This is a genomic window from Erysipelatoclostridium sp. MSK.7.34, assembly GCF_019041935.1.
Taxonomy (GTDB): domain Bacteria; phylum Bacillota_I; class Bacilli_A; order Erysipelotrichales; family Coprobacillaceae; genus Thomasclavelia; species Thomasclavelia ramosa.
In genome coordinates, this window is the sequence record NZ_JAHPYJ010000004.1 from 115,343 (window position 1) to 200,067 (window position 84,725).

The 84,725-nt window shown below is 32.7% G+C and carries 95 protein-coding genes and 2 rRNA genes (1 of these 97 cut by a window edge); 12 read left to right on the forward strand and 85 right to left on the reverse strand.

Going from position 1 to position 84,725, the window contains the following annotated elements; translation table 11 throughout:
- From KTF99_RS04400 to KTF99_RS04450, 11 genes are all read right to left on the reverse strand, one after another.
- Positions 1 to 178, reverse strand: the 5' portion of a protein-coding gene (locus tag KTF99_RS04400; protein ID WP_003536960.1) for an RNA-binding S4 domain-containing protein. It extends 92 nt beyond the left edge of the window; the window shows 178 of its 270 coding nt (coding positions 1–178); its start codon is at positions 176 to 178; its stop codon lies off the left edge, out of view.
- 1 nt (position 179) lies between these two features.
- A complete protein-coding gene (locus KTF99_RS04405; RefSeq protein ID WP_003536959.1) occupies positions 180 to 1,820 on the reverse strand; it encodes a putative manganese-dependent inorganic diphosphatase in 1,641 nt (546 codons plus the stop codon).
- A 9-nt stretch (positions 1,821 to 1,829) separates the two neighbouring features.
- Positions 1,830 to 2,495 carry a helix-turn-helix transcriptional regulator gene (locus KTF99_RS04410; protein WP_003536958.1) on the reverse strand — a complete coding sequence of 222 codons (666 nt, stop codon included), beginning with the start codon at positions 2,493 to 2,495 and terminating at the stop codon, positions 1,830 to 1,832.
- 165 nt (positions 2,496 to 2,660) lie between these two features.
- Entirely contained in the window at positions 2,661 to 3,815 is a 1,155-nt protein-coding gene (locus tag KTF99_RS04415; RefSeq protein WP_003536957.1) for a helix-turn-helix domain-containing protein, read from the reverse strand.
- A 110-nt stretch (positions 3,816 to 3,925) separates the two neighbouring features.
- The gene (locus tag KTF99_RS04420) at positions 3,926 to 4,801 is read right to left on the reverse strand and encodes a helix-turn-helix transcriptional regulator (RefSeq protein WP_003536956.1); all 876 of its coding nucleotides are present in this window, start codon (positions 4,799 to 4,801) and stop codon (positions 3,926 to 3,928) included.
- A gap of 105 nt (positions 4,802 to 4,906) precedes the next feature.
- Complete coding sequence (locus KTF99_RS04425) at positions 4,907 to 5,449, reverse strand: GNAT family N-acetyltransferase (protein ID WP_003536955.1); 543 nt, start codon at positions 5,447 to 5,449, stop codon at positions 4,907 to 4,909.
- Positions 5,450 to 5,453: 4 nt separating this feature from the next.
- Complete coding sequence (locus KTF99_RS04430) at positions 5,454 to 6,038, reverse strand: NAD(P)H-dependent oxidoreductase (protein ID WP_009300681.1); 585 nt, start codon at positions 6,036 to 6,038, stop codon at positions 5,454 to 5,456.
- 18 nt (positions 6,039 to 6,056) lie between these two features.
- Positions 6,057 to 7,388, reverse strand: a complete 1,332-nt coding sequence (locus tag KTF99_RS04435; RefSeq protein WP_003536953.1) for an exonuclease domain-containing protein — start codon at positions 7,386 to 7,388, stop codon at positions 6,057 to 6,059.
- Between the two features lie 81 nt (positions 7,389 to 7,469).
- The gene (gene gltA / locus KTF99_RS04440; RefSeq protein ID WP_003536952.1) at positions 7,470 to 8,858 is read right to left on the reverse strand and encodes an NADPH-dependent glutamate synthase; all 1,389 of its coding nucleotides are present in this window, start codon (positions 8,856 to 8,858) and stop codon (positions 7,470 to 7,472) included.
- Positions 8,858 to 9,706 (reverse strand): sulfide/dihydroorotate dehydrogenase-like FAD/NAD-binding protein, encoded by an 849-nt coding sequence (locus KTF99_RS04445; protein WP_003536950.1) that lies wholly within the window; start codon positions 9,704 to 9,706, stop codon positions 8,858 to 8,860. Before KTF99_RS04445 ends, gltA begins: the two co-directional genes overlap by 1 nt.
- A gap of 227 nt (positions 9,707 to 9,933) precedes the next feature.
- Entirely contained in the window at positions 9,934 to 10,509 is a 576-nt protein-coding gene (locus tag KTF99_RS04450; RefSeq protein WP_003536947.1) for an accessory gene regulator B family protein, read from the reverse strand.
- A gap of 173 nt (positions 10,510 to 10,682) precedes the next feature.
- Here KTF99_RS04450 and KTF99_RS04455 point away from each other — a divergent pair, with 173 nt between their 5' ends.
- The 8 genes from KTF99_RS04455 (at position 10,683) to KTF99_RS04490 (ending at position 16,621) form a co-directional block, all read left to right on the forward strand.
- A complete protein-coding gene (locus KTF99_RS04455) occupies positions 10,683 to 11,387 on the forward strand; it encodes a LytR/AlgR family response regulator transcription factor (protein ID WP_217215466.1) in 705 nt (234 codons plus the stop codon).
- Between the two features lie 92 nt (positions 11,388 to 11,479).
- The gene (locus KTF99_RS04460) at positions 11,480 to 12,271 is read left to right on the forward strand and encodes an HAD family hydrolase (RefSeq protein WP_029481241.1); all 792 of its coding nucleotides are present in this window, start codon (positions 11,480 to 11,482) and stop codon (positions 12,269 to 12,271) included.
- Between the two features lie 93 nt (positions 12,272 to 12,364).
- The gene (tgt, locus tag KTF99_RS04465; RefSeq protein ID WP_008793092.1) at positions 12,365 to 13,501 is read left to right on the forward strand and encodes a tRNA guanosine(34) transglycosylase Tgt; all 1,137 of its coding nucleotides are present in this window, start codon (positions 12,365 to 12,367) and stop codon (positions 13,499 to 13,501) included.
- Between the two features lies 1 nt (position 13,502).
- Positions 13,503 to 14,528 (forward strand): tRNA preQ1(34) S-adenosylmethionine ribosyltransferase-isomerase QueA, encoded by a 1,026-nt coding sequence (gene queA, locus KTF99_RS04470; protein WP_008793093.1) that lies wholly within the window; start codon positions 13,503 to 13,505, stop codon positions 14,526 to 14,528.
- 65 nt (positions 14,529 to 14,593) lie between these two features.
- On the forward strand, positions 14,594 to 14,962 hold the full coding sequence (locus KTF99_RS04475; RefSeq protein WP_029481243.1) for a DUF6483 family protein: 369 nt from the start codon (positions 14,594 to 14,596) through the stop codon (positions 14,960 to 14,962).
- Positions 14,963 to 14,977: 15 nt separating this feature from the next.
- Entirely contained in the window at positions 14,978 to 15,322 is a 345-nt protein-coding gene (locus tag KTF99_RS04480) for a DsrE family protein (protein ID WP_029481245.1), read from the forward strand.
- 44 nt (positions 15,323 to 15,366) lie between these two features.
- Positions 15,367 to 16,017, forward strand: a complete 651-nt coding sequence (locus KTF99_RS04485) for an epoxyqueuosine reductase QueH (RefSeq protein WP_008793095.1) — start codon at positions 15,367 to 15,369, stop codon at positions 16,015 to 16,017.
- The gene (locus tag KTF99_RS04490) at positions 15,998 to 16,621 is read left to right on the forward strand and encodes a hypothetical protein (protein WP_003536931.1); all 624 of its coding nucleotides are present in this window, start codon (positions 15,998 to 16,000) and stop codon (positions 16,619 to 16,621) included. Before KTF99_RS04485 ends, KTF99_RS04490 begins: the two co-directional genes overlap by 20 nt.
- Before the next feature lie 13 nt (positions 16,622 to 16,634).
- Here the strand turns inward: KTF99_RS04490 and KTF99_RS04495 are convergent, their stop codons facing one another.
- The 22 genes from KTF99_RS04495 to cdaA all read right to left on the reverse strand — a co-directional run bounded on the left by KTF99_RS04495 (position 16,635) and on the right by cdaA (position 40,757).
- Positions 16,635 to 18,002, reverse strand: coding sequence for an FAD-dependent oxidoreductase (locus tag KTF99_RS04495; RefSeq protein ID WP_009009695.1), 1,368 nt, complete (start codon positions 18,000 to 18,002; stop codon positions 16,635 to 16,637).
- Positions 18,003 to 18,139: 137 nt separating this feature from the next.
- Complete coding sequence (gene nadC, locus KTF99_RS04500; protein ID WP_003536928.1) at positions 18,140 to 18,994, reverse strand: carboxylating nicotinate-nucleotide diphosphorylase; 855 nt, start codon at positions 18,992 to 18,994, stop codon at positions 18,140 to 18,142.
- Entirely contained in the window at positions 18,972 to 20,273 is a 1,302-nt protein-coding gene (locus KTF99_RS04505; RefSeq protein ID WP_003536927.1) for an L-aspartate oxidase, read from the reverse strand. Before KTF99_RS04505 ends, nadC begins: the two co-directional genes overlap by 23 nt.
- Before the next feature lie 13 nt (positions 20,274 to 20,286).
- Positions 20,287 to 21,198 carry a quinolinate synthase NadA gene (gene nadA, locus KTF99_RS04510; RefSeq protein WP_217215468.1) on the reverse strand — a complete coding sequence of 304 codons (912 nt, stop codon included), beginning with the start codon at positions 21,196 to 21,198 and terminating at the stop codon, positions 20,287 to 20,289.
- Between the two features lie 211 nt (positions 21,199 to 21,409).
- On the reverse strand, positions 21,410 to 21,958 hold the full coding sequence (locus KTF99_RS04515; RefSeq protein WP_003536925.1) for a beta-class carbonic anhydrase: 549 nt from the start codon (positions 21,956 to 21,958) through the stop codon (positions 21,410 to 21,412).
- A 37-nt stretch (positions 21,959 to 21,995) separates the two neighbouring features.
- A complete protein-coding gene (dnaK, locus tag KTF99_RS04520) occupies positions 21,996 to 23,756 on the reverse strand; it encodes a molecular chaperone DnaK (RefSeq protein WP_003536924.1) in 1,761 nt (586 codons plus the stop codon).
- A gap of 15 nt (positions 23,757 to 23,771) precedes the next feature.
- On the reverse strand, positions 23,772 to 24,404 hold the full coding sequence (locus KTF99_RS04525) for a J domain-containing protein (protein ID WP_003536923.1): 633 nt from the start codon (positions 24,402 to 24,404) through the stop codon (positions 23,772 to 23,774).
- Positions 24,404 to 25,237, reverse strand: a complete 834-nt coding sequence (locus tag KTF99_RS04530) for a DUF5685 family protein (protein WP_008793097.1) — start codon at positions 25,235 to 25,237, stop codon at positions 24,404 to 24,406. Before KTF99_RS04530 ends, KTF99_RS04525 begins: the two co-directional genes overlap by 1 nt.
- Positions 25,238 to 25,239: 2 nt before the next feature.
- Positions 25,240 to 25,632: a hypothetical protein gene (locus KTF99_RS04535; RefSeq protein WP_003536921.1), complete on the reverse strand. Its 393-nt coding sequence runs from the start codon at positions 25,630 to 25,632 to the stop codon at positions 25,240 to 25,242.
- A 1,394-nt stretch (positions 25,633 to 27,026) separates the two neighbouring features.
- On the reverse strand, positions 27,027 to 28,262 hold the full coding sequence (locus KTF99_RS04540) for a sensor histidine kinase (protein ID WP_009300677.1): 1,236 nt from the start codon (positions 28,260 to 28,262) through the stop codon (positions 27,027 to 27,029).
- Positions 28,259 to 28,924, reverse strand: a complete 666-nt coding sequence (locus KTF99_RS04545) for a LytR/AlgR family response regulator transcription factor (protein ID WP_029481261.1) — start codon at positions 28,922 to 28,924, stop codon at positions 28,259 to 28,261. Before KTF99_RS04545 ends, KTF99_RS04540 begins: the two co-directional genes overlap by 4 nt.
- Entirely contained in the window at positions 28,921 to 29,424 is a 504-nt protein-coding gene (locus tag KTF99_RS04550) for an accessory gene regulator B family protein (protein WP_003536916.1), read from the reverse strand. Before KTF99_RS04550 ends, KTF99_RS04545 begins: the two co-directional genes overlap by 4 nt.
- Before the next feature lie 63 nt (positions 29,425 to 29,487).
- The gene (locus tag KTF99_RS04555) at positions 29,488 to 30,897 is read right to left on the reverse strand and encodes a 6-phospho-beta-glucosidase (RefSeq protein ID WP_029481263.1); all 1,410 of its coding nucleotides are present in this window, start codon (positions 30,895 to 30,897) and stop codon (positions 29,488 to 29,490) included.
- 127 nt (positions 30,898 to 31,024) lie between these two features.
- Entirely contained in the window at positions 31,025 to 32,386 is a 1,362-nt protein-coding gene (locus tag KTF99_RS04560) for an MATE family efflux transporter (RefSeq protein WP_003536912.1), read from the reverse strand.
- 88 nt (positions 32,387 to 32,474) lie between these two features.
- Positions 32,475 to 32,948 (reverse strand): LURP-one-related/scramblase family protein, encoded by a 474-nt coding sequence (locus KTF99_RS04565; RefSeq protein WP_003536909.1) that lies wholly within the window; start codon positions 32,946 to 32,948, stop codon positions 32,475 to 32,477.
- A 162-nt stretch (positions 32,949 to 33,110) separates the two neighbouring features.
- Entirely contained in the window at positions 33,111 to 34,046 is a 936-nt protein-coding gene (locus KTF99_RS04570) for an NmrA family NAD(P)-binding protein (RefSeq protein ID WP_022007944.1), read from the reverse strand.
- 90 nt (positions 34,047 to 34,136) lie between these two features.
- The gene (locus KTF99_RS04575; protein ID WP_003536905.1) at positions 34,137 to 35,018 is read right to left on the reverse strand and encodes a LysR family transcriptional regulator; all 882 of its coding nucleotides are present in this window, start codon (positions 35,016 to 35,018) and stop codon (positions 34,137 to 34,139) included.
- Positions 35,019 to 35,082: 64 nt separating this feature from the next.
- Positions 35,083 to 36,420 carry a sensor histidine kinase gene (locus KTF99_RS04580; RefSeq protein ID WP_003536903.1) on the reverse strand — a complete coding sequence of 446 codons (1,338 nt, stop codon included), beginning with the start codon at positions 36,418 to 36,420 and terminating at the stop codon, positions 35,083 to 35,085.
- Positions 36,420 to 37,073, reverse strand: coding sequence for a response regulator transcription factor (locus tag KTF99_RS04585; protein WP_003536901.1), 654 nt, complete (start codon positions 37,071 to 37,073; stop codon positions 36,420 to 36,422). The genes KTF99_RS04580 and KTF99_RS04585 overlap by 1 nt, the downstream gene beginning before the upstream one ends.
- A gap of 74 nt (positions 37,074 to 37,147) precedes the next feature.
- Entirely contained in the window at positions 37,148 to 38,497 is a 1,350-nt protein-coding gene (gene glmM, locus KTF99_RS04590; RefSeq protein WP_003536900.1) for a phosphoglucosamine mutase, read from the reverse strand.
- Positions 38,498 to 38,512: 15 nt separating this feature from the next.
- The gene (locus KTF99_RS04595) at positions 38,513 to 39,928 is read right to left on the reverse strand and encodes a CdaR family protein (RefSeq protein WP_008793102.1); all 1,416 of its coding nucleotides are present in this window, start codon (positions 39,926 to 39,928) and stop codon (positions 38,513 to 38,515) included.
- Between the two features lies 1 nt (position 39,929).
- On the reverse strand, positions 39,930 to 40,757 hold the full coding sequence (gene cdaA / locus KTF99_RS04600) for a diadenylate cyclase CdaA (RefSeq protein ID WP_003536898.1): 828 nt from the start codon (positions 40,755 to 40,757) through the stop codon (positions 39,930 to 39,932).
- A 172-nt stretch (positions 40,758 to 40,929) separates the two neighbouring features.
- Here cdaA and KTF99_RS04605 point away from each other — a divergent pair, with 172 nt between their 5' ends.
- The gene (locus KTF99_RS04605; protein WP_003536897.1) at positions 40,930 to 41,460 is read left to right on the forward strand and encodes a hypothetical protein; all 531 of its coding nucleotides are present in this window, start codon (positions 40,930 to 40,932) and stop codon (positions 41,458 to 41,460) included.
- A 71-nt stretch (positions 41,461 to 41,531) separates the two neighbouring features.
- Positions 41,532 to 42,044, forward strand: coding sequence for a ferritin (locus KTF99_RS04610; protein ID WP_003536896.1), 513 nt, complete (start codon positions 41,532 to 41,534; stop codon positions 42,042 to 42,044).
- A 56-nt stretch (positions 42,045 to 42,100) separates the two neighbouring features.
- On the opposite strand, the gene KTF99_RS04615 is transcribed toward KTF99_RS04610, so the two are convergent.
- The gene (locus tag KTF99_RS04615; RefSeq protein WP_003536895.1) at positions 42,101 to 43,582 is read right to left on the reverse strand and encodes a glutamate synthase subunit beta; all 1,482 of its coding nucleotides are present in this window, start codon (positions 43,580 to 43,582) and stop codon (positions 42,101 to 42,103) included.
- Positions 43,583 to 43,584: 2 nt separating this feature from the next.
- Positions 43,585 to 48,096 (reverse strand): glutamate synthase large subunit, encoded by a 4,512-nt coding sequence (gltB, locus tag KTF99_RS04620; RefSeq protein ID WP_029481267.1) that lies wholly within the window; start codon positions 48,094 to 48,096, stop codon positions 43,585 to 43,587.
- Positions 48,097 to 48,398: 302 nt separating this feature from the next.
- On the opposite strand from gltB, the gene KTF99_RS04625 reads away from it, so the two are divergent.
- Both KTF99_RS04625 and KTF99_RS04630 read left to right on the forward strand, forming a co-directional pair.
- Positions 48,399 to 48,971: a PduL/EutD family phosphate acyltransferase gene (locus tag KTF99_RS04625; protein WP_009300673.1), complete on the forward strand. Its 573-nt coding sequence runs from the start codon at positions 48,399 to 48,401 to the stop codon at positions 48,969 to 48,971.
- Between the two features lie 70 nt (positions 48,972 to 49,041).
- The gene (locus KTF99_RS04630; protein WP_003536892.1) at positions 49,042 to 49,674 is read left to right on the forward strand and encodes a DUF4230 domain-containing protein; all 633 of its coding nucleotides are present in this window, start codon (positions 49,042 to 49,044) and stop codon (positions 49,672 to 49,674) included.
- Between the two features lie 24 nt (positions 49,675 to 49,698).
- On the opposite strand, the gene KTF99_RS04635 is transcribed toward KTF99_RS04630, so the two are convergent.
- The 50 genes from KTF99_RS04635 to KTF99_RS04880 all read right to left on the reverse strand — a co-directional run.
- The gene (locus tag KTF99_RS04635; protein ID WP_029481276.1) at positions 49,699 to 52,362 is read right to left on the reverse strand and encodes a prolyl oligopeptidase family serine peptidase; all 2,664 of its coding nucleotides are present in this window, start codon (positions 52,360 to 52,362) and stop codon (positions 49,699 to 49,701) included.
- A 79-nt stretch (positions 52,363 to 52,441) separates the two neighbouring features.
- A complete protein-coding gene (locus KTF99_RS04640; RefSeq protein WP_008793106.1) occupies positions 52,442 to 53,275 on the reverse strand; it encodes an AraC family transcriptional regulator in 834 nt (277 codons plus the stop codon).
- A gap of 101 nt (positions 53,276 to 53,376) precedes the next feature.
- Positions 53,377 to 53,538 (reverse strand): hypothetical protein, encoded by a 162-nt coding sequence (locus tag KTF99_RS04645; RefSeq protein ID WP_003536879.1) that lies wholly within the window; start codon positions 53,536 to 53,538, stop codon positions 53,377 to 53,379.
- A 43-nt stretch (positions 53,539 to 53,581) separates the two neighbouring features.
- Positions 53,582 to 53,995: an MgtC/SapB family protein gene (locus tag KTF99_RS04650; protein WP_003536878.1), complete on the reverse strand. Its 414-nt coding sequence runs from the start codon at positions 53,993 to 53,995 to the stop codon at positions 53,582 to 53,584.
- 12 nt (positions 53,996 to 54,007) lie between these two features.
- A complete protein-coding gene (locus KTF99_RS04655; protein WP_003536877.1) occupies positions 54,008 to 54,283 on the reverse strand; it encodes an HU family DNA-binding protein in 276 nt (91 codons plus the stop codon).
- A 67-nt stretch (positions 54,284 to 54,350) separates the two neighbouring features.
- A complete protein-coding gene (locus KTF99_RS04660; protein ID WP_003536876.1) occupies positions 54,351 to 55,379 on the reverse strand; it encodes a threonine aldolase family protein in 1,029 nt (342 codons plus the stop codon).
- An 11-nt stretch (positions 55,380 to 55,390) separates the two neighbouring features.
- A complete protein-coding gene (locus KTF99_RS04665) occupies positions 55,391 to 56,221 on the reverse strand; it encodes a MurR/RpiR family transcriptional regulator (RefSeq protein ID WP_003536875.1) in 831 nt (276 codons plus the stop codon).
- A gap of 72 nt (positions 56,222 to 56,293) precedes the next feature.
- A complete protein-coding gene (locus tag KTF99_RS04670) occupies positions 56,294 to 57,742 on the reverse strand; it encodes a glycoside hydrolase family 1 protein (RefSeq protein WP_029481278.1) in 1,449 nt (482 codons plus the stop codon).
- Positions 57,732 to 59,951, reverse strand: a complete 2,220-nt coding sequence (locus tag KTF99_RS04675; protein ID WP_029481280.1) for a diguanylate cyclase domain-containing protein — start codon at positions 59,949 to 59,951, stop codon at positions 57,732 to 57,734. The genes KTF99_RS04670 and KTF99_RS04675 overlap by 11 nt, the downstream gene beginning before the upstream one ends.
- Before the next feature lie 13 nt (positions 59,952 to 59,964).
- Entirely contained in the window at positions 59,965 to 60,870 is a 906-nt protein-coding gene (locus KTF99_RS04680) for an alpha/beta hydrolase (RefSeq protein WP_008793109.1), read from the reverse strand.
- Positions 60,863 to 62,062, reverse strand: a complete 1,200-nt coding sequence (locus KTF99_RS04685; protein ID WP_003536870.1) for a hypothetical protein — start codon at positions 62,060 to 62,062, stop codon at positions 60,863 to 60,865. The genes KTF99_RS04680 and KTF99_RS04685 overlap by 8 nt, the downstream gene beginning before the upstream one ends.
- Positions 62,063 to 62,531: 469 nt before the next feature.
- A complete protein-coding gene (locus KTF99_RS04690; protein ID WP_009009683.1) occupies positions 62,532 to 63,407 on the reverse strand; it encodes a histidinol-phosphatase in 876 nt (291 codons plus the stop codon).
- Positions 63,397 to 64,134 (reverse strand): tRNA pseudouridine(38-40) synthase TruA, encoded by a 738-nt coding sequence (gene truA, locus KTF99_RS04695; protein WP_008793111.1) that lies wholly within the window; start codon positions 64,132 to 64,134, stop codon positions 63,397 to 63,399. The genes KTF99_RS04690 and truA overlap by 11 nt, the downstream gene beginning before the upstream one ends.
- Complete coding sequence (locus KTF99_RS04700; protein ID WP_003536861.1) at positions 64,134 to 64,934, reverse strand: energy-coupling factor transporter transmembrane component T family protein; 801 nt, start codon at positions 64,932 to 64,934, stop codon at positions 64,134 to 64,136. Before KTF99_RS04700 ends, truA begins: the two co-directional genes overlap by 1 nt.
- Positions 64,927 to 65,778, reverse strand: a complete 852-nt coding sequence (locus KTF99_RS04705) for an energy-coupling factor transporter ATPase (protein WP_003536860.1) — start codon at positions 65,776 to 65,778, stop codon at positions 64,927 to 64,929. Before KTF99_RS04705 ends, KTF99_RS04700 begins: the two co-directional genes overlap by 8 nt.
- Positions 65,754 to 66,584 (reverse strand): energy-coupling factor transporter ATPase, encoded by an 831-nt coding sequence (locus KTF99_RS04710; RefSeq protein ID WP_003536859.1) that lies wholly within the window; start codon positions 66,582 to 66,584, stop codon positions 65,754 to 65,756. Before KTF99_RS04710 ends, KTF99_RS04705 begins: the two co-directional genes overlap by 25 nt.
- 99 nt (positions 66,585 to 66,683) lie before the next feature.
- Positions 66,684 to 67,046 (reverse strand): 50S ribosomal protein L17, encoded by a 363-nt coding sequence (gene rplQ, locus KTF99_RS04715; RefSeq protein WP_003536858.1) that lies wholly within the window; start codon positions 67,044 to 67,046, stop codon positions 66,684 to 66,686.
- 32 nt (positions 67,047 to 67,078) lie between these two features.
- A complete protein-coding gene (locus tag KTF99_RS04720) occupies positions 67,079 to 68,023 on the reverse strand; it encodes a DNA-directed RNA polymerase subunit alpha (RefSeq protein ID WP_003536857.1) in 945 nt (314 codons plus the stop codon).
- A gap of 49 nt (positions 68,024 to 68,072) precedes the next feature.
- Positions 68,073 to 68,465 carry a 30S ribosomal protein S11 gene (rpsK, locus tag KTF99_RS04725; RefSeq protein WP_003536855.1) on the reverse strand — a complete coding sequence of 131 codons (393 nt, stop codon included), beginning with the start codon at positions 68,463 to 68,465 and terminating at the stop codon, positions 68,073 to 68,075.
- 19 nt (positions 68,466 to 68,484) lie between these two features.
- A complete protein-coding gene (gene rpsM, locus KTF99_RS04730; RefSeq protein WP_003536853.1) occupies positions 68,485 to 68,850 on the reverse strand; it encodes a 30S ribosomal protein S13 in 366 nt (121 codons plus the stop codon).
- 26 nt (positions 68,851 to 68,876) lie between these two features.
- Entirely contained in the window at positions 68,877 to 68,990 is a 114-nt protein-coding gene (gene rpmJ, locus KTF99_RS04735; protein WP_008793112.1) for a 50S ribosomal protein L36, read from the reverse strand.
- A 31-nt stretch (positions 68,991 to 69,021) separates the two neighbouring features.
- Complete coding sequence (gene infA, locus KTF99_RS04740; RefSeq protein ID WP_003536851.1) at positions 69,022 to 69,243, reverse strand: translation initiation factor IF-1; 222 nt, start codon at positions 69,241 to 69,243, stop codon at positions 69,022 to 69,024.
- Between the two features lie 20 nt (positions 69,244 to 69,263).
- Positions 69,264 to 70,010, reverse strand: a complete 747-nt coding sequence (gene map / locus KTF99_RS04745) for a type I methionyl aminopeptidase (RefSeq protein ID WP_003536849.1) — start codon at positions 70,008 to 70,010, stop codon at positions 69,264 to 69,266.
- Positions 70,010 to 70,657 carry an adenylate kinase gene (locus KTF99_RS04750; protein WP_003536847.1) on the reverse strand — a complete coding sequence of 216 codons (648 nt, stop codon included), beginning with the start codon at positions 70,655 to 70,657 and terminating at the stop codon, positions 70,010 to 70,012. The genes map and KTF99_RS04750 overlap by 1 nt, the downstream gene beginning before the upstream one ends.
- Before the next feature lie 23 nt (positions 70,658 to 70,680).
- Positions 70,681 to 71,982 carry a preprotein translocase subunit SecY gene (secY, locus tag KTF99_RS04755; RefSeq protein ID WP_003536845.1) on the reverse strand — a complete coding sequence of 434 codons (1,302 nt, stop codon included), beginning with the start codon at positions 71,980 to 71,982 and terminating at the stop codon, positions 70,681 to 70,683.
- 1 nt (position 71,983) lies between these two features.
- Positions 71,984 to 72,424, reverse strand: a complete 441-nt coding sequence (gene rplO, locus KTF99_RS04760; protein WP_003536843.1) for a 50S ribosomal protein L15 — start codon at positions 72,422 to 72,424, stop codon at positions 71,984 to 71,986.
- Positions 72,425 to 72,438: 14 nt separating this feature from the next.
- Complete coding sequence (rpmD, locus tag KTF99_RS04765) at positions 72,439 to 72,621, reverse strand: 50S ribosomal protein L30 (protein WP_003536841.1); 183 nt, start codon at positions 72,619 to 72,621, stop codon at positions 72,439 to 72,441.
- Positions 72,622 to 72,634: 13 nt separating this feature from the next.
- Positions 72,635 to 73,198: a 30S ribosomal protein S5 gene (rpsE, locus tag KTF99_RS04770; protein WP_003536838.1), complete on the reverse strand. Its 564-nt coding sequence runs from the start codon at positions 73,196 to 73,198 to the stop codon at positions 72,635 to 72,637.
- Positions 73,199 to 73,210: 12 nt separating this feature from the next.
- Positions 73,211 to 73,567: a 50S ribosomal protein L18 gene (gene rplR / locus KTF99_RS04775; RefSeq protein WP_003536837.1), complete on the reverse strand. Its 357-nt coding sequence runs from the start codon at positions 73,565 to 73,567 to the stop codon at positions 73,211 to 73,213.
- A 21-nt stretch (positions 73,568 to 73,588) separates the two neighbouring features.
- The gene (gene rplF / locus KTF99_RS04780; protein WP_003536836.1) at positions 73,589 to 74,134 is read right to left on the reverse strand and encodes a 50S ribosomal protein L6; all 546 of its coding nucleotides are present in this window, start codon (positions 74,132 to 74,134) and stop codon (positions 73,589 to 73,591) included.
- 30 nt (positions 74,135 to 74,164) lie between these two features.
- Positions 74,165 to 74,560: a 30S ribosomal protein S8 gene (gene rpsH / locus KTF99_RS04785; protein ID WP_003536835.1), complete on the reverse strand. Its 396-nt coding sequence runs from the start codon at positions 74,558 to 74,560 to the stop codon at positions 74,165 to 74,167.
- A gap of 34 nt (positions 74,561 to 74,594) precedes the next feature.
- On the reverse strand, positions 74,595 to 74,780 hold the full coding sequence (locus KTF99_RS04790; protein ID WP_003536834.1) for a type Z 30S ribosomal protein S14: 186 nt from the start codon (positions 74,778 to 74,780) through the stop codon (positions 74,595 to 74,597).
- A gap of 17 nt (positions 74,781 to 74,797) precedes the next feature.
- Positions 74,798 to 75,337: a 50S ribosomal protein L5 gene (gene rplE / locus KTF99_RS04795; protein WP_008793116.1), complete on the reverse strand. Its 540-nt coding sequence runs from the start codon at positions 75,335 to 75,337 to the stop codon at positions 74,798 to 74,800.
- A 16-nt stretch (positions 75,338 to 75,353) separates the two neighbouring features.
- Entirely contained in the window at positions 75,354 to 75,689 is a 336-nt protein-coding gene (gene rplX, locus KTF99_RS04800) for a 50S ribosomal protein L24 (RefSeq protein ID WP_003536823.1), read from the reverse strand.
- Positions 75,690 to 75,703: 14 nt separating this feature from the next.
- Positions 75,704 to 76,072, reverse strand: a complete 369-nt coding sequence (gene rplN, locus KTF99_RS04805) for a 50S ribosomal protein L14 (RefSeq protein ID WP_003536822.1) — start codon at positions 76,070 to 76,072, stop codon at positions 75,704 to 75,706.
- 34 nt (positions 76,073 to 76,106) lie between these two features.
- The gene (gene rpsQ / locus KTF99_RS04810; protein ID WP_003536821.1) at positions 76,107 to 76,367 is read right to left on the reverse strand and encodes a 30S ribosomal protein S17; all 261 of its coding nucleotides are present in this window, start codon (positions 76,365 to 76,367) and stop codon (positions 76,107 to 76,109) included.
- A gap of 11 nt (positions 76,368 to 76,378) precedes the next feature.
- On the reverse strand, positions 76,379 to 76,573 hold the full coding sequence (gene rpmC, locus KTF99_RS04815; RefSeq protein WP_003536820.1) for a 50S ribosomal protein L29: 195 nt from the start codon (positions 76,571 to 76,573) through the stop codon (positions 76,379 to 76,381).
- A gap of 2 nt (positions 76,574 to 76,575) precedes the next feature.
- A complete protein-coding gene (gene rplP, locus KTF99_RS04820; protein ID WP_003536819.1) occupies positions 76,576 to 76,986 on the reverse strand; it encodes a 50S ribosomal protein L16 in 411 nt (136 codons plus the stop codon).
- Between the two features lie 2 nt (positions 76,987 to 76,988).
- Positions 76,989 to 77,642, reverse strand: a complete 654-nt coding sequence (gene rpsC / locus KTF99_RS04825; protein WP_003536818.1) for a 30S ribosomal protein S3 — start codon at positions 77,640 to 77,642, stop codon at positions 76,989 to 76,991.
- 11 nt (positions 77,643 to 77,653) lie between these two features.
- Positions 77,654 to 77,986 (reverse strand): 50S ribosomal protein L22, encoded by a 333-nt coding sequence (gene rplV / locus KTF99_RS04830; protein WP_003536817.1) that lies wholly within the window; start codon positions 77,984 to 77,986, stop codon positions 77,654 to 77,656.
- Positions 77,987 to 78,005: 19 nt separating this feature from the next.
- Positions 78,006 to 78,284, reverse strand: coding sequence for a 30S ribosomal protein S19 (gene rpsS, locus KTF99_RS04835; protein ID WP_003536816.1), 279 nt, complete (start codon positions 78,282 to 78,284; stop codon positions 78,006 to 78,008).
- 18 nt (positions 78,285 to 78,302) lie between these two features.
- Positions 78,303 to 79,136 carry a 50S ribosomal protein L2 gene (gene rplB / locus KTF99_RS04840; RefSeq protein ID WP_003536814.1) on the reverse strand — a complete coding sequence of 278 codons (834 nt, stop codon included), beginning with the start codon at positions 79,134 to 79,136 and terminating at the stop codon, positions 78,303 to 78,305.
- 52 nt (positions 79,137 to 79,188) lie between these two features.
- Positions 79,189 to 79,479, reverse strand: coding sequence for a 50S ribosomal protein L23 (rplW, locus tag KTF99_RS04845; protein ID WP_003536811.1), 291 nt, complete (start codon positions 79,477 to 79,479; stop codon positions 79,189 to 79,191).
- Positions 79,479 to 80,102, reverse strand: coding sequence for a 50S ribosomal protein L4 (gene rplD / locus KTF99_RS04850; protein WP_003536810.1), 624 nt, complete (start codon positions 80,100 to 80,102; stop codon positions 79,479 to 79,481). Before rplD ends, rplW begins: the two co-directional genes overlap by 1 nt.
- A 21-nt stretch (positions 80,103 to 80,123) precedes the next feature.
- Positions 80,124 to 80,852, reverse strand: a complete 729-nt coding sequence (gene rplC, locus KTF99_RS04855; protein WP_003536808.1) for a 50S ribosomal protein L3 — start codon at positions 80,850 to 80,852, stop codon at positions 80,124 to 80,126.
- Positions 80,853 to 80,873: 21 nt separating this feature from the next.
- Positions 80,874 to 81,182, reverse strand: coding sequence for a 30S ribosomal protein S10 (rpsJ, locus tag KTF99_RS04860; RefSeq protein WP_003536806.1), 309 nt, complete (start codon positions 81,180 to 81,182; stop codon positions 80,874 to 80,876).
- A 212-nt stretch (positions 81,183 to 81,394) separates the two neighbouring features.
- Positions 81,395 to 81,982 carry a histidine phosphatase family protein gene (locus KTF99_RS04865; protein WP_029481286.1) on the reverse strand — a complete coding sequence of 196 codons (588 nt, stop codon included), beginning with the start codon at positions 81,980 to 81,982 and terminating at the stop codon, positions 81,395 to 81,397.
- 10 nt (positions 81,983 to 81,992) lie between these two features.
- Positions 81,993 to 82,613, reverse strand: coding sequence for a flavodoxin family protein (locus KTF99_RS04870; RefSeq protein ID WP_003536800.1), 621 nt, complete (start codon positions 82,611 to 82,613; stop codon positions 81,993 to 81,995).
- A gap of 93 nt (positions 82,614 to 82,706) precedes the next feature.
- Positions 82,707 to 82,815: ribosomal RNA gene (gene rrf, locus KTF99_RS04875) — 5S ribosomal RNA — on the reverse strand.
- Positions 82,816 to 82,930: 115 nt separating this feature from the next.
- Positions 82,931 to 84,725 (reverse strand): 23S ribosomal RNA (locus KTF99_RS04880); the annotation flags it as partial.

Below are 84,725 nucleotides of genomic sequence, written 5' to 3' on the forward strand. Positions count from 1 at the left end.
CCTTAACAGTCAGACGACTACGTCCAAATTCAATTTCGATTTCATCACCAACTTTAAGTTTTGTGCTTGGTTTAGCGACTTTACCATTAACTTTTACCCGTGAACTTTCACTAATTTCCTTTGATAAAGTACGACGCTTAATAATTCTCGATACTTTCAAAAATTTATCTAATCTCATCTTATTTACTCATTACTGCTGTGATTGCTGGAACAACTTGTTTTTTTCGAGAAATTACCCCTTTTAATGTCGCTTGATGATCATTTAATTTAATATTAAATGCTTCTTCAACCAAATATGGTTTAGGCCCAGCAACAAAGATTTCACTATTAGCATTAATAATATCTGTTAATAATAATAAAGTAAAATCTAAACGGTTGTCTTCTGCAAATTTGTCCATATAGTCAAGCATATCTGCTTTATATGGCATAAATCCTTCAATATCCATTGAATTAACTTGTCCAACACCAACAGTTCCTTGTTCAAATGGGAATTTTTTGAAATCTTGATTAAAGATTTCTTCAACTGTTTTACCAACTAATGAAGTTCCTGCTTTAAACATCTCCATAGCAAATTCTTCAATATCAACCCCAGCGATCTTAGCTAATTTACGAGCAGCCTTAGTGTCTACAGGTGTACATGTTGGTGATTTGAATAATAATGTATCTGAAATAATTGCTCCTAATAAAGCCCCAGCAATAGATTGAGGAATTTCTACATCATTTTCATCAAAAATCTTTGTTACGATCGTTGCCGTTGATCCTAATGGTTCACCCCTAAATAATAATGGTCCGATCGTTTGAATATCGGCAACACGATGATGGTCAACAATTTCTAAAATATCAGCTTCTTCAATTCCAGGAATTGATTGACCACGCTCATTATGATCAACTAAAATAACTTTCTTTCTTAATCCTTTTAATAAAGCAAAACGAGAAATACTTCCAACGCAACGATTATTTAGATCAAGAACTGGATAACTACGATATCTTGTTTCACTCATGACCTCTTTTACATGATCTAATGTATCATCTGTTGAGAATAATTTTAAATCTCCCTTTTGCATGATATATTCTACCGGAATTGCCTGAATAATTTGTTGTGAAGTTAAATATGTATTAAAAGAAGTTGAAATAACACTGATTCCCTTTTCTTTTAATTTATTTAGTACTTCAGCTTCAACACCCAAAGACCCAGTTAAAATAATCAATGAAACCTCAGCATCAATCATTGAATTAACAGCATCATCACGATCACCACCAATAATTACAATATCTCCTGGTCTAACACGTTTACTAGCTTCTTCACCACGCATTGCTGCAATATGAAGATCACCTTCGATTGTTTTTAAATTATGGTTTAAATAAATTACTGATGCCTCTAATGTATCAATTACATTTTCAATTGGTGTATGCGCATCTTTTAATAAACTACTATCCCATTTTTCCATATACCCTTCAACAATATTAGAAGTTGATAATAATCCTAGTAATTGCCCATGATCATCTAAGATTGGTGCTGATTTTAAGTTCTGTTGTTTCATTAAAGACCATGCAGTCTTTAATGTTAATTCTTTTGAAAATACAGTTACTTTATCATAGTTTAAATCTTCTACTTTTTGCTTAACAGTTTTTAATAAAGTTGGTATTTCTAAATTAAATCTTTTTAAAACATACTCAGTCTCCCGACTTACCTCACCCAATCTTACTGGTACGGCATTATAACGGTCAATTGCTTTTAATAAATAAGCATATCCAATTGCCGAACAGATTGAATCGGTATCAGGGTTTTTATGACCACTTACATATACTAATTCTTTCATTTTACTCTCCTATTTTTCCATCTTTTTTAAATAACGATATACTGTAGGTTCAGAAACTGCCAATTTTTCAGCTACTAAAACAATAGCTCCTTTTACTTTAAAAGTACCTTTTTCTTGTAAGTATTTAACAACCTTGATCTTTTCATCAACATTCAAACGTTCTGCTAAGAAATAACTTGGGAAACCCATTTTCTCTAAACATTCTTTAATATAAAGATCAATCATTTCATCTAACGGTGAAGATAAAATTTCAACTGGATTATCCATCTTAAACTCAATATCTTTTTCATCTTTAATACCTAAGATTTTTTTAATCGTCGATGTTAAATATTCTAAATCAGAAATATTTACATTGATACAAAGCATACCTACTGGCATTTCCTTACCAGGCTCTTTAATAAAATAAGTTGCTGAACGCATTAATTTTCCATCTGGTCCAGTTGTCTTGTAATTCATTACATAATCATTATCTAAATACTGTTTTTCTTCTAAATAATGTAATGATAAATTTGATAATTTAGCCCCAACTTCTCTTCCTGAGTTATGGTTATTAGCAATTGCAACGATTTCTTGCTCTTTTGAAGTTAAATCATGTAACGCAATTTCAACGTTATCGCCTAAAGCCTTCCCTAAAAATTCTATCATTGCTGCATATGGTTCCAAATATTTATACATAGTTATCACTCCTTCATGGCAATTATACACGAATTCTAAACAAAATAACAGTATTTTTTATCATGATAATAATTGTTTTAGAAATTTCTAACTTTATTATCACTATAATATCTAAATGTTATTTAGTTTTATCATGATAAAAAGCACTAATATAATACTAGTGCTTTATTCTTCATACAGACTAACTGAATCATCTATAATTGCTACAATAAAATTCTTTTCAATTTGAGAAGTGATCCCCGTTTTATCGACCAAATTAATTACTATTTTTAGTTTATCACCATTCTTAAAGTCATTAGCAGGAATTGAAAAAAGAATATTTCTTTGCTTATCTGTTGTAACTTTAACAGTATGCTTCTGATCATTTAAATAATAAAATCCATCGAATTTTACTAATTTATTATCTTTTTTATATTTTGACAATATACCACTCTCATTCAAATTTACAGTATCATCTGGGTTTAACGTAATGTTTAACGAATCCTGCTGATAGATTATTTCATAAACTTCACCATAATTAAGTTTCAATTCAGGCAATATATAATCTGCAACATTTTTTAATAACTGTGCTTGTTTACTATCTGTTCCAATTGTCACGGCAGCATTTAAAATATTATCAATAGGTAAATCTTCACTTGTCTTAAAATGTCCATCACTTAATGTTAATAGATATGACCGATCATCATAATGCTCATAATCTAAAACAACTACCACACTACTAGTATCCTCATAATTCTTAACAACTAGATCAATTTTGACTTTCATTGTCTGTGTTTTAAAATCAATATCCTCAATTTGAAGCTCAAAAGAGCTTAGTAAAGAACCTTGGGCTTGTAATTGTTCTTGAAGCTGATCAAAAAGAGAATTTTCTAATGATGATAATTGGTTATTGATTATATTGATCTGATTACTTAAACCTGCATTATTATTTCCAATCGTGCTTTTAATTCCTTTAATATCATTTAAAACACTCCACATAACAAGAGCAAGAATTATAAATATTCCCGTCCCAATTACCAAACCCATTTTTAAATATTTCTTGTTTCTTATAATCTCATTATTTTGAGTTAACACCACTTGATTTAAAATACTTTCCAACTTAGCATACTCATCATTTGAATCTTCTTCTAAACCAAGTAATTCATTAAGCGTGATTTCTAGAGCTTTTGCTACATCCATAATCTTATCAATATTGGGGACATTTATATCAGATTCCCATTTTGATAGGGCTTGTCTGGAAATATTTAATCTTGATGCCAGCTGCTCTTGTGATAATCCTTTTTGTTTTCGATACGACTGAATCCGTTTTCCTAAGCTCATAATTATCCCCTCCTACCCTTTAATCTTAACATGACCCTCTTAATATAACTACATACAATAATTTACATTTTGCTATTTATCCGCGCAAAACAAAAAAGATTAGCATTTTTCTAATCTTCTTCATGTGCTTCAAAAAGGAGCCAAACAATGCCACAAATAATTCCCCCGATAGGATAAACAATCCATGAAATATGCCAGGCGTTTGTAGTAAATGAGCAGCCAAGATAAATTGCTGTAACAATCATCATAATGATACCACAATATATTGAGACTTTTTTATTCCTTTTTTCTTGCTTAATAACTTTTAAATCAACTTGGTCATACTTACTTTTTAGTGTTCCAAAATATACAAAAATTCCAACTGCAATAGTAACAAACACCATAAATAAACCATTAGCTAGATTTTCATTATATAAATTCTCTATTAAAATCTGTAAAACAACTGCAAATAAAATCACTCCTACCCCAGTTGCGATACTCAATGAATATGTTTGATTAAATTCACTTCTTTGACTATCCGTATAATAATCTGTTATTTCAGAATGACTATTTTTAAAATGACTATCTTTCATTCCAAAATAAACAAATGTAATTACCCCAATTAAAACAAAAAACAAGAAAATAATTTCGCCAATAAACTCAGATTTTGTATTTTCCGAAAAATAAATTTCAGCAAATAGATATGCGCATACCCCCAGCAAGATTGAAACAACTCCAAATGTATAGGCCTTTGCTATTAGACTATAATGTTTATCATATGCTTGTTTGGCTGTTGGATTATGTTGAGTCAAATCATTTTTCAATAAATCATCAATAGTACATTCAAACAGGTCACTTAAAATAATTAACGATTCCATCTCTGGATAACCATTATCACTTTCCCATTTCGAAACAGCTTGCCTAGAAACATTTAAACGCTCTGCCAATTGTTCTTGTGAATACCCCTTTTGTTTTCTTAAAGCTCTTAAGTTATCACTTAAACTCATCTTTATCACCTCACCCAAATCATAATTATGCAGTTACTTTTTTACTACCAACTTGCCATTGCACTTTAATTATTTTTGTCAACTTTGCGTTGCAATAACGTGATATCAACGTCTTTGCCACATTTCTTGAGTTATCGCGTAATGCACCACATCATGATAAAGGCCTTTTATTTTTAGCTCTTGAATTCCTATTCCTTCTTGCTTCATTCCACATTTTGCCATCACTTTCCCAGAGGCCGGATTTAATCTATAATGAATTGCTTCAACCCGGTTTACTCTTATGTCTTCAAAACAGTGTTTTAAAATTCGTGATAATACCTCACTCATATATCCTTGATTCCAGTAATCGGGATCCAATAAGTACCCAAAACTAGCTTTATCATTAGCTTCATCTAAACGAATATCAATCGCTCCAATACATAAATCATTTTCTTTCAAAGCAATTGCATAAATTCCTGCACGACTTAAATAATATTCTTCAATGCTTATTCTAGCTTCCTCACGAGTAGTCACCCCAATCCATTCAAGATATTTTAGAGTTCGCGGATCTCTTCCATATTTATAAACTGCTTCTTTATCACTTAATTTAAACTTTCTTAATCGTAATCTTGTGGTTTCTAAATTTTCTTTGACCCGTTCTTTATACATTCTTCTAAAATTCCTTTCCTAATAAGTAGGCACGTTTTAAGTTTTTCGAATAATTTACTTCACGTACCGGATAATCTCGGGACATACGGTCAAACACGATCATTTCCTTCGTTTTGGCACGTTCACCAATTCGATCTCCTAACATCACAACTTTCATTGCTGCAACCTGCTGCTGACGAATTTCTTCACTTAGGTCGCCACCCATCGTGACAAGCATCAGTACTTTATCTAACTGTTTCATTTTAGTCTCAGTCCCATAGGCAAAACCATAAGTCCAAACGCGTTGAAACCACCCGACCAGTTTTCCCGGTGCCTCGGTCCAAAAAACAGGATAAATAAACACAACCGCATCATTTGCATTAATTAGTCTTTGATGTGCTTGAACATCCTCAGGCACTTTTAAGGCTTGATCATAAAAGGCTTCTCTTAAGTATTCTTCTTCACTAAATGTTTCATCAAAATTAATTTGATACAAATCAATAAGCTGACAAGTATGCCCTCCGTCTTCCAATCCTCTAATAAACTCATCTTTCATCCTAGCTGTAAAACTTTTATTGCTGGGATGACAATAAATCACCAATACTTTCATCATCTACCTCACATCAATTTATTTAGAAAGTTTCAAAACTTCCATTAATCTGGCTTCACTAATTAATTCAATCTTATGACCTTCACTTTTCATTGTCAAAGCCTTATTTGTTTTAGCACCATACTTCCCATATTTATATCCAGCTGACCCTTTGCTTCCTAAAACCAGGTAATCAACTTTTTTTGTCACACTTTTACTTATAATTCCTTGTTTTAGAACAATAAGTTTTTCTAATTGACTTCGTTCCCCAAAACAAAAATTACCGGTTAAACAAATAACTTTATTCTTGACATCAAATAAATCACCTTGATCAAGCTCTGGTTTAAAGAAATTTTTGATATAATATAACAACTCATCTGTAACTATTGTACTTATTTGTTTATCAATGATAATCTTCTCTAATTTATTTAAAATTCGATTGAAGGGATAAGTACCTTTAAATTGTTCATTTTCTTTCATCCACTTATTTAACTCCATAATTTCATCATCATTAATAACTTCATCACAACTGATCCCTTCCAAAATAGCCATAAACTCATATAATGAACGTATATTTTTAGCTTTAATACTTTTCATATATTGGAGTTCATTAAGAATATGTAAATATTGATAATGTGTTATATATTCATTTTTCAAAACAGCTTTTAATTCCTTGACAATATTAGCATACTCATAAGGAAGCTGATTCTTAGTTAACCAGTTATTTAAAAAACTAATTTCTTTTTTATTTAAATAGTTATCAAATCCAATTCCGGTTAAAAGACCAATCAGTACCTCTAAATATTTTTTATTATCTTTATTTCCTTTGGTTGGTTCAAAGCATTTAACATACTGATCTAAAGTTTCCAAATTTGGTTCTTTCAATAAATAATAAAATATTTCCATACATGCTTTACTATCCGCTAAAGCATTATGATGATTATCCAAGGTTACATGATAATAACTACTTAAATCATTTAATTTATAACTATTGGATGGAATCTTTAAAGCGCGACTGATTCGATAAGTACATGTATAAAAAATAGGGAAGATAGGCAGATCATAACGTTGCAGACAAGCACTGATAACACTTAAATCAAAAACAGCATTATGGGCAACCACTAAACTATTTGTAAAATATGGTTCTATTTCAGACCACACTTCTTTGAAATTTGGTTGGTCAGCAACCATTTCTGGGGTTATTCCCGTTAATTCTATATTGAAACGGTCAAAATGTGCCTCGGGATCAACAAGAAAATATTTAGTTGTTACAACACCATCACCATCAACATTGATAACACCAATTGAACTAATACTATTATTTTGATAATTAGGTGTTTCTACATCCACAAATGTTATACTTTGTTCCATATTTTGCTCCTCCTATTTACCATTATAACAAGAAAACCATTTTATTTAAAAAAAATTCCTAGGGATTACCTAGGAATTCAATTATTTATTGGCAAGATATTCATCCATTGCTTTAGCAGCTGTTTTACCAGCTCCCATTGCTAGAATTACTGTAGCTGCTCCAGTAACAACGTCACCACCAGCATATACGCCCTCTTTACTTGTTTTCATAGAATCTTCATCAACGATGATTCCACCCCATTTTTGAGTTTCTAATCCTGGTGTGGTTTGACGAATCAACGGATTAGGACTCTGTCCGATTGAAACAATTACAGTTCCGGTTTCAATCACAAAATTCGATCCTTCTTTAACAACTGGTCTTCTTCTTCCTGATTCATCAGGTTCTCCAAGTTCCATTTCAACACATTCCATTGATTTGACCCATCCATCTTCACCATGAATTTCAACTGGGTTAGTTAATAATTTAAAAATAATGCCTTCTTCTTTAGCATGATGTACTTCTTCAGCACGAGCTGGAATTTCTTTATCACTACGGCGATAAACAATATAAACATTTTTTGCACCTAAACGTTTTGCTGTACGAGCACAGTCCATTGAAACGTTACCAGCCCCAATTACACATACAGTATCAGTAATTTTAACTGGTGTTGGATGATTAGGGAATTCATAACCTTTCATTAAGTTGACCCGTGTTAAAAATTCATTTGCTGCATATACACCATTTAAGTTTTCACCAGGAATATTTTGAAAACGTGGTAAGCCTGCCCCACTACCAATGAAAATACCTTGATATCCTTGTTCCTGAAGTTCATCAATTGTAATTGAACGCCCAACTACAACATTAGTTTCAAATTTAACACCTAAAGCAGCAACACTATCTACTTCTTTTTGGACTAAAGCTTTTGGTAAACGGAATTCAGGGATACCATAAGATAATACTCCACCTGTTTTATGAAGTGCTTCAAAAACAGTTACTTCATAACCTTTTTTGGCAAGTTCTCCAGCACAAGTAATTCCGGCTGGTCCAGAACCAATGATTGCAACTTTAATCCCGTTACTCTTAATATCTAATTCAGGGGCTTTTCCATTAGCCATATGATAATCTGCAACAAATCTTTCAAGTCGCCCAATACCAACTGCTTCACCTTTAATCCCACGGACACATTTACCTTCACATTGATTTTCTTGCGGACAAACACGACCACAAATAGCTGGTAAAGCATTTTCGCTAGTGATGATCTTGTATGCTTCTTCCATATTTCCAGCAGCTACTTCTTGAATAAATTCAGGAATTGGTACGCCAACTGGACACCCTTGTTTACATGGCTGATGTTTACAATTTAAACACCGTGTAGCTTCTTCCATTGCCATTTCTTTAGTGTATCCTAAAGCTACTTCTTCAAAATTCTTATTTCTTACATCTGGTTCTTGTTCTGGCATTACTACCTTTGTTAATGACATGTTTGGCATTATTTGACACCTCCCATTAAATTACACATACGATTAGCATTTTCACTAACAGTATGTTCTTCTTCCTTAAACATTCTTTGTCGCAGCATTAATTCATCAAAATCAACTTGAAGTCCATCAAAATCAGGACCATCAACACAAGCAAATTTAATTTTTCCATCAACACTGACACGACAGCATCCACACATCCCTGTTCCATCGATCATAATTGGATTTAAAGATACTGAAGTTTTTATATTTTTAGGTTTAGTAACATTTACAACTGCTTTCATCATTGGCACTGGTCCAATCGCAATTACTTCATCAAAGCTTTCACCTTTTTCAATTAAATCACTTAATACATTAGTAACAAAACCTTTAGTTCCTAATGAACCATCATCAGTTGCAATGTAAACATTTTTACAGAACTTTTTAAATTCATCAGCTAATAGTACATATTGAGCTTCACGTCCCCCAATGATTACATCAACATCAACACCACGGTTTGCTAATTCACGAAGTTGCGGGAATAATGGTGCACTACCAACCCCACCAGCTACACCGATTACATGTTTAGCCTCATGTAATACTGTTGGAACTCCTAATGGCCCAACAAAATCTGTCAATTCATCACCTTCATTTAATTTAGCTAATTCTTTAGTTGAATAACCAACAATCTGATAAATGATTGTAATTGTTTCTTTTTCACGGTCAAAATCAGCGATTGTTAATGGGATTCTTTCACCATCTTCACCAACGCGTAAAATAATAAATTGGCCTGGTTCGCACTTTTTAGCAACATATGGTGCATGAACTTCCATCAGTTCAACGACATCATTTAGTACTTCTTTTTTGACAATCTTGTACATACTATTTCCCCCTACATTATTTTATACTTTCATATTGTATCTTGCTTGAATAAAAAAAACAATGATAATTCGTAGTTTTTTGTAAGATTGTATACATATTTTGATCATCTCTCTTTTCACTACTAATAAACTATACGATTATCTTTAACTTTAATACCAACAACAAAAAAAGCGTTAGTAATAACTAACCCTTATAAATATTTAAATAAATTAATTTGGAGAGGCAATCAACTGCGACGATTGACTACCTTTCCTCCTAGCATTAGGATAGCAAGTAAAGAAAACGAATATGTTAGAATTGAATAAACTGGAATATTTAAAAATCTTAAAACAATACAGGAAATACCTACAATTATGGATAGCAAGGTACTATAGAGGTGATACTTTCTTTGTTCCAATTCAGTTAATTGTTGATCGTTCGATTGTACTGGTGAAAGACTAATAATAATTATTAATGATATTGCGATGGCTATGCAAACCATAACAATCGATACTTTTAAATATTCCCTTAATACCATATAAAGAGTAAAAATTGCAATATACAGACTCATGCATTCAAAATGTGTTGTGCAATAATAGCCTCCCGTAAATCTTCTTAAAATAAAGAATACCGCCTCATATATTATTACCTCTAGTATACAATTAAAGATGATCCCCACAACCAACAATAATAAGATACTAGCTAATGCAGAAATCCACGTCTCTATCCCATATTTATATATTGCCCGATCTCTTACAATGATATTTTTTGTTTCTAACACTTGCGTTATCTTCTCTGCTAAGAATTCAAACAAAATCTTCACCCCTCGCTATTAAAATTATCATAATTTAAATGCCCTGTCCGCACTTTTACAAATTCGGGCTATATTTTGACAAATTCGGTCAAAATATAATTTTTTAGGCCAATTTAAAGTATCCTCAGCAACTATTTTATTGATTGTGTATAATAAGTAAGAGCATTTAAAAGGAGATAATTATGTATAATATTGCACTAGTTGATGATGATCAAAGAATTTTACAAATTGTTCAATATAAAGTAAAAAGTATTTTTAACAGTGTCGGTATTGACCCTACTATTACTTGTTTTAATAATCCTCAAAAACTTCATATGGATACATATTATGATGTGCTGTTCTTAGATATTGATATGCCATCATTAAATGGGATTGAATTAGCTCAAAACTATCTCCAGAACCATAATGATACTACTATTATTTTCATTACTAATAAATATGATCTTGTTTTTAATGCTTTTAGTGTTCATCCCTTTGATTTCGTTAAAAAAGAAAATCTTGAAACAGGATTGATCCAGCCAATCAAACATTTAATTTCTAAATCAAATCGTGATAATCGTGTTATATCATTACAAGATAAAAATGGTTTAACAACTATTAAATGTAAGAAAATTCTTTATTGTGAAAGTTATGGTCATATTTGTTATATTCACACAACTGATAGAGTTATTAAGACAAATAAATATAAACTATCTAATATCGAAAGCATTATTAACTGTGAAGATTTTTATATGATCAACCAGTCTTACTTAGTTCACTGGAAATATGTTATCAATATTGAGAATAAAAGTACAACTCTTGAAGATGGTACCGTGTTGCCTATTAGTAAACGTAGATTCAAAGATTCTCTTGCTTCATATAAGAAATATACTTTTAGAAATATTTAATTAGCGGCTTAATTAAATATTTTTTCTATTTTAGATAATCAATTGTTGATAAAAGTAAGTTATTGTATAATGCAATTATCATGGAGGTAATTATGGCAACAAATAAAATTATGTTTTTTGATATAGATGGCACAATCTTATCAGAAACAACACACACTATCCCTAAAAGTACAGTTGAAGGACTACAAAAAGCAAAAGAACAAGGACATTTGATTTTTATTAATACAGGCAGACCTTTTTCATCAATTGATGAGTGTATCAAGGAATTATATCCTGATGGTTATGTTTGTGGTTGTGGAACATATATTCGTTATCATGATGAAGTGTTATTTTCAAAAACATTGAGTCAAGAAAGATGTTTTGAAGTTCGAGATTTGATTAGAAAAACTAATGTCGAAGGTGTTCTTGAAGGAAAAAATACCGTTTATTTTGATCAAAATATTCGTCACCCCTTTTTAAAAGGAGTCAAAGAGCGCTATGAAGCTACACCAACTTTTAACTTATCAACTTTTGATGACCCTAACCTGTCATTCGATAAACTAGCTGTCTGGTTTGATGAACATGGAGATATTGAAACTTTTAAGTCTGAGATTACAAAAGATTTTGAATATATTACTAGAGCAGAAGACTTTGGAGAAATTGTTCCTTTAGGATGCTCTAAAGCTACAGGAATTCAATTTTTACTAGATTACTTTGGTCTTGATAAAGATGATGCTTATGTTTTTGGTGATAGTTTTAACGATGAAGCAATGCTTAGATATGTTAAACATGCGATTGTGATGGGAAATGGTGAACCAGAATTATTTAAACTTGCTTATTATGTAACTAAAGATATTGAAGAAGATGGTATTTACCATGCTTTACAACATTTAAATCTTATTTAGCCCTATAATTTTATAGGGTTTTATTATTGCAAACTAAAATTGTAAATAGAGCAAGATTGCGTTATAATAATGCTTGCTTTAAGGAGGATGATTATGGCAGCAATAACTTATGAATTAAAACACGTTTGTAAACAATCGGGTGCTCGCTATGGAATTTTACATACCCCTCACGGTGATGTCGAAACTCCAATGTTTATGCCCGTTGGTACGCTAGCTACCGTAAAAGGAATTTCCCCAGAAATGTTAAAAGAAATGCACTCACAAGTGGTGTTGGCTAATACTTATCACCTATGGTTACGTCCCGGTGAAGATGTTGTCGAAAAAGCTGGGGGACTACATAAATTTATGAATTATAACGGACCAATGCTAACTGATAGTGGTGGTTTCCAAGTTTTTTCTCTAGGTAAAACACGAAAAATCGAAGAAGAAGGCGTAAAATTTAAAAGTATTATTGATGGAAGTTCATTGTTTTTATCACCAGAAAAAGCAATTGAAATTCAAAATAAACTAGGTGCTGATATGATTATGTCATTTGATGAATGTGCCCCATATCCATGTACCTACGAATATATGAAAAATAGCATGGAACGAACTTTACGATGGGCAAAACGTGGAAAAGAAGCACACAAAAACACGGAAAAACAGGCTTTATTTGGAATTGTTCAAGGTGGTGAATTCCCTGATTTGAGAGAACAGTGTGCTAAAGAATTAGTCGCGATGGATTTCCCCGGTTATTCGATCGGAGGGACTAGTGTTGGAGAACCTAAAGATGTAATGTATAAAATGGTTGATGATACTATCAAATGGTTGCCTGAAGATAAACCCCGTTATTTAATGGGAGTTGGCAATCCAATTGATCTAATCGAATGTGCCATTCGTGGAATCGATATGTATGATTGTGTGTTACCTACTCGCGTAGCTCGCCACGGTGCAATAATGACAAGCAGGGGACGTTTAAATATTAATAATGAGAAATTTAAATATGATTTTACACCTCTAGACCCTGAATGCGACTGTTATGCTTGTAAAAACTATACTAGAGCATACATTCGTCATTTACATAAATGTGATGAAATCTTTGGTAAAACATTACTATCGATTCATAATGTTAACTTTTTACTGAAGTTAGCAAGTGATATTCGTGAAGCAATTAAAGAAGATCGCTTACTTGACTTTAAAGAAGAATTTTTAGATAAGTACGGTCATGACGTATATAAGAGGGCTTTTTAAGATGAAAATAAGTGAATTTGATTTTAATCTTCCTGAAGAACTAATTGCCCAAACCCCATTAGATAAACGCGATACTTCACGTTTAATGGTCTTAAATCGTAATCAGCAGACAATTGAACATAAACATTTTTATGATATTATAGATTATTTAAAACCTGGTGATATCCTAGTTAGAAATAATACTAAAGTAATACCCGCTCGTTTATTTGGAATTAAAGAAGAAACTAACGGTCATGTGGAAGTCCTACTATTAAAAGATCAAGGCAACGATATGTGGGAATGTTTAGTTGGAAATGCTCGGATCGTTAAAATTGATACTATAATTACTTTTGGTGATGGCCTTTTAAAAGCTCAATGTGTCGAGATTAAAGAAGAAGGAATTCGAGTATTCAAGATGATCTATGAAGGAATTTTCTATGAAATCCTAGATCAATTGGGAACGATGCCACTTCCACCTTATATTAAAGAAAAACTAGATGATCAAAATCGTTATCAAACTGTTTATGCTAAAATTGAAGGAAGTGCTGCTGCTCCAACCGCAGGACTTCATTTTACTGATGAAATTATTGAAAAAATTAAAGCTAAAGGAATTGAAATCCTTGATGTAACTTTACATGTTGGGTTAGGAACTTTTAGACCGGTAAAAGTTGATGATGTTCTAGAACATCATATGCACAGTGAATATTATATGATTGAACCTGATGTTGCTGACAAATTAAATCAAGCTAAACAAAACGGTCAACGAATTATCGCAGTTGGTACAACTTCAACAAGAACACTTGAAGCTAATATGAAAAAATATGGAAAATTTACATCTGTTCATGAAAATACTGATATCTTTATTTATCCAGGTTATAAATATGAAGCAATCGACTGTTTGATTACCAACTTTCATTTGCCTAAGTCAACTTTATTAATGTTGATCAGTGCTTTTGCAAGTAAAGAATTTATTTTTAAAGCTTATCAGGAAGCAATCGATGAAAAATATCGTTTCTTTAGTTTTGGTGATAGTATGTTTATAATGTAAATCTTAAAGAGATTTACATTTTTTTCTTTTATTATGATAGAATTAAAAGTAGAGGAAGTGAGAACATGTTTTCATATCATAAAGAAGATTTTATTATCCGTCAAATTCAAAGTGCTGCCAGAGCTTTAGCTAAATTATTTTTTAATAGCGAAACTGTAAGTTATACTATTAAAGGTGAGTCTAATTATACTCAAAGCGATTTAATTTATTTAAAAATCAAAGAACTAATGGAGCAACATAAATATTTAGAAGCCCAAACATTATTACTTGAGCATCTCGACTCAGATGATCTACAATATTTAAAATTAATTCTTTATTTCTATGATCAATTAGATCAAATGAATGACGAACAACTAGCTAAATATTATTTAGAGCGCCAAATAATCACTAACAATTTTATAGATGCTACCAGTAAATACAATTGTTTAATTTAATTAAAGGAGTATATGATGAAAATTATCTTTCATGTTGATGAATTAACAAAATGGCAACTTTGTTTAGGCAATGTTACTAATATGAGCAATTATTATCAAGTCCAAAATATCGATTATCAAATCGAAGTTCTTGCAAACAGTGAGGCAGTTATCGCCTATCAGCTCGATTATGATCATGAAATAGCAAAAATTTTTACCGCATTATCAAAAAAACACGTAACTTTTACAGCATGTAACAATGCTTTAGCAGCTAATCACCTCACTGCTGCTGATATTTATCAATTTATTACGATCGTTCCAGCTGGTGTTGTTGAATTAGCACAAAAACAAACTGAAGGTTTTGCATATATTAAACCATAAAATTTATTTATACGTTCAAGAATAAACTATGCTATAATCAATTTATGAAAATAAATTATGACTTAAAATTTAAAGAAGAATTAACAAAAATAAAAAATACGCGACCACGTCTCTTACTACATGTTTGTTGTGGTCCTTGTAGCGGCAATGTAATTAGAGAACTAGCTGATATCTTTGAAATTACGATTTATTATTCAAATTCTAATATTTATCCAAATGCTGAATATCATCGTCGTTATCAAGAATTACTCAGCTTTATTAAACAGTTTAATCAAGATTATCATCAAAATATCACAGTTATTGAACAACCTTATTTACCAAAAGAATATTTAAATAAGCTTAGTAGATACAAAGATGAACCAGAAGGAGGGAAACGTTGTTATCTTTGTTATCAAAAAAGGATGAATGATGCCTTTCAATATAGCTGTGAACACAATTTTGATTATTGGACAACTGTATTGAGTGTTTCACCTCATAAAAATAGTCAATGGATCAATGAAATTGGAGCAAGTTTTGCTCAAAATAAAACAAAATTCTTATTTAGTGATTTTAAGAAAAATAATGGTTATTTAAAATCGGTAAGATTTGCTGACAGCTATCATCTTTATCGTCAAAGTTATTGTGGCTGCGTATATTCTTATCAAGATATGTTAAAACGAAAAAAGGATGTTGAAGATGATGGAACCAATTTATAGATGCGGCTATCAAATTCCCTCTTTAATCAAATTAGTATTTAAGTTAATTTGTTTTATTACTATTCCTTTTTTAATTACCATGATGGTTAAGAATTTAATTGTGACTAACGGAATAGCAGTAGATCACTCATTTAGTTTTATTATTTATCCAATTTCCTTATTAATTACTCTAGGCTTTGTTTATAGTTATCGTAATTCTAGTATCTATTTATTTTATAATAATTTTATGTTATACAAAGAAAAACTAAATCTTCATGACCGGATGAAATTATTTTTTATGAAAGATGATCTTAATGAATTAGAGAATTACTTATCTAAACGTAATTATGCTAATCTTGAAGAACTAAATATTATAGTTAGAAAAGTTTCTTTTATGCGAACTAATGATATCGGAATAGAAATAAAGTTTAAACTAATTTTTAACGATCAAAAAAATTTCATTATTACTGTCACTGAAGATACAAGAGAAGCCTATATACAATTTTTAGAGCCTTTTATTAAATATCATGTTAAAATCAATGATCCTAGTAATCTAATTGACGGTTTAAAACAGCCACTTAGATTAACTGAATATTTTATCCGTAATAAAAGCATGGAAGATTAAACTCCATGCTTTTTCAATATTGTTTTAAATCTTTAGTTGCCGGTCCACTTACAAGTTTTCCATGACAATCAAAGATAGAACCATGACATGGACAATTCCATGTATTATCAATCTCATTATACTGCACCACACATTTTAAATGCGGACAATATGGCGAGAAATAAAATATTCGTTCCTGAGCATCTTTATAAACTGCTAATAATCGTCCTTGATGTCGAATAACTTTACCCTGCTGCTTCTTTAACTTTAATTTTTTACTAGAAACTAAACGATTTTTTATCATCCCATGATAATTATTTTTAACTAGTTTCAGCATATCCGCCCCAGATTTTAAATAATTGCCATAACTAGGCTGATATAGAGAGGCATATTTACTTTCATCATTAATAATTAAGTCATAAATTAATTTACTAGCAACATGACTTAACGTCATCCCCCACTTATTATAAGCATAGGCCACATATTCTTGTCCATTCATTTTACCAATATAAGGTATTTTTCTTAACGGCTTTCCATCTTGGGCATACCAGTAAACTTGATTAAGATCATCAATTCGTTTTATCATTAAAATATGCTGTTCATCTAAATATCGTTTAGAATAATTAGTCGATAAATCTAAAATACTATTACCATTACTCTGTCCTTCTTGAAAAATGACATGTTCTTTTTCTTGAATAATTCTAAAAAAATAACCATGTTGTAAATTAGGAGGATAGCGAGTCATCCAAACTACCTGTCTTGCCTGAACTTTAAACCCATTAACTTCCAAACATACCAATCCATCTTGATGCATGCTGCCTGTTACTAATGAATGTTCATAAATGTCAATATGCTTACATTGCGCTAGTAATCCTTTTAGGTATTTTAATGGATGAAAAATAGCCTGCTGTTTAAGTCCCATAGAAATCTGACAATTCTTCAATCGATTTTCTAAAACCTCAAATCCCCAAGATTTAAATAATCTGATTTGACAGTCAAGTTTCTTTGCATTTGTTGTATCACTTGCTCCTACATAAGCAATATTTTCTTTAAAATCACACTCGATTTGTTCCATTTCAATTATTTTTTTAATATCCTGATAAGCTTCATAATTTGATTCTAAATACTGTTTTGCTTTACTCCGGCCATAGACCTGATAAATATCAGCATAAACAGCACCATGCAAATAAGTAACCTTAGCTGTAGTATGCCCAGTTGTTTTACTACCAAGTGTGTCACTTTCAAATAATGCTACTTTTAAATTACTGTTATTAAGACGATAAGCTAAACTTACACCACTAATCCCACCGCCAACAATAACAACATCATAGTTACAATTTTTGTTTATCTGCGGGTATTTAGGCAGCGTAATCGTATGCTGCCAATATGATTCATTTTCCATTTTATCACCAGATTAAGTATGCCCTTTTAATTAGTCAATAAACTACACTTTTTTTAATTAATCATAAAATAATTTTTATTAACTAAAAAAGCTGATTTAAGATTATTCCTTAAACCAGCCCAATTAACTTTATCTATTTAATATGGTCGTAAATTTTTCATTGAAAAATCTAGAATTGGAGCAGCATAAGTAATCGCACCTGAAGATACGAAATCAACCCCAATCTCTGCAATCTCCATTAAGCGCTCTTTAGTAACATTTCCAGAACATTCACTCTGAGCTTTATCACCAATCATTGCCACTGCTTCCTTCATAGTCGCATTATCCATATTATCCAGCATAATGATATCTGCTTTAGCCTCAAGTGCTTCTTGAAGTTGTTCTAAAGTTTCAACTTCAACTTCAATTTTACGAACAAATGGGGCATAATCACGAGCCATTGCCACTGCTTTAGCAATGCTTCCAGCTGCTCCAATATGATTATCTTTAATTAATACTCCATCTGATAAATTATAACGATGATTAGTTCCACCACCTATTTTAACCGCATATTTTTCGAAAATTCGATTGTTTGGTGTAGTTTTACGTGTATCTAATAATTTTGTCTTAGATCCTTTTAAGATTGCTACTGATTCACTTGTATAAGTAGCGATCCCACTCATTCGTTGTAAATAATTTAAAGCAACACGCTCTCCAGATAATAAAACTCTAATATCACCAATTACTTCACCGATATAATCACCATTTTTGATTACATCACCATCTTTATATTTTGTTGTAAACTTACAATTTTCATCTAATAATTTAAAAGTCCGTTCGAATACCTCTAAACCACAAACGATCCCATCCTGTTTACAAATCAAATCAACATGTCCTAATTTAGCTTCTGGCATTACTGCATTTGTTGTAACATCATCACTCGTGATATCTTCCTTCAACGCACTTAAGATGTAATCATCAATGTTTACCTTAAGATTTACACCATTTATCATAGAATTCACCATCTTTTCTTTTTATTTCATTCATAATTATTTCTTTATTTTCTTTTTTTAACTTTTCTTTATCATAGCCATCTAAATCTACTACTTTTTCGTAAAGGCTAATCTTGTCAATACCATCAGCAATAACTTTGGCTGCTCGTTTAGCAAAAACTAAACTCTCTAATAAAGAATTACTTGCAAGACGATTAGCGCCATGAACCCCATTACAAGCAGTCTCTCCAACTGCAAAAAGATTATTCATTGAAGTTTGTCCGTAAGTATCACTCTTGATTCCTCCCATTAAATAATGTTGAGCCGGAACAACAGGAACTGGATCCGTAAACATATCATAACCCTCAGCAAGACATTGATCATATATGTGAGGAAATCTCCTTTTGATTTGCTTTGGATCCATATGTGTAACAGATAAATAAACATGGGGTACATTATATTTATCCATCTCTTTTTTGATCGCATTACTTACAACATCACGAGGCAATAATTCATCAACAAAACGCTCCATATCAGGATTTAATAAATGGGCCCCCTCACCACGAACCGATTCACTAATCAAAAAACTTCTACCCGGTTTAGTTGTATATAAAGTAGTTGGATGAATTTGTATATAATTAATATTCTCCAGTTCAATATTATTTCTTAAGGCAATTGCAAAACTGTCACCGGTGATATGTCTAAAATTAGATGAGTGGGTAAATAATCCACCAATCCCACCAGTTGCAAGAATAATAACTTTAGCATTAATTTGAATAATTTCACCATTATTTTCCATAACGATTCCTGTTGCAATATTATCATGATTAATAATATCCAGCATTGTAGCATCTTCTACCATTGTGATATTATTCCGCATTTCAACTTGTTTAATTAATTTAGAAGTGATTTCTTTACCAGTAACATCCTGATGATGTAAAATCCGATATTCCGAGTGAGCACCTTCACGTGTATAAGCTAAATTTCCTTCAGTATCGCGATCAAATTCAACACCATAATCCATCAAATCTTTCATAATTTGAGGTGCCTGCTGAATCATGATTTTAACTGATTCAGGATTGTTTTCGTTACGACCGGCTTTTAAAGTATCTTGATAAAACGCATCAAAATCATCAGCACTCTTTAAAGTACAGATTCCTCCTTGAGCTAGATAAGAATCACTATTTTCAACTTTATCTTTAGTAATCATTAAAACTTTTAAATCAGCAGGTAAACATAACCCTGCAAATAACCCTGCAGCTCCTGTTCCAACAATGATTACGTCATAATTATTATTCATTATTTACACCTTCTTATTTTGCTAATTCATGCATTCTTTCCAATGGTTTCTTAGCTTTTTCCATAAACTCTTCATCAAGCTCTACTTGATTAGTATTATTCTTTAGACAATCACGTACTTTTTCAAGCGTGTTTTTCTTCATATTTGGACATACTAATTTATCAGTTGCTGGATAGAATTTCTTTCCAGGATTACGTTTTTCCATTTCATGAATCACGCCTATTTCAGTGACAACAATGAACTCATCATGTTCCTGATCATTTGTTGCATAATCAATAATTCCCGAAGTGCTGCCAGCATAATCTGCCAACTCTACACATTCTGGTTTACATTCAGGATGAATCAATACAGGTACCCCCGGATGTTTTTCTTTAGCTGTTAAAATATCTTCTGGTGTAATCCGATAATGCGTTGGGCAATATCCATTACAGAATAAGAAATTCTTGCTTGGTACTAATTCAGCAATATGTTTTCCTAGATTTTGATCTGGAATAAATAAAATATTTTTATTTGGTAGAGCTTCAACGATTCTCTTAGCATTTGATGATGTTACACAAACATCTGACATTGTTTTAATTTCAGCAGTTGAGTTAATATAGCATACAACACATAGATCTTCATACTCTTTACGAAGACGGGCAATAAAATATTCATCAACCATATGAGCCATTGGACAATCAGCATCCTTATCAGGCATTAAAACTGTCTTATTTGGGCTTAATAATTTAGCACTTTCACCCATAAATTCAACTCCAGCAAAAACAATTACATCTTGTGGACAATCAACAGCAATTTTTGATAAATAGTAAGAATCACCTAAATAATCTGCAATATCCTGGATTGCACCATCAACATAATAATGTGCCAAAATGACAGCATTTTTTTCTTTTTTTAACTTTTGAATTTCTTCAATAATATCATTCATTTAACTATTCCCCATTTACTTAATTTCAAAGTTCTCGTACATTAGATAAAATATCCCACAAATCATACTCATTGTCAAGTGAAATAGTTAACAAGACAAGATATATTAAGTTAAGATATTTCTACTTTTCCATTATACCGTATTTCTTTACATAATTAAAAGATTCTAGTAACAAAACTAGAATCTCATGATGCTCTTTAAACAAAAAAAATCAATTTTTTTCCACTAAACTTAAAGCGCCCGTCCTTGAATCCATCACTAGTCCATGAATCTCAATATTTTTAGGCAACAGAGGATGTCGTCTTAACAAACTAACACTTTCTTTAACAGATATCTCAACATCATCAAAACCGCCCAGCCATTTATTAAAATCAATTCCACAATATCCAAGATCCCTAATAACCGTTTCACTGATTCCACGCTTTTCCATCTTCTTTAACATTGCCTCTATATCGATACTTCCTACTCCACAATCAGTATGTCCGATAATCATGATTTCCTCAACATTCAATTCATAAATAGCAATCAATAAACTTCGTACCGCACTACCGAAAGGGTGAACAATAACTCCACCAGCATTTTTTATGATTTTTGCATCTCCGTTTTTTATTCCTAGAGCCGCTGGTAATAATTCAATCAAACGGGTATCCATACAAGTAACAATCGCTAATTTGCGATCAGGATATTTACTCGTCGTATAAGGCTTATATCCTTTATTAGTCACAAATGCCCGATTGTAAGCTAAAATCTCGTCTATCATATTTTCCTCCTAAAAAATCCTTGGTTATAACCAAGGATTATTGCATTGATAACAATGATGCTGCAACTGTTTCCAAATTAAGTTTTGCTGTTTTGATTTCATCAAACTGAATCTGATCACATGTTTCAAAATCAACTTTTTTAGTTAACTTTTTAAAGCTTGCAAGTTCGTTTTTAATATTTGATTTCATTGCTTTATCAATTTGTTTACCATTTTTAGATAAAGCTGCTTCAACCGTAAGAATCAAATTTTCAACTTCATTTTTAAAAACTAAACGCTCTTTAGTAACAGCATCTTGCTGTTCATACTGTTTAGCTTCATGAATAGCTCTTTCGATATCATCATCAGACATATTCGAAGTATTTTCAATAGTAATACTTTGCATATTTCCACTCGCTAAATCTTTAGCTGATACATTAACGATTCCGTTAGCATCAATATCAAAAGTAACTTCAATTTGGGGTACCCCACGCATTGCCCGTTTAATTTTCTTTAGTTTAAATTTTCCTAAACTTTTATTATCTTTGGCTAATGGACGTTCCCCTTGAAGAACATTAATTTCTACCTGAGTTTGGAAGTTAGCAGAAGTTGTAAAAATTTGGCTATGACTCGTTGGAACTGTAGTATTACGCTCAATCAATGGCGTTGCCACACCACCCATCGTTTCAATTGATAAAGTCAATGGTGTAACATCAAGTAATAGAACATCAAAATTTCCAGTAGCTGCTATATCACCAGACAACTTACCACCCTGAATACTAGCTCCTTGGGCTACACATTCATCTGGATTTAATGATTTACTTGCTTCCTTGCCAGTAATTTCTTTAATCTTATCTTGAACAGCCGGAATTCTTGAAGAACCTCCAACTAAAATAATTTTATTTAATTCTTGTGGTGTTAAACGTGCATCGTTTAAAGCATTTTGCATTGGAATAACAACCCGATCAACTAAGCCTTTTGTCAATTCATTAAATTTAGCTCGACTAATTTCAACCTCTAAATTTTTTGGTCCACTACTAGTATTAGTAATGAAAGGAAGATTCACAATAGTCGTAATCATTGTAGATAATTCTATTTTAGCTTTTTCACCAGCTTCGTTAATTCTTTGCATTGCTACTTGATCATGACTTAAATCAATGCCTTCAATTCTTCTAAATTCATCAACAATATACTTAGCTATAATTTCATTGAAATCATCACCACCTAAATGATTATCTCCAGATGTTGATAAAACTTCAATTACTCCATTTCCAATTTCGATAATAGAAACATCAAATGTTCCACCGCCTAAATCAAATACCATGATTTTTTGTCCATAGCTATTTTCTAAGCCATAAGCTAAGGCTGCTGCTGTTGGCTCATTAATAATCCGTTTAACATTTAAACCAGCAATTCGCCCCGCATCCTTAGTTGCTTGACGTTGGGCATCATTAAAATAAGCAGGAACTGTAATGACTGCCTCTGTTACTGGTTCATGTAAATAAGCCTCAGCATCAATTTTTAGCTTTTGTAAAATCATTGCTGAAATCTCTTGAGGGCTATAGTCTTTACCATTAATATTTTTACGATATGCAGTTCCCATTTCACGTTTAATTGATGCTACTGTATTTAGCGGATTAGTAACAGCTTGACGTTTAGCATTTTCACCAACTAACCGTTTTCCATCATTAGTGAAAGCAACAACACTAGGGGTTGTTTTATTTCCCTCTGCATTCGGGATAATAATCCCTTTACCATCTTCCATGTAAGCCATACAACTATTTGTTGTACCTAAGTCAATTCCAATTACTTTACTCATTAATCATATCTCCTTCTAGCACATCCGGCCACCACAACAACAATTCATCATACAATTAAGTAACATAATACTATAACAGCACTGCATTGTACTGCCAAAAGGCGAACCATAAGTCTGCTGCCCTGTCTGGTACTGTCTTTGACCACCTTTTAACTGCTGTAAAAATAATAGATATTGCAAGTTTCCAGGTTCCATTTGGGCAGCCGTCTGCGCATATTCAACTGCTGTAATGTTATTACCAATTCCATTCATTGCTACAGCACTATAATAAAACCACATTGCATTACGAGTCTTAATTTGTTCCAAAATATTAAGTGCTTCTTGAAATCTTCGAGCATTAATAAATCCAGCAGCCTCATTAAAAGCAGCTTGATCATTACCATTATACTGATAGCTAGATTGTGATTGTCCATTATACCCCGCACCTTGGGTATTGCCATAAGTTCGATTTGTAAAACCACGCTTACGATCATCCATGATTGTTTTATAAGCTGTCTGCACCTCTTTAAACTTTTCGGTATACGCAGCTTGATTAGGATTATTAATATTCGCATCCGGATGATATTTTTTACTCAACGTACGATATGCTTTTTTTACTTCATCATCAGTTGCATCAGATGATATTCCTAATATTTGATACGGGTTCATTATTTCCTACCTTCCAATCGTTTTTGTCTAACTAATTCATACTTATTCCATACCCCACCATACAAGATATTTCTTATAATTGCGGCATTTTCAATAATTGGCAATCTTTCAAAAGCCATGGTTGCTTCAGATATCATTAATTCTAAAATATCTTTGCATTTATCCTCAAACTGATCCGTTTGATATAATTCTTTAAACGGATTATATGTTCCCTTTTTTAAATCTTGTTCAATATCTTCATAAGCATCAATAAAATAAATAAACTTCCCTAAATAAAATCCAAATTCATATAATTCATCATGCCATTCATCATCTTTATAAGCACATATTTCACCCATTACTTCACCAAAATATTTAGAAATCTCATCAAGATTTGTAATTCCTTGACTTTCATAGTCATTAATACAATGTAAACAAGTTTCGATATGTGCCAACTTATCTGGATATTCTTCCTTAATTTCTTGATATGCTTTTCTTAACAACCTTTTATATGCCTGTTTACTAATCTTACGCTCATCTAACCAATCATCTTCACATTTAAAATATGTTAAAACAATCGTCATTTTAGCGGCATAATCAACACATTCATTGTAACGAGTCGTATGCTTACTTAAAGGGTGCATAACACATCGTGATTCCCCTATCTTAGTTTCCGGTTCATACAAGCCACTCAATAAGATACTAATAAAATTCAAATCAAAATTCAAAGAGATTTGAGCCCGGCTACCATACTTTTCCTTAAGAGTTTTGCATAATCCGCAGTAATATGACTGATAAACATCAAATTCTTTAAATTTTAATTCTGGTTTATTGATAACAACGTAGCCAAACATCTTTATGTTCTCTTTTCAAACTTGTTTTGACAATTGGGACAAGTTACTACAACAGTTCCATGTCCTTTTGGCACTCTAACCATCTGCTTACATTTAGGACAGCTAAAATATTTGTTACTTGGATCTTGTTTACTCATCAATTTTAGTTTTAACCACCGACTAAGTGGACTAAAGAAATTTAAATATTTGTCATTTTCTCGATTACGTGCATAAATATTTTTACTAAACATTCTAAATATTACAAATAGCCATGTTCCATAAGCAATAAAAGTTAAAACAATACTGCCAATAAACATATTTACGATAAAACAAATGACACAGACAATCATTAAAAAACTATTTAATTGATCAATGCCATACCTTCCTTGCATAAAGCGATAGAACTTTTCTTTCATATTTGCTCCCTAATTTTATTTTATACGACCTAAGTATATTTATTTATTATTAACTATTAATGAACTTTTGATTAATACTATATAAAATAGTACTATTATAGCATAAAAAACCATATCAGGATATCCTAACATGGCTAATAATACTATATTATTTTTAACTTATTCCCTGGCTCATCAACAATTTAAATATTTTTTATTTTCTAAATAATCAGTAATAGGTTAAAGGAATAAAATAATTTATTGCCCCACCCATTGAACTGTACGTGCAGGTCTAGTATACAGCTCTACATTTATATCAAATTACAAACTCTTAAGATAGTAATTTAGGCGATGTACCAATCCAGGTCTTTCCCTTTCTTAATACCTAATATTTTCGGTAATATAATAAAGTTTATGACATTTGACATTCATCCTACTATACCGCCCTAATTCTATATTAGCACATTTAAAGATGTCTTCATTACTAAATTTGCACTCTATAAACGTTTTAGTCCTCCAGTATCTCTACCTACTATGACTTCATCTAACTTCTTACGATAAACCTTTTTCTACCGAGGATACTATCATTGATTTTAAAGTTTACTAGACTTCCTCGTCCATAAAGCCTCTCGAAGTAGAGCATGAATCCTAATTCTTTCACAATGTCTTGATTTACTGTCTTAGTCTTACATATACCATTTGGACTTTGGTTTGTAGCACAACCTTATCCACCATTTAGCCTCATTAAGTTCCTGTTCACATGTTCAAAAGAATCGCTACATCACATTACTTCCTTCACCCATGTCATTACTGTCAACAGGTTGTGGTTTTCTACGCTTGACGGTAACTACCTGCGGTTGGTTTATCTCTAACTGAATTCATGCCAGCCATGCCCGGCACACGCTAAAAAGAGATATTAAATAATTAATATCTCTTTTTAATCGAACATATTATTAATCCAGCTATTTTATAACATAATTTACTAAACAAAGGTTCAAAATCTCGTCTCTATAATAAAAAAGCCATGCTAACAACCCTCAGTAATAATAAAAATCACTTTTTATTATATACGCTTTATCCCATTTAATGTATATGTACGACGATTCTATCTTTATAGAAATTGATTATATTGAATCTTAGTTATATAAATTTTTGCTTTGGCTATGCCATTAATAAATATTACTATTTAGTACATTTACCCTCTCCCAAAAGTTTGTACTATTATTTACTTGGTTTTTTTGGTCTATAATAATCACAAGGTGAACAATTATAACCATTAAGTTTTACTTTTTCTATTCTTTTTTTAATAACTTTTTTAATCATATTTTTCATCTACATATCCTCCTCACTTCTAAAATATAACATAAATCGAGATAATGTTTTTTTACACCTCCTCATATGTTAAAAATACCTCCTTAAGTGTTTATTTTAATATTAAATATTACTTGATCATCATGATAATCGATAAACAAATCACCATGATATTTATTAACAATATTTTTAATTATTTTTAATCCATACCCATGCCCTTCACCTTTATCCGTACTAAAATTAGGCTTAATCGGGCAAGTGTTCTTAATTCTAATGATTAATAAATTATTAGTATATCTAATCATCACTGATACTAACTTATTGTGTTTTAATGCTTCGTTACATGCATTGTCAATTAAATTAAATATTAATGATGTTAAATCTTTTTCATTAAATACCAAACCCGCAACACTTATATCAAAATCAAAAATTATCTCAGGATATTCTTGTTGTTTAGCATATAAACAAGCATCAATATAAATATTACCACTTTCAATATATGTTACTTGACCAATTCCCTTAAATACTTCATCAATATATTGAGTATATTGATTCTTTTTATCTAGACTTTCTAATACAAGTTGATGATTCTTTAGGTCATGCTTTAATTTTCTTAAATTATCACTTTCCTGATTATAAAAATCAAGATACTTACTTATATATTTATTAGATATATCCTCCATTATCAATTCTTCATTTCTGATTGTTGTTTCAACATACATAGACAATATTTTTAAAAACATTATCCACAAAAATAATAGAATCAACACTAATACTGTAATTAAATTAACCAATCTTACTACACCAATATTATATATAATTACCATCGCATAATAAACTAATATATCGAGCATGATAAATAATTTTACTTGACGATTTATTACTTTCTGAGTGGGAATAATCTTTAATTTATCCAAAACAACAATAAAAATAACTGTTAATATATTTATTAAAAAAACCATGATAAGCCTTTGAATACTAAATGATAATGTAACCTCACGGTTAAATCCAATAATAATATTAATAACATGGATTAGAGAATTAACAGTAAATATATAAAATAACTGGAATAAAGAAACATAGAATATTACATTTGTTTTTTTAAATAAAATACAAATATAGCAAAAATCTATGACTATGATAATAGAATTCACAATCATGTATTCCCAAAAATTATTACTAGTAGCCCCTGCTACAAGATAATTTACAATTGCATATAGCGGTGCCATTATAACTACTCTTTTAAATTTAACCTTTTCCTCTAATAGATAACTCGCAGTAAATGTAAGTGCGATAACATAAATTAAACAATAAAAATATTCACTAATAACTTCTATCATCTAAATGTCTCGTAAAAACTTTTTCTCACTAACTTTCTTTTTCTTACACTTACTTCAAATTTACTGTTGATTCCATCTAGATACACATATCTATCTTCAAAATTAATAATTCGATGTTTATTTATTATTATATCCTGGCTTATTTCTATAAAATATTCATTCAAAACCTCTTTTACTTTCTTCAAAGAACTATTATTAATATTAATTTTTTTATCATGATAGACTATTGAAACAATATGATTACCTAAATACTGACAGTAAATTATATCGTCAACCCTAATATTTATATCTATTCCATTTACCTTAAACGTAACATAATAATCACATTTGATTACCTCAATCACTTCTTTAACTTTCTCTACTAATTCTTCTTCAAGATTTCCTTTTGATACATATCCATATACATTAGGTCCAAAAGCTTCCTTGATCCGAGTATCATAATTAGTCACAAATACAATTCTGTAATTACGATGTTGTTTTGAAAAAATAATTCCATCTGTATCGGGCATATCAATATCAAGTAATATAAAATCTAGATCATTATCTATTTTACTCGCAGAATTATACGAATAGACTCTAATGTCATCAAAATTTGTGATTAAAATATCTTTAATTTTATCTAAATATACTTGTTCATCATCGATTATCCCAATAGAGATCATTTTAATTCCTCCCCTCTTATCACTCTCATCAATACTATTACAAAATAATTAACCATATTGATTTGATAAACTATACCTGTATTAAATAATACTATTATCAATATATAGAATAAATTAAAAATAATTATTTTTTTATATCTATATTTAAATAATAAATATAATGATATTCCTATTCCTATAAAATAAAATATTTCAACATATGCTACTATCCTACTCATAAAAATACAAAAAATAAAGTTTAACATCGTCAGTAAATAACAATTTCTAAAAGTATCGGCATGATAACCATCTAGATATTTTCGCCCGGCTACAAAACAGGCACAAATAATCAAGATACTCAGTGCATCCATAAATAATAGACCAATTATATAGACTGATATGATCGTTATAACCTGTGTCAAAATAAGTTCGAGCAAAAAGCGCAGATCTTCAACATTTTCTTTATCGACTAGCCCTCTATTATATAAGAGCCAGGCCATTTTGCGACAATAATTTTCCATAAAACTCTCCCCTTTGTAGAATATTTTAACACATTCTACAAAAAACTGTAACGACCTAAGTCATTACAGCTCCTCACCGTTTGTTTTTATAACATTTTGATACCAATAGAATGATTTCTTTGGTTTACGTGCAAGGGTTCCGTTACCCTCATCATCCTTATCAACATAGATAAAACCATAACGTTTTCTCATCTCACCGGTACTTGCTGCCACTAAGTCAATACATCCCCAAGGGGTATATCCCATTAAATCAACTTCATCAATCTCAACTGCATCTTTAAATGCTTTGATATGTTCTTTAATATAATCAATACGGTAAGCATCATTAATTGAACCATCGACTTCAACTGTATCTACTGCTCCCATTCCATTTTCTACAATAAACAAAGGTAATTGATAACGATCATATAACTCATTTAAAGCTGTTCTTAATCCTAATGGATCAATTTGCCAACCCCAATCTGTCATCTTTAAATACGGATTACGTCCACCTTTAACAACATTTCCTTCAATTTCTTCAGCATCATTACCCTCAACAGCTGAAAAATAATAACTAAAACCAATATAATCAACTTTACCTTTCGCTAAAAGTTCTTCGTCTCCAGGCTCCATTTTTATTTCAACACCATGTTTATGCAATAATGAAGTACATGTATTTGTATAACGTCCTCGAACATGAACATCACCATAATAGAAAGTATTTAGCATCTTATTTCTCATCATAATCTGATCTTCCGGGTTACAAGTTGCTGCATATGTTGTTGGATAAATTAACATACAGCCAATCTTAAAATTTGGATTAATTTCATGCCCTGCAATCACTGCTTTAGCGCTTGCTACAAACATATGATGACTAGCTTGGAGAATTGTTTGATAATGATCTTCATCATCACGATAAACGATTCCCGCTTGATGCCAAGGACGAGCCACCTCTAAACAGCCATTAATTTCATTAAAAGTCATCCAGTATTTAACCTTATCCTTATATCTAGAAAATACGGTCTTACAATAATGCTCAAAGAAATCAACTAATTTACGACTTCTCCATGAACCATATTCATTAACTAAAGTCAATGGTGTTTCATAATGTGATAGGGTTACAACTGGCTCAATTCCATATTTCAATAACTCATCAAATACTTTATCATAAAAAGCCAAACCTTCTTCATTAGGTTGTTCTTCATCACCACGTGGGAAAATTCTTGACCATGAAATCGACATTCTAAAACATTTGAAACCCATTTGGGCAAATAGTTTAATATCTTCTTGATAATGATGATAAAAATCTGTAGCTACATGTGATGGATAATATGTATTTTCATGAATACACTCATGAATTTCACGAGGTACTCCATGTTTAGCACCCTTTTCAACATCATTAATACTTAATCCACGACCACCTTCATTATAGCCACCCTCATATTGATTCGCAGCTGTAGCGCCACCCCATAAAAAATTTTCTTTTAATTTCATTTTAGTACCTCCAAATTACCATGATTTTATCATCATTTATTTGACAATATTTATTTTTTCATAATTTAAAAAGAAAATCGCTAATATTATTGATTAGCGATTTATAACACTTATAATCCTTTTACTATTATTCACTAATAATACCCGATTTTAATTTTTTCGCAATTGTAAACCACATAGTAATATAACAGGCACCACCACCAATAAAATTACTAATTGCTTCTGCAATAAAAACTCCATCAATGCCAATATAGATTGGCAAGATCACTGTTAGTGGGGCAACAATAATTACTTTTCTAAAAATTGAAAAGAAAACAGCTTGTTTTGACTTTCCTAATCCAACTGCTGCTGCTTGTCCTGTCATCTGAAATGACATCATGAAAAAGCCAAAGAAATACAAACGTAAAGCACTCACGCCATGGGTAATGATTTCTTGATTATGACTAAATATCTTAATAAATAATTCAGGAAATACCGTTATTGCCAGCCAAACTATCAGCATCATTGATAGTGCCGTTAAAGTTACAAATTTAATTCCTTGAAGAACCCGTGCATACTCTTTAGCACCATAGTTAAATCCTAATACTGGTTGACAAGCATTTGCCATTCCTTGCCCCGGCAAAGAAGCAACCTCTCTAATTGAATTAATGATCGTCATAATTGCAATATAAAGATCTCCTCCATATTGTTGCAATGTCGCATTACATACGATTGTTACAATCGAATTAGTGATTGCCATCATAAACCCTGCCATTCCTAGGGAAATAATCTTTGTGACATATTTTACTTTTAAACTCAAATACTGTTTTTTTATCTTTAATATTGTTTTTTTCCCTGTAAGAAAACGTAATGTCCATAATGCAGAAATAAATTGTGAAATAACTGTTGCAAAAGCAGCTCCTTTAACCCCTAAATCTAGTCCAAAAATAAAAATTGGATCTAAAATAATATTAACTATTGCTCCCAGCAAAACAGTCATCATTCCGATTTTAGCAAATCCCTGACTATTAATAAAACTATTCATACCTAAACCAATCAGTACAAAAACTGTCCCTAATAAATAGATAGTCATGTAATCATTAGCGTAACCGATTGTATGTTCACTGGCACCAAAGAGCCACAGCAAATCTTCTTTAAAGATCAAACCAATAACTGTTAAAACAATCCCAAAAATAATTAATAGCATGAAAGAATTACCCATTATTTCTTCAGCTTCTTCAATATCACCACGTCCTCGAGCAATTGAACAAAGTGGAGCACCGCCCATACCAAATAGATTAGCAAAAGCAATAATAATAGAAATCAGTGGCAAACATAGCCCTAGTCCTCCCATAGCTAATGTCGCAACATCTGGAATTCTTCCAATATAAATACGATCAATAACATTATATAAAACATTGATCAACTGTGCCACTATCATTGGACCAGCTAAATTTATAATATGTCGTGGAATACTGCCACGCGCAAAATTGTTTTCATCTTTCCCCATTTTTACCACCTTCGGTTATTATTATAAACCTCTTCATTAATTTAGTAATTATTTTTCATAAGATGAAACAAGACACTCTCGTGTCTTATTAACTGTTATTTGAACATTTTTGCGCATCAATAGCTAAAGCAATCATTAAAACATAGATTGCATTTCGTGGATCACTAATGGTTAGAGAATAAGTATCCGTAAAATTAAATAATTCCTTATTAATATCTCCAATAACAATACCACGAGAATCAATGATTTCATAATCCCATTCCCAAAAATTACCAGAAATTTTCCAATCATTATAATCTAAAATGAATGATGGTTTAAATAATGTTAGTTCTTTTTTTATTTGACCAATATATTCATCATTAAGGTACATCGCAAATTTAGGTAAAAAAGTGAAAACTTCTTCTTTGATTGTACCAACAGGTAAACCATCAGCATTATATATCTGTAATTTATGTCCCCAGCTTAATTCACCTTTTACAGTGTATACTGTATTTCCCATTTCATCATAAATATCATAACTATCTAGCCATGAAAAAAAGCGCTGTTTAAATAATAATTTCATTTTTCCGCCTCCATAATTTTATCATAGCATAAAATAATTCTATTTCTTTAAATAAATTCTTAAATAATCTTGGTATTTTATTTGACATATTCTATCAAATAAAAATTGATAGTAATATTATTGATTTCTCAATAATATCACTACCAATTAATAAGCTAATAATTAGTCATCTGTAGAATTTCTTGCTCCGACACCATATTCACTGTTATTGGCAAACATATAAGCCACTGTACGTGGTTTTACACCAGTTAATTTTTCAAAATCATCAGTAAAATTATCCATTTTACCAATTCGGATTGCTCTTGCAAAAGTTACCATTCCATCACTTGAATAAGGAGCTGGTGAGCCATCTTTAAATGTTCCATCAGTAGTACGTGGTACCCCAATAGCATCAAATCCAGCATATACCTCCTCTTCACTAACATCGACAACTTTTACATCCATTCCTGTTTCTCTATTTCCAATTGCCGCAAATTCATGTAAAGTCAATAATTCAGGACCATTAATATTTAAAACTTGCTTATGCATATCATCTTTTGTTAGTGCATACATCGCTGCCATCGCACAATCCAAACGTGAGATATATGCCATCTTTCCATCTCCTTGACAACTCAATAAGTTACCATTAGATGTTAAATAACTAGTTATCATTGCTTCAGCATATTGTGAATTTCTAAGGAAAATATAATCTAATTCAGTACTTTCGATATATTCTTCAGTCCATGCATGATCGATTTTTTCAATACTAGGATTTTCTACATCACGAGCATTTACTAATGATGTATAAACAACTTTTTTTACCCCTGCTTTAATTGCCGCATCAATTGCATTTTTATGTGCTGCTTGACGCTTTGCTCCAACAAATGGTGCTGAAATTATTAAAATTGTATCGCCACCTTTGAAGGCTTCAACTAACTGTTCATCTGGATGATTAAAATTTGCTACTCGACAATCAATGCCAGTATCTTTAAATTCCTTTAGTCCTTCTTCAAATGGACAAGTAAAAATCAAATCTTCTTTTTCTTTTAACTGAGTAATATTTCTCGCTACATAGCCTCCAAAATTACCATCTACACCTGTTACTATTACTTTTGACATCTTATCTTCCTCCATCTATATATTAATATTATAGAGCTAGATAATTATAAAAAATAGTAGCTATAATCTTATAAACTTTATAAGAATTACTTATAGAGTTTTATTAAAATATCTTTTCGCCAGCGCAACAAAATCAAAAATAAATTGATTATTTATATCCCTAGCATAACCAATAACATAGTTTGCATGATGATGCGAATTAATAATATCTAAAATCGCTACTTCTTCCTCATTAACAACTTCACGTGAAGTTAGACCAATTCCTTCATTAAGCTTAACTGATAAAATCAACTCATCAAGAGTATCTACTTCCTTTATAATATTTGGCTCAATCTTATCTTTATTAAAAGCTTCTACAAAATCATGATAAAAGCCTTCCCCAAACTTTCTTGATAAACAAATTAGCGGTTGATTGATAAGATTCTGCGCTGCTATCTTAGTTAACTTAGCCCATGGATGCTCATAACTGCAAATTGCACATATTTGATGCTGCAGTAAAACTTCATAGGTAATTTTAGGTTCATTAATAAAATCATTTTCAATAGCAAAAGCAACATCAATCTGATTATTATTTAACCATTCTTTACAACTTTGAAAACTACCTTTTATAATTGTTATTTCTATCTGTGGGTACTTTTCTTTAAATAATTTAACTAAAAAAGGAATATGATGATTTTCAAATGGGCCAGTTATCCCAATACGAATACTATAGGAATCAATCAATTTAACCTCATGATTCATTTTTTCATAAATAGCAACAAGTTCCTGACATTTTTTAAAATAGAACTCACCGGCTCTAGTTAATCTAGGGCGATAATTAGAGCGATCAAATAATTTAACAGCTAACTCTTCTTCTAATAAATTTATTTGTTGACTAACTGCCGATTGTGACAGCATTAACTTTCTTGCAGCACCAGAAAAAGAACCTGTTTCAACAGTCGCTATAAAGAACTCAATTTTTTTGTCTAACATTTAATCACCCACTTATTATCACTTATTATAACGTAAATAAAATCCAAGGTATAGCCTTGGATTGTTAATTATATTTCTTTTCAATAATAAAGCTTACTCCAGTTTCCTGATTAACCGCCGTTACATTATACCCATACATAGTACATGTCTTATGTACGATTGATAGACCTAAACCAAATTGACCTTTTGTTCCTTTTTCATACGGTTGGAATAGAGCCTCAATGTTATCATTATCGATTGGCTCACCATCATTATATATTTCTAAATAATCATTTTTTAAAATAATTTTTATTTTTTTATCAACATATCGGTAAGCATTATCAACTATATTTTCCACACAAATACGCCAACATTCTTCATCACCTTTAAATGAAACGAAAGCTAAATCTGTTTCAATTTCAATTTCAGGATGCATTCCTTGTAATTGGATAACAATATGTTCAATTAATTCATGCATATCAACTTCACTATCAGAATTTTCACCACTAATAAAATCTAATCTATTCAAATATAATAAACTTTTAACTTTACCGTCTAAACGTTCTGCATTTTCAATAATTATATCCATTGATGAATTTTTATCACCATATGGATAAATATCGTCTTTAACGCTTTGTGAATATGATTTAATTAAAGCAATCGGTGTCTTTAAATCATGGGAAATATTATGAATCATTTCTTCTTTGATCTTGCTTTGTTTATCTATTTCTTCTTTCATCGCAACAAGTTCATCTGAAACAAAACCAATTTCATCGCCACGATCAATCTTTAATTCACTTTGTTTATCTTTACGTATGTCTTCTATATAATTTCTAATTAATTTTAATGGTTTAATTAAGCCACTAACCCAAATAAAAATAATTGCGCCAATAACAGCAAATGATACATATAAAATATTTATTATTTGTTGCCTAATTGATGAAATCAAACTAGCAGAGTAATCACTGTATACTAATGAAATGATATAAGAATCACTATCTTTTTTAGTTATTTGAAAATAAAGAGTATCGCCATCAAGTGTCCCTTTAGCCTGGATCTTATCTTTATTTCCTTTTAGCATCTCATTAAGTTTATCAGCAAATACTGGATATAACGCTAAAACTTTATCACGAGTTAGATTAGATGGTGGAAATAAATAGTTAGTATTTTTATCATAAGTCATATGATAAATTTGTTTATCACTTGATTTAGCGATTGGTGAATAATCAAAATCAATATATGCGCTCTGTGAAGTATCTAGCGTTTTAAACATCTCTTCATCTATTAGAGCATTAAGATTTTTATTGATCAACGGTACTAAAATCAATATAACAAGCATCGCTAATAATGAAAAGATAATAATTAACTGCTTTTGTAAAGAAAATCTGCTTAACTGTCGCTGCAAAGAAAACTTATTTAACATTAGTCTAAACGATAGCCAAAACCATAGATCGTGCGTACATTAATCTCTGGCATTTTTTTTCTTAAACGTCTTAAAGTATCATCAACTACCCGGTCGCTACCATAATAGTTTTCGTCCCATACTTTATTCAAAACCTGTTCCCGAGAGATAGCTAAGCCTTTATTAGTAATAAAATAAACTAATAAATCATATTCTTTCGTTGTTAGAATTACTTCTTCTCCACCATTAAATACGCGCCGTTTTTCTAAATCAATATCATATCCATCCATCTTAATTTTTGATGGATCATCATATGAACGTTTAATTAAATTATTAATTCTTAAAATCACTTCTTTAATATTAAAAGGTTTGGTTATATAATCATCAGAACCTTTTTCTAATCCAATAATCCGATCAAATTCCTGATCTCGTGCAGACATAAAAATAATTGGCATTTTAGGGCGACTAGCCTTAATCTCATTAAATAATTCAAATCCACTAGCACGATCCAACATAATATCAATCAACCATAAATGAACATCATCATCCTTATGCATTAAAGCTTCATCATATGTATAGAAAGAATAAACAATATATCCTTCTTTTTCTAAATAGGTTCTTACTAAATCATTTAAATTTTTTTCATCATCAATAATATTTATTCTAAATTGCATGTATTTCACCTCACTTTTAATATATATGAAATATTGCCATATTATATGGCAATATTGTGTGACATTATGTTATTTTATCTTTTGATTACAAATCCTTTTTCCTTCATCTTATCAACAATTTTATTTACATTAATAAGACATTTTTCATCAGTATCTGCTTCAACCATTACTCTAACAACCGGTTCAGTTCCACTTTCACGAACTAAAACACGACCATTCTCACCTAAATCAGTTTCAACTTCAGCAATAACCGCTCTTACATCAGGATCTTCCTGTGCTTCTTTTTTATCTCTTACAGGAACGTTTTTCATTAATTGAGGATAAATAGTAACAGGTTCAATTAATTGCGCGATAGTTCGTTTACTTTCAATAACAGCTTCCATTACTTTTAAAGATGTTAAAATCCCATCACCTGTAGTGGCATGTTTAGAGAAAATAATATGTCCAGATTGTTCACCACCTAAAACATGACCATTTTTAACCATATTTTCATTTACATACTTATCGCCAACAGCGGTTTTTTCATATTTAATACCTTCTTTATCAAATGCTTTATATAAACCAAGATTTGACATGATTGTTGTAACAACAGTATCATTAGCAAGTTCTCCGTGATCTTTTAAATATTTACCACAAACGTATAAAATTAGATCCCCATCTACAACTCGTCCAAATTCATCAACGCAAATACAGCGATCAGCATCTCCATCATAAGCAAAACCAATATCTAGTGCGTTTTCCTTTACGTACTGTTGTAAGACTTCAATATGGGTTGAACCACAATTAGTATTGATATTTAACCCATCAGGATCACTGTTAATTACATAAGTCTTAGCTCCTAGAGCATCAAAAACACTTTTAGCAATCGCACTACTAGCACCGTTGGCACAGTCTAAACCTACACGATAATTTCTAAATGCCCTAGTGGGAATCGACATCAGATATCCAATATAACGATTACGACCGATTGAATAATCTAAAGCACACCCAATTTCATCTTTGGTTGCATATGGTAATTCATCAATTAAACCATCAATGTACTGCTCGATTAAATTTTCTACTCCAGCATCCATTTTATGACCATTACCATCTAAGATTTTGATTCCGTTATCATAATAAGGATTATGAGAAGCAGAAATCATGATTCCACAATCAAACTCTTCACTTGTTACAACATATGATACTGAAGGTGTTGTTGTTACGTGTAATAAATAAACATCAGCACCACTAGCTGTTAACCCTGAAACTAGTGCATATTCAAACATATATGAACTTCTTCTTGTGTCTTTCCCAATCACAACTTTTGCTTTACCATTTTGAGAGTAGTACCATCCAAGATAGCGCCCTACTTTATAAGCATGTTCAACTGTTAAGTCAACATTTGCTTCCCCTCTAAATCCATCTGTTCCAAAATACTTACCCATCGTTAATTTTTCCTCCTATTTTCTTAAGGTAATCGTAATTCTTTCTGGAGAAACTAATTTCCCCGTTAAATATCCTTTATCTATTTTTAAATCTACTTTAACAGTATTCGTCCCCGCCTTCAAGTTTGCCAAATCAATTGAAATATTGAAATCATTGATCGTCAGTGCATCTAAGATTGCTGCCACACCATCTACTTCGACTGAAGCTTTGTCCTGTCCTTCAGCAAAATTAACTTGATATCCACCATTATTATTAACAATGTTGATTGGAATATCAGTTATTATTCGTTTTGTTGATGGTGATACTCGCACAGATGCATCAACAGTATTAAAATCTAACTTATTAATATTCTCTATACCAGTAAGCGGCAATTTAGAATAACTTTTATCGCCACTTAATCCCGATAAATCAATTACAACCCCAACACTATTAATACTATTCAACAATTCTTCTTTACCATATATAGTTACTTTTTCCTGTTTAAGTTTAATACTCTCAAAACCATATCCACTAGCTAATTGCCCTGTATATTGAGGGACAATGGAAACTTCTTTACTATAAGAAGAAACCATACAATCTACCTTGACCGTATTTGGAATAATTTCCACATCAACCTTTTTACCACTACGATCATATGCGTATATCTTAGCATTTTGTTCAAAATCATTATTTTTTCCTTTTAAATCAATCACTGCTTTAACAGAATTAATTTTATCAATATTGTCTTGTGAACCTCGAACTTCAACTTCATGGTGTTCCATTGATTCAACTGATACTGAATATTTAGAATCCATGCTATCTTCATTACTAAATTTGTATCCCAGCTCAAAAGTCTTTGTAACCTTTTGTGTGATTTTAACAGTAACAGTCTGTGGTACGATCATTACCTGCAAATCACTAGGAAAATCTTTTCCCTGCAATTCAATTGTATGTTCACCTTCCCCAAGAGTAGAGAAATCAGCAACTACTTTATATTTCTTAGATATCTTTGTTGAGTAAATATCTAAAGAAGGTCCGACTAAAGCAACATTTACTGTTTCCGGTAATCCTACTACATCGTAGTCACTTTGTAACCCTTCAGTATCAATTTTCACATCATACAGATAATCCCCGCCATTAGGGGTTGAAAAGATATTATCAATTCCACCGGTAATTGTAAAGAGTAAAACGACAGCCATAACAAACGATAAAACTTTCATTGAAAGATTTGATTGCAACATACGATCTAAAAATATATTTAAAGAATTGATCATGTGATAGAATAATTCAAATGCTTTATCTCTCACTTTTACAGTATCATCAACTACTTTAGAAGTAGTTGTTTTTTCTTCATCTTTCTGTTCTGATTTCTGACGAGTAATGAAGTTTAAAAAGAAATCAGTAGTTGAATCTTTTTTTATTGGATTTTTAGGATTTTCTTTTTTTGACATCTTACTCACCATCCTTTTCTTGAGTATTGAACCAATCTAGTTCATTAACCAAACTTGCTCGCAACTCTTTTCGAGGAATTTTTCGAAGTTTACCATCTGTGGCAAAAGAAATCGTTCCTGTTTCTTCAGATACTACAACTGTAAGCGAATCAGTTATCTCGCTAATACCTAAGGCTGCACGATGTCTAGCTCCATATAGTGGACTTAATTCCTGATTGGTGGGTGGATAAAAGGCGGCCGCACAGACAACCCGATCCCCTTTAATGATCGTTGCTCCATCATGAAGAGGAGTTCCTTCCCAAAAAATCGTCGTAAATAACTCTGCTTTAATATCAGCATTAATCTTTGTTCCGGTATTAATATAATCTATTAACGACTGTCTTCGTTCAAAGGTTATTAATGCACCAGTTTGATCCTCAGATAATTTAGTAATTGCTCCAACCAGCTCATCCATTAATCGTTCTTTTTCATCATCGCTAAGATTATCATGCTTTAATTCTAATTTAGTTCGTCCGATTTTTTCCAACAAACCTCGAATCTCTGGCTGAAATACAATAATAATTGCAACCACACCCCAAGTAAGAATTGTATCAACTAAATAATCCATTGCACTTAGTCTTAATAAACTTGTAAACATTTTTAAAATTAGGATCAATAAAACTCCCTTAAATAATTGCATTGTACGCATATTTTGCTTCATCATAGAAATCAATAAATAAATTACATACCACACAAGAATTAAATCTATAATAGTTCTACCTACATTAAGGATTGAACTTATATTAAATGTAAATGCAGAAATTAACGGCATCAAATCACCCACTTTCATGAACTATTATACCATTATCCATTTTAAATTAAAAACCCTTTGTCAAATAATTAAGATTCTTTAATCCGACAAAATAATGACATAAAGATTTACAAACCTGCCATATATTCACATATTGTAAACATTTTAACTATACTATCTTTTCTTACACTATTACTGTGAGGTGAAAGTTATGTTAAAAAAGAAAAATAATCTAATTTGCATGATAATGATCATTACTGCTTTGATTAGCGGTATTAGTACAGTTATCTTGGATTATAACCTTAATTCAAATAGTTCAGCGGTTACATCACTATCTACGAACAGTAATAATCTCGATGGTGATAATCCTTTTGGAAACAATGATTCATCAACTAATAATAGTACAAATCCTTTTGGAAACAGTGATAGCAGTATCTTTCCAACAACAGCCAATAATCAAAACAGTAAATACCGAATTTCAATTTTAGCAACTTGTAGTATTATTATTTGTGCATTAATTGCTAGTCTAGCTATCATTTATTTAATTATGTCTAAACTATCTCAACATCAGGTTTTTATTAACAATGATAAGAAATGGATCTACGGCTTAAGTAGCTGCTTACTTACAATCTTGATCTCCTTTATCTGTATAAATGCTACCAAAAATTTAGACAGTAAAACTAATAATCCTACTAGTATTCCCAATAGTAGTGAACAGAGCAATAACAATGATATTGTCTAATGTTACATAATTGTTAAATCTATTAACAATTAAATAAAATAGGTCTATACTATATACAGGAGGTAATTAAAATGTTAGATAAAAAAGTTGTAGAATTATTAAATGATCAAGTTAACAAAGAATTTTATTCCGCATATCTTTATTTAGACTTTGCTAATTACTATAAAGATAACGGATTAGATGGGTTTGCCAACTGGTATAATATCCAAGCACAAGAAGAAAGAGACCATGCAATATTATTTGTTCAATATCTTCAAAATAACAATGCTAAAGTAACCCTTGAAGCAATCGATAAACCTGATAAAGAGTATACTAAATTAAATGATCCTCTAATTTATGGCTTAGAACATGAAGAATATGTTACTAGTTTAATTCATAATCTCTATGATGCTGCCTATTCTCTTAAAGATTTTCGTACAATGCAATTCTTAGATTGGTTTGTTAAAGAACAAGGTGAAGAAGAAACCAATGCTAATGATTTAATTACTAAATTTAATCTATTTGGTTCTGATTCTCGCTCATTATACTTACTTGATAGTGAACTAGCTGCCCGTGTTTACAATGCTCCATCATTAGTTTTATAACAAAAAATAAAAAGGTCATAACGGATAAACAACTGCTTATTCGCTATGATCTTTTTTTATAAATTACTATAACCCATCAAATCAAAATCAACTGCTCGAGCAACTTCGCGACCTTCTTTAATTGCCCAAACCACTAAAGATTGTCCTCGACGCATATCACCTGCAACAAATAATTTTTTTATATTTGTTTGATAATCCTGATTGCTTTTTACATTTCCGCGAGGATTCAATGTAACATTAAATGCTCTAGCTACATGATCTTCAGTTCCAATAAATCCAGCAGATATTAAAACTAAATCTGCAGGAATAGTTTGTTCACTGCCAGCAACAGGTACCATCTCTACTCGCTTAGTTTCTTTATTTTCTTTTGGCTCTAATGAAACAATTACTGCTTCTTTTACCTGACCATTTTTATCTAGAATAAATTCTTTTACCGTTGTTTGATAAATACGAGGATCTTGATTGAAAACAGCAATACTTTCTTCTTGACCATAATCTGTTTTTTTGATTCTCGGCCATTCTGGCCATGGATTATTGTCACTTCTAATAGCAGGAAGTTCCGGCATCATTTCTAACTGCGTTACACTTTTACACCCCAAACGAATTGCACTACCAACACAATCATTACCGGTATCACCACCACCAATAACTAGTACATGTTTATCTTTAGTTGGAGCAAAATTTTTATCTTTTAAATTACTATTAAGTAAAGATTTTGTTATTGCTGTCAAGTAATCAACTGCCATTAAAATTCCCCTGCCTTGACGTCCCGGTACATCAATATCACGGGGCTTCCGTGAACCACAAGCTAGGATTACTCGATCATAGTTATCTAATAATTCTTTAGCTTGCTTTTCATCTTCAATTCCACAATTAGTTTTAAAAACAACACCTTCAGCCTTCATAATTCCAACACGACAATCAATAACTTCTTTTTCTAATTTCATATTAGGAATTCCATACATTAATAATCCACCTATACGGTCGTCCCGTTCATAGACAGTAACTTGGTATCCACGTTTATTTAATTGATCGGCTGCAGTTAACCCAGCCGGTCCAGAACCCACGATTGCAATTTTCTTATCAATACGATGAGTTGGTGGACATGGTTTAATCAAACCTTTTGCATAAGCATCTTCAATAATCCCATATTCATTTTCCTTAACGGTTACAGGTTCGCCATTTAAACCACAAGTACATGCTGCTTCACACAAGGCAGGACATACCCGAGCAGTAAACTCAGGAAAATTATTAGTTTTTAATAATCTTGCCAATGCCTGCTTATAGTTATTATGATAAATAAGATCGTTCCATTCTGGGATCAGATTATTTAATGGACAGCCAGATACAGCGCCTTCTAATTCCCGACCAGATTGACAAAACGGTACACCACAATCCATACAGCGGGCTCCTTGGCAGGCTTGATCATCTTTACTCAAATGCTTATGAAATTCATTAAAATTTTGAATTCTCTTTTTCGGCTCAACAGCCTTACTAACTTGACGCTCAATTTCTAAAAATCCTGTTGGTTTACCCATGGTTATACCCCCTTCCTAGCTTCATTGAATGCTTCAACTTTAGCTTGTTCATTTGTTAGACCTTGCTTTTCATAATACTTTATTAATTCAATCATATGCCTATAATCGTGAGGAACAACCTTCTTAAACATTGATACTTGTTCACCAAAATTATCTAAAATATCTTTAGCTACTTCTGAATTAGTGTGATCATAATGCTTTTGAATAACGGCCCTTAATTCTTCTTCATCATATTTACTTGTCACAGATGAATAAGAGACTAATTCTTTATTAATTCGTGAATACAAACGATTATTAGGATCGTATACATATGCGATTCCACCAGACATACCGGCTGCAAAATTTCTTCCAGTTTCTCCAAGAACAACAACTAAACCACCTGTCATATATTCTAATCCATGGTCTCCGACACCTTCTACAACAGCTTTAGCTCCTGAATTTCTAACTGCAAAACGTTCACCAGCAATCCCATTAATATATGCCTCACCTGAAGTAGCTCCATACAAAGCAACATTTCCAATAATAATATTTTCAGCTGCTTTAAAGTTTGAATTTTCAGGTGGAACAACTACTAATTTTCCTCCTGATAATCCTTTTCCAAAATAATCATTACTATCACCATGCAATGTCAATGTTAAACCATTAGGAATAAAAGCACCAAAACTTTGGCCACCAGAACCATAACAATTTACTTTGAATGTATCATCATCTAATGTATCTTGATAGCGTTTAGTAATTTCTGATCCAAATAATGTTCCTAGTGTTCGATCGATATTCGTTATATCAACATTGATTTCATGTGATTGGTGGTTTTCTAAAGCGTTTTTAAACTCTTTTAACAAAATTGTTGTATCTTTTACTTCTTCTAATTTAAAATCATAATTATTTTTAGGATTATGACGTATTTCTTTAGCTTTAATATATGGATTATTAATCACTCTAGATAAATCTACATTTTCAACACCTGGACGAACTTCTAATAAATCACTGCGCCCAACCATTTCGTCGATTGTTTTAAACCCTAGTTCCGCCATATATTCGCGTAATTCTTGAGCTACAAATCGCATAAAGTTTTCAACATATTCTGGCTTACCTGTAAATCTTTTCCGCAAGATTGGATTTTGTGTTGCTACTCCAACTGGACAAGTATCTAGATTACATACTCGCATCATTACACATCCCATTGTTACAAGCGGTGCAGTTGCAAAGCTGTATTCCTCAGCCCCTAATAAAGTTGCGATTGCTAAATCACGACCTGTCATTAATTTACCATCAGTCTCCAATACAACACGGCCACGCAGATCATTCATGATAAGTGTTTGATGAGCTTCTGCTAACCCTAATTCCCATGGTAATCCTGCATTATATACAGAGTTTCTAGGTGCTGCTCCAGTTCCACCATCATATCCAGAAATTAAGATTACTCCAGCCCCAGCTTTAGCAACTCCAGCTGCGACAGTACCGACACCAGCTTCTGAGACTAATTTAACTGAGATTCTAGCATCCTTATTAGCGTTTTTTAAATCATAAATTAATTGTGCCAAATCCTCAATTGAATATATATCATGATGTGGAGGTGGAGAAATCAATCCTACTCCCGGCGTACTATGTCTTGTTTTAGCTACCCATGGATAGACTTTTCCAGCTGGTAACTGACCACCTTCACCAGGTTTAGCTCCTTGAGCCATCTTAATTTGAATTTCTTTTGCTGAACATAAATACTGAGAAGTCACTCCAAATCTTCCTGAAGCAACCTGCTTGATTGCTGAGCATCTACTATCACCATTTTCATCAAGAATAAAACGCTCTGGATCCTCACCACCTTCACCGCTATTAGATTTTCCTTTCAAACGATTCATAGCAATTGCCATCGTTTCATGAGCTTCTTTTGAAATTGAGCCATATGACATTGCTCCTGTTTTAAATCTTTGTACAATTTTATCAACACTTTCAACTTCATCAAGCGGAATTGATTTTCCCTTTTTGAATTGTAATAATCCTCGAAGATTTAGATTTTTACCCTCTTCATCAATCATTGCTGAATATTCTTTAAATAATTTATAATCGCCATTGCGTGTCGCTAGTTGTAATTTGTGAATTGTTGCAGGATTGTATAGATGTTCTTCTTTTCCACTACGTTCTTTATGATCACCACGACTATCAAGTGTAATATCGACGTCTAATCCTAATGGATCATAAACTTTACTATGACGATAATCAACATCATTTTCAATATCCTTGATTGTCTTCCCTTCTATTCTGGTTACTGTTTTAGGGAAATACTTAGCAACAAAGTCTTTAGCTAAACCGATTGCTTCGAAGTTCTGTGAACCCCGATATGATTGAATTGTTGAAATTCCCATTTTTGATGCAATTTTAACAATTCCATGCAAAATACCGTCATTATAATCTTCGATTGCAGCATAGTAATCTTTATCTAGTAAGCCTTCATCAACAAGTTCAAAAATTGTATCTTGTGCTAAATATCCATTAACAGCACTAGCCCCGTATCCAATCAAAGTCGCATAATGATGCACTTCACGTGGCTCTCCAGATTCTAAAATCAAGGCTACAGACATTCTTTTTTTAGTATTTACTAAGTGTTCATTCATTGCTGCAACTGCTAATAAAGAAGGGATTGGAACATGATTTTCATCAACTCCTCGATCCGATAAAATTAAAATATTAGCTCCTTCGTGATAAGCCTTATCTGCTTCTACAAATAATTTATCTAAGGCTTTTTCAAGTGAAGTATTTTTATAATAAAGCATTGATAATACTGCTACTTTAAAACCATCTTTCTTAATATTCTTGATTTTCAATAAATCAGTATTACTTAAAATTGGATGATCGATTTTCAACAAGCGACAGTTCTTCTCATTATCAGCTAAAATATTTCCTTCTGTTCCAATACATAAAGCTGTTGAAGTAATAATTTCTTCCCTAATAGCATCGATTGGAGGGTTAGTCACTTGAGCAAATAATTGTTTAAAATAATTAAATAATGGGGGATGCTGCATTGATAATACCGCTAATGGTGAATCATTTCCCATTGCAACTACTTCTTCACTACCATTCAATGCTAATTTTTTTATATACGTATTTACATCCTCATAACTATAACCATAAATTTTCTGTAACTTAGTTAGCTGTTCCCCTTGATAACGTTCAACTCGAGCATTAGGAATGCGCATATCTTTTAATTTAATCAAATTACTTTCAAGCCATTCACCATAAGGCTGTTTATGGGCATAACTTTCTTTTAAATCATCATCCGCAATTAACTTACCAGCTTTTGTATCAACTAATAACATTTTTCCTGGGCGTAACCGATCTTTAATAACAATATCTTCAGCAGGAATATCTAAAGCTCCAACTTCAGATGATAAAATCAAATAATCATCACGAGTAATATAATAACGAGATGGGCGAAGTCCATTTCGATCAAGTACCGCTCCCATAACTTCTCCATCACTGAATAAAATTGAAGCTGGACCATCCCAAGGTTCCATTAGAGTTGAATTGTATTCATAAAAATCTTTCTTTGACTGTGACATACTTTTATCATTATCATAAGGTTCTGGAATACACATCATTACTGCTCTTGGTAATTCCATTCCAGACATAACTAGAAATTCTAATGTATTGTCCAGCATTGCTGAATCTGAACCGTTAATATCAACGACTGGGTACACTTTATTAGTATCCAGCAAATTAGTTGTCATGATTTCTTCGCGACATAACATATTATTAGCATTGCCTTTAATTGTGTTAATTTCCCCATTATGAACAATAAAACGATTAGGATGAGCCCGTTGCCAAGAAGGCATTGTATTAGTTGAAAAACGTGAATGGACTAACGCAATCGCACTCTTATATTCATCATCTTGAAGATCTTTAAAAAATGAGCGCAATTGTCCAACCAAGAACATTCCTTTATAAACAATTGTTCGTGATGAAAAAGAACATACATAGGTATCGTCAAAATTGCTTTGTTCAAAAATTCTACGAGTTTGATAAAGGATTCGATCAAACTCGATCCCTTTATTGATTCCATGAGGTTTTTTTATGAAACATTGCCAAATTGAAGGCATCGCATCAAGTGCTTTTTGCCCTAATACTTTAGGAACAGTAGGTACTTCACGCCATCCTAAAAATTCCATTCCTTCCTTAATTACGATTGTTTCAAGCATTTTTTTAACTCGATTACGTAAATGTTCATCTCTTGGCATAAATAACATTCCAACACCAAATTTACCTTCTAACGGTAATGGAAATTCTTTAATTGTCTTTTTAAAATAACTATATGGTACTTGCGTTAAAATTCCGACACCATCACCCGTCTCACCTGCAGCATCCTTACCAGCACGATGCTCTAATTGTTCAACAATTTTTAATGCATTACTTACCGTAATATGCGTTTTAACTCCCTTAATGTTTACAACTGCACCAATCCCACAGTTGTCATGTTCAAATGATTTATCGTATAATCCTAGATTTTTTTTCTCGTTCATATAGGTTCCCCCTTTTTATGTAGCCCCATAATACACTATTTCGATAAATGTGTAAAGATATGTGAATTTTTTAGAAAAATCCTAAAAAAACAAAAATAATTCCTAGTTTAACCCCGTAAAACAGCCATTTTAGTACTAAAATGATTATTTTTTAGCATTTATAATAATTTATTTTTACTATTTTAATAAATTTCTATCTAAAATCTTTTTAAAAAAATTTAAAATTTTTTCTATTTTATCGCTATTTCCTTGAAAATAGCGATAAAAGGAGTAATATAGAATAAGGAAAAAGGAGAATGACTATGACTAAAAAAATTATCGTTGAAACTTCAGCAAGACACATTCATTTATCTGACGCTGACTTAGAAACATTATTTGGAAAAGGGTATCAATTAACTAATAAGAAAAATCTTTCTCAACCTGGACAATTTGCATGTGAAGAAAAAGTTACTGTAGTTGGAGCTAAGGGTGAACAAAAAATGTCTGTTTTAGGACCAACTCGTAAAGCTACTCAAGTTGAGTTATCATTAACTGATGCTCGTGCTTTGGGATTACAGGCTGCTATCAGAGAATCTGGAGATATCGAAGGAACTGCAGGATGTAAACTAGTAGGACCAGCTGGTGAAGTTGAAATTTCTTGTGGCGTTATCGCTGCTAAAAGACATATCCATATGACTCCTGCTGATGCGGTTGAATTTGGAGTTACTGATAAACAAATCGTTAAAGTTGAAATCGAAACTGAAGGACGTTCATTAATTTTCGGTGATGTTGTTTGTCGTGTTAGTGAAAATTATGCTACAGCTATGCATATTGACACAGATGAATCAAATGCGGCTGGATGTGGTCGTGAAGTATACGGAACAATCATTAAATAATAAAGCCTTTGGGCTTTTTTATTTTCTCAATAATTGTCGAATTATGTTATAATATCCCTAGGTGATAAAAATGAAAATATTAGACACATTAGGAAAAACAAAAAAAGCTATTGGTGGAATCATTGCAATCCTACTAGTTGCATTACTGATTTTTTACGCGGGAACTCGATTTGCAAGCAGCAGTGAACCAAAGATATCGTCAACTGGTCTGAGTCAACAGCTCCAAGAAATCGAAGAATTGGCAACAATGTCCTATAATTATACTAAAGTTGGTAAATTTTCTAATAATTTAACATTTAATGGCTGGGATATTCCTTTAACTCAAAAAAGTTTTTTAATTACATATGACGGTAAACTTAAAGCTGGTGTCAAAATGGATAAAATTGAAGTAGCTATTAATAATAATATAATTACCGTTTCAATACCAGAAATTGAAATTTTAAGTAATGAAATTGACGAGAGTAGTATTGAAGTATATGATGAAACAAAAAATGTATTCAACCCAATTTCTGTCAATGATTATACTACCTTTGCTAAAAAACAAAAAGAAGCAGTAGCTGAAGAAGCAATCGAAAATGGTTTATTAAGCGAAGCAGCAACTAAAACACAAAGTACAATTAAAAAATATTTAAATGCAATTCCGGGAATTGATGGCAACTATGAGATCAAAGTTAAATTTTTAGAAACAAAAAAAGAGAGCTAGAAATTCAAATCTAGCTCTTTTAATTTAATTATATTTACGTCGAGATACATAAATTCCTGCAAGAGTTAGCATCATAATAGCTCCTAATCCTGCAAAATTAACATCATCACCAGTTTTCACTGAATTCGCTGGTTGATCTGGAGTTGTTGGTTGATCTGGGGTTTCTACTGGAGCAGCAGTTTTAATTTGTTTAGCTAACCATTGCCACGCATTTACACCATTTTCATCATAACATTCATTATTATCAAAATAGATCCATGACCAGTGACCATTATATTGATATGGTGTACCATCTTCATTAAAGAATCTTCCAGTTGTATCATGCACATCATCAAATACTGATACATGAATATTATTAGCCCCAGCAGCTAATAATCTTGCTACTGTTGGTTCTACACATAAAGTCGGATCAACTGTACCATCATTTTTAGCATATGTGAACCAAATTGGCATATCCTTAATTGCATTAATTTGATCATCTGTAATATATTGATCTTGGAATGCTTCGCAGATTGGGAAAGCCGCTGCAAAATATGTTGGATGTTTTAAAACCATTTCCATAGTCATATACCCACCATTAGAACATCCTCCAATAATAACACGATTTGGGTCAATATCGTCATTAGCTTTTACATAAGCATCAATCATTTCAAATAAACTCTCAGCATACATTGAACCTTTATCACCATTTTGATAAGCACCCGTTCCATCATCCATCCACATAGTTGGACTTTGTGGTGCTAGTACATAGGCACCTTCAAATAAGCTTTGGAATTCTTTAGATACTAAAGATGTTACTTCATTTCCTAAAATATCAATGTATGGATCCGTTCCACCTTCACCTGCACCATGTAACCAGATAACAAGAGCATTTTTCTTATCATCTTTGGCTGGTGTATAATCAGCATATGAATACGTTGTACCATCTTTAGCAGTATAAGCCTTCATTTCAAAAACTTCACCTTGTGGACAAATCTTTCCATCTCCTGCAACGTCAATATCTGCTTTAATATTTAAATCGGTTACTACTTCATCACCTGAACTCATTGTAGCACCTTTTGCTAAACTTACATTTAATTTATAAGGTGTACACCATGAGTTAAATCCTGTTTTTAAATTATAAATAAATGGTGATCCTTCACTTGGAGAAACATACATTTCAATTGTAATATATTTAGATGAACCGGTTACTTTATTTCCTTGGGCATCAGAAGTATAAGCTGCAGTTACATTACGATCTGCAGTTGCAATACCAATTTCACCAGTTCCCCAATTAATTGTTGCTTCTTTTTCTTCAACAACTTTAAAGTTTTCAGCAACTACAGAATCAGCATCAATTGCTTTATCTAAACTAATTACTGTTTTTGTTACTGCAGGCCCCCAATCATCACCAATAATATAGGCCTTTTGAGAACCACTTGCAATTACTTTATCAGCTTTAGTTTGTACTGACATCCATTGCCATAAGTTAACACCATTTTCATCATAACATTCATTATTATCAAAATAAGTCCATGACCAATGTCCATCATATTGATATGGTGTTCCATCTTCATTAGAGAATCTTCCAGTTGTATCATGCACATCATCAAAAATTGATGTATGTACTTCAGCACCTGCTGCCCGTAATCTTTCTACAAGAGGTTCTGTTGTAGTAGCGATGGCAACAGTTGAATCATTTTTTGCATGAGTAAACCAAATTGGTAAATCTTTAAGTGATTCAATTGTTTCATCAGACACATTCGCACTTTGAGTAGCAGGACAAATTGGATATGCTGCCGCATATAATTCTGGATGCGCAATAATCATGGTCATTGTCATTGCTCCACCTGCAGAACATCCACCTATAATAATTCTATCTTGATCAATATCAGGATTTTCTCTAAGTGTTTTTAAAATCAACTGATAAATAGCTTCAGCATTAGATGTACTATCATATGATCTTCTTTGTGGCACTAAAACATATGCTCCATCCATTGTATTTTGGAATTCATCACCAGCCAAAGCCGTAACTTCATTTCCTAATAAATCGATTTGAACATCTGTTCCAGTTTCACCAACACCATGATTCCAAATAACTAAAGCATTTTTATGGCTATCATTTTCTGGTGTATATAAAGCATATGAAACAGTAGTACCATCATTGGTAAATTCACTCATTTTAAAACCATCTAATTGAGGACAAATTTTACCATCTTCAGCTACGTTAATAGTTGGATCTACATCAATTGTTGTAATTGTTTCATTTTCAGAAACTAGAGTTTCACCAGCTGCCAAAGTAATTTCTAACTGATATGGGTCAGCCCATGCATTTTTCCAAGTTAGATTATTCCAAGAAATTGGATTACCTTCACTTGGAGAAATATACATTTCTACTGTAACAATATTTGAATCAGTAGTTACTTTATTTCCCTGAGCATCAGAAGCATAAGCATCTAAAATTGTTCTATCACTTACTTTGTTTGTGGCAGTTTCTTTAACTAAAAAATCTGTTTTACTGATAGAATCTGCTTTGATTTTTTTGTCAAAAGTGATAATGGATTTAGTGACACCAGCACCCCAATCATCACCTACGACAAAAGCTTTTTGAGTTCCTGTTGCTGTTCCCTCTAGGGCATGGGTTGGCAGTATTGTTAAACCCAGTACCATCATAGCACTCATTAAGCAACTTAAAATTTTCTTAAACATCCTTTCTCCTCCTTTTTCAATATATATATTATATAATTTTAAGCGCTTACATTAATGGCGTTTTATTATCTAATGAATGTCATTTTCTCATCTTTTCACGATACTTTGCGGGAGTTATCACATTTTTTCTTTTAAAAGCTTGATTGAATGATTTCACGTTAGGAAAGCCATTGCCAATAGCAATATCAATAACCGGATAGTCTGTTTCCACTAATTGTTCTTCCGCATGCCATAATCGAACACGACTCAAATATTCTTTCACTGTTGCCCCTAAGCTTTCTTTAAATAACTTAGATAGATATCCTTCCGATAATCCGAATTCATCAGCAATCATTTTAACTGAGAGATCTTCTTGATAATTATTTTCTAAATACTTAATAATCTTTGTAATTCGATCTTTATATTTACTATCTTTAACCTCTAGATACCCGATTCTTTTTTTACTAAGATTATCTAATAATAAGAAAACAAGCATCTGAATATGACTTTTAACTCGAATGTTATTATACGGATCGTCACTTTCATAAAAATTAATAATATCAATTATTTTAGCCATAAGTAATTTATTGATTTGTTGATTAGGCTGTTGAAAATAAATTTTATCTATATCATGATACGATTCCCTCAAATAATCATATTTTATTTGTAGGGCGTAGCCCTTATATATACGCTCACCCTCGATAGCCTGAATTGCATGAATATCTTGAGAATTAATAATATAAATATTTCCAGCTGTTATTTTAACTTTATTACCATTTATCCATAAAATAAATGAACCATATAATGGTATCAGAATTTCAATACTTCGATGCCAATGCTTTTCAATTGGTTCTCCAATATTATCTTCGATATAAAAATCATGTAATTTAGTCGGCAGCTCATTATCATGTTCAACCTTTTCATATTTATACATATTAGTACCTTCCTCCAATATTACCATTTAATAATATCACATATTTAACTTTATTATTATATATTTTCATTATAGAAAAAGCCTAAATTATAATAGGCTTTTTATTTTATCTCGATTGAAATAATATCATTATTTTTATCAAATAAAGTCAACATATCTTCTAGGGGGAAACTGGTCGGCAACTTGACTAATAATTCTAGTATTATGGTACTTTGATTATGACTAACTTTAAAATTCATTATCTCAATATGATACTCATGCATAATTTTTTGAATTTTGGAAATTACATCAGATTTATCCTTTACCCTAAATTAACCAGCTCTCCCATACTGTGGGAATCCAACGATATTGTTTGTGAAAAATAATTTGAACTAACAAAATTAAAATAGTGGCTAAGATTCCAATCACATACATTCCCGCCACAATTGCCATTTCTACTGCCGCAGCTGCCCAAATTTCTGCTGCTGTAAAACCGGTTATTTCTCGTTTATGCACAAAAATTATACCAGCTCCTAAAAAACTTACTCCAGAAATAATTTGTGCTGCACTCCGTGATGGGTCAGGTGCTATTCCTTCGTGGCTTAAAATATCATTAAAACCGTATTTAGAAACAATCATTATCATAGCAGCCGCTAAACAGACAATCAAATGAGTTCTTACCCCTGCTACTTTAAGATGATTTTGACGTTCATACCCAATTAAAAATGACCCGAAGGTCATTTTTATATTATATTATTTATTTACGGCATTTTTTAATGCACTACTAGATTTGAATGCAGGAGCTTTGCTTGCAGCAATTGTCATTGTTTCACCAGTTCTTGGGTTACGTCCAGTTCTTTCTCCTCTTTCACGTACTTCAAAGTTACCAAATCCTTTAAGAGATACTTTATCTCCTTTTACCAGAGCTTCAGTAACTACGTCTACAAATGCAGTTACTACTTTATCAACATCAGTTTTTGTCATTTCTGTACTTGAAGCAATTGCTTCTACTAATTCAGTTTTGTTCATTTTAATTTCTCCATTCTATATAGTATAGGAATAATCCTACGAATATTATATTACTTATTAATATTTATTACAAGTTATTATGTAGTAGTTCGCTTAATTTACTAACGAACGAATTAACAGCTTCTTTAGGGGTTGCCCAAGAAGTAACAAGACGGATACAATGGCGGTGATCATCAATGCGATCCATGATATTAAAGCTAAAATCTTGTTGTAATTTAGCAATCAACTCATCATCCATTATCGGAAATACTTGATTAGTTTGTGAAGGTACCATCATTTCAAAATCTTTTAGACCAGCTCGTAAAATATCAGCCATCTTATTTTCATATTTTCCAATTTCTAAATATAGATCATTACTAAAAAGTTCTTTAAATTGGACTCCTAAAAGTCGACCTTTAGCCATCATCGCCCCCTTTTGTTTCATATTATATCTAAAATCCGCTTTCAGACTATCATTAACAATTACTAGACATTCACCGAATAATGCTCCCATTTTTGTTCCTCCAATATAGAAAGCATCGCTATAATCCGCTAAATCTTTAAATGTAGGTGTATCGGGTAGCGCCAAAGCACTACCTAATCGAGCTCCATCAACAAATAAATACAATTCTTTTTTCTTACATAAAGTAGCTATATCCTTTAATTCATCAAGACTATAAACAGAACCATATTCTGTTGATTGTGAAATATATACCATTTTTGGTTGCACCATATGTTCATCCGAATGCTCTTCGATAATACTTTCAATCATCGCTACTGTTAATTTACCATCTTGGTGAGGTCTAGTTAAAACTTTATGTCCCGTAGCTTCAATTGCTCCGGTTTCATGAACGTTAATATGCCCGCTATCTGCTGCAATCACTGCCTGATATGGACGCAATACTGATGAAATAAATACCGCATTAGTTTGTGTTCCACCAACTAAATAGTGTATATCAACATTATCATTTTGAAGTTGTCTTTTTAACAATCTTGTAGCCTCTAGACAATATTTATCTAATCCATAACCAGCACATTGCTCATCATTTGTTTCAATTAAGGCTTTCATTATTTTTGGATGAGCACCTTCACTATAATCATTAGTAAAACTATACATAACCTGCCCCCTTATCTTCTTGGATATAATAATCCATATCTTACATACAATACATCAAAAAACGTTTTCATCACTGTCGTTCCAGAAATTGATGACTCTGTAAAATCACTTTCTTTACCATGAACAACAAAAGTTTTATCAGCTAATTCAATTACTTCACTTTCAGCATTTAAAGTAACTAAAATTACTTTAGCTTCACGATTTTTAATTGATTTGATTAAATCCCCAACCGGTGATAATCGCGCTCGAACTGAAAGTACAATAGCCACACTATCCTCATCTAAAAGTTCAATTCTTTGACTATCGTCACCACGATCAGCAAAGGCGTATGAAAATTTACCTAGCTTAACTAATTTAAATTGAATATCTGAGGCTAAAATCTTATTAAATTGGAAACCAAAAAAATGTAACTTTTTCGCATCATAAATAATATCACATAGGCGATCAATCTCATGAATATTAATATGTTTCTTACTCTCAATTAATGAATTAATTGTTAGATCATAGACCATATCAACACAGTGTACAGGATTTTGATGAATCTCTACTAAATCATCAGGATGGAGTTTAATCTCATGACTTGCCTGTTTTAATCCTACTTGTACTTCCTTTTTAAATTCAGCAAAATTATCACATTTTAAAGCTTTGCAAAAACGGGAAATGGTTGCAGGCGAAGTATAACATAAGTCCGCTAACTCATTGATTGAGATATCTGGAATCTTTTCAATATTATTTAATACTTGATAACAGATCGTATAATACATATCTTGGCTGTATGAAGCATTAATATATGTCAATAAATTATACAAGATATCAACTTCAGTATTTTCTTTACGTCTCATGTTCATCCCTCTTCTCTCTCACTCATTATACACAATTTATTGAAAAAGAAAAACAGGATTAACCCTGTTTCCTTATAATTCTTCACCATTAGTTTCAATTACTTTTTTATACCAATAGTATGAATCTTTCTTATAACGATTTAAAGTACCGCTATTTTCATCTTCTTCACGATCAACGTAAACAAAACCATAACGCTTTTGATATCCATTTAACCAGCTTAATAAATCTGTATATGACCATGTACAATAAGCAAGAACACGGCATCCATCATCACAAGCCTTCTTCAATTCCTCAATATGTGCTTTTAAATAAGCAATTCGATATGGGTCATGTACTTCCCCATCTTCTAACTTATCAAAAGCTCCTAAACCATTTTCACTAATAACAATTGGTAAATCATAGCGTGATGTAATTTCACGACAACACATTCTAATTCCCATTGGATCAATTGTCCAATCCCAATCAGTTGTTGGAAGATTAGCATTTTGAGGATTTTTATAAAGTCCTGGTACACCTTGAACTTTAGCAGTACCTTTTTTACCAGTCGTATTCATTTCATGACTTGTTCCAACACCATCGATATCATTAAATTCAACTGTAGTTGTTTGATAGTAGTTAACTCCCATGAAATCAACTAATTGTGCAGCTTCTTTCATGATAGCATTGTCACCTTCTTCAAAAACAGGGGCAACACCATTAGCCTCTAAATAAGCAAGAGCAGCGCGAGGATAACGCCCATAAGCATAAACATCCATCCAATAATAATTCTTCAAATCATCATAATCTGCTTTAGCCATTGCATTTTCTGGTTTATTGTCAATTGCATAAGATGGACTATAAGCAAAACTTGCTCCAACTTTCGCTTCTGGCCATAATTCTTTTAATGCAATTACACTTTTAGCATGTGCCATATTTGCATGATGATTAACTTGATAGAACATTTTCATATCATCTACTTTTCCTGGGGGATGCATTCCTTCTAACCAGCCAAAGCTAGTAAAGATATTCTGTTCATTCATGGTGATCCAGTATTTAACACGATCACCATATCGTTTAAATAAAGTAGTTGCATAGTTTACATAATCATCAACAATTTGACGATTTTCCCAACCATGATATTGCTCCTCTAAAGCTTGAGGTATATCCCAGTGATATACCGTAACCATTGGCTCAATTCCATATTTTAAACATTCATTAATTAAATTATCATAGAATTGTAAACCAGCTTCATTAACCTCACCGTTTCCATTTGGATAAATTCTTGTCCAGGCAATTGAAAAACGATAAGTTTTTAGACCCATTTCTGCCATTAAAGCAACATCTTCTTTATAACGATTATAATGGTCTACAGCTTTATCACCTGTTGTTCCTTTGAAAGTTTTCCCAGGGATACGTACAAATTTATCCCAGTTGGAAACTCCCTTACCATCACTATCCCAAGCTCCTTCTACTTGATAGGCTGCCGACGCACTGCCCCAAAGAAAGTCACTTGGAAAGCCTTTACTGTCTTTAAAATACATCTTTTTTCCTCCTATTTCCTTTTTTATTACGCTTATGGCAATACATCTCCCGATCTGCTTTATCTAAGAGTTCACGAACTGTTAAATCTTGATATTGATCAAAAAGACTAATTCCATAAGATAATTCTACTTTAAAATTACGTTTTATTAAAGTGTTATGATAGATTGTTTTATCATTTATTAATTGATCAATTTCTGAAAGAGCAAAATCACTTTGATTTGGTAAAAATACTGCAAATTCATCACCGCCAATACGCCCAATTACACCAAATTCATCAAAAGCATCTTTAAGAATCTTAGCTCCCGTGATAATTGCTTCATCACCACCTTCATGACCATAAGTATCATTGATAATTTTTAAACCATCAAGATCCACAAAAATCAATGCACCTTTATTAATATTCATATATCCTTGTACTTTATCAATAAAACCTCGGCGATTCCATAGCCCCGTCAGCTCATCATGTTTTGATAAATTATCTAACTTCTCAACTAAATTGATCGTATTTACAACTGTTCCTAATTGACTAGAAACAAAATCTAAATCTACAAAATCACGATATTTCAAATCACAAACAAATATTCCATACTGTGTTGTTCCAGAATAAACTGAGTTAACAACATATTCATTACAATTACTAAACAATCTCTTTTCTGAAAATATTCGATCGGTTTTAACCAGAATTTTATCATCAGGAATAATAATCTTACCATTAATTATACTTCCTTTCAAAATAACCTCATTGGGTAAAACTGTAAATTGTGTCATATAACTAGTAATTGGTTTTTCATACAAATATAATCTTGCATTACCAATATTCAGCTGCTTTAAACATTCAAAAATAGTATTGTAGTTATCATACTCGTTTCGAACACTGAGCATTCCTCTTGATAAAATATTAACCAGCCGTTTCTCTTCACAAGAAATCCTTGTTCTTTCACTTAAAATAGTATTATAATGCATGCCAATAATTTGTAGGATTTTTTGATTGAAATGAATAATTGATAGATTATTACGATAATCACTAAGACGCTGACTAACCACATCAATAACTTTTAAAATTCTTTTTAAATCAATAAACTCAACACTATCTAAATCTATTAATTCTTGAATTAAATTTGAAAATTTTGTATATGTTTTTTCTTCGAATAAGTCATCATTATGAAGTTCAACTAGAAAAGTAACTAAATCAATTACGCGTTTGCGGGCTTCAATAATAAAAATACTGTGGTTATTATTAAAAATATACTCCATTAAAATATTAACGATTTTATCTTTGTCGCTCTTTGTATAATTAACTATTTGACGATATAATCGTTCTTCTAAATAACCCACTTTAGCAGCCGAATCTCGTTTAATAAAATCTATATCGACAAGTGTTGTGAATTCAGCTGGAATTTCTCCTCGCAATGATAAAACCCCATCCATGACAGCATAAAATCCTAACTGTGCTGCTTCGGCACGGATAGTTGCTAGAGGCGGGTTTACTTTTGATGCTTCTTGAACATCATCAAAACCAACTACTTGAACATCTTCACCAATTCGAATCCCTCGTTCTTTTAAAACTTGATACGCATCAAAGGCAAGATTATCACTTGCACAAACAATAGCATCCAAATCAGGATTCAAATCCAATAATTTCTTGGCATATTCAGGATAACCACGTTCAAATGTTGCTGTATGAATAATTCTTTTTTCGTCAATGACGATTCCGTGACTTTTTAATGTTTTTTTATATGCAGCTAATCGCTCATCCGACCCTTTATTTTCATAAGGACCAGCAATCATCCCAATTTTACGACATTGCTGTTCTTGAATTAAACTAGTTACTGCATCCTCTATCCCTTTAGCATTATCAAATGTTACTAGTGAATTATTTCCAAATTTATGGTTTAAAGTAACAATTGGCACACCTTCAAATTCTTTTACGAATAATTCTTTTAAACGATTATTCCCATGAACGATACTTGAGACACTTATAATTAATAAATCTAAATCTTTTGTCTTGGAAAATTTATAAGTTGTATTTTTTTGAAACTCATACCTTGAATTCCCGTAGATGTTTGAGCTTCCTACAAATCCACCAAAAAATACAACTAAATTAACATCCAATTTTCCGGCTGCATAACTCGCTCCCCGCCAAATTTCAGTAGTAAAGATATTATCGCTATCATCTACCAGCAAGCCAATTTTTAATTTATTGTCCACAAATACCACCAGCCTAATTTACATACTTAGTAATGAAATTCGCTAATGTCTTTCTAAATTCATCGGTTTCTTCTAATTCATATAAATAACGTTCATCTTTTAAAACAAATAATACTTTGCTACCACGGTTCGCATTATATAATGGATAGACCATACTTAATGGTACAAAATCATCTTCTTTCATGTGGATATATAATGTTGGAATATCATTATGTTTGACCATTTCAGCATAATCTTCTTTAATATTAACTTTAATTTCCTGTTTAATCTTACGCTTAATTAAACGCATTGTTGGAAATTTTGGTACTTTATAATCCTTAATCATTCGATAGCCTAAAATATCATACACACTTGTATAGGCTCCATCACTAATAATAGCTTTAACATTTTTTAATAAATGTTTACTAGCTGCTTTTAAAATAGTATTAGCACCAGCTTCTTTACCATATAAAATTATTTCATGCTCTTTTCCGTATGTTTTTAACAAATATTCGTTCCAGCAAACAAGATCTTTTACATCTTTAATACCTAGTCCACGGATATATCCATCACTTTGACCATGGGCACAAGCATCAACTAATAAGATATTCCAATCAGGGTATCGTTCTTTAAAAAACGGTACATATAAAGTCATATCTTTAGCCTCCAGAGCAAATGGATGCAAGATTACTAAAGTTTTTTTCGCATCAACTGCTTCAATAAGGACACCTCTTAATCTAATACCTTGGTGATTTTTTATATAAATGCTTTGCGCATCATATTTTGTTTCTAAAATACTTGGTTTATCATCTTCTTTATGATGGCGGTATAACATTGCTTTAACGGTTTTATTAGCAAAGGCATTTAAAGCTCCAGCCCCGGATGCTAACCCAGCTAAAACTGCTAATGAGGTAACTACTTTTTTTCCTTTTTTATCCATTTTTACCATACTCCTTATAATTTTCCATTAATAATCGATTGATGTTACTAACTTGTTCAAAAGAGCTTAGACGGTACTCGTCATGTTCCATTCTTCCTGCATAGAAACGAATGGCTTTTTCTAACTCTTCACGAATTGGTTCACGATACTCTGGTGGGAAAGTAGAAATCGGGAAGCAAACAAAAACAAATGTATTATAATCTTTTGAAAATAAATTAATCAATAAATCATATCCTTCGTTTTGTACGATTGAATTTCCGATAGCTAATTGTAAATCATGATTTGCAAAAGTCAGCATATCATTCATCACAAAACGAATAACATCCATAGCAGCATTACGATAACCATCAGCATCACTTTCAAAAATTGCTTTTAAATATGGAATGACGATGTTACTGTCACCCTCTTTTTGAAAACGAGCATCAACATAATTAAAGATTGCTTTAGTAACCCGATAATGGGATAAAACCAAATTACCAAAATCTGTCATGATTGCAAAAGCAAAACGCTGTGAATTACATAAACGCCAAATTGCTTCTAATAATGGTTCCTTAACTTGATCATAGAAAATATCCAAGTCATCAAAAACCATCCTAATAATGATTCTAAAATAATATAAATGATATTGATATTGGGTATCTAAATATTTAGCCGTCGTACCATCCCATTCATACTCATAAATAATTTTATCTAATAAAAGATTCAATGAATCCATAAATCGTTTATAATTACCATTTCGTATCAACCTTTTTAAATAAGGCATAAAGAAATCATAAAACTCATCAATTGTCTCTTGATTAGTTCCACGATGATATTCTAAATAATCTAAAATATTACGATAATCTAATGGTTCTAACATATTCTCTGTATTTTTACTATTTATATAATGTTGAAAAACATGACAATGTAAAATTGTTCGATATTTATTGAAATAAATTATTTGCTTTAAAGCATCCTTAGTAATATATTCCTCTTCCTGTTCATGAAGATCAACTGAAAATACTGTCTTCACTTCTGGTCCCGCATAATCTAAAGTTACAAAGACATTGATTTCTCTAAATTGCGTATCACGAATATAATAATGGAACTTATGTTCAAATTTTTTTGTTTGAACACAACTATGACAGCGGTACTTACCTTGATAATTACTCTTATGCTCTTCTAAATATTTGTGTATACACTCACGTGCCATGACTTCACCTCCTAGTTCCTATGTAACATTTTACCACTTATGTACCAATAATTAAACCAATACGAAAAAATAAGTACCCAATTATTACAATTAAGTACTTATTAAATATTAGCTATGTTTTTTCATAATAACCGATACATCTTGTAAACCAAGTATTGTTAATAAAAGATAATTTTGATAATCAATATCCTCACCTGTCTTAACTGCAGTAACTAGTTCTCCCACTCCATCAGTTGATTGACCATAAAAAAGTATGATTCACTTCAATAATCTTTATCCAGATTAAAACTTCTTGATCTTCTTTTGATCTTACAAAAAAATTTCAATACTACCATTATATACTTAAACAACAGCATATAATATCTTATTTATGCTTGTAAATCATTAGCTATAATACCCTAAAATATTGTCGCTCCTTTATTAATTATTCGTAATAAAAGATGGAACCCAACGCTCTTAGATTCCATCCTTATTTACCTTTTTTAAATTCAGGTATATTAATTACATTTAATTTGTGACGCCATGCAAACTTCTCCAAAGCTTCAAAATCATCCTGATTGAAATCATCAGGACTATGCGCATCAATTCCAAGAATCACTTTACACCCTACCTCTCCAACAATATCAAAAAAGTGACTATTGGGATATGGATATTGGATTTCGTCCCCGACTTTACGATAGCCACGGCGAATCCCACCAGCATTAACTTCTAAAGGAACGTCTTTTTCTAATGCTTTTTGACATATTTCCCGGGTAATATTTTCACATAACTCGTCGAAATATACTTTTCCAACCATAAATAAGTCAGGATGAGCTACATAAGAAAATAAATTAGTATCTAATGCCTTCAACAAATCGTTTTTATAACTAATTATTTCTTCATCACTAATATCCATCTTACCATAATAACGAGTATGAACAGTGTACTTATTAAAGTGATTTCCTAAAATCAAATAATCTGCTTCTCCTGAATTTAATAATCCTTGATAATAATCTAAATATTCTTCAAAATACTCAGCTTCAAAACCTTGATATATTGTAATTTGATCACAATATTTTTCCTTTAACCGCTTTACTTCTTCAAGATGTAACTGCTTATCTTTATATGGCATTCGCATTGCAGGACCATTAGTAATGATTGCTTTACAAGCAACCGCAAACGAACGAAAATGATTAAGAGTATAACGCATTCCTTTAAAGATATGTTTACGATAACGTGGTAAAGGAACATGCTCACTAAAGCCTAAAACTTCAATACCTTCTTCAATTGCTGATTTAACCATTGCTTCTTCATTGCCAACCGCATGACCGCAGCGGAATGTATGTGTATGAAAATTAGTTTTCATCATAAAACACCTCATGTAAGTATAGTCCCTGGGGCTTAGCCTTAAACAAACACTTCTGTTCACCTTTGCTATCTAATAACTCTTGTAATCGTTCTTTAGTAACCCGTTTTGCCCCAACTTGAATTAGGCCACCAACGATATGCCGAACCATATAACGTCTAAATCCATTTCCAACTAAAATAAATTTAATAATCCCCTTTTCATTAGTAATCGACAACTCATATAGTTCTCTAATTGTATTACCATACTGATCATAGCTACAAAATGATGCAAAATCATGCTCACCAATAAATATTTTAGCTGCTTCTCTCATCAATTCTAAATCTAATGGTCGTCCATATTGAAAAATATAATTCGTTTCAAATGGACTATATTCATTTGTACTTAATAAATAATGATATTCTTTTTTTATTGCACTATAACGACTATGAAAATTCTCATCAACAAAGTATGAATCTAAGATATATATATCATTTGGTAAAAAATGATTAATTGCCCGTTTCCACTGCGCTTCAGGCATTTCTCTTGTAGTATCAAAATGAAAAACTTGTTTAGTTCCATGAACCTTTGCATCGGTTCTTCCTGAACCATGAATAATAATCTCTTCTTTGCATATATTTTTTAATGCCTTTTGGATCTCGCCCTGTACTGTTCGTAATTTATTTTGCACTTGAAAGCCATGAAATTTACTTCCGTCATAGCTTACACTACATTTAACCCTAACCATTACAAAACAAAGCTCATTATAATCACAGTACCGGAAACAACTATTGTAAGTGCAAAGGCCATTGTATCACTGGTCTGCCAGTTTAATGATTTATAACGAGTACGCGATGCTTCAGGATTATAATTACGACTTTCCATTGCATTGGCAAGATCCTCAGCTCGTTGAAAAGCAGAGATAAATAAGGGAATAATTAGAGAAACAATCGCTTTAATTTTTTCCGAAATAGTACCTTCATTAAAGTCAACACCGCGGCTTGCTTGAGCTTTCATGATACGCTTAGCTTCATCTAATAAATCTGGAATAAAACGTAAAGCAATTGATATCATCATCGCCAATTCATGAGCAGGGAAACCAAAACGCTTAAACGGATTCAATAGATTTTCAATTGCTAGTGTTAAATCGAGCGGTTTAGTTGAAGATGTTAAGATAGTTGTCAAAGTAATAATTAAAATTAAGCGAATAAAAATATACGCTGATTGAATCAATGCCCCCGAATAAATCTTAAGTGATCCAATTGTGAATAATACACTTCCTGTATTGATTAAAAAAATATTAAAAATCATTAAGAAGAGCATCATAAAAACCATCGGTTTAATTGCTTTTAAAATATGTTTAATAGAAATATTTGATAATCCTGCAACTAACAAAACAAATACTCCCATGATACCATATCCAATAAACCCTGCATCAAAGAAAATAGCAATTAAAAAGATTAGTAGAGCTCCTATTTTTAATCGGGGATCTAATTGATGGATTAAAGAATTAACAGGAATATATTTACCAAATGTCATATTATCCATTTAATTCACCGCCAATCGCTGCAATGAGCTGTTCAATATTATTAATTGAAGAATCAAGATTAAATCCTTGATTATTTAGTTTTATGATAAAATTAGTAATGATTGGTAAATCGATCCCCAAGCTATTTAAATACTCACTATCCTTAAAAACATTAGTGACTGTATCATGTTTTTCAACTTTCCCGTGATTCATTACTACTACTTCATCACAATATTGTAAAACATGATTCATATCATGAGTTACTAAAATAATAGTTTTACCACTTTCATTTATTCGTTTAAATAAACTCATCATTTCATTAGTCCCTTGCGGATCTAATCCAGCAGTTGGTTCGTCCAAAATTAAAATATCCGGATTCATTGCCAAAATTCCAGCAATTGCTACTCGGCGTTTTTGACCACCTGACAAATCAAAAGGCGATTTATTTAAATAGCTTTCGTCTAATCCTACCGTTTTGAGAACGTTATGAGCAATTTTTTTAGCCTCTTCTTCACTGACTCCAAAATTCATAGGTCCAAAAATAATATCCTTTTCGATTGTTTCTTCAAATAATTGATATTCAGGAAACTGAAAAACTAGTCCTGCTTTTTTACGAAGTGGTTTTAATTTACTTGGTTTGTCGGTTGCTGTAATTAGATATTCATCAATATTGATACTCCCGCTTGTAGGTAGTAACAAAGCATTGATATGTTGAATCAAAGTACTCTTTCCGCTACCGGTCTGCCCAATAATCGCTGTAAAGCTTTGATCAGTAATTTTTAAATTTACTCCTTTTAAAGCATGGTAAGCAAAAGGGGTATTTTCACTATAAATATGTTCTACTTCTTTAAATGTAATTGACATAATTCTGTAATTAATACCTCCTCTTGTAAAGACATGCTAGTCCTAATGTTTAATTTTTCTAAACCCTTAGCTACTTTTAAAGCAAATGGGATATCTAATTCATATTTGACCAAATTGGCTTCATCACTTAGGATATCCTTAGGATTACCACTTGCAACAACTTCACCAGCACTCAACATAATTACCTGATCAGCATTTTTAGCTTCTTCAATATCGTGAGTTATAGAAATAATCGTAATATCTTTTTCTTTATTTAATTCCTTAACTAGACTATTAATTTCACGCCGTCCCATTGGATCTAACATGCTTGTTGCTTCATCCAAAATAATGATTGTTGGAGCCATTGCTAAAATACCAGCAATTGCCACTCGCTGCTTTTGCCCCCCAGACAATTTAGTTGGCTCATGATCAAGAAAATCACTCATACCTACTTTAGCTGCATAAGTATTAATGATTTTATCCATATCACTTTGTGGTACACATGTGTTCTCTAAACCAAAGGCTATATCATCACGAACTGTTGCCCCAATGAACTGATTATCAGGATTTTGAAAAACAATTCCTATATTATCTCTGACTTTATATAAATTTTCCAAATTAAGTTCGTATCCATTAATAATAATTGAACCGCTCTTTTTTTCTAGTAGTCCAATTAGTAACTTTGCAATCGTACTTTTTCCGCTACCATTATGTCCTAAAATAGCAACATAATCTCCTTTATTTATATCAAAAGAAATATGATTGATCGTCTTTAGACCAGCTTCATATTCAAATGATAAATCTTTTATTTCAATGATTTTATCCATCTTTTTCACCACCCGTTTAACTACTCCTAAACATTCTATTATTATTACTTGACTTAGTCAAGCAAAGTAAAAGAAAAAAGACCCGAGGGTCTTTAACAATTAAACTAAAGCGATGATTGCCATTGGGGCATTGTCACCTTTACGGTTGTAAGTCTTTAAGATACGAGTGTATCCACCATTTACATCACTATATTTAGGTGCAACATCATCAAATAATTTTTGTACTGCAGTTTTTCCAGTTTCAGCATCAACTACATTGTGTAATACAGCAGCAGCTTGACGTCTAGCGTGTAAGTCACCGCGTTTACCTAAAGTAATTAATTCTTCAACAACAGAACGAACTTCTTTAGCTCTAGTTTCTGTAGTTTCTAATTTACCGTACATAATTACTTCTGTTGCAAGAGAACGTAACATTGATTTTCTAATATCAGAAGTACGTCCTAATTTTCTATTTTTAGCCATGAGATTAGCGCTCCTTCCTTCGTACTCGCGAATTAATCGATAGGTTTAAACCCTAACCCTAATTCAACTAATTTTTCTTTTACTTCTTTTAACGATTTCTTACCTAAGTTTCTTACTTTGATCATATCATCTTCAGATTTAGCGGCAAGATCTTGAACAGTTTGGATACCTGCTCTTTTTAAACAGTTGTATGAACGTACTGATAAATCTAATTCTTCAATCGTCATATCTAATACTTTATTAGTTGTATCACTTTGAGCTTCAGACATAACTTCCATATTCACAGCCATATCAGTTAACTCTACAAACATATTTAAATGTTCTACTAAAATCTTAGCAGCTAATGAAATAGCTTCATAAGGTTTTAAAGCTCCATTTGTTTCGATTTCTAAAGTTAATTGATCATATTTGGCACTTTCCCCAACACGAGTTGGTTCAACTGCATAAGATACTTTTTCAACTGGTGAATAAATTGAATCAGTAGGAATAATACCAATAGTATTAATTTCCTTCTTATTTTGATCAGCACTTACATAACCACGATCTTTTTTAGCATATAATTCCATGTATAAGTGAGCACCTTGAGCAACATGAGCAATTTCCATATCATTAGAAATCATTGTTACTTCTGAAGGGCATTGAATGTCAGCACCTGTTACAGTAGCAGGTCCTTCAACATCAATAATCATTGTAGCCGATTCATCACTATCCACATCAAAGACTAATTTCTTAAGATTTAAGATAATTGATGTAACATCTTCGACAACACCATCTACTGCAGAAAATTCATGGATAGCACCTTGAACTTTAATTGCATATACAGCAGATCCAGGTAAAGAAGATAGAAGAACTCGACGAAGTGAATTCCCCAAAGTTGTACCGAAACCTCTTTCTAAAGGTTCAATAACAAATTTACCATAATTATCTGTTTCATCATAATTAGCTATATTAAAATTTGCTTTTTCAAACTTTTGCATCTATTTCCCTCCTCACTAGGAATTATTATTTTTTTTGATCATACAATAATTATCCACGAGGACGTTTTGGTGGACGGCACCCGTTATGTGGAATTGGAGTAACATCATTGATTGCAGTTACTTCTAATCCAGCAGCTTGTAAAGCTCTAACAGCTGCTTCACGTCCTGGTCCAGGACCTTTAACACATACTTCTACAGATTTTACTCCGTGATCCATTGATGCTTTTGCAGCAGCTTCAGAAGCCATTTGCGCAGCAAATGGAGTAGATTTTCTTGAACCTTTAAATCCTAATGCACCAGCACTAGACCATGTTAATACATTACCATGTTCATCAGTAATTGTTACAATAGTATTATTGAAAGTTGAATGAACATGTGCTACACCTTTTGCGATATTCTTTTTTGCACGTTTTTTACCACGTACTTGTTTAACTTTTGCCATTTCTAGTTCAACCTCCTATCTATTTTTTCTTTCCTGCGATTGGTTTTGCCTTACCCTTACGAGTACGAGCATTTGTTTTAGTCTTTTGACCACGAACAGGAAGTCCTTTACGATGACGGATTCCTCTGTAGCTTCCAATTTCCATTAAGCGTTTAATGTTTAAAGCTACTTCTCGACGAAGGTCACCTTCAACTTTAATTGATTCTATTTCTTTTCTAATTGTACCGATTTCATCTTCAGTTAAATCTTTAACTCTAGTGTTCTCGTTAATTCCAACTTTTTTCAAAATTTCTTGAGCTGTTGGTTTACCGATACCATAGATATAAGTTAATGAGATAACCACACGTTTGTCACGTGGGATATCAACTCCAGCAATACGAGCCATTTTATTTCCTCCTAATTAACTACTAATTAACCTTGTCTTTGTTTATGTTTAGGGTTTTCGCAAATAACCATTACGCGCCCTTTTCTTTTAATTACTCTGCATTTATCACACATTGGTTTTACAGATGGTCTTACTTTCATCTTGTCTACCTCCTTTTGGAAGATTTAAGTTTTATTTATGTCTAAATGTAATTCGCCCACGTGTTAAATCGTATGGAGAAATTTCTACCGTAACCCTGTCCCCCGGTAAAATGCGAATGTAATGCATACGGATTTTACCAGAAACGTGAGCAAGGATTTCTACTCCATTTTCTAACGCTACTTTAAACATTGCATTTGGTAATGTTTCAAGTACCGTTGCTTCTACTTCAAGAACGTCATCTTTCTTTGCCATAGGTTTTCAACTCCCTTAAATTAAAGTTTTGTTAAGATTTCATACCCGTCATCAGTAATGACGATCGTATGTTCATAATGAGCCGCTAAAGAGCGGTCTTTTGTTACAACTGTCCAATCATCTTGTAATACTTCCGTTTCACATCCACCTAGATGTGCCATCGGTTCGATTGCAAGTGTCATACCTGCTTTAAGTCTTGGACCACGACCAGCTTGACCATAATTAGGAACAGCAGGATCTTCATGTACCTCAGTACCAATCCCATGCCCTGTATAATCTAACGGTGTAGTACATCCATGATCTTCAAGGTATACTTGCACAGCGTGAGAAATATCTGATAAGCGATTACCAGGTTTAACCTGTTCTAATCCAGCGTATAATGAAGCTTCACAAACTTCCATCAGCCGTTTAGCTTCATCGCTGATTTTACCGACTGCATAAGTCCACGCGCTATCTCCGTGATATCCTTTATAACAAGCCCCAACATCAACTGAAATGATGTCACCTTCTTCTAATTTTCGATCACTAGGAATTCCATGTACGACTACTTCATTAATTGAAGTACAAACACTGTTTGGAAATCCATATAAGTGAAGAAATGAAGGAGTTGCATTATTATCACGAATCACTTTTTCGCAAATCTCATCAATTTGTTTTGTCGTAATTCCTGGGACAATAACTTCTTTAAGCTTTTCATGCACTAATGCAACAATTCTTCCAGCTTCAGCCATCAATTCAATTTCTCTACGGTCTTTAGTAACAATCATTATTTAACCTCCAGGCTAGCTTTGATATCCTTAAAGACGTCTTCCATAGATTGATCACCATTTATATTAGTGATTTGTCCTTTCATTGTATAATAATCAATTAAAGGACTTGTTTGTTTTTCATAAGTATCCAGTCTGACTTTTACAGCATCTTCGCTTTCATCAGGCCGTTGATACAACTCACCACCACAAACATCACATACCCCTTCAACTTTAGGTGGATTATATTCGATGTGGTAACTTGCACCACATTCTTTACAAGTTCTTCTTCCAGAAAGTCTTGGTACTAAACGATCTAATTCGATATCTAAATTGATTACGGCATCAATTTCAAATCCAAATTCTTTAGCAATACTTTCTAACTCACGAGCTTGAATAATAGTACGAGGGAAACCATCAAGAATAAATCCATTTGGAAATTCATTTTCTTGAAGATATTCTCTAACCATTTGAATAGTATAATCATCAGGAACTAAGTGACCAAATTGCATGAAGTATTTTGCAATAACTCCATATTTAGTTTGCTCCTTAAGTGCTTTTCTAAAAATGTCTCCTGTTGAAATGTGAGTAAGTCCATACTCTTTCACTAAATTAGCTGCTTGAGTACCTTTTCCCGCTCCAGGTGGCCCCATTAGAATAATGTTCATATAATTGCCCCTTCTTTCTTATACTATCGACGAATATAACCGTGATATTCTTTTCTTGTAATATGAGTTTTAATTTGTTTTACAGTTTCTAGTGCAACCCCAGTAACGATGATTAAACCTGTACCACCAAGTGATAAAGATGCGTTTGCTGTTTGTGACCAGATAACTGGTGTAATAATTGGAATTGCTGCAATGATACATAACGATAATGATCCTACCACAGTTACTCTGTTTAAAATTGTCTTAATGTGTTTCATTGTATCAACTCCAGTTCTAACTCCCGGAATTGCTCCACCGTTTTTCTTTAAATCATCACTGATTTTTTCAGCATCAATTTGTAAGTTAGAATAAAAGAATGTAAATCCAATAATCATCAAGATATATAAGACGAATCCAACTGGTTCTTGATAATTAAAGATTGTATTGATCCATTTAGTAACATCGCTAGTTTCCATAAAACTAACTACTGTTCTTGGTGCTGCTAATACTGATGAAGCAAAGATAACTGGAATAACCCCTGAACTATTAATTTTAATAGGCATATGAGTTTGATCTTTAGTTCTCATTGTTGTATTAGAGCTTGTTGCATAAATTATTGGTATTTTTCTAACGGCACCTTCATTGAAAACAACAAAGATCACGATTGAAAGATAAACTACCACAAATAATGCATACCAGGCAATTCCAAGCCACATATCCCCAGCTTTACCAGAAGTATCAACTAAGTTGTTGAAAGTTGAAATAAAACTGCTCGGTAAGTTTGAAACAATCCCAGTGAAGATTAATAATGATACCCCATTACCAATCCCTTTATTTGTAATTTGATCCCCTAACCATACTGCTAACATACTACCTGCCATCATAATTAAGACAACATAGATATATGTCCAGATACTAGAATCTGCAAGAATCTTGTATCCATTATCGAAAGCGTAAGTTAATACGCCACCTTGTAATGCTGCTAAGAATAATGTTACATATCTTGTAACCCGGTCTTTTTTCTTTTTACCGGTATTACCTTCTTTACGCCATTGGCTCAATGCCGGAATAACATCCATTGACAATAATTCAATAATGATTGAAGAAGTGATGTAAGGTGAAACTCCTAGCGAGAATAGAGAGAATCTCTCTAATGTTCCCCCACCTAGTAAGTTCATAATCCCAAAAATCCCATTAGTGGCATCACTAGAACTTAATGCTCCAGTGTTGACACTCGGAATAGTAATTGCAGCTCCCAGACGATAAACAAATAGAATCCCCAGAGTGAAAATTACTTTTTGACGAAGTTCACCTTTTTTGAAAACATTTTTCAAAAATGTAAACATCTTAGATCACCTCGGTTTTTCCACCTGCAGCTTCGATTGCGGCAAGAGCAGATTTAGAAAACTTATGAGCTTTTACAGTAATAGCTTTTTCTAAAGTTCCATTACCTAATACTTTAACACCATCTAATTCTTTTTTGATTAACCCAGCTTCTTTTAATGCTTTAGGACATACAACAGTCCCTGCTTCAAAAGTATTTAACTGATCTAAATTAACAATAGCGTATTCTAATTTATTAAAGTTTGTAAATCCACGTTTTGGTAAACGCATGAATAATGGAGTTTGTCCCCCTTCGAATCCAGGTTTCTTTCCACCACCAGATCTAGCGCCTTGCCCTTTTTGTCCTCTACCAGCAGTTTTACCAGTACCAGAACTTGTACCACGTCCAACACGTTTTCTTGTTTTACGAGCACCTTCAGTGTATTGTAATTCGTGTAGTTTCATTAGTTTACACCTCCCTATTTTTCTTCTACTTTAATTAGGTGTCCAACAACTTTGATCATTCCTTGAATGAATTCGTTGTTTTCTTTTTCTACGGTTTTATTTACTTTTGTTAAACCTAACGCTTTAAGAGTAGCCCGTTGTTTTGGTAAACAACCAATTGGACTTTTTTTAAGCGTAATCATAACTGTTTTTGCCATTTTTTACGCCCTCCTATCCAAAAATTTCTTCTACTTTTTTATCTCTTAATTCAGCAACTTGGTTTACAGTTTTTAATGAAGCTAAACCTTCCATTGTAGCTCTAACCATGTTAATAGGTGTTCTAGAACCTAAAGATTTAGATAAAATATCACTATAACCAGCTAATTCTACAACAGCACGAACTGGTCCCCCAGCGATGATTCCAGTACCTTGAGAAGCAGGTTTAATAAATACTCTACCTGATCCATAAATACCAGTAACTTCATGAGGAATAGTTCCATGAACTGAAGGAACGTTGATAACATTTCTTTTTGCATTTTCAGAAGCTTTTCTGATTGCATCAGGTACTTCGTTTGCTTTACCAGTACCGAAACCAACTCTACCTTTTCTATCTCCGATTACAACTAATGCAGCAAAGCGGAATTTACGCCCACCTTTTACTACTTTAGTTACACGGTTAATAGTAACAACACGTTCTTCAAATTCTTTTTCTTCTCTTCTAGGTCCATTGTTTCTTTGACCTCTTCTAGGTCCGTTGTTTCTTGGTCCATTGTTTCTTGGTTTACGTTGTTCCATATTGACCTCCTTCTAGAATTCTAATCCAGCTTCTCTAGCAGCTTCAGCTAGGGCTTTTACACGACCATGATAAACGTATCCACCACGATCAAATACTACTTTTTTGATATTCTTTGCGATTGCCGCTTCTCCAACAGCTTTACCTACTGCAGTTGCAGCAGCGATGTTAGAACCGTTTTCTAATTTCATATCAACACTAGATGCACTTGCTAAAGTAACACCGTTAACATCATCAATAACTTGCGCATGAATATGAGCATTTGAACGGAACACGTTTAAACGTGGGCATTCAGGAGTTCCACTGATTTTAGCACGAACTCTAGCATGTCTTTTTAAACGAACATCATTACGAGATTGTAATTTTGACATCTTATTTTGCTCCTTTCGAAACTACTTCTTACCAGCAGTTTTTCCTTCTTTTCTGATGATTCTTTCATCACTATATTTAATCCCTTTACCTTTATAAGGTTCTGGTTTTCTTACTTCTCTAATTTGAGCAGCAACTTGACCAACACGTTCTTTTGAGATTCCAGATACAACGATTGTTGTATTGTTAGGAGTTTCAATTGTAACTCCTTCTTCAGCTTCAATCTCTACTTGATGAGAATATCCAATGTTTAACACTAAAGTATTCCCTTTCATTTGTCCACGATATCCAATCCCAACTATTTCTAATTGTTTTTTGAATCCTTCATGAACTCCTTCAATCATGTTTGCAAGCAATGCTCTTGTTGTACCATGTAATTGTTTATGAGTTTTTTGTTCACTACTTCTAGCAACAGTGATTACATTATCTTCTTTGTTAATTGTAATTACTGGTGAAAATTGTCTTACTAAAGTCCCTTTAGCTCCTGTAACAGTTACTGTATTATCAGCAGCGATATCAACTGTAACTCCTTCAGGTACATTAATAATTTTATTACCGACACGAGACATCAGTTTGCACCTCCTGAATTGTATTTTTTATTACCAAATATATGCAAGAACTTCGCCACCAACTTGTTTAGCGCGAGCTTCTTTATCTGTCATCAAACCTTGAGAAGTTGATAAGATTACGATACCTAAACCATTTAATACTTTAGGAATTTCGTTTACTTTAGCATATACACGTAATCCTGGTTTAGAAATTCTTTTTAAATCAGTGATTACTCTATCATTTCCTCTATATTTTAAAGTGATATTAATGTTTTTGATTGGACCTTCGCCCTCAACTTTATATCCTTTAATGAATCCTTCGTTTTTCAAAATTTCAGCAATATCAGCTTTTAATTTTGATGCAGGCACCATTACTGTTTCGTGATGTTGTCTATTTGCATTACGGATTCTTGTTAACATATCTGCAATTGGATCTGTCATAACCATTTGCTAATCCTCCTTCCATCTGGATAAAATCTAATTACCAGCTTGCTTTCTTTACACCTGGAATTTCACCTTTGTAAGCTAATTCGCGGAAGCAAATTCTACAAAGTTTGAATTTTCTAATTACTGAATGTGGTCTTCCACAACGTTCACAACGTGTGTATTCACGCACTTTGTATTTTTGAGGACGTTGTTGTTTCACTTTCATTGATGTTTTTGCCATATTTTTGTGAGTCCTCCTTATTTCTTGAACGGCATTCCTAATTGAGCTAATAACTCGCGACCTTCTTCATCGCTCTTAGCTGTAGTTACGAATACGATATCCATTCCTCTTAATTTGTTTACTTTATCAAAATTGATTTCTGGGAAAATTAATTGTTCTTTAATACCTAAAGTGTAATTTCCTCTTCCATCAAATGAGTTATTTGATACACCTCTAAAATCTCTTACACGTGGCAATGAGATATTTACTAATTTATCTAAAAATTCATACATTCTTTCACCACGTAAAGTTACCTTACATCCGATTGGAGCACCTTCACGTAATTTAAATCCAGCGATTGATTTTTTAGCTCTAGTGATAACTGGTTTTTGTCCAGTAATTAATGTTAATTCATTAACAGCTTCATCTAATAATTTAGAGTTAGAAACTGCATCACCAACACCGATATTTAAAACGATTTTTTCAACCTTTGGAGCTTGCATGCTAGAAGAATAATTGAATTTTTCTACCAATGATTTTACTACGTCGTTTTGATAACGTTCCATTAAACGGTTCATTCTTTATCCTCCTCCATTATTTCTTTTTCTTTTTATCTACTTCTGCTCCGGTTTTTTTGTTAACTCGAACTTTTGTTTTCTTACCGTCTTTTTCAACGATTTTATATCCAAGTTTAACAGGAGCTTTAGCTTTTGAATCATAGAATGCAACATTAGAAACATGAATAGGAGCTTCTCTTGTTACAATTCCACCTTCAGGATCTGCTTGTGAAGGTTTAATATGTTTAGTTACAGTATTAACTCCTTCAACGATTACTTTGTCTTGTTTTGCAAGAACTTGTAACACTTCACCTTGTTTTCCTTTATCTTTACCTGCGATAACTTCTACAGTATCACCTACACGGATTTTCATGTTTTAAGTTCCTCCTATAATACTTCTGGAGCTAATGATACGATTTTCATGAAATCAGCATCTCTTAACTCTCTTGCAACTGGTCCGAAGATACGAGTCCCTTTTGGAGATTTATCTTCTTTTATAATTACACAAGCGTTGTCATCAAATTTAATATAAGAACCGTTTTCTCTTCCGACTCCATATCTACTTCTTACGATAACCGCTCTTACTACTTCACCTTTTTTTACTGAACCACCTGGTGCTGCCTGTTTAACTGTTGCTACAACAACATCACCGATGTTACTAAATTTACGATTAGAACCACCTAAATTACGGATTACTAATACTTCTTTAGCTCCAGTGTTGTCAGCGACTTTAAGTCTACTTTCGTTTTGGATCATTCTTGGTTACCTCCTTTTAGAGTTTTAATATATATTAAACAGTTTCTGCTTTTTTAACGATTTCTACTAAACGGAAACGTTTTGTTGCAGATAATGGTCTTGTTGACATGATTTTTACTGTATCGCCAACACTAGCGATATTTTCTTCATCATGGGCATGAAACTTAGTTGTTGATTTCATACGTTTACCATATAATTTATGTTTTACATGTGTTTCTACTTGCACTGTAATAGTTTTATCCATTTTAGTAGATACAACTGTACCAGTATAAACTTTACGATTGTTTCTTTCCATTGTATCTCCTCCTATTGGTTCAATTCTCTTTCTCTAATAATTGTTTTAATTCTAGCGATAGATTTACGAACCGTTCTAATACGTGCTGTGTTTTCTAAACTTCCTGTAGCTTGTTGGAAACGAAGTCCAAATAGCTCTTTTTTGTATTCTTCTACTTTAGCAAGTAAAGCAGCGTTATCTAATTCTTTGATTTCTTGAACTGTCATGACTATTCACCCTTTCCAATGATTTTACATTTAATAGGTAATTTATGAGATGCAAGTCTTAAAGCTTCTCTAGCAAGTTCTTCATCAACACCTGCAACTTCGAAAAGAACACGACCAGTTTTAACAACTGCTACCCATTCTTCTGGAGAACCTTTCCCAGATCCCATACGTACTTCTAATGGTTTTTTAGTTTTAGCTAAGTGAGGGAAAATTCTAATCCATACTTGTCCACCACGGTTTAAACGACGGTTGATAGCAATACGAGCAGCTTCGATTTGACGAGAAGTGATCCAAGCACCTTCAGTTGCTTGTAAACCATATTCACCAAATGATACTTCAGTTCCGCCTTTAGCTTTACCTTCATATTTAACACGATGAGGTCTTCTGTATTTTGTTCTTTTAGGCATCAACATGATTATTTATCCCCTTTCTTCTTTTCAGGAAGGATTTCTCCCTTACAAATCCAAACTTTAACTCCTAATTTACCATAAGTAGTATCTGCTTCTGCAGTAGCATAATCAATATCAGCTCTTAAAGTATGAAGAGGGACATTCCCTTCAGAGTAACCTTCAGCACGAGCCATATCAGCTCCACCTAAACGTCCTGAAACACTTGTTTTAATTCCTTTAGCTCCAGCTCTCATTGCTCTTTGGATAGCACGTTTTTGAACTGTTCTAAAAGAAGCACGATTTTCTAATTGTTCCGCAATATTATTAGCAACTAATTGTGCTACAACATCAGGGTTTTTGATTTCCACAATATTGATAAACACTTGTTTATCTTTTACCATTTTACTAACTTCTTTTCTTAATGCATCAACTGCTTCACCATCTTTACCGATTACAACTCCTGGTCTAGATGTGTGAACAAAGATAGTAACACGATTTTTTGATCTTTCGATTTCAACTTTAGCTACAGATGCAGTCTTAAGTTTTTTTAATAGGTATTCACGAATCTTGATATCTTCATGTAATAAACCTGCGAAATCTTGATCGTTAGCATACCATCTTGAATCCCAATTACGGTTAACACCAACTCGTAATCCGATTGGACTTACTTTTTGACCCATAATGTGACCTCCTATCTTTCTTCTACCACACAAGTGATGTGGCTAGTTCTTTTTAAAATTCTTGTTCCGCTACCTTTAGCTCTTGCAGCGAATCTTTTTAATGTAGGACCTTCGTCTACATAGATTTCTTTAATATATAACTTTTCTGCTTCTGCACCTTCGTTATAAACAGCGTTTTGTGCAGCAGATTTTACAACTTTAATGATTGCAGGAGTTGCACTTTTATTTACGTATTCTAACATACCAAGTGCTTCTTTTACTTGCTTCCCTCTCACTAAGTCAACGACTAATCGAGCTTTTTGAGGTGAAACACGAATCATTTTAGCTTGTGCTCTTGCTTCCATGTTTTAAAATCTCCTCTCTCTATTTTCCAGCTTTTTTATCATCAGCCCCGTGACCGTGATAAGTTCTTGTTGGAGCGAATTCTCCTAATTTATGACCGACCATATCTTCAGTTACATAAACTGGGATATGTTCTCTTCCGTTATACACTGCAAATGTATGCTCAATAAATTGAGGGAAGATTGTTGAACGTCTAGACCAAGTTTTGATAACTTCTTTTTTACCAGCAGCGTTTAATGCTTCAACTTTTTTCATTAAGTGTCCATCAACAAATGGTCCCTTTTTTAAACTACGTGCCATTATTTCTTCCTCCTCTTATTATTTAGAATTTCTGCGACGTACAATTAATTTAGTAGACGCTTTCTTATTTTTTCTAGTTTTAACACCCATTGCTTTTTTACCCCAAGGTGTCATTGGAGCTTTACGTCCGATAGAAGTTCTACCTTCACCACCACCATGAGGGTGATCGTTAGGGTTCATTACAGAACCACGTACTGTAGGTTTAACACCTTTCCATCTCATACGTCCAGCTTTACCATAGTTAACTAATCCGTGGTCTTCGTTTCCAACAACCCCAACAGTAGCTCTACATACAGCTAATAATTTACGTACTTCACCAGATGCTAATCTTACGATTACATATCTTTCTTCTTTACCTAAGATCTGAGCAGACACACCAGCAGAACGTGCGATTTGTCCACCTTTACCAGGTTGCATTTCGATATTGTGGATTACAGTACCTTCAGGCATATTTCCCATTGGTAAAGCATTTCCTACTTTAATATCTGCGTTTTCACCAGATACGATCTTACTTCCAACTTCTAATCCTTTTGGAGCTAAAATATATCTTTTTTCACCATCTGCATAGTTAATTAATGCGATGTTTGCTGATCTATTTGGATCATATTCGATAGTTGCTACAGTTCCAACGATATCATCTTTATTACGTTTGAAGTCAATAATACGATATTTACGTTTATGTCCTCCACCATGATGACGTGTTGTAATAACACCTTGGTTATTACGTCCACCGTTTTTGCTTACTTTTGCAACTAAAGATTTCTCAGGTTTGTTTGTTGTAATTTCTTCATAAGTTAATGAAGTCATATTACGACGACCATTCGTCACTGGCTTATAAGTTTTAATTGCCATCTTTAGTTTCCTCCTAGTTATCTGGAATTATGTATTCCAATATTTTAGTTAATTATTCCTCACCGAAATAATTGATTTCGTTACCTTCAGCTAATTTAACGATAGCTTTTCTTCTACGATTAGTTTTACCTTCGTATCTACCCATTCTCTTAGTTTTAGGTTTAACGTTCATAACATTAACACTTTCAACTTTCACACCAAACATTGCTTCAACAGCTTGTTTGATTTCAACTTTATTTGCATTAACATCTACATCAAACGTGTATTTGTTTTCGTTTGCTTGAAGAGTCATTGTTTTTTCAGTAAGTACTGGTTTTTTTAATACATCTGTAATGTGTGCCATTATCCTAGTACCTCCTCAACAGATTTAATAGCAGCTTCAGTCATGATTAACTTGTTGCTGTTTAAGATATCATAAACATTTACATGTTTTGCATCTAATAATTTAACGCCTGGGATGTTGTTAGCACTTCTAGCAACGTTTGGACAAATTTCGTCAACAACGATCAATGTCTTAACTGGTGCTTCTAAATTTGCTAATACTTTCACCATTTCTTTTGTTTTTGGAGCGTCGAATTTAATAGCTTCTAAAGCCATGAATTCATTATCGTTAATTTTAGTAGATAGTGCTGATTTAAGCGCTAATCTTCTAACTTTACGATTTAATTTAAATTTATAACTTCTAGGTGTTGGACCAAATACAACTCCTCCTCCACGCCATTGTGGTGCACGGATTGATCCTTGTCTAGCTCTACCAGTACCTTTTTGACGCCATGGTTTTTTACCACCACCACGAACTTCAGTACGGTTTTTTACTTTATGAGTACCTTGTCTTAATGATGCTCTTTGTAATAAGACCATATCAAATAATGCTTGTTTATTTGGTTCAATCCCAAATACAGCTTCATTTAATTCTAAATCTTTTACTTCAGAACCTTCTTGGTTATATACTTTAACTGTAAGCATATCGAATCCTCCTTCCCTAAATTATTCAGCTGCTTCAACTGGTGTTTCAGTTGCTGCATCTGCTTCTTTAGTTTCTTCTACTACTGGTGTAAAGTCTACTAATTCATGAGCTTCGTTTACTTTACCAGCTGCTTTAATTCCAGATTTTACAATTACTAATCCTTTTTTAGGTCCAGGTACTGACCCTTTGATTAATAATAAATTATTTTCTACATCAACAGCTACCACTTCTAAGTTTTGTACTGTTCTTGTTACATGTCCCATTTGTCCTGGTAATTTTTTACCTGGAGCAATTCTGTTTGGAGCGATTGGTCCCATTGAACCAACAATTCTATGAGCTCCTGAACCATGTCCTTTAGGACCGATTCTTTGACCATGTCTTTTAATAACACCTTGATAACCTTTACCTTTAGAAGTTCCAGTTACATCTACAACTTCACCTGCTACGAAGCTATCAACAGTAATTTTATCTCCAACTTCATAACTCATCATTTCGTCATAACGAAATTCTTTAATGAAGCGCTTAGGAGCTGTGTTAGCTTTTTTCACAATACCTAATTCAGCTTTATTAGCTAATTTTTCTCTCTTATCTTCGAATCCAACTTGGATTGCATCATATCCATCAGTAGCAACTGTTTTCTTTTGTAATACAACGTTAGCATCAGCTTCTACTACAGTTACTGGGATTAATAAACCATCAGTTGTGAAGACTTGAGTCATTCCAATCTTACGACCTAAGATTCCTTTCATGAGTTACACCTTTTACCTTTCTTATAATTTAATTTCGATGTCTACACCACTTGGTAATTCTAATCTTGTTAGAATGTCAACTGTTTCTTGTGTAGGATTCACAATGTCGATTAAACGTTTGTGAGTTCTGATTTCAAATTGTTCACGAGAATCTTTATACTTGTGAACCGCTCTTAATACTGTATAAATTTCTTTTTCAGTTGGTAGAGGTACAGGACCTACTACTTGAGCTCCAGATTTCTTAGCAGCACCAATAATTTTTTCTGCTGAGTTATCTAGAATTTTGTGATCAAATGATTTTAATCTAATTCTAATTTTGTTATTTGCCATGATTTTTCTCCTTTCAACTTATAGGATGTGACTTACTCAATACGAATTCCCTGAAACATGCCGTTTCATGACAACGCCTTTCGGTGTTTCAGCAACCTCGCACATCTTTGCAACGTCAACGGTAGTATTTTAACAAAAAAAAGCCCCTATTGCAAGGCTTTTTTTCATTTATTTTAATTAATTTTTCTTCATTTAATCATGCTATTTTTAATCTACTGAGCAACCTGTAAGTTATATTCAATCACTCGATATTCACCATGACGATCAATAATGGTGATCGAGCAATTAGCTGGACCATCCATATTAACAAAATTATGGTCAATGTTAACTACTGTATTTAAAATCGTGCCCCCGTGAGTCGCAATTAATATATTCTCGTCAGGATATTGAGCAGTTATCTCATCTAGTTTTGTGAAAATTCGTTTCGTAAAATCAAAACCGCTTTCTCCTTCTAAAGAACTCCATCCTTCATTTAACAGTAATGATACAAAATTATCATGTTTCATTCCTTTAAATAACTGACTACCATCTTCACCTTCAACTACTCCAAAATCAATTTCCTTGAATTCTTTACATGGGTAGATCGGATATTTTCCACCAGTTGCATATGTCGCAGTATCCAATGTCCTTTCACTTGTTGAACAATAAACAGCTGCAAAATTTATTGTATCTAAATATTCCTTAACAGCTTTAGCCTGGGCTATTCCTTTAGCTGTTAATTTAGAATCACAACTTCCTTGGATTAGATTTTTTTGATTAAATAAAGTTTGCCCATGACGTAATAAATAAATTCGTGTCATTCTAATACTCCTATCTGATAAAATTAGTTGCTATTTTTAGTTCTGCATCAGGTAAACCATGTTTTTCTTTACCTAAAGCAATACTTTTGAGTAAGAATGCCATATTATTACCTAATACTTTCATTGTCTGCATTCCTTCAAAATCTTGTTTTACTTCTTCGGGTGTATTACCATGTACGCTATTCCAATATTGCGAAGATACAATCGGCATTTGAGCGATTGTAAAATATTTATTTAATTGATCAAAAGTAGCACTGGCACCGCCTCGGCGACAACTAACTACAGTGGCACCAACTTTAAAACGTTTATCGAATCTTGAAGCATAGAATAGACGATCCATAAAGGAAGCAATCATTCCAGAAGAGCTTGCATAATGAACAGGACTTCCTATCACAATTCCATCAGCAGCTTCAAATAGTTTTAAACACTCATTAACAGCATCACTGTTATCTATACATTCACCTTTCTCATGGCAAACACCACATCCCATGCAACCCCTAATAGCTTTTGTTCCAATATGAAATATTTCAGTATCAATACCATTAGTATTTAATGCTTTAGCAACTTCATTCAAAGCTGTAAAAGTACAGCCATTTCTTCTAAAACTTCCATTAATTAATAATACTTTCATACCACATCCTCCATCTTTAATAAATATAATAGCGCAATCTATAATAATTGCAAAGAAAAAAGGATACGCAGAGGTATCCGTAAATAAAAAAAGAACCGGCAGCTTGCTATTGTCGCACCTTGGTACTATCTTCGCCGTTATGATGCTTAACTTCTGTGTTCGGTATGGGAACAGGTGTGTCCATCATGCTATCGCTACCAGATCTTCTTTTCTAAGCAATTCCTTTCGAGAATCACTCAAAACTAGATAATAGTTTTCTTGCGTCTTTTGTCTTCCACTTTGTCTTCTTTCAGTTTCAAGCCTTAACCCTTTTTCTCTAGGTTAAGTCCTCGACCTATTAGTATCAGTCCGCTGAACATGTCGCCATGCTTACACTCCTGACCTATCAACCTTATCGTCTTTAAGGGGTCTTACTTACTTGCGTAATGGGAAGTCTCATCTTGAAGTGGGTTTCACACTTAGATGCCTTCAGCGTTTATCCCTTCCATATTTAGCTACCCAGCTGTGCCACTGGCGTGACAACTGGTGCACCATTGATATGTCCATCCCGGTCCTCTCGTACTGAGGACAGATCTTCTCAAACTTCCTACGCCCACGACAGATAGGGACCGAACTGTCTCACGACGTTCTGAACCCAGCTCGCGTACCGCTTTAATGGGCGAACAGCCCAACCCTTGGAACCGACTTCAGCTCCAGGATGCGATGAGCCGACATCGAGGTGCCAAACCTCCCCGTCGATGTGAACTCTTGGGGGAGATCAGCCTGTTATCCCCAGGGTAGCTTTTATCCGTTGAGCGACGGCCTTTCCATTCAGCACCGCCGGATCACTAAGCCCGACTTTCGTCCCTGCTCGACTTGTAGGTCTCGCAGTCAAACACCCTTATGCCTTTGCACTCTGCGCTTGATTTCCATCCAAGCTGAGGGTATCTTTGGGCGCCTCCGTTACTCTTTGGGAGGCGACCGCCCCAGTCAAACTGCCCACCTGACACTGTCCCGTTGCCAGTTCCATGGCATCCGGTTAGAACTCCAATACAAGAAGAGTAGTATCCCAACATTGACTCCTCACACACTGGCGTGCATGTCTCTCAGTCTCCTACCTATCCTGTACATCTTGCATCAAAGTCCAATATCAAGCTACAGTAAAGCTCCATGGGGTCTTTCCGTCTAGTCGCGGGTAACCTGCATCTTCACAGGTACTAAGACTTCACCGAGTCTACAGCTGAGACAGCGCCCAAATCGTTACGCCTTTCGTGCGGGTCAGAACTTACCTGACAAGGAATTTCGCTACCTTAGGACCGTTATAGTTACGGCCGCCGTTTACTGGGGCTTCAATTCAATGCTTCGCTTGCGCTGACACATCCTCTTAACCTTCCAGCACCGGGCAGGCGTCACCCCATATACGTCGTCTTTCGACTTAGCATAGAGCTGTGTTTTTGGTAAACAGTCGCTTGGGCCGTTTCACTGCGGCTCATATCTCTATGAGCACTCCTTATCCCTAAGTTACGGAGTCATTTTGCAGAGTTCCTTAGCTATAGTTCTCTCGCTCACCTTAGGATTCTCTCCTCACCCATGTGTGTCCATTTTCGGTACGGGTTACTGTATGATTATCACTAGAAGCTTTTCTTGGAAGCTGGCTTCACGGACTTCTGTACTTGCCGCAGCTTTCCATACGCCTCACGCCTTTGCCTTTCGACAGCCGGATTTGCCTGGCTGTCGGCTACCTCGCTTGCACCTGCATTTCCATCAGCAGGATCCGCTAGCCTTCTCCGTCACTCCATCATTCATACCGTAAGTACAGGAATCTCTACCTGTTGTCCATCGACTACGCCTCTCGGCCTCGCCTTAGGTCCCGACTTACCCAGAGCGGACGAACCTTCCTCTGGAAACCTTGGGTTTTCGGTGCGTGGGATTCTCACCCACGTTTCGCTACTCACACCGGCATTCTCTCTTCTATGCGCTCCACGGCTCCTTACGGTACCGCTTCTCCGCACATAGAACGCTCCCCTACCACTCACGCTTACGCGTAAATCCATAGCTTCGGTAATATACTTAGCCCCGGTAAATTATCGGCGCAGAGTCATTCGACTAGTGAGCTGTTACGCACTCTTTAAA

Excerpts from the sequence above, each read along its gene's own strand:
- KTF99_RS04630 (WP_003536892.1), top strand. The coding sequence starts at position 49,042 with ATGAAAATATTAGACACATTAGGAAAAACAAAAAAAGCTATTGGTGGA.
- rplO (WP_003536843.1), bottom strand. The coding sequence starts at position 72,424 with ATGAAACTACACGAATTACAATACACTGAAGGTGCTCGTAAAACAAGA.
- gltB (WP_029481267.1), bottom strand. The coding sequence starts at position 48,096 with ATGAACGAGAAAAAAAATCTAGGATTATACGATAAATCATTTGAACAT.
- KTF99_RS04645 (WP_003536879.1), bottom strand. The coding sequence starts at position 53,538 with ATGCATGAGTATCATATTGAGATAATGAATTTTAAAGTTAGTCATAAT.
- rpmC (WP_003536820.1), bottom strand. The coding sequence starts at position 76,573 with ATGACAGTTCAAGAAATCAAAGAATTAGATAACGCTGCTTTACTTGCT.
- KTF99_RS04865 (WP_029481286.1), bottom strand. The coding sequence starts at position 81,982 with ATGACACGAATTTATTTATTACGTCATGGGCAAACTTTATTTAATCAA.
- tgt (WP_008793092.1), top strand. The coding sequence starts at position 12,365 with ATGGCAGCAATAACTTATGAATTAAAACACGTTTGTAAACAATCGGGT.
- KTF99_RS04790 (WP_003536834.1), bottom strand. The coding sequence starts at position 74,780 with ATGGCAAAAACATCAATGAAAGTGAAACAACAACGTCCTCAAAAATAC.
- rpsE (WP_003536838.1), bottom strand. The coding sequence starts at position 73,198 with ATGGAACAACGTAAACCAAGAAACAATGGACCAAGAAACAACGGACCT.
- rplX (WP_003536823.1), bottom strand. The coding sequence starts at position 75,689 with ATGAAAATCCGTGTAGGTGATACTGTAGAAGTTATCGCAGGTAAAGAT.
- dnaK (WP_003536924.1), bottom strand. The coding sequence starts at position 23,756 with ATGAGTAAAGTAATTGGAATTGACTTAGGTACAACAAATAGTTGTATG.
- rplC (WP_003536808.1), bottom strand. The coding sequence starts at position 80,852 with ATGAAAGGAATCTTAGGTCGTAAGATTGGAATGACTCAAGTCTTCACA.
- KTF99_RS04560 (WP_003536912.1), bottom strand. The coding sequence starts at position 32,386 with ATGGGGAAAGATGAAAACAATTTTGCGCGTGGCAGTATTCCACGACAT.
- KTF99_RS04490 (WP_003536931.1), top strand. The coding sequence starts at position 15,998 with ATGATGGAACCAATTTATAGATGCGGCTATCAAATTCCCTCTTTAATC.
- rpsM (WP_003536853.1), bottom strand. The coding sequence starts at position 68,850 with ATGGCTCGTATTGCTGGAGTTGATATCCCACGTGACAAACGTGTGGTT.
- KTF99_RS04580 (WP_003536903.1), bottom strand. The coding sequence starts at position 36,420 with ATGTTAAATAAGTTTTCTTTGCAGCGACAGTTAAGCAGATTTTCTTTA.
- KTF99_RS04635 (WP_029481276.1), bottom strand. The coding sequence starts at position 52,362 with ATGTTTAAGAAAATTTTAAGTTGCTTAATGAGTGCTATGATGGTACTG.
- KTF99_RS04570 (WP_022007944.1), bottom strand. The coding sequence starts at position 34,046 with ATGTCAAAAGTAATAGTAACAGGTGTAGATGGTAATTTTGGAGGCTAT.
- KTF99_RS04660 (WP_003536876.1), bottom strand. The coding sequence starts at position 55,379 with ATGTATAGTTTTACTAATGATTATAGTGAAGGTGCTCATCCAAAAATA.
- KTF99_RS04625 (WP_009300673.1), top strand. The coding sequence starts at position 48,399 with ATGACTAAAAAAATTATCGTTGAAACTTCAGCAAGACACATTCATTTA.
- rplR (WP_003536837.1), bottom strand. The coding sequence starts at position 73,567 with ATGTCAAAATTACAATCTCGTAATGATGTTCGTTTAAAAAGACATGCT.
- KTF99_RS04515 (WP_003536925.1), bottom strand. The coding sequence starts at position 21,958 with ATGATAGACGAGATTTTAGCTTACAATCGGGCATTTGTGACTAATAAA.
- rpsC (WP_003536818.1), bottom strand. The coding sequence starts at position 77,642 with ATGGGTCAAAAAGTAAGTCCAATCGGATTACGAGTTGGTGTTAACCGT.
- infA (WP_003536851.1), bottom strand. The coding sequence starts at position 69,243 with ATGGCAAAGAAAGATGACGTTCTTGAAGTAGAAGCAACGGTACTTGAA.
- KTF99_RS04655 (WP_003536877.1), bottom strand. The coding sequence starts at position 54,283 with ATGAACAAAACTGAATTAGTAGAAGCAATTGCTTCAAGTACAGAAATG.
- KTF99_RS04685 (WP_003536870.1), bottom strand. The coding sequence starts at position 62,062 with ATGGCACGTGAGTGTATACACAAATATTTAGAAGAGCATAAGAGTAAT.
- KTF99_RS04420 (WP_003536956.1), bottom strand. The coding sequence starts at position 4,801 with ATGAGTTTAAGTGATAACTTAAGAGCTTTAAGAAAACAAAAGGGGTAT.
- KTF99_RS04430 (WP_009300681.1), bottom strand. The coding sequence starts at position 6,038 with ATGAAAGTATTGGTGATTTATTGTCATCCCAGCAATAAAAGTTTTACA.
- glmM (WP_003536900.1), bottom strand. The coding sequence starts at position 38,497 with ATGGGTAAGTATTTTGGAACAGATGGATTTAGAGGGGAAGCAAATGTT.
- KTF99_RS04425 (WP_003536955.1), bottom strand. The coding sequence starts at position 5,449 with ATGTATAAAGAACGGGTCAAAGAAAATTTAGAAACCACAAGATTACGA.
- rpmJ (WP_008793112.1), bottom strand. The coding sequence starts at position 68,990 with ATGAAAGTAAGACCATCTGTAAAACCAATGTGTGATAAATGCAGAGTA.
- KTF99_RS04665 (WP_003536875.1), bottom strand. The coding sequence starts at position 56,221 with ATGAGACGTAAAGAAAATACTGAAGTTGATATCTTGTATAATTTATTG.
- KTF99_RS04445 (WP_003536950.1), bottom strand. The coding sequence starts at position 9,706 with ATGTACAAGATTGTCAAAAAAGAAGTACTAAATGATGTCGTTGAACTG.
- KTF99_RS04705 (WP_003536860.1), bottom strand. The coding sequence starts at position 65,778 with ATGTCAATTACATTTAAAGAAGTAGAACATATTTATAGTGAAAATACC.
- rpsQ (WP_003536821.1), bottom strand. The coding sequence starts at position 76,367 with ATGGAAAGAAACAATCGTAAAGTTTATACTGGTACAGTTGTATCTACT.
- KTF99_RS04545 (WP_029481261.1), bottom strand. The coding sequence starts at position 28,924 with ATGATCTCTATTGGGATAATCGATGATGAACAAGTATATTTAGATAAA.
- KTF99_RS04610 (WP_003536896.1), top strand. The coding sequence starts at position 41,532 with ATGTTAGATAAAAAAGTTGTAGAATTATTAAATGATCAAGTTAACAAA.
- KTF99_RS04870 (WP_003536800.1), bottom strand. The coding sequence starts at position 82,613 with ATGAAAGTATTATTAATTAATGGAAGTTTTAGAAGAAATGGCTGTACT.
- KTF99_RS04540 (WP_009300677.1), bottom strand. The coding sequence starts at position 28,262 with ATGATAGAAGTTATTAGTGAATATTTTTATTGTTTAATTTATGTTATC.
- KTF99_RS04405 (WP_003536959.1), bottom strand. The coding sequence starts at position 1,820 with ATGAAAGAATTAGTATATGTAAGTGGTCATAAAAACCCTGATACCGAT.
- truA (WP_008793111.1), bottom strand. The coding sequence starts at position 64,134 with ATGGTTAGGGTTAAATGTAGTGTAAGCTATGACGGAAGTAAATTTCAT.
- KTF99_RS04480 (WP_029481245.1), top strand. The coding sequence starts at position 14,978 with ATGAAAATTATCTTTCATGTTGATGAATTAACAAAATGGCAACTTTGT.
- secY (WP_003536845.1), bottom strand. The coding sequence starts at position 71,982 with ATGTTTACATTTTTGAAAAATGTTTTCAAAAAAGGTGAACTTCGTCAA.
- rplV (WP_003536817.1), bottom strand. The coding sequence starts at position 77,986 with ATGGAAGCAAGAGCACAAGCTAAAATGATTCGTGTTTCACCTCAAAAA.
- rpsJ (WP_003536806.1), bottom strand. The coding sequence starts at position 81,182 with ATGGCAAATAACAAAATTAGAATTAGATTAAAATCATTTGATCACAAA.
- KTF99_RS04435 (WP_003536953.1), bottom strand. The coding sequence starts at position 7,388 with ATGGAACAAAGTATAACATTTGTGGATGTAGAAACACCTAATTATCAA.
- KTF99_RS04455 (WP_217215466.1), top strand. The coding sequence starts at position 10,683 with ATGTATAATATTGCACTAGTTGATGATGATCAAAGAATTTTACAAATT.
- KTF99_RS04605 (WP_003536897.1), top strand. The coding sequence starts at position 40,930 with ATGTTAAAAAAGAAAAATAATCTAATTTGCATGATAATGATCATTACT.
- KTF99_RS04530 (WP_008793097.1), bottom strand. The coding sequence starts at position 25,237 with ATGTTTGGCTACGTTGTTATCAATAAACCAGAATTAAAATTTAAAGAA.
- KTF99_RS04650 (WP_003536878.1), bottom strand. The coding sequence starts at position 53,995 with ATGACCTTCGGGTCATTTTTAATTGGGTATGAACGTCAAAATCATCTT.
- rplP (WP_003536819.1), bottom strand. The coding sequence starts at position 76,986 with ATGTTGATGCCTAAAAGAACAAAATACAGAAGACCTCATCGTGTTAAA.
- rpsK (WP_003536855.1), bottom strand. The coding sequence starts at position 68,465 with ATGGCAAAAGTTAAACAAGTACGTGGTAAAAAACGTGCAAAAAAGAAT.
- rpsS (WP_003536816.1), bottom strand. The coding sequence starts at position 78,284 with ATGGCACGTAGTTTAAAAAAGGGACCATTTGTTGATGGACACTTAATG.
- KTF99_RS04700 (WP_003536861.1), bottom strand. The coding sequence starts at position 64,934 with ATGGATAATATGACATTTGGTAAATATATTCCTGTTAATTCTTTAATC.
- queA (WP_008793093.1), top strand. The coding sequence starts at position 13,503 with ATGAAAATAAGTGAATTTGATTTTAATCTTCCTGAAGAACTAATTGCC.
- KTF99_RS04565 (WP_003536909.1), bottom strand. The coding sequence starts at position 32,948 with ATGAAATTATTATTTAAACAGCGCTTTTTTTCATGGCTAGATAGTTAT.
- KTF99_RS04690 (WP_009009683.1), bottom strand. The coding sequence starts at position 63,407 with ATGAAAACTAATTTTCATACACATACATTCCGCTGCGGTCATGCGGTT.
- KTF99_RS04640 (WP_008793106.1), bottom strand. The coding sequence starts at position 53,275 with ATGTATAAATATGAAAAGGTTGAACATGATAATGAGCTGCCGACTAAA.
- KTF99_RS04415 (WP_003536957.1), bottom strand. The coding sequence starts at position 3,815 with ATGAGCTTAGGAAAACGGATTCAGTCGTATCGAAAACAAAAAGGATTA.
- rplE (WP_008793116.1), bottom strand. The coding sequence starts at position 75,337 with ATGAACCGTTTAATGGAACGTTATCAAAACGACGTAGTAAAATCATTG.
- map (WP_003536849.1), bottom strand. The coding sequence starts at position 70,010 with ATGATTGTTACTAAAGACCGTAGAGAAATTGAATTGATGGCTGAAGCT.
- rplN (WP_003536822.1), bottom strand. The coding sequence starts at position 76,072 with ATGATCCAAAACGAAAGTAGACTTAAAGTCGCTGACAACACTGGAGCT.
- rplQ (WP_003536858.1), bottom strand. The coding sequence starts at position 67,046 with ATGGCTAAAAATAGAAAATTAGGACGTACTTCTGATATTAGAAAATCA.
- rpmD (WP_003536841.1), bottom strand. The coding sequence starts at position 72,621 with ATGGCAAAAACAGTTATGATTACGCTTAAAAAAAGTCCAATTGGTTGT.
- KTF99_RS04505 (WP_003536927.1), bottom strand. The coding sequence starts at position 20,273 with ATGAATAATAATTATGACGTAATCATTGTTGGAACAGGAGCTGCAGGG.
- cdaA (WP_003536898.1), bottom strand. The coding sequence starts at position 40,757 with ATGAAAGTGGGTGATTTGATGCCGTTAATTTCTGCATTTACATTTAAT.
- KTF99_RS04750 (WP_003536847.1), bottom strand. The coding sequence starts at position 70,657 with ATGAACATTATTCTAATGGGGCCACCTGGAGCGGGAAAAGGTACTCAA.
- rplW (WP_003536811.1), bottom strand. The coding sequence starts at position 79,479 with ATGGCACACATTACAGATGTATTAAAAAAACCAGTACTTACTGAAAAA.
- KTF99_RS04670 (WP_029481278.1), bottom strand. The coding sequence starts at position 57,742 with ATGTATTTTAAAGACAGTAAAGGCTTTCCAAGTGACTTTCTTTGGGGC.
- KTF99_RS04410 (WP_003536958.1), bottom strand. The coding sequence starts at position 2,495 with ATGTATAAATATTTGGAACCATATGCAGCAATGATAGAATTTTTAGGG.
- rplB (WP_003536814.1), bottom strand. The coding sequence starts at position 79,136 with ATGGCAATTAAAACTTATAAGCCAGTGACGAATGGTCGTCGTAATATG.
- rpsH (WP_003536835.1), bottom strand. The coding sequence starts at position 74,560 with ATGGTTATGACAGATCCAATTGCAGATATGTTAACAAGAATCCGTAAT.
- KTF99_RS04555 (WP_029481263.1), bottom strand. The coding sequence starts at position 30,897 with ATGAAATTAAAAGAAAATTTTTTATGGGGTGGCGCTACAGCTGCGAAT.
- KTF99_RS04595 (WP_008793102.1), bottom strand. The coding sequence starts at position 39,928 with ATGTCAAAAAAAGAAAATCCTAAAAATCCAATAAAAAAAGATTCAACT.
- KTF99_RS04680 (WP_008793109.1), bottom strand. The coding sequence starts at position 60,870 with ATGGATAAAAAAGGAAAAAAAGTAGTTACCTCATTAGCAGTTTTAGCT.
- KTF99_RS04575 (WP_003536905.1), bottom strand. The coding sequence starts at position 35,018 with ATGTTAGACAAAAAAATTGAGTTCTTTATAGCGACTGTTGAAACAGGT.
- KTF99_RS04710 (WP_003536859.1), bottom strand. The coding sequence starts at position 66,584 with ATGGATAAAATCATTGAAATAAAAGATTTATCATTTGAATATGAAGCT.
- nadC (WP_003536928.1), bottom strand. The coding sequence starts at position 18,994 with ATGATAAATGGTGTAAATCTTAAGGTAAACATTGATGATTACATCTTA.
- rplF (WP_003536836.1), bottom strand. The coding sequence starts at position 74,134 with ATGTCTCGTGTCGGTAATAAAATTATTAATGTACCTGAAGGAGTTACA.
- KTF99_RS04585 (WP_003536901.1), bottom strand. The coding sequence starts at position 37,073 with ATGCAATTTAGAATAAATATTATTGATGATGAAAAAAATTTAAATGAT.
- KTF99_RS04495 (WP_009009695.1), bottom strand. The coding sequence starts at position 18,002 with ATGGAAAATGAATCATATTGGCAGCATACGATTACGCTGCCTAAATAC.
- gltA (WP_003536952.1), bottom strand. The coding sequence starts at position 8,858 with ATGCCAAACATGTCATTAACAAAGGTAGTAATGCCAGAACAAGAACCA.
- KTF99_RS04460 (WP_029481241.1), top strand. The coding sequence starts at position 11,480 with ATGGCAACAAATAAAATTATGTTTTTTGATATAGATGGCACAATCTTA.
- KTF99_RS04720 (WP_003536857.1), bottom strand. The coding sequence starts at position 68,023 with ATGCAAAAGTTTGAAAAAGCAAATTTTAATATAGCTAATTATGATGAA.
- KTF99_RS04535 (WP_003536921.1), bottom strand. The coding sequence starts at position 25,632 with ATGAAAGAAAAGTTCTATCGCTTTATGCAAGGAAGGTATGGCATTGAT.
- nadA (WP_217215468.1), bottom strand. The coding sequence starts at position 21,198 with ATGAATGATATTATTGAAGAAATTCAAAAGTTAAAAAAAGAAAAAAAT.
- KTF99_RS04525 (WP_003536923.1), bottom strand. The coding sequence starts at position 24,404 with ATGAACCCGTATCAAATATTAGGAATATCATCTGATGCAACTGATGAT.
- KTF99_RS04475 (WP_029481243.1), top strand. The coding sequence starts at position 14,594 with ATGTTTTCATATCATAAAGAAGATTTTATTATCCGTCAAATTCAAAGT.
- rplD (WP_003536810.1), bottom strand. The coding sequence starts at position 80,102 with ATGCTTACAGTTAAAGTATATAACCAAGAAGGTTCTGAAGTAAAAGAT.
- KTF99_RS04550 (WP_003536916.1), bottom strand. The coding sequence starts at position 29,424 with ATGGAAAATTATTGTCGCAAAATGGCCTGGCTCTTATATAATAGAGGG.
- KTF99_RS04615 (WP_003536895.1), bottom strand. The coding sequence starts at position 43,582 with ATGGGTAAACCAACAGGATTTTTAGAAATTGAGCGTCAAGTTAGTAAG.
- KTF99_RS04485 (WP_008793095.1), top strand. The coding sequence starts at position 15,367 with ATGAAAATAAATTATGACTTAAAATTTAAAGAAGAATTAACAAAAATA.